A 109812-nucleotide genomic window follows, 5' to 3' on the forward strand; every position below is an offset into this window, starting at 1 on the left:
CACCCGCGACACCATGCTCTACGCCCTGGGCCTGGGCCTGGGCAGCGACCCGATGGACGCGCAGCAACTGCGCTACGTCTATGAAAAAGACCTGGTGGTGCTGCCCACCATGGCCGCCGTGCTGGCCTCGCCCGGCGCGTGGATGCGCGAGCGCACCGAGCTGGGCATCGACTTTCTGAAGCTGGTGCACGGCGAGCAGGGCGTCACCATTCACCAGCCGCTGCCCACCGCGGGCACCGTGATCGGCGAGAGCCGCGTCACCCGCATCGTGGACAAGGGCGAAGGCAAGGGCGCCGTGATGCACGTGGAAAAAACCCTCACCCACGCCGACAGCGGCGCCCTGCTGGCCACGGCCGAGCAGGTGCTGTTCCTGCGCGGCGACGGCGGCTTCTCGGGCGGCAGCGGTGGCGATGCCCCGGCCCCGGCCCTGCCCGCCGTGCCCGCCGTGCCCGACACCGCACCCGACGCCGTGCTGGAAGTGCCCACCCGCCCCGAGGCCGCGCTCATCTACCGCCTCAGCGGCGACACCAATCCCCTGCACGCCGACCCGGCCGTGGCCGCCAAGGCCGGCTTCCCCCGGCCCATCCTGCATGGCCTGGCCACCTGGGGCAACGCCGCGCGCGCCCTGGTGCAACTGTTCGCCGACCACGAGCCCGCGCGGCTGCGCAGCATCCGGGCGCGCCTGACCTCGCCCGTGTACCCGGGCGAGACCCTGGTGGTGGAGGCCTGGCGCCTGGCTGAGGGCGAGCTGGCGTTCCGCGTGCGCGTGAAAGAGCGCGACGTGGTGGTGCTCAACAACGGCCGCGCCAAGATCGCCGCCTGATGACCGGCGCCACCATGCGGGCCTGGCGGGTCGAGGCCCTCACCGAGCCGCCCACCCTGGCCCTGCGCGAGGTGGCACGCCCCGAGCCCGACGCCCAGCAGTACCTCGTTCGCGTCGAGGCCAGCGGCCTGGCCTTTGGCGACACCCTGCTGGTGCGCGGGCGCTACCAGATCAAGCCGCCGCTGCCCTTCACCCCGGGCTCCGAGGTGGTGGGCACCATCGTGGGCGGGCCGGGCGGTGCAGAGGGTTCGCTGCCTGTGGGCACGCGCATCGCCAGTTCGTGCCAGCAAGGTGGCATGGCCGAGTACGCCCTGGTGCCGGCCCGCCACGCCGTGGCCTTGCCACCGGGCTTGCCGGCCGGCGCGGCGCTGGCCCTGCGCAGCAACTTTCCCACCTCGCTCTACGCCCTGCGCGAGGTGGCGCGCCTGCAGCCCGGCGAGACGGCGCTGGTGCACGCCGCCGCCGGTGGCGTGGGCAGTGCCGCCGTGTCGCTGGCGCGCTGGCTGGGCGCGCGGGTCATTGCCACCGCCGGTGGCCCCGAGAAAGTGGCGGCCGTGCAGGCCCTGGGCGCCGACGAGGTGATCGACTACCGACAGGCCGACTGGGTGGACCAGGTCAAGCGCCTGGCCCCTCAGGGCGTGGACGTGGTGTTCGACCCGGTGGGCGGCGAGGTGGGCGTGCAAAGCCTGCGCTGCCTGGCCTACCGCGCGCGCTACCTCGTTGTGGGCTTTGCCAGCGGCACTCTCACCGCCTTGCCGGCCAACCGCCTGCTGCTGCACAACGCCACCGCCCACGGCGTGCTGTGGGGTGAGGTGCGCCAGCGCGACCTGCCCCTGGCCCAGCGCCTCACGCATGAGGTGATGCAAGCCCATGCCCAGGGCCAGTTGCCCCTGCTGCCCGGCCATGCCCATGCCTTCGCCGATGCCCCCGCTGCCCTGCAGGCGCTGCACACGCGCCACAGCGTGGGCAAGCTCTGGCTGGCGCTGGCCAATGCGGGCTGACGCCTGAGGCGCGGGCACCCATGGCCATGCTGCTTTCCCTGGGCCGCGCCTTCCCCGCGCTGGCCGAGCCGCGCATGCGCCGCTACCTCAGCGCGCAGGCGGCCTCGCTGCTGGGCAGTTGGGTGCTGGACATCACGCTGAACCTGCTGGTCTGGCGCCTGACCCAGTCGCCCGCGATGCTGGGGGCGCTGAACTTCCTGATCTACCTGCCCTCGCTGGTGGTCACGCCGCTGCTCTCGGGCCGCTTGCGCGTGGACAACGCGCGGCGCCTGTCGCTGGCGGTGCTGGCGGCCGCCATGGCGGTGGCCGTGGGCCTGACCCTGGGCCACGCGCTGGGCCTGCTGACCCTGCCGGTGCTGCTGGGCGCTGCCCTGGTGCGCGGCGTGCTGGGCGGCATGGAGGTGCCTTCGCGCCAGATGCTGCTGATGAGCCTCACCCACGACAGCGCCCGCCTGGCCAGTGCCATCGCCCTGAACACCGTGGTGTTCCTGCTGGCCCGCACCCTGGGGCCGGCCCTGGCCGGGCTGATGTTCGAGCCCCTGGGGCCTGGCGCGGGCTTTGTGCTCGCCGCCCTGGGCACGGCGGTGATGTGGCGCAACGTGTGGCGCCTGCCCCGCCCGTCGCCCGTGCCGCCCGCGCCCACGCCAGCGCAAGGCGGCGGCCTGGGCGCGGCCTTGCGCTTTGTGTGGCAAGACGGTTTCGGTCGCCTGTTTCTGCCCATGACCGCCTGCGTGGCCTTTTGCGCCGGGGCCTACCAGACCCTGGTGCCGGTGCTGGCCGATCGCGTCTACGGTTCGGCCAGCGCCTGGACCGGCTGGTTCTTCGGGGCCAGCGGCGTTGGGGCGCTGGTGGCGGCGGTGCTGCTGTCATCGCGCCACGTCGAGGCCAGCCTGCGCCGGGGTCTCATGGCCGTGCCCTGGCTGGCGGTGCTGGCGCTGGTGCTGCTGGCCGTCAGTGCGCACGTGGCCACCACCCTGGCCGGCTTCGCGCTGCTGGGCTTTTGCACGTCCTTCGTGGGCACCGGCACCAACGCCACCTTGCACCGGCGCGTGCCACCCGCCGCGCGCGGCGGCCTGATCGCGCTGCTGCTGCTGGCCTTCAACGGCGTGATGCCCCTGGCCCAGCTCGTGGCCGGTGCGCTGGCGCAATGGGGGTCGGTGAACGCGGCCTTTGGCTGGCTGGCCGCGGGCCTGGCGGTGGTGCTGGCGGCGGCCTATGGCTGGCGCTGGCGCCGCCTGGGCCGGGTGGTGTGGGACATGAACCGGCTGTGAGCCGGCGGCGGCAGGCCCACCGCCCTCAGCGCTGGCCTTCCTTCACCACGCCTTGCTGCACCAGGGCATCGACCTCGGCGTCGGTGAAGCCATGGCCGCGCAACACGTCGCGGCTGTGCTGGCCCAGCGCGGGTGCGCCGCTTGGGCGCACCTTGGTGACCCCATCGAGGCGAAACGGGCTGTCCACGGTGCGCTGGGTGCCGCCCATGCCGTCGGCCTCGACGAAGGCGCCGGCGTGCACCGCCTGCACGTCGTGGGGCACATCGGCCAGGCGCGCCACCACCGAGACCGTGAAGCCGCCAGCGGCCTCGAACAGGCGCTGCCACTCGGCGGCATCGCGGCGCAGGAACACGGGGTCAAAGAGCGCGGTGAGGGCCTGGGCGTGTGCGCGGCGGCCTTCCAGGGTGACAAAGCGCTCGTCGGTGGCCAGCTCGGGCAGGCCCAGCACCTGCAGCAGCACGGGCCACAGCTTGGTCTCGGAGACCATGGCGATGGAGAGCCAGCGCTCGTCGGCGCAGCGGTAGAAGTTCGAGAGCGCGCTGCGCGGCGCGTGCCGGGCCTGCCGGTAGCGAATCTCGGCGCCCGCCAGTGCGGCCTGCACCATGGCCGCGTTGGCCCAGATGCCGTTGGCCAGCAAGGACGTGCTCACCACGCCGCCCAGGCCGGTGCGTTCGCGCCGGTACAGGGCCATGACGATGGCGCCAAACAGCGTGCTGGCGGTGGGGTGGTCGCCCTGCGCCATGGCGGGGGCGGTGGGCGGGGCGTGTTCGTCGGCGCGGGTGATGTCGGTCAGGCCTGAGCGCGCGAAGTAGGCGGTGGCGTCAAAGCCCAGGCGGTCGGCCTCGGGCCCGGTTTCGCCGTAGCCGGACACCGAGCCAAACACCAGGCGCGGGTTGATGGCCAGCAAGGCCTGCGGGTCAAGGCCCAGCCGCGCGCGCACCGCGATGGGGTAGTTGGTGATGAGCACATCGGCCTGGCCGACCAGGCGGTGCAGCACCGCCTGCCCAGCCGGCGTGCGCAGGTCCAGCGCCAGGCCCAGCTTGTTGCGCGACACCAGGTCCCAGGCGTAGTTGTGTTCGCTCTTGGGCAGGTTGGGCAGGGCCGCCATGGCGCGGTAACCGTCGCCCCCCTCGGGGGGTTCGATCTTGATGACCTCGGCGCCGAAATCCGACAGGATCGTCGCCGCCGCGGGCGCCGCCACGTAGCTGGCCACGTCCAGCACCTTCAGTCCCTCAAACACGCTCATGCCTTGTCTCCTGGTGGCAGGCCCGTGCCTCAGGCCCGAAAGTCCAGCAACACGCGGCCCAGCGTGTCGCGCTGGCGCACCAGGGCGGCGGCCTCGGCCAGGCGTTCCAGCCCCAGGCTGCTGTGCAGGCGCGGGCGCAGGCGGCCTTCGCGGTAGAGGCGCAGCACGTCTTGCTGCACCTGGCGGGTGACCTCGGGCTCGCGCTCGCCGGCCTGGCGGTAGTCCACGCCCAGCAGGGCCGCGCCCTTGACGATGGCCAGGTTGGCCTTGAGCGCGGGAATCTGCCCGCCAGCAAATCCCACCATCAGGTGCCGCCCGCGCCAGCCCAGGGTGCGAAAGGCGGTGTCGGTGGCCTCGCCGCCCACGGGGTCGAACACCACGTCCACGCCGGCTTTGCCGGCCAGGGCCTTGGCCTCGTCTTTCCAGTCGTCGCTGGTGTCGATCACGGCGTCGGCACCGGCGGCCAGGGCGGCGGCGCGCTTGGCCGGGTTGCTGGCGGCGGCGATCACGCGCGCGCCCAGCACCTGGCCCAGTTGCACCGCCGCATGGCCCACGCCGCCGCTGGCGCCCAGCACCAGCAGGGTCTCGCCGGCGCGCAGATGGGCCCGCTCGCGCAGGGCATAGAGCGCGGTGGCGTAGGGTGCCATCAGGGCCGCGGCCTCGATGGCCCAGTCGCTTGCGGTGGGCGCCTCGTCGGCACCGCCCAGGCGCAGCGCGGCACTGGCGGGCAGGCAGAGCATTTCCGTCCAGGCGCCTTGGCGCACGCCGCACACGCGGTCGCCCACGCGCAGGCCCAGCGTGTCGCCGGTGCCCAGCGCATCGACCACGCCGCTGAACTCCGAGCCCGGCACGAAGGGCGTGGGCGGCTTCCACTGGTAGCCGCCGCTGGCCAGCAGCAGGTCAACGAAGCTGATGGCGCTGGCCAGCACGCGCACCCGCACCTCGCCCGGCCCGGGCTCGGGCATGGGCAGCAGGTCCAGCGTGGGCTGTGCGCCCGCCTCAAAGCTGTGCACGCGCCAGGCGTGCACCGTGGGGCCGGCGGCGCTCATCACTCGACGCGGATCGCGCTGTTCTTCTTGATGGCCACCCACTCGTCCGTGGCCTTCTTCATCACAGCGGCGAACTGGTCGGGCGTGATGGCCGGTGCCACTTCCAGGCCGTAGGCCAGCATCTGCTTCTGGAACTCGGGCGTGGCCATCACCTGCTGAATCGCTTTGTGCAGCTTGTCCACCACCGCCTTGGGCGTGCGCGTGGGCGCGAAGATGCCGCAGAACGATTCGTTGGAGATGCCGGGAACGCCCAGCTCCAGGAAGGTGGGCACGTCGGGCAGCACCTTCCAGCGGCGGGTGCCGTTGGCGGCCAGCACGCGCACGCGGCCGTCACCACCGAAGGCCAATGCGCTGGCGCTGGAGATCACGGCGGCGTCCAGGCGGCCGGCGGTCAGGTCGGGCAGGATGGGCGCCTCGCCCTTGTAGGGCACGTGGTTGAGCTTGATGTTGGCGCTGCGCCCGAACACCTCGCCGAAGTAGTGCGAGCTGGAGGCGTGGCCGGTGGTGGCGAAGTTCAGCGGCTCTTTGGCGGCCTTGGCCTTCTCCACGAACTCGGCCAGGGTCTTGGGGCCATTGCCCGGCACGGCCCACAGCGCGGGCAGTTCGTACAGGCGGGCCACCGGGGCGAAGTCTTTGTGCGGGTCGTAGTTGACGTTGGGCAGCAGCACCGGGTTGCTCACCAGCGCGGTCATGTTCAGCAGCAGGGTGTGGCCATCGGGGGCCGAGCGCGCTACCAGGTTGGTGCCGATGAGCGAGTTGGCGCCGGGGCGGTTGTCCACCACCACGGGCTGGCCCAGCAGGGGCTCCAGGTTCTTGCCCAGCAGGCGGGCCACGCCATCGGTCTGGCCGCCGGCAGGGAAGGGCAGCACCAGCGTGATGGGCTTGGTGGGCCAGGGGTTGTCTTGTGCCCAGGTGGGCGCGGTGGCCAGGGGGGTGGTGCTGGCCACGGCCAGGGCCAGGGCTTGTCGGCGGTTGATCATGTGTGTGTCTCCTTTTGGGTGGGCTGAAACCGGCGCACGGCCCCGCCAGGGCGGGGCGCGCGCCTGGGGGGCTGGATCAGGCGAAGCGCTCGCCGCGCTGCGCCATGTCCAACAGCAAGGCCGGCGGCGCGAAGCGCTCGCCGTACCGCTGTGCGAGTTCGGCCGCGCGCTGCGCAAACGCGGGCAGGCCGACCATGTTCACGAACTGCAGCACGCCGCCCGTCCAGCGCGGGAAGCCGATGCCCAGCACCGAGCCGATGTTGGCGTCGCGGGCGCACTCGATCACGCCCTCTTGCACGATGCGGATCGCCTCGATCGCCTGGATGTACAAGATGCGGTCGCGCAGGTCTTCAAACGGCACGTCCGCGCCCGGCTGGCCGAACTCGGCCTGCAGGCCCGACCACAGGCGCTTGGGCTCGCCCTCGGGGTAGTCGTAGTAGCCGCCGCCGCCCGCGCGGCCGGGGCGCTTGAGGCCATCGGCCATGCGCTCGATCACGGCCCAGCCCGGGTGGGCGGGCAGGGTCTTGCCCTCGGCGGCCAGGTCGGCCTCGGTCTGGCGCTTGACCGACAGGCTCAGCGCCATGGAGGTCTCGTCCATCACCGCCAGCGGACCCACCGGCATGCCCACGCTGAGCGCGGCGTTCTCGATCAGCGCGGCGGGCACGCCCTCGCCCAGCATGGCCGCGCCTTCCTTGGTGAAGGTGCCGAACACGCGGCTGGTGAAGAAGCCACGCGAGTCGTTCACCACGATGGGCGTCTTGCCGATCTGCTTCACGTAGTCCAGCGCGTGGGCCAGGGTCTCGGGCGAGGTCTCGCGGCCCTTGATCACCTCCACCAGCGGCATGCGGTCCACCGGCGAGAAGAAGTGCAGGCCGATGAAGCGCTCGGGGTGGGCGCTGGCCTTGGCCAGCCCGGTGATGGGCAGGGTGGAGGTGTTGGAGGCGAAGATGCCGCCAGGAACCAGATGCGGTTCGGCCTCTTGCGTGACGCGGGCCTTGAGCTCGCGGTTCTCGAACACCGCCTCGATGATCAGCTCGCAGCCGGCCAGGTCGGCCGCGTCGGCGGTGGGCACGATGGCCTGCAGCACCGCGTCGCGGCGGGCCTCGGTCATGGCGCCCTTGGCGATGCGCTTGGCCAGCAGCTTCTCGCTGTGGGCTTTGCCCTTGGCGGCCTGCTCGGGCGTCACGTCTTTCAGCACGGTGGTGATGCCGCGCAATGCGTTCACGTGCGCGATGCCCGCGCCCATCATGCCGGCGCCCAGCACGCCCACGCGGGCAAAGCGCTTGGGTGGCACGCCAGCGGGGCGGCCCTTGTCGGCCTTGATCTCGTTCATCTGGAAGAAGAACGTGGTGATCAGGTTCTTGGCCACCGGCCCGGTGGCCAGGCCCACGAAGTGGCGGCTCTCGATGGTGCTGGCGGTGTCAAAGTCCACCACCGCGCCTTCCACCGCGGCCGAGAAGATGGCCATGGGCGCGGGGTAGCAGCCACGGGTTTTCTTCATCAGCTGCACGGGGGCGGTGCGCAGGAAGGTGAGCGAGGCCGGGGCCAGCTCGGTGGCGCCGGGCAGGCGCCAGCCCTTGCGGTCCCAAGGCTGGGTGGCCTCGGGGTGGGCCTGGATCCACTCGCGCGCCAGGCGCATCAGGCCTTCGGCGTCGGCGGCGGTGTCGTTCACCAGGCCCAGGGCCTTGGCTTTCTCAGGCGCAAAGGTGGTGCCTTCCTGCAGGTAGGGCATGGCCGCTTCCAGGCCGAGCAGGCGCACCAGGCGCACGATGCCGCCGCCGCCCGGCAGCAGGCCCAGGCCCACTTCGGGCAGGCCCAGGGCAATGGACGGGTCGGCCAGGGCGAAGCGGGCGTGGCAGGCCAGGCACAGCTCGAAGCCACCGCCCAGTGCGGTGCCGTTGATGGCGGCCACCACCGGCTTGCCCAGCTTCTCTAGCTGGCGCAGGGTGGCCTTCATGCCCTGGGCGCGCTCGAACAGCGCGGCCTTTTCGCTGGGCTGCACGGCCAGCAGGCTGTTGAGGTCGCCGCCGGCGAAGAAGGTCTTTTTGCCCGAGGTGATGATCACCCCGGTGATCTGGTCGCGCTCGGCTTGCAGCCGCTCGACAGCGGCGGCGTAGTCGGCCCGAAAGGCCGTGTTCATGGTGTTGGCCGACTGGCCCGGCATGTCGATGGTGAGGGTGACGATGCCGTCGGCGTCTTGTTGGTACTGAATGCTGCTCATGTGGTGGTCAGACCCGTTCGATGATGGTGGCGATGCCCATGCCGCCGGCCACGCAGGCCGTGACCAGGCCGCGGCGCAGTTGGCGGCGTTCGAGTTCGTCCAGCAGCGTGCCGATCAGCATGCCGCCGGTGGCGCCCAGGGGGTGGCCCATGGCAATGGCGCCACCGTTCACGTTCACCTTCTCCGGGTCCACCTTCATCTCGCTGATGAAGCGCAGCACCACCGACGAGAAGGCCTCGTTCACCTCGATCAGGTCGATGTCGTCGATCGACAGGCCGGCCTTCTTCAAGGCCAGGCGCGAGGCCGGCGCCGGGCCGGCCAGCATCAGCGTGGGCTCGGTGCCCACGGCCGCCACCGACACGATGCGCGCGCGCGGCGTGAGGCCCAGCTCGCGGCCCTTGTCTTCGGTGCCCAGCAGCAGCAGCGAGGCGCCGTCCACGATGCCGGACGAGTTGCCTCCGGTGTGCACGTGGCGAATGCGCTCCAGGTGCGGGTACTTCATGAGCGCCAGCGCGTCAAAGCCACCCAGCTCGCCCATGGCCTGGAACGAGGGCTTGAGCGCGCCGAGCTTGTCCATGGACGAATCGGCGCGGATCAGTTCGTCTTCGGCCAGCAGCGTCAGGCCGTTGGCGTCTTGCACCGGCACCAGCGACTTGGCGAAGTGACCGTTGGCGCGGGCGTGCGCGGCGCGCTGCTGCGAGCGCAGGGCGTAGGCGTCCACGTCTTCGCGGCTATGGCCGTCCAGCGTGGCCAGCAGGTCGGCCGCCACGCCAGTGGGCACCGGCTTGAGCTGGAACACCATCTCGGGCTTGGTGTCGCGCGGCCCCGGGGCGCCGCCCATGGCCACGCGCGACATCGACTCCACGCCACCGGCCACGATCAGGCTCTCCCAGCCCGAGCGCAGCTTGGCCGCGGCGATGTTCACCGCCTCAATGCCCGAGCCGCAGTAGCGGTCAAGCTGCACGCCGGGCACCTGCCAGTCCCAGCCGGCGCGCAGCGCGGCGGTCTTGGCGATGCAGCCGCTTTGTTCGCCATAGGGCATCACGCAGCCGATCAGGGCGTCTTCGATCTGGGCCGTGTCCACCTGGGTGCGGCGCTGCAGGGCCTGCATCAGGCCGGCCAGCAGGTCCACCGGGTTGACCTCGTGCAGGCGGCCATCGGGCCGCCCCTTGCCGCGCGGTGTGCGCAGCGCGTCGTAAATGAAAGCTTCTTTCATACGGGGGTCTTTCGTCGGGAAATCGTCTGGAAAAGGAACTCAGCCGCGCGCGGGCGGCGAGAGGGCGTCGGCCGAGGCGTCGCCCAGGCGCATGCCGCCGTCGCAATCGAGCACGGTGCCGGTCACGTAGCGCGAGAGGTCGCTGGCCAGGAAGAGGGCGGCGTTGGTGATGTCGTCAAAGTCGCCGTAGCGGCGCAGCGGCAGGCGCGCTTTCAGGGCCTGTTCGCGCTCGGGCGAGGCGGCCAGCTTGGCCATGCCGGGGGTGTTGGCAATGGGGCCGGGCGAGAGCGCGTTCACCCGCACGCCGGCCGGGCCCCATTCCATGGCCAGGCAGCGCACGGTCATGTTGATGCCGGCCTTGGCCGCGTTGGCGTGCACCTGGAACAGGCCCGGCACCTCGGCGCCTGGGGCGGTGATCGAGAACAGCGAGGCACCCGGCTTGCGCAGGTGCTCGAAGCTGGCGCGCAGCACGTTGAAGTTGCCGATCAGGTCAATGTCGATCACGGTCTTGAAGCCGTTGGCCGACAGGTGCGCGGCCGGCGCGTGGAAGTTGCCCGCCGCGCCCGAGACCACGATGTCCAGCGGCCCGAAGCGCTGCGCTGCCTCGGCCGCCACGGCGGCCACGGCGTCAAAGTCGCGCACGTCGGCCGCGCGCGCCAGCACCTCTTGCCCTTCGGCGGCCACCAAGGCGCCAGCCGCCTCGATGCGCTCGGCGCTGCGGCTGAGCATCGCCACCCGCGCCCCGGCAGCGGCCAGCCGGCGCGCAATGGCCAGGTTGATGCCACTGGAGGCGCCAGCCACCAGGGCGACCTTGCCCTGGAGCAGGTCGGGCGCGAAGCCCGAGGAGGCGAGGGTTTCCAATCGACGTCCTTTTTATTGGTTGATCCTTTTTATGCTAGATCCATTCTGAAACTTTTGTCAATCAAATAGGCAAAGGTTGAACCTTTGTGAAAATGGCGTTAGCATGCGGTTCGCTGGTGGCGCCGTGCGCCCAGCCCGAGCCCTGGCTTTCGTGAACCCTCGTCACCCATGAGCACATCCCCCCTGCCTTCCCCGTTCTGGCCCAAGGGCCTGAGCACCCGGCTGCACCTGCCGCAGACCACGCTGGTGAGCAACCTGGAAATCGCCGCGCGCCGCTACCCCGACAAGCCGGCCTATGTGGTCTACGGCCACCGCGCCACCTTCGGGCGCATCTGGCGCAACGCGCAGGCCCTGGCCGGCTGGCTGCAGCAGCGCGCGGGCGTGCGCCCCGGTGACCGGGTGCTGCTCAGCGGGCAAAGCTCGCCGCAGTTCGCCACCGCCTACCACGCCATCCAGCGCGCCGACGCGGCGGCCGTGCCGGTGAACCCCATGAACCTGAGCGAAGAGTTCGCCCATGCCGCGCAAGACAGCGGCGCGCGCGTGGTGATCGCCGCGCAGGAGCTGTGGCCGCGCCTGGCCCCGCTGGTGGGCCGCGAGATCGACCACGTGGTGCTGTTCGCCTACAGCGAAGGGCTGGACGGCCTGGACGCCGACACGCCCGACTGGTTCGTGGCCCCGCCTGAGCCCTCACCCCATGCGGCGGTCACGCGCTGGACCGAGGCCCTGGCCGAGGGCCTGGTGCCCGCGCCGGCCACCGCCGGCCCGGACGACCTGGCCCTGATCGCCTTCACCTCGGGCACCACCGCGCGGCCCAAGGGCTGCACCCACAGCCACCGCTCGCTCATGGCCGCGGCCCTCACGCCCGCCATCTGGCGCAGCGAAACGGCCGAAGACACCTTCCTGGGTGCCTCGCCCATGTTCCACATGCAAGGCCTGCAAGCGCTTGTCAACACCGTGACCTACCTGGGCAGCACGGTGGTGCTGCTGCCGCGTTGGGACGCCGCGCGGGCGGCCGCGCTCATCGCCGAGCACCGCGTGAGCCGCTGGGGCGTGGCCCCGCCCATGCTGCTGGACCTGCTGGCCCTGCCGGGCCTGAAGCCCGACGCGCTGGACAGCGTGGCCGTGATCACCGGCGGCGGCTCGGCCTTGCCCGAAGCGGTGAACGAGCGCCTCACGCGCGAGCTGGGCATTCGCTACATGGAGGCCTACGGCATGACCGAGACCGCCTCCATGCTCATGGCCAACCCGCTGCAACGCACCAAGCGCCAGTGCCTGGGCATTCCCACCTTCGGCGTGAGCGCCATGGTGGTGGACCCGGTGACGCTGGAGCCCTACCCCGAGGGCGCCACGCCCGACAGCGGTGAGCTGTGGGTGGCGGGCGAGCAGGTCACGCCCGGCTACTGGAACAACGACAAGGCCAACGCCGAGACCTTTGTGCAACGCGACGGCAAGCGCTGGCTGCGCACCGGCGACCTGGTCACCCGCGACGAAGACGGTTACCACTTCCTGGTGGACCGCCTGAAGCGAATGATCAACGTGGGCGGCTACAAGGTGTGGCCCACCGAGGTGGAATCGCTGCTGCACCGCCACCCGGGCGTGCAAGAGGTTTGTGTCATCGCCATTCCCCATCCCACGCGCGGCGAGCAGGTGCGCGCGGTGGTGGTGCGCCGCCCCGGCGCCGACCTCACGGCCGAGGCCCTGATGGAATGGGCCAAGGGCCAGATGGCCACCTACAAGTGCCCGCGCGAGGTCGAGTTCGTGGACCGACTGCCGCGCTCGGGCACCGGAAAGATCGACTGGCGCAGCCTGCAAGAGGCCGCCCGCGCCGCCGCCGCGCGCTGAACCCCTTCATTGACATCACCCCACACGGAGACAAGACCCCATGCGCCAACCAGCCTGGATGGACCCCGAACTGGAAACCCTGCGCGACAGCGCCCGCCGCTTTTACGAAACCGAGCTGCTGCCCCACGAAGAACGCTGGGGCCGCCAGCAGGTGGTGGACCGCGAGGTCTGGTACAAGGCCGGCGCCGCCGGCCTGCTGTGCCCCGGCATCCGCGAGGAGTACGGCGGCGGTGGCGGCAACTTCACGCACGAAATGGTGATTTTCTCGGAGCAGGGCCGCATGCTCTGCCCGGGTCTGGGCAACTCGCTGCACAGCGGCATCGTGGCCCACTACATCCAGAACTTCGCCACCGAAGAACAAAAGCGCGATTGGCTGCCCAAGATGGCCACCGGCGAACTGGTGGGTGGCCTGGCCATCACCGAGCCGGGCACCGGCTCTGACGTGCAAAGCATCCGCACCTCGGCGCGCCGCGAGGGCGACGAGTACGTGATCAACGGCGCCAAGACCTACATCACCAACGGCAGCACCGCCAACCTGATCTGCCTGGTGGTCAAGACCGACCCCGAGCAGGGCGCGCGCGGCATCTCCATCGTGGTGGTGGAGACCGACAAGGTGCAAGGCTTCCGCCGCGGCCGCACCCTGGCCAAGGTGGGCCTGCACTCGCAAGACACGGCCGAGCTGTTCTTTGACGACATGCGCGTGCCCTGCGCCAACCTGCTGGGCCCGCAAGAAGGCCAGGGCTTCCGCCAGCTCATGAAGGAGCTGGGGCGAGAGCGCGTCATCACCGCCGCCATGTCGCTGGCCTGCATGGAGCGCGCCATCGACGAGACCCTGCAGTTCACCGCCAACCGCAAGGTGTTCGGCCAAAGCCTGATGCAGATGCAGAACACCCGCTTCAAGCTGGCCGAGTGCGAAACCAAGGCCGCGCTGGCCGGTGCCTTCATCGACCAGTGCGTGGCCAAGCTGCAGGAAGGCAAGCTGGACAACACCTCGGCCTCCATGGCCAAGTGGTGGGTGACCGACGCCTGCGGCCAGGTGGTGGACGAGTGCGTGCAGTTGCACGGCGGCGCCGGCTACATGCTGGAGTACCCGATCGCGCGCCTGTACCAGAACGTGCGCATCCATCGCATCCTGGCCGGCACCAACGAGATCATGAAAGAGCTGATCGCGCGCGACCTGGAACAGCGCGTGGCCTGAGCCATGGCGCTGCCCGGCATGAGCCCCAGCAGTGGCGTGCTCACCCAGCGCCTGGGTGACGTGCTCGTCATCACCCTGCAGCGCGAGGCCAAGCGCAACGCCATCGACCGCGCGCTGGCCGATGCGCTGGACGTCGCGCTCAACCAGCTAGAAGACAGCCCCGAGCTGCGCGCGGGCGTGCTCACCGGGGGCACGCAGGTGTTCAGCGCGGGCAGCGACCTGGCCTCGCGCGGCGACTACGTGACCGAGCGCGGGGGCGAGTACGGCCTGATCCGACGCCGGCGCGCCAAGCCCCTGATCGCCGCCGTGGAGGGCGCCGCCCTGGGGGGCGGCCTAGAGATCGTGCTGGCCTGCGACCTGGTGGTGGCCGCCCGCCACGCCCGCTTCGGCCTGCCCGAGGTGGTGCGCGGCGTGCTGCCCACCTGCGGCGCCCTGTTTCGGGCCTTGCAGGTTTTGCCGCCCAACGTGGCGCGCGAACTGGTGCTGACCGGCGAGCCGCTGGACGCCGAGCGCGCCCACGCGGCCGGCCTGGTCAACCGCCTCGTCGAGCCCGGCCAGGCACTGGCCCAGGCCTTGGCCATGGCCCAACGCATCGCGACCAATGCGCCCTTGTCGGTGCAGGCCTCGCTGAAAGCCATGAACGGCTGGCTGGGCACCGACGACGCCCTGGGCTGGGCCGCCACCGAACAGGCCCTGGCCGAGATTCGGGGCAGTGACGATTTGCAAGAGGGCATCCGCGCGTTCTTCGAGCGTCGGGCCCCGGTGTGGAAAGGCCGCTGAGCCCCTCACCCAACAGGTTCAACGATTCCTTCGGCGATGGGCGATCGAAGAAGGTACAGGCGCCGACAAGAGCGCCTTGGCGAGGGCGGCACGCAAGTGCCGCCCTCTTTTTTTGCCAGACTGCCGCGCAGGCGCGGGCTAGGTTGCTAGCCCCTATACTGCCGGAATTAAAAGTTTGGCCAATTTAAACCATGACGAACAAGTCAAGACCGGCAGCGCACCGCGTCAAGCAAAAAGGCCCGGGTCGCCCCGAGGGGACCAGCACCCTGCGAGACGAGATCATGGACGCTGCCGAGGCCCGCTTCGCCGAACTGGGCTACGCGGGCACCACCTTGCGCGAGGTGGCCGATTCGGCCCACGTGACGCAGGCCCTCATCAACTACTACTTTGGCTCGAAGTACGGCCTGTTTGAAGAGATGTTCCTGCGCCGCGGCCAGAAGATCTCGCAGCAGCGCATGGAGCTGCTCGACGAGCTGCTGGCCAAGGGCCGGCCCACGGTGAAAGAGATCGTGCACGCTTTTCTGTGGCCCACGCTGGCGCTGCGCAGCACGCCGCAGGGGCGCTCGTTCCTGCGCCTGCAGGCGCGGTTGCACACTGAGCCGCCAGAGATCTCGTATCGCCTGCGCACCGACGCTTACGGGGCGTCCACCCAGCGCTACGTGGAGGCCATGCGCCTTGCGCTGCCGGGGCTGGGCGAGCTGGACGCCTACTGGCGCGTGACGCTGATGATTGGCACCTACCTGTACGCCTTCTCCGACACGCACCGCATGGAAGAGATGGCGCCTGAGGGCCTGTACGACCCTGAGGACACCGAGGCGCTGATCGATCAGGTCACGCGCTTCGTGACCGGGGGCTTCGAGGCCCCCTGAGCGGCGCCGGGGCAGACGGTCAGACCTGGGCGCGAAGCTGCGCCAGGTCGATCACGTCGGCGTATTTCTGGCGCATGTCGAACAGGCTGGCCTCGTGCGGGCCGATGGCGCGGTCGCCCACACAATCCTCGATCACCACTGGGCGGAAGCCCCAGCACATGGCGTCCACCACGCTGGCTCGCACGCAGCCGCTGGTGACGCAGCCGGCCACCAGCAGGGTCTGCACGCCCCGCGCGGTGAGCCAGGGCGCCAGCGTGGTGCCGAAGAAGGCCGAGGGCACGTTCTTGCGCACCACCAGCTCGCCCGGGCGAGGCGCCAACTCGGCCACGATGGCGCTGGCCGGTGAGTTTTCCTTCAGGGTCAGCATGCCCGGCACCTTGGCGCTGAAGACGTTGGCGTCGCTGTCGTCGTCGGCATAGACGATGCGGCTGTGCGCCACCGGCCAACCGCGCTCGCGAGCCAGGGCGAGCAGGTCCTCGCTCTGGCGCATGGCCGGCGGGATGTTGCCGCCCCCGAACACCGCGGGGTCGGCGAAGCCGTTGACGAAGTCAATGATGAGCAGCCCCAGTGGCGGGCGTAGGCCTAGGCCGGCGCCAAAGCCCTGGCGCTGGAAAACGGCGGCTTCATCGTGCATGGGTCACCTCGGCTTCCTGCATCAGCGATTCGACCACCTGCCCATCGGCCACCACTTGCAGGTCGTCCACGAACACATTGCAGCGGCGCATGGGGATGTCGATGTGGCAGGCCGTGGTGCGGCTGCCGCCAGCTTCGTTGTTGGGGCCGAGCGAGAACAGGAAGTTGCCGCTCACGGCGCGCGCGTCCATGCCGATGGTGGCTTCTCGGTCGTACAGGCCCAGCGTGGACCAGTAGGCCCGCTTCTGCAGGCCCCAGCCGATGTGCGAGATGGCGTAGGCCTCGGGGTCGGCGAAGGAGTCGATGTACTCGCGCAGCAGCTCGGCGTCCAGCCCGCCCTCGATGCGGGTGACGTAGCCCTTGTCCACCGTGAGGGTGATCGGCTCGGTGACCATGCTTTTCTGCGGCAGCAGCACATCGCCCTTGTTCAGCACGATGCGGCCGTGGGCGGCGCCTTCGTTGGGCCAGGTGAACACAAAGCCACTGGGCCAGTGGTCCCAGCGCCCGGGCTGGTCGACGAAGCCGTACTCGGCCGTGATGGGGTACTCGCCCAGTGGCAGGTGCAGGTCGGTGCCAGCGGCCGAGGTCACGCGCATCACCCGCTTGCCCTGCAGTAGCTTCACGCCGGCTTGCACGCGGCGGTAGTCGGCCTCAGTGGGCACGAGGCGGGCGAGGATCTCGGGGGGTTCCATTGCCAGCAGGATCTTGGTGCCGGTGGACAGAATCTCGTGCTGCTCGGGTGAGAACAGCAGGGTCATGAGGTCCAGCACCAAGTCGCTGGCCTTCAGGGCCGCGATCGCCGGCGGGTTGCCGGTAAGGGGCGTGGTGCCCAGGTAGGCCAGCGGGTCTCGGCTAAGGGCCTTTTCGCCGTTGACGGGGGGCAGGTCAAGGCGGCACACATTGGCTCCCATCAGAGAGGCGGCGGTGATGGCGCAGCGCAGTGTCTGGGGATGGGTGTTGTCGCTGGTGAGCACGGTCACGGACTGCCCCGGCTTGAGTTGCGACAAGGTCAGCACTTGCGTCCAGGCCTGGATGAGGTCGGTGTCACGAATGGGCATGGCGGGCTCCGGTGGGGTCAGATCAGGGGGGCGCCGAGGAAATCACCAAAGGCGGCATAGAACCCGGGCTCGTTGTCCCAGGGAATCATGTGACCGGCGTCGGGCACTCGCACGCTGCGGCAGTCGCGCGCCAGGCGTCGGATCTCGTCCACGTCGTCCGGGCGCACCACGTCGCCGCGTTCGGCGGTCATCAGCAGCACGGGCACGGCGATGTCGGGTAGGTTGGCGTGCACGTCATCGGTCTGGAAAGCCTCGAAGCTGGTGACGATGGCGCGCTCGTCGCAGGTGTGCAGCCACTCAGCACGCAAGCGCAGTTGCTCGTCGGTCCATGTGGGGCAGAAGGCGCGCATCTGCTCGGCGCTCATGCCTTGGCGGGCCTGGCGGATCGAGTCCACGTACCAAGGCAGTTGGGCCGGGTAGGGGCGCCGGCCGGGGCCGGAGACAGGCGGGTCCACCGCCACGATACGGGTGAGGCCGGTGGGCTGGCGGGCCGCGGCGCGCAAGGCGATGCGTCCACCCATGGAGTGGCCCACGTAGGCAAAGCGCTTCAGGCCCAGGGCTGCGCCAAAGGCCAGCAGGTCTTGCGACTGCGCGTCCAGGCTGTAGTCCAGGTGCTCGCCAGCCTCGCTCAGGCCGCGGCCGCGCACGTCGAGCACGTAGGTGTCGAAATGGCGGCCCAGGCGCTCGGCCACGAAGCCCCAGGTGACGGCCGGGCTGGTGATGCCGGGCACCAGCACCACGGCGTCGCGCTGTGCGCGTGCGCCCTCGGTGCCGCCGTAGCGCAGGTAGTGCTGGCGAATGCCGTTGGCCCGTACGTTGGCTCCGTAGAGGAACTGGCTGGCGCTCATGCGTGGCCTTTCTGCGAGTAGGCCCCGGATAGCAGGGCGCCAGCGCCGGGCACCACCTGGTCCAGCCCCAGCGCGCCCAGCATGGCGTAGGTGGTGGCCACGGCGGCGGTGATCACCGGCTTGCCGGTCTGGGCCTCCACCTGCGCGATGGCGGGCAGCGACGGCATCTGCACGCAGGCCGAGAGCACGATCACGTCCACGTCGTCGGTCTTCATGCCGGCCACGATGCCCGGCAGGCGGGCCGGGTCGTGGCGGCCCACCTCCAGGTTGTCGGGGATTTCGAGCGCGCGCCAGTCGGCCACCTCGAAGCCTTCGTGTTCGATGTAGTCGATCACCAGCCGCGTCAGCGGCACCATGTAGGGCGCCACCAGCGCAATGCGCCGCGCGCCCATCACCTTGAGCGCGTCCACCAGGGCGCCGGCGCTGGTCACCACGGGCGCCGCGCCACCGTTGCTCTGCGTCACGCCGCCCAGGCGGGCCTGGGACTGGCAGTGGTAGCCGCGGCCCATGGCCATGATGGCCACCAGGCAGGCGTAGCCGAGCACGTCCACGCGGGCATCGCTCAGCTCCAGCGCGCAGCGGTCGGACTCGGCGTCCATCGCGGCCAGCTCTTCCTTGTTCACGTGCTTCATGCGCATGCGCGCGGAGTGGAAGGTGAAGCGCTCCGGACGTACCTGCTCGCGCAGGCGCAGCATGGCCGGGATCTCGGTCTCCATGGTGGTGTTGGAACTGGGCACGATCTGCCCGATGCGGAAATGGGTCTTCTGGGTCATGTTGATCGGGGTCAGGCGAGGGCGGGGGTCGGGGTGGTGCCGAAGCGCTCGGCACAGCGGGTGGCGTCGTACTCGTACACCCACTCGGCCTTGATGCCCACGGCGTTCGGGTTCTGGGCCTGCGCCTGCTGGAAGGCCAGGTCGCGCTGCTTCTGCTCTTCGGGGCTGGCCAGGTGGTAGGTGCGGCCTCGCTCGCGCGCCTCCAGTTGCACGCGTGCGGTGCGTGGGCGGCGTTCGGCTTCGTAGGCGTCCAGCGCGGCGTCGGTGTCGGCGCCGAAGTGCGCCAGCGCGGTGGCCAGCACGTAGGCGTCTTCAATGGCCATGGCCGCACCTTGCGACAGGAAGGGCAGCATGGGGTGGGCCGCGTCGCCCAGCAGCGTGACCCGACCCTTGGACCAGCGGTCCATGGGGTCGCGGTCGAACAGGCCCCACTTGAAGATCTGCTGCTTGTCGGTGCGCTCGAACAGCTTCACGATGTTCTCGTGCCAGCCTTCGTAGGCGCTCAGCAGCTCCTCGCGGGTGCTGGGCTCGGTCCAGGACTCGGCCACCCAGGTGGGGCTCTCGTTCACCGCCACGATGTTCACCGCCGCACCGCCCTTGACGTAGTAGGTGACGATGTGCGCCTTCGGGCCCATCCAGAACGAGGCGTCGGGGCTCACGAAGGGCAGGGGGTGCTGCTCCACCGGCACCAGCGCGCGCCAGCACATGTGGCCGGTGAAGCGCGCGTCCGACTGGCCCCAGGTGGCGTCGCGCACCACTGAGTGAATGCCATCGGCGCCCACGATCAGGTCGGCCTCGAACTCGGAGCCGTCGCTGAAATGCGCCACGGCGCGCTCGCCGCGCTGTGTCACGCCGGTGCAGCTCACGTTGAATCGCACGCGATCGGCCGGCAGGCCCTCGCACAGGATGGCGTGCAGATCGGCTCGGTGCACGTGCCAGAAATCTGCGCCGAACAGGCGCGGACACACCTCGCGCAAAGGGGTGCGGAACAGCTCGCGCGCGTCTTCCCAGTTGCGCCCCACCATGGCGTTGGGCAGGAAGCCGATGCGCGCCAGGCCTTCGCCCACCCCCAGCGCCTTGAGCACCTTGGCGGCGTTGGGTGTCATCTGCACCCCGGCCCCGATTTCGCCGAAGGCGGCCGCGCGCTCGAACAGGTGGGCCTCGATGCCCCTCTGGTGCAGGGCCCGTGCCAGCGCGACACCACCGATGCCCGCGCCGACGATGCCCACTCGCATGCTTGTCGTCATGTTCTTGCTCCTGTTGCTTGGCCCAGTTCGGGCCGTTGTTAAATGGTTGGCAAATTAATTTCTGGAGCGCAAGACCACCCGGGGTGGCCTGGCGGCGTTCAGGCGCCCAGGTAGGCGCTCAGCAGTTCGGGGTCTTGTTTCAGGCTCTGGGCGTCGCGGTCGGCCACCACCCGCCCGGTCTCGAACACATAAGCACGCGAGGCCACGTTCAGTGCGTTGTGCACGTTCTGCTCCACCAGCACCACCGTTACGCCATGTGCGTTGATCTCGCGCACAAAGGCAAACACCTCATCGGCCATGCGCGGGCTCAGTCCCAGGCTGGGCTCGTCCAGCAGCAGCAGCGTGGGCTCGGACATCAGCGCTCGGCCGATGGCCAGCATCTGTTGCTCACCGCCGCTGAGGGTGCCGGCGAGCTGACGATGGCGCTCTTTCAGGCGTGGGAAGCGGTGGTAGACGATGCCCATGCGGCGCTCCACCTCGACCTTCGATTTGCACAGGTAGGCGCCCATCGAAAGGTTCTCATCCACCGTCATGGTGGGCCACACGTGGCGCTCTTCGGGCGACTGGGCAATGCCCAGCGCCACCACCTTGTCGGCCGACAGGCCGGCGATGGACGAACCCTTGAAGCGGATGTCGCCCCTCGTGGGCTTGAGCAGGCCCGAGATGGCGCGCAGCGTGGTGGTTTTGCCCGCGCCATTGGCGCCAATCAGGGCCACCACCTCGCCGGGGTACACCGACAGGTTCACCCCGTGCAGCGCGGCGGTCTTGCCGTAGCTCACGTGCAGGTCGCTCAGTTCCAGAAGGGCGGTGCCCTGTTGCCCGGCCACGCGGGCCTGCGGTGCGTCGATCACAGCGTCGCTCATGCTTGGTTTCCTCCGCCCAGGTAGGCATCAATCACTTGCTTGTTGCCCTGGATGTCGGCGGGTGCGCCTTCGGCCAGCTTCTGACCGAAGTGCATCACCACGATGCGGTCGGACACCCCCATCACCAGGCTCATGTTGTGTTCCACGATCAGGATCGAGCGCACCAGCGTGCCGCGCAGCGTCTTCAGGATTTCGCCGAAGGTGCGCGCCTCTTGGCTGTTCAGGCCGGCGGCCGGCTCGTCTAGCATCAGGATCTCGGGCTTGGCCGCCAGCGCCAGCGCCACCTCCAGCAGCCGCAGCTCACCGCACGACAGCGCCGAGGCTGGCGTGTCGATGCGGTGCCCCAGGCCCATGGTGTGCACGATGCGCGTGGCGCTCTCGCGCACGCTGTGCTCGGCCTCACGCACCGTGCGGCCAGGGAAGAAGGTGCGCCACAAGGGCTGGCGCGCCTCCAGGTAGTGGCCAGTCAGCACGTTCTCGAACACCGTGAGCGACTTCAGGATGTTGGTCTTCTGGAAGCTGCGCACGATGCCCATGCGAGCCATTTCGAAAGGCTTCTTGCCCGTCACGTCCTCGCCGCCAAGGCGCACCTGCCCGGTGCTGGGCGAGTAGAAGCCGGTGATGAGGTTGAAGCAGGTCGTTTTGCCGGCGCCGTTGGGGCCGATCAGGCCCACGATCTCGCCGGTCTTCACGTCAAAGCTGATGTCCTTGACGGCATGGATGCCGCCAAAAGACTTGCCCAGCCCGCGGATCTCCAGCGTGCGCGGCGGCGGGGAAAGGGTGGCGCTGCTCATGCGGGCCTCCGTTGGGTGGTGGGGGCGCTGGCGGTGGCGGCCGCAGGGGCCGTGCCGCGCGCCTCGCGGCGTTGGGTGATGAAGCCCATCAGGCCGCGCGGCAGAAACAGCACGATGGCGATCACGGCCAGGCCGAAGATCGACAGCCGCAGCTCCTTGGCCTCGCGCAAGTACTCCTCCAGAAAGGTCACCAGCAAAGCGCCAATCAGCGGGCCCACCAGCGTGCCTTTGCCGCCTATCAGCACCATGATGATCATGCTCACCATGAAGGCGAAGCGAAACACCTCTGGCCCCACGAAGGAGATGTAGTGCGCGTAGAACCCACCGGCCATGCCCGAGAGCAGGGCGCCCAGCACCAGGGCCAGCATGGTGTAGTTCAATGGCCGGATGCCGATGGACTGGGCCACATAGCGGTTCTCGCGCACGGCCACCGCGGCGCGCCCGGCGTTGGAGTACACGAAGCGGTACGAGAGGTACAGCGTCAGCGCCAGCAGCACCCAGGCAATGCCGTAATAGAACTGCTTGGCCGCCAGGTTGCTGGCCTGCGCCAGCCACTCGGGCTGCGGCACGCCCGCAATGCCCATGGGACCATTGGTCAGCCCGATCCAGTTGTCGGCGATCAGGCGCAGCACCTCGGCGAAGGACAGCGTCACGATCACGAAGAACGGGCCCTGCAGCCGCAGCGTGAGGGCACCGATCACCACCCCCATCAGCGCGGCCAGCAGGCCCGCCATGGGAATGGTGGCCCACAGCGGCCAGCCATGTTGGGTGGCCAGAATGGCCGCCGTGTACGCCCCCGTGCCCAGAAAGGCCGTGTGGCCCAGCGAAAACTCGCCCACGTAGCCCACCACCAGGTTCAGGCTGCTGGCCAGCACCGCGAAGAACAGCACCATGATGGCGATGTGCAGCACGTATTGGTCCCGCACGAACAGCGGCAGCACGGCCGCCAGCGCCATCAGGGCCAGAAGAATGCGTCGTTCAAAAGTCATGCGCGCTCCGCTCGCTTTGAGAACAGCCCGTAAGGGCGGAAGAGCAGGGTGAGGATCACCAGCGCGAAGCCGATGATGTCGACCCAGCCGGTGGCCACGTAGCCGCCCCACAGGGCCTCCACGATGCCCAGCAGCAGCCCGCCCACGATGGCGCCCGCGAACGAGCCCATGCCGCCCAGGATCACCACCACGAAAGCCTTCATGCTCACCAGGCCGCCGATGGACACCTGCGCGGTGTAGATCGAGCCCAGCAACATCCCGGCCATCGACGCGATCACCGTGCCCATGGCGAAGGTGGCCGCGTACACGTTGGCGGTGCGAACGCCCACCAGTTGCGCCGCCATCGGGTCCTGGAAAGTCGAGCGCATCGCGCGGCCCAGGCGCGTTTTGTGGATCACCAGCCAGGCCGCCAGGATCAGCGCCGCGCAGACCACCACCGCGAACACGCGCAGCTTGGTCAGCACCACCGGCCCAAAGATCATTGGCCCGGCAGACAGCGGGGCCTCCACCTTCAGCGGCGCAGTGCCCACCGCCAGCAGAGCGGTGTTGGCCAGAAAGATCGACAGGCCGATGGTGAGCAAAATCCCCGGCTCCTCACCCTGGTCGCGGATGCGCTCGATCAACAGGCGGTCGATCAGCCAGCCGAACGCGCCCATCACCACGGCCACCAGCAGCAAGCCAGTGAAGAAGTCCAGACCCAGGCGGGTGGTGGCCCACCAGCCCATGACCCCACCGAGCATGTACAGCTCGCCGTGGGCAAAGTTCACCACGCGCATCAGCCCCAGGATCAGGGTCAGTCCCAGCGCCGAGAGCGCGTAGAACGAACCCGTCACCAGGCCGTTGGCGAGGTACTGTGGCAACAGTTCCATGTGTTCAGTCCGTTCCCGTGCCGCCGATCAGGGCTTTTCCGTCTGGGCCTGCGTGATCACGCGCGGCTCCTTGTTCGCGATCTGCACCAGCACCACGTCAAAGCCATAGCCTTCGCCCTTGTCGGTGAAGCGGTAGCGGCCGTTGGGCGCCTGGTAGTCGGTCTTGCGCAGTGCGTCGCGGATCGCGTCCGGTTCGGTCTTGCCAGCGCGGGCGATGGCGTCCATCAGGATGTTCATCGCGTTGTAGCCAGCGGCACCGTACTTGCCCGGCTTCTCCTTGAAGGCGGTGGCGTACAGGTCCACGAAGGCCTTGTTGCGCTCGCCCGGCAAGCTCGATGCGTAGGGCACAGCGGCGTAGATGCCTTCCGAGGCCGCGCCGGTCAGGCCAATGAAATCGGCCGTGGCCCAGGAGCCCACGCCGAAGATCTTGGTCTGCAGGCCCATCTCCTTGAACTGCTTCACCAGAATCGAGCCGTCCTGCGTCTCGGCGGCCACGAACACGCCATCGGCCTTGCTGGCGCGCAGCTTGGTCAGCAGGGTGTAGAAGTCGGTGGCGCCGTGGTCGAAGTACTCCTTCATCACGGTCTTCACACCTAGGGCTTCAAGGTCCTTGGAGAAATCTTCCACCCCACCGCGGCCCCAGTCGTCGTTCACGCCGATGTAGGCCACGCTCTTGAGCTGCAGCTTCTCCGCCAGGATCTTGCTGAAGGTCTTGGACATCAGGCGATCGGTCTCGGCCGAGCGGAAGAAGTACTGCAGCCCCTTCTCGGTGAGGTCTGCCTTGGACGATACGCCGGTGAGCAGCGGCACCTTGTACTTCTCGGCCACCGGCATCACGGCCGCCGTGGCCGAGCTGCAGAACGCGCCCTGAAGCGCCACCACCTTGTCGCGCTGAATCAACTTCTCCGCCGCGTTGACCGAGTTCGCCGGGCGGCACTGGCCGTCCTCCACCACCAGTTCGATCTTGCGGCCCAGCACGCCGCCAGCGGCGTTGCGCCGTTCCACCGCCAGCTTCGCACCGTTGAGCGAGGCCAGCCCGTTGTAGGCCACCGAGCCGGTCAAGGGCTCGATGACGCCGATCTTGATGGTCTCTTGTGCCATCGCCATCGACGACAGCGACGCCAGGCCGGCGGTGAGAAGGGCTTGTTTCCAGTGTTGCATCCGAATCTCCTGTGGGCGGGGAAAAGACCTGGACCCGCACCGGTCAGCCGACCGGCCCCGGGCCAGGAAGAAAATAAATTAACCAGTTAATTAAATTAGGGGTGCACTCTAAAACACCGCTGCCACCAGCGTTCTAGGGCTTACCCTAAATTAATTGGCCAGTCAGTAAGCATGAACGATGCCAGCCCCGCGGCCCTGCGATCTGGCCATTTCGGGCGCGCTCGCCTGTCCTCCGGACTCGCCGGCGCCACACCAGCGGGCCGTCGGCGCACCAGGCAGGGGCCGGTTGTTGCTTCACGGTGCACGGCCACCCGTCCCGCTCCACCTACCGGCCGCAGGGTGCCCAGCCGTGATAGGGTCACGCCTACTCCCCACCGTTTCGCCGCGATGCCCATGCGCCCGATCGCCCGTTTGTGTCTCCTTCTGTTTGGCCTGGCCCTTGGTTTGCCCGCTGCCTGGGCCCAGCCCATGGACTTCGCCACCGCCCAGCAGAAGCTTCGCCAGCGCTCTGACCGCCTGGCCGCTTCGCAACAAGCGCTGCAAGGCGCGCAGCTCAAGCGCGAAGCCGCCCAAGGCCTGGGCGGGCCGGTGATCAGCCTGGGGGCCATGGCTTATGCCTACAACGCCAGCCTCGACCTGAACCTCGACCCGATCAATCAGAGCGTGGGGGGTGCCGTGGCGCAACTGCCCCCGCCGCTGGCCGGGGTGCTGGGGAGCCTGCCCAGCTTGCCGGCCAGCTACACCCTGCAGCGCAGCGACACCAACAGCACCGCCTCGGTCTCGGGCGTGTGGCCGCTCTACACCGGTGGCGCCGCCGAAGCCGCGCGCCGCCTGCTGGGCGCCCAGGCCGACGAGGCACAGGCCGACGCCGCGCAGACCACCGAAGAGATGCAGACCCTGCTGGTGCAGCGTTACTTCGGCGCCCAGCTCACCGAGCGGGCCGCCGCGCTGCGTGAGGCCGCGCTGCGCAACATCGAGCAGCACGACAGCGCCGCGCAAAAAATGCTCGACGCTGGCGTGATCGCCCGCATCGAGCGCCTGCAGGCGCGCGCCGCGCTGGAAGACGCCCGCCGCCAGGCCCGCAAGGCGCGCGACGAGGCCGAGCTGGCCGCCGCCGCCCTGGCGCGCACCGTCAAGGCCAGCGCGCGCGTGCGCCCCACCAGCCCGCTGTTCGTGCTCACCGAGCCGGTGGAGCCCTTGCCGCACTTTGTGGACGCCGCGCTCGCCCACCACCCGGGGCTGGCCAAGATCAACGCCAAGAAGGGCCAGGCCGAGCAGTTGCACGCCGCCCAGGAGGCCCTGCGCCAGCCACAGGTGTTCGCCTTCGGCCAGCGCGAGCTCAAGACCGGCCGCTCGGCCGACTGGGTGGCGGGCGTGGGCGTGCGCTGGACGCTGTTCGACCCGCTGGACCGCAAGACCCTGGCCGAGTCGAGCCTGCGCAGCATCGACCAGGCGCAAAGCCTGTATGAGCAGGCGCGCAGCGACATCGAACTGCTGGTGGAGAAGCGCTGGATGGCGCTGGAGCAGGCGCGCCAGGCCTTCTGGTCGCAGCAGCCCGCGCTGGAGGTGGCCGACGAGGTGCTGCGCCTGCGCCAGGTGGGGCTGCGCGAAGGCACCAGCACCACGCAAGAGCTGATCGACGCGCAACTCAACCAGGCCAAGGTGCAGACCGAGCGGGCGCAGGCGGCCTACGAGTACATCAAGGCCCTGGCCGAGCTGCTGGAAGCCAGCGGGCAGGGCGACGCCTTTGAGCGCTACATGGCGCGGGCCAACACCAAAGTGGAGTGAGGATGAACAAGCAAGGCGTGGCGCTGGGCGCCGTGTTGCTGGCGGCGGTGGGTTTCACCGCCTGGGGTTTCTGGCAGGCCTCGCGCCCGGTGCCCGTGCCGATCCAGGGTCAGATGGAGGCCCAGGAAACCGATGTGGCCCCCAAGGTGACGGCGCGCATCGCCGAGATCCTGGTGAAAGAGGGCGACCGCCTGAGCGTGGGCAGCCCGCTGCTGCGCCTGGACAGCCCTGAGGTGTCGGCCAAGCTGGCGCAGGCCACGGCCGCCCAGGAAGCGGCGCGCGCGGTGGAGGCCAAGGCCCAGGCCGGGGCACGGCCGCAAGAGATCGAGATGGCGCGATTGAATTGGCAACGAGCGGTGGCCGCCGCGCAACTGGCCGAGCGCTCGTTCGCTCGTGTCGATGGCCTGGCCCGCGAGGGCCTGGTGGCGGCGCAAAAGCGCGACGAAGCCGAGGCCAACCACCGCGCCGCGCGCGACCAGGCCCTGGCCGCCAAGGCCCAGTACGACCTGGCCCGTGCTGGTGCCCGGCCCGAAGACCGCTCGGCCGCCAGCGCCCAGGTGCGCCAGGTGGCCGGCGTGCTGGCCGAGGTGCAGGCCGCGCAGGCCGAGACCGAACTCAAGAGCCCGGTGGCCGGCGAGGTGGCCAAGGTGCTGGCCCGCGTGGGTGAGCTCTCGCCCCAGGGCGTGCCGGTGGTCACGGTGGTCAACCTGCAAGACCAGTGGGTGGTGCTCAACGTGCGCGAAGACATGCTCTCGCGCTTTGCCCTGGGCGCCGAGTTCGAGGGCCGCCTGCCCGCGCTGGCGCAGCGCAGCGTGCGCTTCAAGGTGTTCCACAGCGCCGCCTTGCCCGACTTCGCCACCTGGCGCGCCACCCGGGCCGACCAGGGCTTTGATGCGCGCACCTTCGAGGTGAAGGCCCGCCCGCTGGCGCCCATCGAGGGCATGCGCCCCGGCATGAGCGTGCTGGTGCCCTGACGCACACCGCCCATGTCTGCGTTTTTGAGCAGCTTGCGCCGCGAGGCCTGGCGCCTGCGCCAGAGCCCCTGGGACCTGGCCATGGTGAGCTGGGTGCCGCTGCTGGCCGTGGCCCTGATCGCCTGGATTTTTTCCGCCGGCTTGCCCCGGCACTTGCCCATTGGCGTGCTGGACGAAGACCACTCGGCCCTCTCGCGCCAGCTCGTGCGCATGTTGCAGGCCACGCCGGGCCTGAGCGTGGACGAGCGCCCGCTGAACCTGGCCGAGGCCGAGGGCGCGCTGCGCGCCGCCCGCGTGTACGCCGTGGTGCACATCCCGCGCGACTTCGCGCGTGAGGTGAAGCAGGGCCGGGTGGGCGAGGTGACGCTCTTGCACAACGCCCAGCTCGCCACGCATTCGGGCCTGATTCAGCGCGACGTGCGCACCGCCGTGGGCACGCTCTCGGCCGGCGTGGAGATGGCTGCGCGCAACAAGCGGGGCGAAGCAACGCGCAGCGTGCGCGTGAGCATGACGCCCGTGCCCACGCGCCTGCTGGGCCTGTTCAATGTGGCGGGCAACTACGAGCCCTTTCTGGCCTCGGCCCTGGTGCCGGCGCTGCTGCACATCCTGGCCATGACGGCGGGCGCCTGGGCGCTGGGGCGCGAGCTGCGCGACGGCAGCATCGGGCCCTGGCTGGCGGGCGCCTCGCGCGCCCAGGCGGGCGCCGCGCTGGCGGGCAAGCTGGCCATCCCCTGGGCCAGCCTCACGCTGGTGGGCTGGCTGGGGCTGGCCTGGCTGTCGGGCGGGCGTGGCTGGCACCCGCCGGGCAGCATCGCCTGGGTGGCCCTCAGCATGGCGGCCCTGATGGCGGTGTCGGTGGCCGGCGGCGCGGCCCTGGCGGGCCTCACGCGCTCGCTGCGCACCGCCTTGTCGGCCTGCGGCTTTTTCTCGGCGCCGGCCTTCGCCTTCAGTGGCGTGGGTTTTCCGCTGGCGGCCATGTCGCCCGGTGCGCGCGCCTGGGCCGAGGCCATGCCCTACACCCACCACATCCGCCTGCAGATGGACCAGTGGCTGCTGGGCGCGCCGGTGGCGCAGAGCGTGCCCACGGCGCTGGCGCTGTGGGGCGCCGCCGCGGTGCTGATGGCGGTGGCGGTGCTCACCGCGCACCGGGCGGCCGGCCAGCCGGCCAGCTGGGGAGGGCGCTAATGGCCCACGAGATGCCTTGCCCCGCCGACACCGCGCGCAGCCTCTGGCAGGCCTGGTGGCAGGCCCTGCTGGAGGTGGTGCGCGACAAGGGCGTGTTGCTGCTGCTGGCCGGCGCGCCAGTTCTCTACGGCTTTTTCTACCCCTGGTTTTACGGCCCCGAGGTGGTGCAGCGCGTGGCGGTGGCGGTGGTCGATCAGGACGGCAGCGGCCTGTCGCGCCAGATCACCCGCTTCGTGCAGGCCAGCCCGCGCCTGGACCTGCGCTGGGTGGGCAGCGACGAGGCCAGCGCGCAGCGCGCGCTCTTGCGCGGCGAGATCGAGGGTTACCTGCTGCTGCCGCCCGACCTCAAGCGCCACGTGGTGCGCGGCCAGGCGGTCTCGGCCACGGTGCAGGCCAATGCCGCCTACCCCCTGGTGAGCAAGGCGGTGCAACTGGGGTTTGCCGAGGCCGTGGGCACCGCCTCGGCCGGGGTGGAGATGCGCCAGTTGCAGGCGCGTGGCCAGAGCCTGTGGCAGGCCCAGCTCGGGCGCGAGCCGGTGCGCCTGCAGTCGCTGGCGCTGTTCAACCCCATCGAGGGTTACGGCAGCTTCGTGGTGCCGGCGGTGGCGCTCATCATCCTGCAGCAAACCTTGCTGATGGGCGTGGCCATGCGGGTGGCCACCTGGGCCGAGGCGGGCCGCCAGCGCGCCAGCGCGCGGGCCTGGGCCGGGCGCCTGCTGGCGTTTTGCACGCTCGGTGGCATCAGCGGCTTGTTTTACTTCGGCTGGATTTTTCTGATGAACGCCTACCCCAGCGGTGGCAACCCGCTGGGCGCGCTGGTGCTGCTGGCCTGCTACGTGCCGGCCGTGGTGGTGCTGGGCTGCCTGTTGGGCTGGTGGATGGCCAACCGCGAGCGGGTGCTGCAGGTGCTGCTGTTCACCGCCTTGCCCCTGGCGTTTCTGGCCGGCTTTTCCTGGCCGGCCGAGGCCCTGCCAGAGCCGCTGCAGGCGCTGCGCTGGCTGGCGCCCAGTACGGCGGGTATTCAGGCCTCGCTGCGGCTGAACCAACTGGGCGCCTCGTTGGCCGATGTGTGGCCGCAATTGCTCGCGTTGCTGGCCCTGGGCCTGGGGGGCTTGCTGTGGCTGGCCTGGCTGCACCGGCCCTGGGCCCGGCGCCCGGCCTGAGGCCCGCCTTCAGCCCAGGCGCAGCGGCACGAACAGGGTGGCGCCTTCGCGCTGCAGTTGCAGGGCAAAGGCCTTGCCGCCGCGCTGCACCTCGGCCTTCACCTGCTCGGCGCTGTCCACCGGGTGGCCGTTGAGGCCCACCAGCAGGTCGCCCACCTCCACGCCGGCCAGTTCGGCAGCACCACTCACGCCTTCGATCAACAGGCCGTGGGCGCCGTCGTGGGCGCGCTGCTCGCGCGGCGTCAAGGGGCGGATCAGCAGGCCCAGCCGGGTGTCCTGGCGGGTCTGGGCGGTGTCGGTGGGCCGCTGGCCTGGGGCGCGGGCGTCGGTGAGCTCCAGGGTCACGTTCAGGCTGCGCCGCTCGCGCCACAGCGCCAGCGCCACGCGGTCGCCGGGCTGGGCCTGGCCCACGGCGGCGGGCAGGTCGGCCACCTCGTGGATGGGCTCGTCGCCCAGGCGCAGGATCACGTCGCCCGGGCGCAGGCCGGCCTTGTCGGCCGGGCTGCCGGGTTCGATTTCGGCCACCAGCGCGCCATGCGGCGAGCTCAAGCCAAAGGACTCGGCCAGGGTCTGGTCCACGTCCTGGGCGGCCACGCCCAGGCGGGCGTGCTGCGCGTGCCCGGTTTTCATGATCTGGTCCTTCACCTTGAGTGCGATGTCGATGGGAATGGCGAACGAGAGGCCCTCGTAACCGCCGGTGTGGCTGAAGATCTGCGCGTTGATGCCCACCACCTTGCCTTCGGCGCTGAACAGCGGGCCGCCCGAATTGCCGGGGTTGATGGCCGCGTCGGTCTGGATGTAGGGCACCAGGCTGTCGTCGGGCAGGGTGCGCCCCTTGGCGCTGACCACGCCCACGGTGGCGGTGTTCTGAAAGCCAAAGGGCGAGCCGATGGCCAGCACCCATTCGCCCACGCGCAGGTCGCGCTCGCTGCCCAGCGGCACCACGGGCAGTTGGCGGGCGTCGATCTTGAGCACCGCGATGTCGGTGAGCGGGTCGCTGCCCAGCACCCGGGCGCTGAACTCGCGCCGGTCATTGAGCTTCACCGTCACGCGGTCGGCGCCGTCCACCACGTGCGCGTTGGTGAGGATCACGCCGCTCTCGTCCAGGATGAAGCCCGAGCCCACGCCGCGCACCACCTCGTCGGCGGCGTCGGCGCCCCGGCGGCGTGGCTGGGGCCGGCCATCGGGTGACCAGGCCACGCGGCGCGTGCCGGCCACGGTCACGTTCACCACGGCCGCGCTGTGGTCGCGCGCGATGGCAGAGAGGTCGGGCAGGGCGGCTGCGATCGGGGCGGGGCGGGGCTGTGCGCTGGCCGAGGCGGGGTGAGCGGGCCACCAGCGCTCCAGCGGGGCATGGGCCGTGACGGCGCCGCCAAGGGCGCCGGCCAGCAGGGCGGCCCCCATCCAGGGGGCCAGGCGGGCAGGTGAGTGGGCCATGAAATGTCCTTTCCTGAAGCGAGAACAAGGCCGCCGTTGCGCAGGACACGGCAGCAGGTGGGGCCATGGTGCGCCGCGCCCATGGCGTGTTCGCTACCGCGTTGGCGCTCTGCGTTTCGATTGCAACCGGCGCCGGGTCAGTGCGCCGACAGCGGCCACCACGACAGCGCCACGGCCACCGCCATCAGCCCCGTGGCCAGCCAGCCCAGCCACCGCAAGGCGCCGCGCACCGTGTACTGGCGCATCACCTCGGGCTTGGCGGCCAGAAGCATCACCGCCACCATCAGCGGCACGGCGGCCACGCCGTTGGCCACGGCCGCCCAGTACAGCTCTTGCATCGGGTCGCTGGGGGTGAAGCACAGCGCCACGCCGCCCAGGCAGGCCAGCGCCAGCACGCCGTAGAAGCCGCGTCCCTCGCCCCGCTCCAGCCGCAGTGAAAGCGAGGCTGGCCAGCCCGCGAACTCGGCCACGGCGTAGGCGGCCGAGCCCGCCAGCACCGGCACGGCCAGCAGGCCGGTGCCCAGGATGCCCAGCGTGAACAGCGCATAGGCCGCATCGCCGGCCAGGGGGCGCAGGGCCTGTGCGGCCTGGGCGGTGGTGTTCACCTGGGTGATGCCGTTGGCGTGCAAGGTGCCAGCGGCGGACACCACCACGAACCAGGCGATCAGGTTGGACACGAACATGCCCACCCGCGTGTCCCAGGCGATGCGGCGCAGCGCGCGGCGCGTGGGCCAGGGCGCGGTGTGGTCGCGCCGCAGCTCGGCCTCTTGCGCGGCTTGCCAGAAAAACAGATAGGGGCTCAGGGTGGTGCCCAGCAAGGCCACCACCGTCATCACCGCCGTCATCGACGTTTCATGTCCACCCAAGCCAGAGGGCCACACGCTGGCCCACAGGGCGGCGCGCCAGTCCACCTTCATCCACAGGCTCACCAGCACATAGGCCAGCAGGCTCAGGGTGAGCCACTTCAGCCAGCGCACCACCCGGGTGTAAGACAAGAGCACCGGCCACACCACGCACACACCGCCCAACAGCAGCGCCCACAACTGGCTGGGCCCCAGGCCCAGGCCGTGCATCACCTCGCCCATGGCGGCCAGGTCGGCGGCGATGTTCAGCGTGTTGGCGCCCACCAGCAGCAGCACCAGGGCGCCCACCAGCCAGCGCGGCCACACCTGGCGCATGGCACTGGCCAGGCCTTGGCCGCTCACGTGGCCGATGCGCGCACTGATGGACTGAATGGCCACCATCAGCGGCCAGGTGAGCACCACCGTCCACAGCAGGCCATAGCCCATTTGCGCGCCGGCTTGGGTGTAGGTGGCGATGCCGCTGGGGTCGTCGTCGGCGGCCCCGGTGATGAGGCCCGGGCCCAGGGCTTGCCAGCGCTGTCGCAGGCGCTGCCAGCGCGTGCCCCGCGAGGCGTTGTCGCCAATGGCCGATGCCCCGGGGGCGGTGGTGCTCGTGTGTGGCGGGCTCATGGGCAGGCGGTGCTCAGGGCTTGGGCAAAGGCTCGGTGCCTGGCTGGGCACGCGGCGGCCAGGGCAAAGCGGCGATGGCCGCGCCGGCACAGGCCGCGCCCAGCAGCCAGCCGGCCAGCACGTCCGCCGGGAAGTGCACGCCCACCGCCACGCGGCCCCAGCCCACCAGCAGGGCCAGGGCCGGCCCGGCCCAGCGCCAGGCGCTGCCGCGCAGCGCCCACCACCACACGGCGCCCAAGGCGGCGGCCACGGTGCTGTGGGCGCTGGGCAGACTGCTGGTGGCCGCGTGGGCCAGCCACTGGTGGCCCAGGCCCAGCACCTGGGGGCGAGGCAGGTACACGAGATGGGTGATCAGCCGGGCCGCGCCAAAGCCGCCCGCCATGGCCAGGGCGGCCTGGCGGCCCAGGGTTCGCCAGCGGCCACGGCCCAGCACACCGCCCAGCACAATGGCCGCGCCGGTGAGGTTCAGCAACTGGGTGGCCGCCTCTTGCGCCAGCCACACCCACAGCGCCGAGGCCTGGCTGCCCAGGTTGATGGCCAGAAAGGCCTGTTCGTTGAGATTCATGGCGCAACGCGTTGGCAAAGGGCGGAAAAAAGGCCACGCCGACGGATCAGGTCGGGGTGGCCAACATCGGAGGTCAACTCAGGCGCGGGCCTGCCAGGGCCACGCGCGCAATGGGCTTACTGTGCAGGCTGCTTGACGGCGGCCTTCTTGGTGGTCTTCTTGGCCTTGTGGGCCTTCTTGGTGGCCTTCTTCTTCACCGGTGCCTGGGCAGCGGGTTTGGCCGGGGTGGCGGGCGCGGCGGCGGTGGCCGGAGCGGCCGGGGCGGCGGGGGTCGCCGGGGTGGCGGGGGCCTGGGCAAAGGCGGTGGCGCCCAGGGCGGCCAGGGTGGTGGCGATCATCAGTTGGCGGATCTTCATGCTGTGCTCCAAATCGCAGGGTGGGGGTCTTGAGGTCTCTGCTGCGTGTCATCGACCACGGACCCAATGCTCGGGGCGCAGGCGCACGGGCTTGTGTCGTGCGCCTGTGCGCATGTTTCACCTGCAACCTGGCGTGTTGCGCCAGGGAATCAGGCGCCAGCGTCGGCGCGGGGGGCCAGCAAGGGGCCCAAGGCCTCGGCCAGGGCGGCGGCCGACAAGGGCTTGGCCAGCACCTTGTCCACGCCAGCGGCCTGCGCGCGCTGGCTGAAGTCGTCACCACCAAAACCCGTGACCACGGCGGTGCGCAAGCCAGGGGCCAGCGCCTTGCAACGCGTGACCAGCGCCAGGCCGTCCAGCCCCGGCATCATCTGGTCGGTGATGAGCACGTCAAAGGCCGTGGGGTCGGCGCTGAAGGTGGCCCAGGCCTTCTCGGGGTCGGTGAAGCCGCGCGGCTCCAAGCCGAGTTCGGCCAGCCATTCCTCGGCCAGCTCCACCAGCGCGGCCTCGTCGTCCACCACCATCACCACCTGCCCCTGGCCTTGGGGAATCGGCCCGGTTGGCAGCCCGGTGCCAGCGGTGTCGGCCGGTGGCACGGGCAAGTACACATCGATCTCGGTGCCCTCGCCCGGGGCGGTGCGAATGTCCAGCGCGCCTTGCGCGTCGCGCACCATGGCGTGCACCACGGCCAGGCCCAGGCCGGTGCCACCGCTGCCGGTCTTGGTGGTGAAGAAGGGCTCCAGCAGGTGCGGCAGGTCTGGCGCGGCGATGCCGGGCCCGTCGTCCTGCACGCGCAGGCGCAGCCAGCGCCCGGGCGTTAGCCTGCCATGCCACACCAGTTGGGGCTTGGTCACGTCGAGCACTTGCAGGCTCACCTGCACATGGCCCTGCTCGCCCACGGCTTGCACGGCGTTGCGCATGAGGTTCAGGCTGGCCTCGAAGAAGGCCACGCCATCGCCGCGCAGGGCAGGGTCGTCGGCGCCCGGGGCCAGTTCCAGGGCCACGCCGGGGGGGCTGCTGTCGCGGGTGAGCTGCCAGGCCTCTTGCACCAGCGCCTTGGGCCAGTAGGTCTGTGCCTGGCTGGCACCGCTGCGGCTGAAGGCCATCACGCGCTCCACCAGGGTCTTGCCGCGCTCGCCCGCGCGCACGATCTGGTCGAGGTGGCGGCGCAGCGCGCTGCCCTCCGGGGCCTGGGCCTGGGCGCGCTCGCCAAAGCCCAGGATGGCCGCCAGCACGTTGTTGAAGTCGTGCGCCACGCCACCGGCCAGGGTGCCCAGCGCCTCCAGGCGGCGCGCGCGCTGCAACTGCTCATCGAGCAGGCGGGTTTTCTCGGCGGCGGCCACCTCGTCGGACACGTCGTAGGCGGTGCCGGCCACCAGTTGCATCTGCCCCAACGCGTCTTGCAGGGCCTGGCCGCGCACTTGCACGTGGCGCGGCGCGTGGTCGGGCGGGGTGACGAGCACGGTGGCGCTGAAGTCGGCGGTGTGCTCGCGCAGGTGCTGGGCGATGGCCTCTTGCAGGCGCTGCCGCTCGGCGCTGGCCAGGCGCTCGGGCCAGCCCAGGGGCTGATCGGCGGCGGTGGGGGCGTTGGGCTCGAAGCCCAGCAGGGCGCGCATGCGCGGCGAGAGGTAGTGGCGCCGGGTGGCCGGGTTCCATTCCCACAGGCCCTCGCGCGCAGCCAGAAAGGCCCGCGTGGCGCGTTCGCGCTGGCGCTGCAGGTCGCGCTGGCTGTTCTCGCGCCAGCGCTGCTCGCGCGCGTGGCGCAGGCTCAGGCCCCAGGTGACGAGCAAGGCCGAGAGGGCGAAGCTGCCCACCAGCCAGGCCTGGGTGCGCCACTCGCGCAGCACGCCTTGCGTGTCGCGGCTCAGCACCACGGTGAGCGGGGCGCGGCGCATGGTGTGGTCGGCCACCAGCCAGCGCGAGGGCGGGTCGCTGGCCAGCGGCAGCTCGCGCCAGCTCTGCCCCGTGCGCTCGCCGGCCTGGGCCAGCGCCGTGGCCAGGGCCTCGGTGCGCGCCGAGTGCTCGCCCACCAGGGGGCTGCCGTCGCTGCGAAGCACCAGCAGGGCCACGTCGGGCGAGGGGCGGGTGCGCTCGAAGCCGCCGTAGAGCAGGGTGGTGTCGGCGGCCATCACGACCACACCGCCCAGGCGGCCGTTGGCGTCGAACCAGGGCATGGACAGCGGAATCCAGGGGCTGGGCTGGTCGGGCCAGCTCAGCGGCGCGCCCAGGTGGGCGGTGCCGGGCGCGGCGGCCAGGGCGATGCGAAACAGGTCGAGCTGCCGGTAGTCCAGGTCGGGGATGCGGTCGTCGGCGGCGCTGATCACCTCGCCCTGCGTGTCCAGCAAGAGCATCTGCCGCAGCGCCGGCACGGCCGAGCCGCGCGCGCGCAGCAGGGCCTCGGCCACGTCGGTGTCGGCCTCCCAGTTGCCGGCGGCCAGTTCTTCGGCGGTGGCGCGCATGGCGGTTTGCGCGGCCGACAAGGCGCTGTCGGCCTGGTCGGCCAGCGCGGCCGACAGGGCGCCCAGCATGCGGCCCTCACTCTCCAGCGACTGCTGGCGCAGCGTGATGAGGCCGAAGGCCAGCCAGCCGGCCATGAGCAGGGCAATGAACACCGGCACCAGCACGCCACGGTCGGCCATGACGCTGCGCCAGTGCGGCGGCGGCGAGTCGGCGGTGAGGCCGTCGTCCAGGGTGATCTCGGTGGGCTTGGGTGGCTGGGGCATGTCAGCCTCGGTGGGGGCGCGCTACCATCGACCATACCCGATCGCCAGCGCCGCCGCGCCTGCCCCGAGCCCGACCATGACCGCTTTCGACGACGCCCCCGCCCCGGCCCATTCGCCCCACATTCTGGTGGTCGATGACGACCCCGCGCTGCGCGAACTGCTCACCGGTTACCTGGGCGAGGCCGACATGCGCGTGACCGCGGTGGAGAGCGGCCGGCGCATGGCCGAGGTGTTCGACCAGGAAGCCATTGACCTGGTGGTGCTTGACCTTCGCCTGCCTGGCGAAGACGGCATGGTGCTGGCGCGCAAGCTGCGCGAGCGCGCCTCGGTGCCGCTGGTGCTGCTCACCGGCAAGGCCGAAGAGGCCGACCGCGTGATGGGCCTGGAACTCGGCGCCGACGACTACGTCACCAAGCCCTTCAGCCCGCGCGAGCTGCTGGCGCGCATCCGCGCCGTGCTGCGCCGCTACCAGCGCCCACCCGAGCAGACCGTGCGCGACGACAAGCGCCGCGCTTTTCGCTTCGCCGGCTGGGAGTTGAACCTGCGCACCCGCCGCCTGGGCGCGCCCGATGGCCGCAAGCTGGAGCTGAGCAACAACGAGTTCAGCCTGCTGGTGGCCTTTTGCTCGGCGCCGCAGCGCGTGCTCAGCCGCGACCAGTTGCTTGACCTCTCGCGCCTGCACAGCGCCGAGGTGTACGACCGCACCATCGACGTGCAGATCCTGCGCCTGCGCCGCAAGATCGAGCGCGACCACAGCAAGCCCGAGCTCATCGTGACCGAGCGCGGCGCTGGCTACCTGTTCACCCCGAGCGTCGAGACCTTGTACTGACATCGTCGCCCGCCGCCGGGGCCTGGCCGCTGGCGTCTTGGCGCTGCGGTGCGCCCGCGCCGCGTGGCCGGCGCGCCAGCCGCACCAGCGCCATCACCAGCCAGGCGAACAGACCACCCGCCAACGCGGCCAGGCCGATGTGCCACCAGGTCTGCAGCCGGTGCGCGCGCAAGCTGGTGCGGGTGGGGGCGGGCGCCTTGTGGGCCACGGCCCGTCCCGTGTCGGGTGCTGCCTTGCCATGGCCTGGTTCGCCCGGCAGGGGGCCAGGCGTCACCTGCACCACCCCGTTGGCCGAGGTGGCGGGCGGCGCTGCGCTGGCCATGCCCGTGCCGCAGGCCCAGGCCAGGCAAGCGCCCAGCAAGGCGTGCCGCAGCGCCGGGCGACGGCGCGCGGGCGCAGTTGGGGCGAACGGCTGAGGGGCAGGCATGGCGGGTGTGCGGCGGGTCAATGGGTTGGCCAGTGTGCGGTCGCCAGGTGGCGGCTTCATGTCGGGCGGCCGGCCCTTTTCTGACAGATGCAACACAAGCCTGGCCGGCGATCACGCCCGCGCGCGCCGTCTCAGTCAGGCCAGCGCAGTTGCTCGCCCTTGTGCGCCACCTCGCGCCACTGGGCGTGGTCGGGCAGCGGCGCCTGCCGCTGGCGAATGGACTGGGCGCCCGGGTGCCGGGCCAGGCGGGCGTTGAGCTCGATGTAGGGGCGCTGCGCGTCGTTGGCTTCGCTGGCGTTCACGATGGCGTCCACCGGGCATTCGGGCACGCACACCGAGCAGTCGATGCAGCCCGTGGGGTCGATCGCCACGAAGTTCGGCCCTTCCACGAAGCAGTCCATCGGGCACACCTGCACGCAGTCGGTGTATTTGCACTGAATGCAGGGCTCGGTGACGATGAAAGGCATGGCGGGTGATCAGGGAAAACCCGCAATCATCCGCCATGCCGAATGGCCGCGTGTGGTGGGCGGCCTTTGGCGGCAGGGCCGCCAGTGGGCGTCAGGCCTTGGGGCGGTGCTTTTCGATCAGTGCCTGACCGGCTTCGTACAGCTTCTTGCCGTCCTGGCCGCGCTTGTTCATGTCCTGAATCCAGGTGTCGATGACGCCAGCGGTTTTGCGCATGAACTGGTCGAACTCGCTCTTGTCGAGCGCGGTCACGGTGCTGCCCTTCTCGATCACCATCTTGCGCACCGGGTCGTCGCCACCCGCAATGATGCGGCCCGACAGGCCGGAGAACTCCAGGCCGGAGTTTTTGTCGATGATCTTCTGCAGGTCAGCCGGCAGCGCCTGGTATCGCTTCTTGTTCATCACCATGAACTGGGTGCTGTTGTTGTAGCCCGGCAGTCCCTTGGCGAACTCGGTGTGGAAAGACGTGAGCTCGTTGAGCTTGGCCGGCGGCACGGTGTCCCAGGGCACCACGGCGCCTTCAATCACGCCCTTGGACAGCGCATCGGGCACCTGCGGCAGCGGCATGCCCACCGGAATCGCGCCCAGGGCGTTCAGGATCTGGGTGGACGTGCGCGAGGCGCCGCGGATCTTCACGCCCTTGAAATCGGCAACCGATTTCAGCGCCTTGGTGCGGGTGTGCACCACGTTCAGGCCGTGGTTGTGCAGAGCGAGCACGTGCACGTCCTTGAAGTCGCCCATGGCGTGCTGCATGGCGAATTCCCACAGGGCCTTGGACGAGCCTTCGCCGTCGTAGGTGAAGCCGGGCAGTTCGAACAGCTCGATGGTGGGCAGGCGGCCAGCGGCGTAGCCCGAGAGCGCGAAGCTGATGTCGGACACGCCATCGCGGGCCTGGTCAAAGAGCTGCGCGGGCGTGCCGCCGAGCTGCATGGAGGGGTAGGGCTCGAACTTCAGGCGGCCACCCGATTCCTTCTCGATCCTCTCCATCCACGGCTTGTGGATGTTGGCGTACACGTTTGACGTGTTGGGCATGAAGGTGCTGAAGCGCAGCTTGTGCACCTCTTGCGCGCGAAGGTTCAAGAAGGGCGCGGCCAGCAAGCCGGCGCCTGCGCCTTGGATGAGGGTTCTGCGTCCGATCATGGTTGTCTCCTGTTTGTGGGGCGAGAAATAGCACCCGGTGCGGATGCCGGTGGTGGGAAAAGGGGGCGTTGAAGAAGCGGCGGGCCGTGCTCAGGGCAGGGTGTCGGCCAGGTGGCGCTTGATGACCACGGGCTTGCCGCCGTACTGGCGTTTGCTCATCCAGGCGGCCAGGGCCGAGTCCATGTAGTCGGCGTGGCCCGGGAACCAGGCCAGCAGGTGCTCGGCCAACTGGTGGGCCAGGGTTTCATTGGCGCGGCCTTCGCGCAGCGCCTGCTCTACCTCGGTGAGCGAGCGCAGCACCGCGTCGTGCTCGTCGATGTGGCATTGGCCCGAAGGAAAGCCGGTGCTGCGCATCCAGCCGTTTTCCTGCTCGAAGTGCTCACGGGCATGGCGGTCCACAGCGGCCAGTGCGTCCAGCGCGGTGTCGGCCTGGCAGGTCAGCAGGCGAAAGACCACCTCGTAGAACTCGCGGTGGGTCTCATCCATGGGGCCGTAGCCCAGCAGGCGGTCGTCATTCCACAGCACACCCGCGTGGCCCAACGACGTGCCTTGTTCCGACTTGTCCATCTTTTCTCACTTTCCCGGGGCTCTATTCCGGTTTGTATTCGTCCACCAGCGCAATATTGCTCACCATGCGGCGCAGGTATTCGCACAATTGCGATTGCTCTTTCTCGTCAAATCCGGTGAGCAGCAGTTTTTCTCGCTGGCGCGCGGTTTTGAGAATGCGGTTGTAGGTTTCAATTCCCTGGGGCGTGAGCTTGATGGCACGCTCCCATTTTGATGGCTGGATTTCCACCAGGCCTTTGCTTTCCATGTCGCGCAGGCTGCGGCTGATCACCGTGAGGTGAATGGCCGACTGCTGGCTGATCGTCTTGGCTGAGGCGTCTGGCGTGCGTGCCAGCACCACCATGATGCGCCATTCGTTGATGCCGACGCCGTAATTCCGCAAATAGAGGGTGGAGGCGCCGGAGGTCAATCGATTGTTCAATACGTTGAGCAATGAAGGCACGTATTGCTGCGTATCGATCGTGGCGATATCGGCGGTGTTTTCCATGGGTTTCAATTCCAGGTCAGAGGTCAAGAATGAGCCTGGATGATAGCGAGCCGGAACAGCAAATCATCATGCTTTTGTTCTCGGCTTTTTCCTGTTTCGAGAGCACCAGATCGCGGTGGTCGGGCAGGCCGTCGATCACGCGCACCTCGCAGGCCGCGCAGACGCCTTCCTTGCAGGCGTGGGCCACCTGAATGCCGGCTTGCTCCACCACTTCCAGGATGGTCTGGCCCTTGGGCACTTGCAGCGTTTTGCCCGACTTGGCCAGTTCCACCGTGAAGGCCTCATCGGCACCGGTGGGCGCCACGCCCTCGAAGAACTCCACGTGCACGGTGTCGCTGGGGCGCTGCTGGCCAGCCGCCAGGAAGCCGTCGATCATTTTTTGCGGACCGCAGCAATAGAAGTGCGTGCCGGCGGGCGCGTCGCGAAACACCTGTTGCAGGTCGATGTAGCGGCGTTGCGGGTCGTCGCCAAAGCTGAAGTGCACTTGCCCATGGCCGGCGGCCGCCAGGGCGGCCAGTTCCTCGCGGAAAGCGGCCGTGGCGGCGCGTCGCGCGGCGTAGTGCAGCGTCCAGGGGCGGCCCAGGCGCGTCAGGCGCTGCGCCATGGCCCACAGTGGCGTGATGCCGATGCCACCGGCCACCAGCACGGTGTGCGGCGCGTCTTCCACCAGCGCGAAGTGGTTGGCCGGGGGAGAGATGGCGATGGTCTGGCCGGCGCTCACCTGCTCGAACAGAAAGCGCGAGCCGCCGCGGCTGTTGGGGTCAAGCGCCACGGCCACCTGGTAGGCGTTGGCGGCGTCCTGGTTGTTGTAGAGCGAGTACGAGCGCACCAGATCAGGTGCCAGGTGCAGGTCAATGTGGGCGCCGGCGGTGAAGGCGGGCAGCTCGGTGCCCTCCACCGGCACGAGTTCGAACGCCCGCACGCCATCGGCGAGGTCGTCAATGCGTTGAACGCGGACGTTGAGCTTGTTCGAAACCATGGATGTGAAAACTCAGAAAGGTCGGTGAAGGGCTCAGGCCACCTGGGGCTCAGTGGCGGCGGACCTGGCTTGGGCAGCGTTCCAGGGCACCACGTCGAAGGCCTGGCCCGTGACGCCGGCGCCGTCTTGCGCCGCCAGGTACAGGCACACCGGCACCACGTGCTCAGGCGCCAGCAAGTCGGAGAAAAAGCCCAGCTTCGCGCGCCCCTCGGCCAGATCGTCCGAGCCGGTGGTGCGCGTGGCGCCGGGGAAGATCACGTTCACGGCCACGTTCTGCGCCTTCACCTCTTCTGCCAGGTAGAAAGAGAGGCTGGTGAAGGCCGCCTTGGTAGCGTCGTAGGGCTGGTTCATCAGGTGCGGGTGGTTGCCCGCCGAGACGCCGCCGCCCAGGTCGTGTGTCAGGCTGCCATTGGCCGACACGTTGATCACGCTGCCGCTGCGCTGGGCCAGCATGGGCTGGATGAAGCGGCGGATCACCTTCAGTGAGCCCACCACGTTCACTTGGTACATGCGCTCCCAGTGGCTGTCTTGCGTGCCCAGCACGGTGCAGGCACCGCTGTCGGGATAGAAGTCGCGCTGGCGCATGGCGGCGTTGTTGATCAGCACGTCCACCGTGCCGAAGCGCGCCATGGCCTGCGCATGGGCGGCGTCGATTTCGCTGTCTTGCGTGATGTCGCACGACAAGGGCAGGGCGCCCAGGGCCAGCAGCTCGTCGCGAAACGCGCTGGTGTTGTCCCAGCTGCGGTCCAGTGCAACCACGCGCATGCCGTGGGCCAGGCAGGCGCGGCTGAGGCTTTCGCCGATGCCGCGCGCGGCACCGGTGATGACCACGACCTTGCCTTGAAGAGAGTGGGCCATGTGGCGTCCTTCTGCTGTGGGGGCTCAGCCGGCGATGCGAACGGCTTCCTTCAGGCGGGCCTCATAGACCTCCTGCCAGGAATCCACCTTGTCCACCAGCATCTCGCCGCTGCGGGCAAGCTGGTACACGAACGGGTCGTTCACGCCGGGAGGCGGGGTGCCGTCGGTGGCCAGGGCACGGGCAGCGCGCAGCAGGCGGCGGCGGGTGCGGGCGATCATGATGTCGCTGGGCGACAGGTGCTCGCGGGAGCGATCGGTGATCTCGCCCATCGAGTCGGTCATGGCCTGGTCTTGCATGCCGATGTTGGCGATGCCGGTGTAGATTCGGTTGGTGCGCTGGGCCTCGCGGTCGATCAGGTAGTCGTTCGCCAGGTTCTGCACCGTGCGGTAGCGGCCCAGCCAGTCGGTGGTGTTGGGCAGCAGCTCCAGCGGGGCCACGCCGGGCAGCTCTTCGCCGCTCTTCATGGGGCGGAAGGTCGGCGGGCGACGCTTCCAGGTGATGGTCACCGACATGGTGTGCGTGTCGTCCAGCGGCACCCAGGCGCGCGAGAACAGGTTGGTGTCGAACTCACCCTGCGGGGCCTGCGTCCAGAAGGGGAACATGAAGTTCGCGAAGCGCAGGTACTTGCCGCCACCATCGGCGTCTTTGAAGGCGCAGTAGGTGGTGCCCCAGGGCGCGTCGCTCACCTCCAGCTCGGGGCGGCGGTTGGCCACCACGTACTTCATCGGGTCAGAGGCTTCCAGCTGCTCGGGCTCCACGTTGCCCACGTGCAGGAAGGCCAGGTGCGAGGTGTCGATGTCGCCTTCCAGACACTGCAGGTAGTTGCTCTCGCGCATGGCGAACTCAAGCTCGATCTCGCCCTCGCCGGCTTCCATCACCTCGATGCGCGGCGTGGCCGGAATCTGGCTCTGGTCGCCCATGAACACCCACACGATGCCGTGCTTCTCGAAGGTGGCGTAGGCGGTGTTCTTCACCTTCTGGCGGAAGGCATCGCCGTTGGGGATGTTGGGCACGTCAATGCACTGGCCCGTGGCGTCGAACTTCCAGCCGTGGTACACGCAGCGCATGCCGCCTTCTTCGTTGCGGCCATAGAAGAGCGAAGCGTTGCGGTGCGAGCAGCGGTGGTCCATCACGCCCACCGAGCCGTTCGGGCTGCGGTACGCGATCAGCTTTTCGCCCAGCAGCAGCAGGCGAACGGGGGCACCGCCGGCCTCCAACTCGTTCGATTGCAGCGCCGGCAGCCAGTACTGGCGCATCAGCTTGCCCATGACGGTGCCCGGGCCGACCCGCGTCATTTCCTCGTTGTCTCGTTGCATCGCGTCGTTGCTCATCGTCTTCTCCTGTGGTGTGCGGTGCCCGTTCCGGTCTCGGCGTCAGGCGGCTGGTTTTTCCTTTGTTGCTCTTGCAGTTGGTATTGCATGTGCAATTGCAAATGCAATGTACATAAAGACCGGTTTTTTCCTCTGAGGGATTTCCCTATGTTCTGAACCAGGCCCCCGCCGTCGCCACAATCCGCGCATGCCCACGCCCGACGCTCGCCCCCGCCTGTGCCTTGTCACCCCCGCCTTCGCTGACGCCAACAACGGCAACTGGCAGACCGCGCAGCGCTGGGCCCGGCTGCTGGCCCCGGCCTGGCGGGTGCGCCTGGCGCGCGAGTGGCCCGATGGCGAGCCGGCCGATGCGCTGCTGGCCTTGCACGCGCGCCGCTCGGCCGCCTCGGTGGCGGCCTGGGCCGAGGCCCACCCCGATCGCCCGCTGTTGCTGGCCCTCACCGGCACCGACCTCTACCGCGACATCGCCACCGACGCCGCCGCGCAGCGCTCGCTGGCCCTGGCGCACCGGCTCATCGTCCTGCAGGAGCGCGCGCCCCTCACCGTGCCCGAGCGATGGCGCGACAAGTGCCGGGTGGTGTTCCCCTCGGGCACCGCGTGGCGCACCTTGCCCAAGACCGACCGCCACCTGCGCGTGGTGGTGCTGGGCCACCTGCGCGCCGAAAAAGCACCCGAGGTGGTGTTCGAGGCCGCGCGCGCCCTTGCGCCCGGCGAGGGCATCCGGATCGACCACATCGGCGCCGCGCTGGAGCCCGCCTGGGCCGAGGCCGCCCGGGCCACCGCCGCCGCCTGCCCGCACTACCGCTGGCTGGGCGGCCTGCCGCACGTGGCCGCGCGCCGGCGCCTGCAGCGCGCCCACCTGCTGCTGCACCCCAGCGCCATGGAGGGCGGCGCGCACGCCGTGATGGAGGCCGTGCTCAGCGGCACGCCGGTGCTGGCCTCGCGGGTGGACGGCAACGTGGGCATGCTGGGCGATGCCTACGCCGGCTATTTCCCGCCTGGTGACGTGCCCGCGCTGGTGGCGCGCCTGCGCCAACTGCGCCAGGAAATGGCCGCCCCGCGCGGCGCCCTGGCGGCACTGCAAGCACAATGCGGGGAGCGCGCGGCCCTGTTTCGGCCCGACACCGAACAAGCCCGCCTGATCGATTGCCTGGCCGGCTGGCCCTGAGCCCCGGCCCTCTGGAGACCCCATGAACGCCCCCACCACCCCCACCGCCACCGAACCCCGCCTGAGCAGCCTCTCGCACGGCGGCGGCTGCGGCTGCAAGATCGCCCCTGGCGTGCTCAGCGACATCCTCAAGGGCACGGCCGCCATGCCCATTCCGAAGGAACTGCTGGTGGGCATCGAAACCGCCGACGACGCGGCCGTGTACCAGCTCAACGACGAGCAGGCCCTGATCGCCACCACCGACTTCTTCATGCCCATCGTCGATGACCCCTTCGACTTTGGCCGCATCGCCGCCACCAACGCCATCAGCGACGTTTACGCCATGGGCGGCAAGCCCATCATGGCCCTGGCCCTGGTGGGCATGCCCATCAGCGTGCTGTCCACCGAGACCATTGGCAAGATCCTGGCCGGTGGGCAGAGCGTGTGCCAGGCCGCGGGCATCCCGATCGCGGGTGGCCACACCATCGACTCGGTCGAACCCATCTACGGCTTGGTGGCCCTGGGCCTGGTGCACCCCAAGCGCGTCAAGCGCAACGCCGACGCCCGCGTGGGCGACCGCCTCATCCTGGGCAAACCGCTGGGCGTGGGCGTGTACTCCGCCGCGCTCAAGAAAGACAAGCTCGGCCCCGAGGGCTACGCCGAGATGATCGCCAACACCACCCGCCTGAACACCCCCGGCCCCGACCTGGCCGCGCTCGATGGCGTGCACGCGCTCACCGACGTCACCGGCTTCGGCCTGGCCGGCCACGCGCTGGAAATGGCGCGCGGCTCGGGCAGCACCGTGCGCCTGGACCTGGCCCGCGTGCCCCTGCTGCCCGAGGCCCACGCCCTGGCGGCGGCCGGGCTGGTCACCGGCGCCAGCGGCCGCAACTGGGCCGCCTATGGCACCGAGGTGCAACTGGCCGAGCACCTGGGCAGCACCGAGCGCGCCCTGCTCACCGACCCGCAGACCAGCGGCGGCCTGCTGGTGGCCTGCGCCCCCGAAGCGGTGGACGCCGTGCTCGCCGTATTCCGCCAGCACGGCTTCGCCCAGGCGGCCGAGGTGGGCGACATCGTGGACGGCCGCCACGACGGCATTCGCCTGCAGGTGGCGTGATGGTGGCCCACCGCCACATCAGCTCGGGCTCGCCCTTTGAGGCGCAGATCGGCTATTCCCGGGCCGTGGTGGCGGGTGAGTGGGTGCTGGTCTCCGGCACCACCGGCTTTGACTACGCCACCATGGCCATCTCTGAGGACGTGGCCGAGCAGACCGAGCAGTGCCTGCGAAACATCGCGCACGCCCTGGCCCAGGCCGGCTGCACGCTGGACCAGGTGGTGCGCGTCACCTACGTGCTGCCCGACCCCAGCTTGTTCGAGGCCTGCTGGCCCGTGCTGCGCCGCCATTTCGAGCGCGCCCGGCCGGCGGCCATGATGATCAGCGCCGGCCTGCTGGACCCGCGCATGAAGATCGAAATCGAGGTCACGGCCTGGAAAGGGGCAGCATGAGCGAGGTGTCGGTGTCGGTGTTGGTGTTCGACGTGTTCGGCACCGTGGTCGATTGGCACGGCAGCATCGTGCGCGAGGTGAGCGCCCGCTACCCGCAGGTGGACGCCGACGCCTTTGCCCTGGCCTGGCGCGCGGGCTACCAGCCCGCCATGCAGGCGGTGCGCGCCGGCGGGCGCGGCTGGGTGAAGCTCGACACCCTGCACCGCGAAATCCTGGACGGCATCCTGCCGCGCTTCGGGTTGGCGCATCTCAATGAGGCCGAGCGCCAGCACCTCAACTGCGTGTGGCACCGGCTGGCTGCCTGGCCCGACAGCGTGGCCGGCCTCACGCGGCTGAAGGCGCGCTTCACCATCGCGCCCTTGTCCAACGGCAACCTGGGCCTGCTCACCCACATGGCCAAGCGCGCCGGCCTGCCTTGGGATTGCGTGCTCAGCGCCGAGGTGTTCCGCGCCTACAAGCCCGACCCGCGCGTCTACCGGGGCGTGGCCGAGGTGTTTGACCTGGCGCCCGATCAGGTGATGCTGGTGGCCACCCACCAGGACGACCTGGACGCCGCCCGCGCCTGCGGCCTGGCCACCGCCTACGTGGAGCGCCCGCTGGAATTTGGCGCGGCCGACCGAAAGGTGACCGAGGCCCACCCCGCCAACACCTGGCACGCCCGAGACTTCGGGCACCTGGCCGATCAACTGGGCTGTTGACCGGTCATCGCTGCGGCCCTCAGCTCAGCAGGGCTTGCGCGAACTCGCGCGCGTCAAAGGTTTCCAGGTCTTCGAGCTTCTCGCCCACGCCGATGAAGTACACCGGCACCGGCTTCTCGCGCGCAATGGCGCACAGCACGCCGCCCTTGGCCGTGCCGTCCAGCTTGGTGACCACCAGGCCGGTGAGGGTGAGGGCGTCGTCAAAGGCCTTCACCTGGGCCAGCGCGTTCTGGCCGGTGTTGCCGTCGATCACCAGCAGCACCTCGTGCGGGCCGCTGGGGTCGGCCTTCTGCACCACGCGCTTGATCTTGCGCAGCTCTTCCATCAGGTGAAGCTGGGTGGGCAGTCGCCCGGCCGTGTCCACCAGCACCACATCCTTGCCGCGCGCCTTGCCCGCGCTCACCGCGTCAAAGCTCACGGCGGCCGGGTCGCCGCCTTGCTGGGTGATGATCTCCACCGTGTTCCGGTCGGCCCACACCGCCAGTTGTTCGCGCGCGGCGGCGCGGAAGGTGTCGGCCGCGGCCAGCAGCACGCTGGCCCCTTCGTTGGCCAGGTGGCGCGTGAGCTTGCCGATGGACGTGGTCTTGCCCGCGCCGTTCACGCCCGCCACCATGATCACGGTGGGCTTGTGCTCACCAATCACCAGCGGCTTTTGCAGCGGCGCCAGCAGGTCGGCAATGGCGTCGGCCAGCAGCGCCTTCACGGCGGCCGGGTCGGTGGTCTTGGTCTCTTTCACCCGGCGCTTCAGGTCGGCCAGCAGGTGGGTGGTGGCCGCCACGCCGGTGTCGGCCATCAGCAGCGCGGCTTCCAGCTCTTCGTACAGCGCCTCGTCAATCTGCGTGCCGGTGAACACCGTGGCGATGCTGCTGCCGGTCTTGCGCAGCCCAGCCTTCAGGCGGTCCAGCCAGCCCTGGCGGGCGGCGGGCGCGGGGGCTGGCGGGGGGGCGACGGGGGCACCGGGCGCCGGGGCAGGCGCCGGCGCTGCCATCACCGAAGGCGCGGCCGCCGGTGCGGGCGGAGGGGCCACTTCAGGCGCGGGTGCTGGGGCAGGGGGGGTCTTTTTTCGGAAGAAGGAGAACATTTCGGCAACTCTGGAATCATTTGCATTCTATGAAACGACCCTTCACCCCCTGGCGCGCTGCCTTGGCCGCCCTCGCCAGCGGCCTGGCGCTGTGCTGGCCCATGGCCCACGCCCAGGCGCCCGCCAGCCCGACCACCGCCCAACAATTCACCCTGGCCAACGGCATGACGCTCATCGTCAAGCCCGACCGCCGCGCGCCCACCGCCACCCACATGGTCTGGGTGCGGGTGGGTGCCATCGACGAGGTGGACGGCACCTCCGGCGTGGCCCACGTGCTCGAACACATGATGTTCAAGGGCACCGACACCCTCAAACCCGGCGAGTTCTCGCGCCGCGTGGCCGCCCTGGGCGGGCGCGACAACGCCTTCACCAGCCGCGACGCCACCGCCTACCACCAGCAAGTGCCGGCCGATCGCCTGGAAGACGCCATGCGCCTGGAGGCCGATCGCTTCGCCAACAACCGCTGGTCAGACGACGAGTTCCAGCGCGAACTGCAGGTGGTGAAAGAAGAGCGCCGCCAGCGCACCGAAGACTCGCCGCGCGCCCGGATGTTCGAGGCCTTCAACGCCGCCATCTACCAGGCCAGCCCCTACCGCCGCCCGATCATCGGCTGGATGAGCGACCTCGACGCCATGTCCCCGCAGGACGCCCGCGACTTCTACCGCCGCTGGTACGTGCCGGCCAATGCCGCGCTCGTCATCACCGGCGACGTGGACGTGGCCCAGGTGCGCGACATGGCCGAGCGCCACTTCGGCCGCCTGCCTGAGCGCGCCGTGCCCGAGCGCAAACCCCGCACGGAGCCGCCCCAGCAGGGCCCGCGCCGCATTGAGTACCGCGCCGTGGCCGACCAGGCCCTGGTGGCCCTGGCCTACCGGGCGCCCCAGTGGCGCGGCGGTGACACGCCCGAAGAGCGCGACGCCCTGGCCCTGACCATGCTGTCCGCCGTGCTCGATGGCTACAGCGGTGCCCGCCTGGACCGTGCCCTGGTGCAAGGCCAGGGCAAGGGTGGCCAGCGCGTGGCCGACAGCGCCAGCGCCGGCTACGGCCTCATGGGCCGCGGCCCGCAGGTTTTCACCCTCAGCGCCGTGCCCGCGCGCGGCGTGAGCCCCGACGACGCCGCCGCCGCCCTCAAGGCCGAGGTCGAGCGCATCGCCCGCGAGGGCGTGCAAGAGGCCGAGTTGCAGCGCGTCAAAACCCAATGGACGGCCAGCGAGGTCTACAAGCTCGACTCGGTGTTCGCCCAGGCACAAGAGCTCGGTTCTTATTGGGTGAACGGCCTGCCCATCGACACCGGCGAGCGCCTGCTCCAGGCCCTGCGCCAGGTCACGCCCGCCCAGGTGCAAGACGTGGCCCGCCGCTATTTCGCCGACACCCAACTCACCACCGCCGTGCTCGTGCCCGAGCGCCGCGACACCGCTGCCGCCCGATGAAAGCCCTGTCCCTTCGTGCCCCCTGGTGCCAGCCCGCGCTGTTCCTGGCTGGCGCCGTTCTGTCCCTCAGCGCCCAGGCCGCCATTCCCATTGAGCGCTGGACCCACGCCAGCGGCGCCAGCGTGGCCCTGGTGGCCAGCCCGTCCATCCCCATGCTCGATGTGCAGATCGACTTTGACGGCGGCAGCCGCCGCGACCCCGCCCAGCAGGCCGGTCTGGCCAGCGCCACGGCGGGCTTGTTATCGGGGGGCGTCAAGGCCCACGCCGGCCAACCCGCGCGCGACGAAAACGCCCTGAGCGAGGCCTGGCTGGACATCGGCGCCCAGTTCGGCGCCAGCGCCTCCAGCGACCGCTTCTCGGTGCAGCTGCGCACCCTCACCGAGCCCGATCTGCTGCGCCGCGCCGTGGCCCTGGCGGCGCAGCAACTCGCCGCCCCCGCCTGGCCCGAGGCCGTGTGGCGGCGCGACCGCGAGCGCGCCATCGCCGCGCTGCGCGAGGCCGACACCCGCCCCGCCACCCTGGCTTCCCGCACCTTCGCCCGCGCCGTGTACGGCGATCACCCCTACGGTGCCCAGACCACCGAGGCCAGCCTGAACGCCATCGGCGTGGCCGACGCGGCCAACTTCTACCGCCGCCACGCCAGCGCCTGCCGCGCGCAGGTGAGCCTGGTGGGCGCCATCGACCGCGCCACCGCCGAGCGCATCGCCAGCGAACTGCTCGCCGCCGTCGCCCCCAACGGTTGCCCCACCCTGGCCGACGTGCCCGAGGTGAAGCCGCTGGCCCAGGCGCGGTTGGAGCGCCTGCCTTTCGCCGGGGCGGCCCAGGCCCAGGTCTTCATCGGCCAGCCCGGCATGGCGCGCAACGACCCCGACTTCTTCCCCCTGTTCGTGGGCAACCATATCCTGGGCGGTGGTGGCTTCGTGTCGCGCCTGGTCAGCGAGGTGCGCGAAAAGCGTGGCCTGAGCTACAGCGTCTACAGCTACTTCGCGCCCGGTCGCCACGCCGGCGCCTTCCAGATCGGCTTCACCACCCGGCCCGACCAGGCCGACGACGCCGTGAAGGTGGCCCAAGACGTGCTGCGCCGCTTCGTGGCAGAAGGCCCCACCGAGGCCGAGCTGCAGGCGGCCCAACAGTCGTTGGTGAACGGCTTTGCCTTGCGCATCGACAGCAACCGCAAGCTGCTCGACAACGTGGCCAACATCGGCTGGAACGGCCTGCCCAACGACTACCTCGACACCTGGACGGACCAGGTGCGCCGCGTCACCGTCGCCGACATCCGCCGCGCCTTCGCCCGCGTGCTGCAGCCCGAGCGCATGGTCACCGTGGTGGTGGGGGCTGCGCCTTGACCGGGTGCGGCACGGTTAAGCTCACCCCATGAACAAAAGCACCGCGGCCGCGCCGCACGAAGTCCGCATCCTGGGCGGGCAATGGAAACGCAGCAAGTTGCCCGTGGCCGACAAGCCCGGGCTGCGCCCCACGCCCTCGCGCGTGCGCGAGACCCTTTTCAACTGGCTGGGCCAAGACCTCAGCGGCCTGCGCTGCCTCGATGCCTTTGCCGGCACCGGCGCCCTGGGCCTTGAAGCCGCCTCGCGCGGCGCTGCCGAGGTGGTGCTGGTCGAGCAAGACCCGGCCCTGGTGAAAGGCCTGCAGGCCCTGTGCGCCAAGCTCAAGGCCAGCACGGTGCGGGTGGAGCGGGGCGACGGCATCGCCGCCTTGCGCCAACGCGGCGGTGCCGGGCTGGACGTGGTGTTCCTCGACCCGCCCTTCGACGCCGAGGCCTTGTTCGCGCCGGCCCTGTCCGCCGCCGCCGCCGCCATCGGGCCGCAGGGCTTCGTGTACCTGGAAGCGCCCCAGCCCATCACCGAAGACGCGCTGCAAGCCGCCGGGCTGGCCGTGCACCGCCAAGGCAAGGCCGGCGCGGTGACCTTTCACCTCTTGTGCCCACGACCAGCGGGTTGAACGGCAGGCTGGGATAATCCCGGCCATGTCCAAGCCCACCTCCGCCCCGCGCGTGGCCGTCTACAGCGGCACCTTTGACCCGCCCACCCTGGGCCACGAAGACGTGATGCGCCGCGCCGCCGGCCTGTTCGATGAGGTCATCGTGGCGGTGGCCATCGCCCACCACAAGAAAACCCGCTTCTCTCTGCAAGAGCGGCTGGACATGGTGCAGGCCGTGGCCGAGGGCCTGCCGGGTCGCGTGCGCGCCCTGCCGTTTGACGGCCTCATCATGGACTTCTGCCGTGCCCACCACGCCTGCGCCGTGGTGCGCGGCATCCGCAACATCACCGACTTCGACTACGAGGCCCAGATGGCCGCCATGAACCGCAAGCTCCACCCGGCGGTGGAGACCGTGTTCCTGCTGCCCCAGGCCGATCTGCAATGCATCTCCAGCACCCTGGTGCGCGAGATCGCCACGCTGGGCGGTGACGTGTCCCAGATGGTCAGCCCCGCCGTGGCCGCGCAGCTCAAGCCGCGGCCCGTGCAAGCCTGAGGAGCCCGCCATGGCCCTGATGATCACCGACGAGTGCATCAACTGCGACGTCTGCGAGCCCGAGTGCCCCAACCAGGCCATCTCGATGGGCGCCGACTTCTACCAGATCGACCCGGCCAAGTGCACCGAGTGCGTGGGCCACTTTGATGAGCCGCAATGCGTGCAGGTCTGTCCGGTGAACTGCATTCCGGTCAACCCCGAGCACGTCGAGAACCGCGAGACGCTGTGGCAGAAATACCAGCGCCTGCAGCAGACGGCTCAAGCCGCGTCGGGTGCGGGCGGCTCCACCACCGCCGGCGCCTGAGCCGGCGCGGGCCGTGGTGGCTTCGGCCGCGGTGGCTTGCTGGTGTGGATCAGCACCGTGGCGCGGTCCATCTCGCCCCGAATCAGGTGGGGCAGGGCCTTGAGGCTTCGGTCCATGCATTGCGCGATGGCGATGCGGTCGTCCGGTGACGGCTTTTTCAACACCCAGTTCGCCACCTCGGCCTTGTTGCCCGGGTGGCCAATGCCCAGGCGCAAGCGCCAGTAGTCGGCGCTGCCCAGTTGGGCGTGAATGTCGCGCAGCCCGTTGTGGCCTGCGTGCCCGCCGCCCTTCTTGAGCTTGGCTTCGCCCGGAGGCAGGTCCAGCTCGTCGTGCACCACCAGCACCTCTTCGGGTTTGATCTTGTAGAAGCGCGCAATCGAGCCCACGCACTTGCCCGAGAGGTTCATGAAGGTCTGTGGCTCCACCAGCCAGACGGTATGGCCGTCCACATTGGCGCGCGCCACCAGCCCAAAGTGGCTGCGCTCCAGGTGCAGCGACACCTTCAGCAGCCGGGCGGCTTCGTCCACCCACCAGAAGCCGGCGTTGTGGCGCGTCTGTTCGTAGTCAGGGCCTGGGTTGCCCAGGCCAGCGATGAGCTTGATCATGGTGGTGGATTGTCCCAAAACGGCACGCGCCAAAAGAAAAGGCCCGCACGGGGCGGGCCTTCGCGAGAGCAGGGGCTCGAATTACTTCTTGCCCTTCTTGCCCTTCTTGTCGTCGGCAGCAGCGGCGACCGGAGCGGCCACCACTTCTTCCACCGGTTCCACGATGGTGGCCACGGTGATGTTGGTGCGACCGTGGGTCACGATCTTGGTGCCCTTGGGCAGTTGCAGGTCGCCAGTGTGGATGGTGGCGCCCTTCTCGGCCTTGCTCAGGTCTACGGTGATGAACTCGGGCAGCTGGACGGCCAGGCACTCGATTTCGATCTCGGTCATCACGTGGTTGACCAGGCACTTGTCGTTCTTGACGGCCGGCGACTCTTCAGCGCCCACGAAGTGCAGGGGCACCTTCTTGCGCAGGCGGGTCTTCTCGTCCACGCGCTGGAAGTCCACGTGCAGGACCAGGGGCTTGAAGGGGTGGTACTGCACATCGCGCAGCAGAACCTTCTCGACCTTGCCGTTGAATTCCATGTCGAGGATGGAAGCGTGGAAGGCTTCCTTGCGCAGGGCGTGCCACAGCGCGTTGTGATCGATTTCGATGGTGACGGCGGGGGCGCTGCCACCAAAAACGATACCGGGGGCGCGACCACTGTTGCGCAGACGGCGGCTCGCACCCGTACCCTGCTTGGCGCGCTCAAAAGCGACAAATTGCATGACTGACTCCAGTTGAGAGGTTCCGCGACCAGAACGTCTCTGTTGAAAAAGGGCCGCCAACGTGGCAGCCCACTAACGTTTGCCTCAGAACAGGTTGTCCTGGTCGGCAAACAGACTCATCACCGACTCACCCGAGGCAATGCGCGCAATGGTTTCGGCCATCAGCGGCGCCACGGAGAGTTGGCGAATCTTCTTGCAAGCCTGTGCGGCCTGCGAGAGAGGAATGGTGTTGGTCACGACCACTTCGTCCAGCGCGTTGCCCTTGGCAATGCGCTCGATGGCCGGGCCCGAGAAGATGGGGTGCGTGCAATACGCGTACACGTTCTTGGCGCCGCGCTCTTTCAGCACCTCGGCCGCCTTCACCAGCGTGCCGGCGGTGTCGATCATGTCGTCCATGATCACGCAGTTGCGGCCATCAATGTCGCCGATCACGTGCATCACTTCCGACACGTTGGCCTTGGGGCGGCGCTTGTCGATGATGGCCATGTCGCAGCCGAGCTGCTTGGCCAGGGCGCGAGCACGAACCACGCCACCCACGTCGGGCGAGACCACCAGCAGATCGTCGTAGTTCTTCTGGCGCAGGTCGCCCAGCAGCACCGGGGAGGCGTAGATGTTGTCGACCGGGATGTCGAAGAAGCCTTGAATCTGGTCGGCGTGCAGGTCCATGGTGAGCACGCGGCTCACGCCCACGGTCTGCAGCATGTTGGCAACTACCTTGGCGCTGATCGGCACGCGGCTGGAGCGCGGGCGACGGTCCTGGCGGGCGTAGCCGAAGTAGGGGATCACGGCGGAGATGCGCTCGGCCGAGGCGCGCTTGAGCGCGTCGACCATGATGAGCAGCTCCATCAGGTTTTCATTGGTGGGGGCGCAGGTCGACTGGATCACGAACACGTGGCGGGCGCGCACGTTCTGGGTGATTTCGACGGTGACCTCACCATCGGAGAAACGGCCCACATTGGCCGAGCCCAGCTGGGTGTTCAGGTGCTGAGCAATCTCGGCGGCCAGCACCGGATTGGCGTTGCCGGTGAAGATCATGAAATCCGGGGATTGAACTTGCATGGCGTTTCCAGCTTCGCTTCGGCGATGAAAAAGCCGCCCGACGTGAGGTGGGCGGCTGGCCGTGTTTCTCAATACTTAAAAGGTTTGGCAGGGGAGGAAGGACTCGAACCCTCGCATGCCGGAATCAAAATCCGGTGCCTTAACCAACTTGGCGACTCCCCTACGCAGGTCTCTTGAAAAGCAAGCCAATCAAGAAGCCGATATTGTCGCAGGTTATTCAACCACTGCCCCGGCTGCGTGCGATTCAATCGCGACACCAGTCGGCCAATGGATGAACATCCATGTTGCTGCACCACCGCGCTGTCCAACCCGCAGGCACTTCGGCCAGAGGCGGCAGGTCAGAGACCTGCGGAACATGCGCAAACACCGCTGTGCCAGAACCGCTCATTCGCCCTGACCAACCTTGTTGGCTTAGCCACCGAATGGCGTTTCCGACATCGGGGCAGAGCGCTTGCGCGACCGGCTGCAAATCGTTGTGACCGAAGGCCAGAAGCCTTTCGATGCTGTCAACGCGCCATTCGGGTTTCCCCTCTTTTGCGTTTGACGATTCGTTTTGCGTATCGTGTGCAGCGAAGCCCAGAAGTATAGCAGGCTTTGTGTCGCGTTTCAAACCGGGCGCCGAAAAGATTTTCTGGGTGGAGGCGCCGCCCTGGGGTTTCACCACCAGGAAGCGCCCCGGTGGCAGCGACAGCGGCGTCATCTGTTCCCCGATGCCTTCTACCCAGGCGTTGTGTCCGCCAATGAAGAAAGGGACGTCCGCTCCCAGCTTGAGCCCGATGGCCGCGAGCTGCGACCGTTTCAGCCCCAGTCCCCACAGGCGGTTGAGCGCCAGCAAGGTGCTGGCCGCATCGGACGAACCGCCGCCCAGTCCGGCCTCGGCGGGCAAGTGCTTGCGCAGCGTGATGTGCACACCCTGCGTGCAGCCGGTGGCGGCTTGCAGGGCGCGCGCGGCGCGGGTGCACAGGTCGTCGGCGGGCAAGGGTGGGCCACCCAGGTCTTCGCGGCTGACGTGCCCATCGCCGCGCCACTCGAAGTCCAGCCGATCGCACCAATCGATCAGCATGAACACCGACTGCAGCAGGTGGTAGCCGTCGTCCCGTCGGCCAGTGATGTGTAACAACAGATTGAGCTTGGCGGGCGCTGGCACGTCCAGCAGGCGCCGCAAGGCGGGTGAGGTCATGGCTCGATGATCAGCCGCAATTCGGCGGTGGGTAGCGGATCGGCACGGCGGGCGGTGAGGCGGCCCTCGGCGTGTTGGCTCAGGTCGGTCTGCCAGCCCGGCACGCTCAGGGCTTCGCCGCGCATCCAGGCGAACAGCGCGGGCATCGGCACTGCGGCGCCGACCAGTTCGGCCATCAGTGCGTCGACGCTGTCGCGACGCGTCAGGGTGTTGCCCTGGCGCATTTCGGCACCGGACGGGGTCCAGGTGAGCGTGGCCAGCGAGGTGCCCAGCGCGGTGCTGAGGGAGAGCCGCCCTTGTTCCGGGTTGCCCTGCAACTCGAAAGACGCGGCGAAGGACTGTGCCGGTGTGCTGTCCACCCGCAAGGCCATGCGCCCGCTCCAGAAGTGGTCGGTGCCAGTCATGGTGCGGGGGGCGCTGGCGCAGCCCGCCAGGGCCAGGGCACAGGCCAGCAGCAGCGCGCGGCGCATCATGGCTGCACTTTCAGGCGCTTGAGCGTGTTCACCAGGGTCTCGTTGTCGGCCGCCAGAATCAAGCCCTCGCGCCAGATCTTCAGCGCCTGATCGCGCTGGCCGCTGACCCACAGGACTTCGCCCAGGTGGGCGGCGATCTCGGCGTCGGGGCGTTTGGCGTAGGCGGCGCGAAGAATGGCGAGGGACTTGTCGGTGTTGCCCAGCCGGAACTCGACCCACCCCAGGCTGTCTTGGATGTAGGCATCGTCGGGCGCCAGCGACACCGCCTTTTCGATCAATTGCTTGGCTTCTTGCAGGCGCTCGCCGCGATCGGCGAGGTAGTACCCCAGGGCGTTGTAGGCGTGCTGGTGGTCCGGCCGGGCGGCCATGAGGCGGCGCAGCAAGGCTTCCATTTCCACTGGCCGGTTGGCCTTCTCGGCCATCATGGCCTGGTCGTAGAGCAGTTCGCCATCGTCGGGAAAGCGGCGCACCGCCTCGCCATAGACTTCAAAGGCTTGCGCCCATTGCTTGAAGTCGCGAAGCAACTGCGCCTCAGCCACGAGCTTGAGCCGCGCGTCTTCCGGGCGGCGCTCGGGCTGCTGGCGCAGCAACTCACGGGCCTGGTCCAGGCGGCCCTGGCGGGCCAGCAGCGATGCACGGCGCATTTGCGCGGCCATGATCTCGTCGGCATTTTCAATGCGGTCGAGCCAGGCGTTGGCGGTGGCGTAGTCGCCTTGTTTTTCGGCGATCTGCGCCTGCAGCAGATAGGCCTGCGTCAGGCCTCGCGCGCCGCGCTCGTCGGGTGCCTGTCGCACCAAGGCCATGTACTGGCCCAGCGACGCAGCGGCTTCGCGCAGGTCATTGGTTTGCACCTGCAGGCTGCCCAGCAAGAGCCAGGGTTCTGGTTGCTGGGGCTGGCGCGCGGTCAGTCCTTCGAGTTGTTGGCGGGCCTCGCCCAGGCGCTGCAGGTCCAGCAGGATGCGCGCGTAATTCAGCGCCACCGCCGTGTCCATGTCGGAGGCCTTCTGGCTGGCCTGGATCTGGCGCCGGATCATCGGTTCCATCTCGGTAGCGCCGCGCTCCAGCAATTCCAGCGCCAGCAGGGCAGGGTAGGGCGATGTCGGGTCGGCTGCGTGGCCCGTCAGCGCCGCTTCCTGGGCCTGTGGCAGGCGGCCCTGGGCCAGTTCCATGCGCCCGATGGTGGTCCAGGCGGGGGCGGCGTGTTCAGGTCGGGTCAGGGAAGGCGCCAAGGCCTCCCGCACCACCTGGGCGGCCAGGGCTTTGTCCATCACCCGTGCGTAGGTCTGGGGGATGGCGTTCAGGGTGTCATTGCGGTCTGCCTCGGCGGTGTCGCGCAAGAGGTCGCGCAGCACCGGCGCGGTTTCGGCGATCCGGTTGAGTGCCAGCAGGATTTGCAGCACATAACGGTCTGCTTCCAGGCTGCCGGGGATGTCTTGTGCCCAGGCGCGGGCGGCCGACAGGGCCGCCTCGCCAGACCTGGCCTGCAAGGCCACCTCCACCGCACGGCGGTACAGCAGAGGGTCGCGCTGGCGCCGCGCGGCGTCCAGAATGAGCGAGTAGCCAGCTCCCGGCTCGCCACCGCGCACGTTCAACTCGCCAAGCAGCAGTTGGTAGAACAGGGGTGCCGTCAGGGCCGAGTTCTGCACCGGCGCCGTTTCCTGGGTGGTGGTCGGCAGGGAGGCGGCGTCTTGTGCCTGCGCCGGTGCGCCCATCAGGGCCAGGGTCAGGGCGGTCCAGGCCGACAACCGGGGGATCGCCGAGTGCGCGTGAAGACGAGGCAGGCAGTTCATCGGGTCATGATAATGGATGGTTTTTGGGCCTCGCGCCGTGGGATTCGGCGCCTCGCCGCGTGTTCCCTGCTATTGCCAACATGCCAGAACTTCCCGAGGTTGAAGTCACCCGACGCAGCTTTGCCGACCGTATCGCGGGCGCGCGAATCCTGGGCGTGAGCTTGGGAAAACCCCTGCGCTGGCCGCTGGGAATCGAGCCGGCTTCCCTGGTTGGACAAGGGGTGCTTGGGGTTCGGCGCCGAGGCAAGTACCTGCTGCTGGAGCTAGACCATGGCCTGTTGCTCGTTCACCTGGGGATGTCCGGCAGCTTGTTGTTTGCGTCTGACCTGCCACCCCGAGGCACGCACGACCACTTCGAGTTGGTGACCACGCAAGGCGTGTTGCGTCTGCATGACCCGCGCCGTTTCGGTGCTGTGGTGCACGCCAGCGGCCTGGACGACCCGGTGGCGGCGAAGCTGCTGGGCAAGCTGGGCGTGGAGCCGCTGGAGGCAGGGTTTGACCCAGCGGCCTTTCACCGCGCCTTGCGCCAGCGCCACGCGCCCATCAAGCAGGTGCTGCTGGCGGGTGACATCGTGGTGGGGGTGGGCAATATTTATGCCTCGGAGGCGCTGTTCCTGGCCGGCATCAGGCCCACCACACGTGCCGATCGCATCGGCCTGCCGCGAGCCACCCGTTTGCACGCCGCCATCGTGGATGTGCTGGGCCGGGCGGTGGCGCTGGGGGGGAGCACGCTGCGCGACTTTTCTAGCGCCCAGGGCCAGCAGGGCTACTTTCAGATGGAGGCCATGGTGTACGGGCGGGAGGGGCAACCCTGTCGGGTGTGCGGTGGTGAGATCAAGGCGATTCGCCAAGGCCAGCGCTCCACCTTCTTCTGTCCTCATTGCCAGCGCCCGTGAGCCTTGGCGCCGCTAACCCGATGCTATATTGGCCCATCGACAGGGAACGGACATGAGCTTCAATCAGGATTTTGATCAGCACGGTGCATGGCGCAAGCAGTTCGCCCTGCGCCTGAAGTCGCTGTCTGAGTGGCTGGCCGATCAAGACCTGATGGACCAAGGGGTGCGCGAGCGCCTGGACCAGCTGCATGCACGGGTCAAGAACGACAAGATCATGGTGGCCTTCGTGGCCGAGTTCTCGCGCGGCAAATCCGAACTGATCAATGCGGTGTTCTTCGCCGGCTACGGCCGGCGCATCATGCCGGCCAGCGCGGGTCGCACCACCATGTGCCCCACCGAGCTGGGGTACGACCCCGAGGTGCCGGCTTGCCTGCGCCTGCTGCCCATCGAGACCCGCTTGCAGCCCCAGTCGTTGATGGATTGGCGCCAGGTGCCCGACAAATGGGAGCGCTTCGATCTGGACATGAACGACCCAGAGCAGCTCTCGCAGGTCATCCAAAAGGTGGCCGAGGTGCGCCGGGTGAGCCTGGACGATGCGCGAGCGCTGGGTTTCTGGAACGACGAGCTGCCCGACGAGAACCCCCTGGTGGGTGCGGATGGGCTGGTGGAAATTCCCAAGTGGCGCCACGCGCTCATCAACCTTGCCCACCCTCTGCTCAAGCAAGGCCTGGTCATTCTGGACACCCCCGGCCTCAATGCCATTGGCGCCGAACCCGAACTCACCGTTAGCCTGCTGCCACAGGCGCACGCCGTCATCTTTATCCTGGCGGCGGACACCGGCGTGACCAAGTCCGACCTGGGCATCTGGCGCCAACACCTGGCGGTGGACGACGATGCGCGGGTATCGCGTCTGGTGGTGCTCAACAAGATCGACACCTTGTGGGACTCACTGAGTTCGCCCGAGCAGGTGCAGTTGCAGATCACCGCCCAGCGCACCGAGTCGGCGCAGACCCTGGGCTTGTCGCCCGACCAGGTGATCGCCGTGTCTGCCCAAAAGGGCCTGCTGGCCAAGGTGCAACGAGACGATGCGCTGCTCCAGGCCAGCAACCTGCTGGCACTGGAGCGCGCCCTGAGCGACGACCTGCTGGCCCATCGCCGGGACATTTTGCGGGCCTCCGTGGCCGCAGGCATCCAGGTGTTGCGAGCCGAGATCGCACGCACGGTGCACGCGCGCTCGCGTGATTTGGTCGAGCAGATTCAAGAGCTGGAAGGCCTGCGCGGCAAGAACGCCGGCGTCATCAAGCAGATGCGCCTGCGTATTGAGCAGGAACAGGCCGATTTCGACGCCAGCGGCGCCAAGATCCAGGCGGTGCGCTCGGTGCACCTGCGCCTGCTCAAAGACCTGTTCGCCCTGCTGGGCACTACCCACCTGAAGTCAGAGGTGTCGGTCTTGTCCAAGGCCCTTAAGCAGCCTGGCATCAAGTTCGGTGTGCGCCGCGCTTACGACGACACCTTCACTCGCCTGCGCGCCGCGTTGGTCAGCGCCGACCGCATGACGGCCGACATCCAGACGATGCTGGAAAACAGCTTCAAGAACCTCAATGCCGAGTACGGCTTCTCGCTGCAGGCTCCCACGCCGCCGCAGCTCACCAGCTACGCCCGCGACCTCACCCTGATCGAGAAGAGCCACCTGCAATACCTGGGGCTGGGCAATGCGTTGCGCCTGGCGCAACCCGAATTTGCCGAGCGCTTGGCCCGCGCCCTCATGAGCCGCTTGCGCACGGTCTACGAAGCCGCCGTGAACGAGGTGGAGCTGTGGAACAAATCGGCCGCCGCGCAGTTGGACGCTCAGTTGCGTGAGCGTCGGCGCAACTTCACCCGCCGCATCGAGGCCGTGTCGCGAATTCAACAGGCCGCCGGCGGTCTGGACGACCGCATTCGTGAACTGCAGTCGCAGCAGCAGCAGCTTCAGGCAGTGGACGCCAAGCTGGTTGAGCTGACCGAGTCGCTGGCGGGCGCGCCCGAGGCCGAGCGCGACGCCGCTTTCGCATGAAGGCGGAGATTCGGCGGCATTTCGCACCCGCCCTCATCGCCTGGCAGCGCCAGCACGGCCGCCACGGGCTGCCCTGGCAGGGCACCCGCGATCCGTACCGCGTGTGGCTCTCCGAGATCATGTTGCAGCAGACGCAGGTCAGCACGGTGCTGGACTACTACCCGCGTTTCCTGGCGCGCTTTCCCGATGTGCAGACCCTGGCGGCCGCCCAGCCCGATGAGGTCATGGCGCTGTGGAGCGGTCTGGGTTACTACAGCCGGGCGCGCAACCTGCACCGCTGCGCGCAGCAGGTGGTGGCAGTGCACGGCGGCGAGTTTCCGCGCGATGCCCAGACGCTGGAGACCTTGCCGGGCATTGGGGCATCCACCGCGGCGGCCATCGCGGCCTTTTGCCACGGCGAGCGCGTGTCCATACTGGATGGCAATGTGCGGCGTGTGTTGGCGCGGCTGTTGGCCTTCGGGGGCGATCAAGCCCTGCCCAAGGTGCACCGCGAGATGTGGGACATGGCCCAGGCCCTGTTGCCCGAAAGCCCTGCCCACGAAGACATGGCCGCCTACACACAAGGCCTGATGGACCTGGGCGCCACGGTCTGCGTGCGTGGGCAACCGCGCTGCGTGGCTTGCCCCATGCAGAGTGTGTGCGAGGCTCACTGCACGGGCCGAACCACTGACTTCCCTGTGAAGACCAAGCGGGTGGCGCGCCGATTTGAGCGCTGGTGGCTGTGGTGGGCCGAGCGCGAGTCGCCCCGCGGCGAGCGAGAGGTGTGGCTGGTTCGCCGACCCGAGCGAGGTATCTGGGCCGGGCTTTACTGCCTTCCTGTGTTTGACAGCGAAGAGGCCCTGCTCGCGACTGCCAATACCGAGCCGGGCACCCTGGAATTCTTCCCCGCGATGCCCCACGCGCTGACGCACCGCGAGCTTCTGCTGCACGCCGTTCGGCAGGTGCTGCCGGCGTGGGACGAAGCGGCGTTGCCCGCTGGTCAATGGGTGGCGATATCGGCCATGGGCGGGCTGGGCTTGCCGGCGCCAGTGCGCCAACTGTTGCAGCCTCAGGCGCCGTTGTTCGCTGGCCAGTGATCGGCTTCGCGGTGGCGAAGCCGGGTGGTCCATTGTTGTTGGAACTGCTTGGCCAGTTGCTCGGCCAGAAAAACCGAGCGGTGCTGGCCGCCGGTGCAGCCAATGGCCACGGTCACGTAGCTGCGGTGGTCTCGCAGCATGGCGGGCAGCCATTGCGCCAGGAACTCCGCGATCTGCTGCTGCATGCGCTGCACGTCGGGCATGGTCGCCAGAAACGCGGCCACCGGCGCGTCCTGGCCGGTGAGGGGCTTGAGCTCGGCCTCGTAGTGCGGGTTGGGCAGCATGCGGGCATCGAACACGAAGTCTGCGTCCATGGGAATGCCGCGCTTGAACGCGAAGGACTCGAACACCAGGGTGAGTGACCCTTGCGTGGCGCCCAGCAACTCTTTCACCTGGCTGCGCAATTGCGAAGGCCGGATCAGGCTGGTGTCCAGCACCATGGCGCTCTCGCGCAGTTCGGCCAGCAACTCGCGCTCGTGCTCGATGGCGTCGATCAGGGCGCGCTGTGCGCTGCCGCCGTGCCACGACAGGGGGTGCAGGCGCCGGGTTTCGGAGAAGCGCCGCACCAGGGTGTCGGTGGTCGAATCCAGGAAGAGGGTCGTGAGCTGAAGCTGCTCGTCGCTCGCCTGCAGCTGCGCGAGGCGCTTGGGCAGCATGGGCAATGATTTGGCGCTGCGCACATCCATGGCGATGGCCACTTTGCGCGCTTCGTGGCTGCGCTCCAGATCGATGAAGGCCTCAAGCAACTCGGGTGGCAGGTTGTCCACGCAGTAGAAGCCGGCGTCTTCCAGGGCCGTGAGGGCAACCGACTTCCCCGAGCCGGACATGCCGGTGATCAGCACCAGTTGCGTGTGCAAAGAAGGGGGCTCGGTGGTGGTGGCGGTCATGGACTTGGCTAGTGATCGATGCAATGGTGTGTCATGCCATCTTGAGCATTTCTCTGGCGTGCGCCAGGGAAATGTCCGAGCCACTGTGACCCCCGAGCATGCGCGCCAGTTCCTGCACCCTGGCGTCGTTGTCGATGGCGATCACCTGGCTCACGGTCTGACCCTTGGTGGTCTGCTTGCTGACCAGCAGGTGGTGGTTGGCGCACGCGGCCACCTGTGGCAGGTGCGTCACGGCCAACACCTGGCGATGCCGCCCCAACTGGCTCAGCATCTCGCCCACGGTGTGGGCCACAGCCCCGCCGATGCCCGAGTCCACTTCGTCAAAGATCAGCGTGGGGGCCTGGCCCAGGCTGCTGGTCACCACCGAGATGGCCAGGGCAATGCGCGACAGCTCGCCACCCGAGGCCACCTTGCCCACCGATTTGGGCGTGGCGCCTGGATGCCCTGCCACGCGAAAGTCCACGGCCTCGCGCCCATGCGCCTGCGGTTCGTCAAGTGCCTGAAGCGCCACCTCAAAGCGCCCGCCCTTCATGCCCAAGGTCTGCATGCTGTCGGTCACGGCTTCGGCCAGGCGTGGGGCGGCCTGCTCGCGCGCCCGGGTGATGCCCTTGGCAGCCGTGTCGAAGGCCTTGTGCGCCTGGCGCTCAATGCGCTCCAGGGCCGCCAGGTCAAGCGCCTGGTCCACGCGCGCCAGTTCGTCTCGCCATTGCTGCAGCAGATCGGGCAATTCTTCGGGCTGGCGGCGAAAGCGCCGGGCCAATGACATCCACAGCGACAGGCGCTCGTCCAGCGCCTGCAAAGAAGCTGGGTCAAGCTCGGTGTGGCGGCTGTATTGGTTGAGTTCGTGGACCGTGTCTTGCACCTGCGCCAGGGCACTCTCAAGCGCCTCCACCGCGGTGGCGAACCGGGGCTCGATGTCCGAATGGGTCTGCAAGGCCGCGAGCGAGCGGCTCAACAGCCCAGTGGCGCTGCTGTCGTCTTCGTCGAGCGCAGACAGGGCCAGTTGCGCTGCATCCAGCAGGCCTTGTGCATTGGCCAGCCGACTGTGTTGGGCGTTGAGTTCGGCCCATTCACCCGGCAGCGGGGCCAGCTTGTCCAGTTCGGCGATCTGCCACTGAAGCCGCTCGCTGTCTTGTTGCAGGCTGGCTTGCCGCTCACGGGCAGCCTCCAGCGCCCGTTTGGCCTGTCGCCAGTCGGCCCAAAGTGCCTTGAGCGGACCCAGGTCGATGGCCGCGTAGGCGTCCAGCAACTCGCGCACGGCATCAGGGCGTGTGAGACCTTGCCAGGCGTGCTGTCCGTGTATGTCCACCAGGCTGTCGGCGATGGTCTTGAGCTGGGCGATGGTGGCCGCGCTGCCGTTGATCCAGGCGCGGCTGCGCCCTTCCGTGTCCACGGTGCGGCGAAGGAGCAGCACCTCTTCGGTGGAAAAGCCTTGCTCATCCAGCCAGGCCTTTAACGGCAGGGGGCAATCGAACTCGGCCGCGACCTCGCAGCGCGCTGCGCCCTCGCGCACCACGCCGACATCGGCGCGGGCGCCCAAGGCCAGTTGCAGGGCGTCGATCAGGATGGATTTCCCCGCGCCGGTCTCGCCGGTCAGCACACTGAAGCCGCTGTGCAGCTCAAGGTCCAGGGTCTGAACGATGACAAAGTCTCTCAGGACGATGCGTCGAAGGCTCATGGATGGCGGAAATGGTTGAGGTCGTCGTGGATAGCAGGCCGTTCAGGCCCCTTCGTTCCAGTGCAATTTCTTGCGCAGGGTGTCAAAGTAGTTCCAGCCCACCGGGTGCAGCAGGCGCAAGGCGTGTTCCGAGCGCCGCACGACGATGCGGTCACCGTGCAGGAGGCTGGTGAGCGATTGCATGTCAAAGTGCGCGCTGGCGTCGCGGCCCGACACGATCTCCACTGCGATCTCGCTGTGGTGCGGCAGCACCACCGGGCGGTTGGACAAGGTGTGCGGAGCAATCGGCACCATCACCCAGCCGCCAATCGAGGGGTGCAACAGCGGGCCGCCGGCCGAGAGGGCGTAAGCCGTTGAGCCCGTGGGCGAAGCGATGATGAGGCCGTCCGCGCGCTGGTTGGCCACGAAGTGGCCGTCCACCTCGACACGCAGCTCGATCATGCTGGCCACGCTGCCGCGGTTGACCACCACGTCGTTCAAGGCCGTGGCTTCGAACACGCACTCGCCATCGCGCCAGACGCTGGCGGCCATCAGCGCGCGCGAGCCTTCCTCAAAATGCCCCCGCAGAATGGGGCCCAGTGCGGCACGGTAGTCGTCCAGTGGAATGTCGGTGATGAATCCCAGCCGCCCTTGGTTGATGCCCACCAACGGCACGCCATAGCGGGCCAGTTGTCGGCCAATGCCCAGCATGGTGCCGTCGCCGCCCACCACTAGCGCCAGGTTGCAGTGCCGGCCAATGTCGCGCACGTCCAGCGCCGGGTATTGGTCAAGCCCTGTGTTGAGTGCCGTCTCGCGCTCCAGCGACACATGGCAGCCTTCCTCATGCAAAAAGCCAGCGATGTCATCGACCGCGTGGCGGGACCCGGGGGCTTGGTACTTGCCCACGATGGCCACGTGCGCGAAGCGCAGGGCAGCGTGAGGGGGCGTGGTGGGGGCAGACATGGGCAAATTACAACATAGCCCCATGACGCAACAGGCCCGCTGGCAGCGTCACCAATGCCGGGGCGAGGCCCTCACTCCTACAATGAACCCATGCTGGACGATCGCGCCAAACTTTTGCTCAAAGCCCTGGTGGAGCGATACATCGCCGATGGGCAACCCGTGGGCTCCAGAACCCTGGCCAAGGCCACTGGGCTGGAGTTGTCGCCAGCCACGATTCGCAATGTGATGAGCGACCTCGAGGAGCTGGGCCTCATCGTCAGCCCGCACACCTCGGCTGGGCGAGTGCCCACCGCTCGGGGCTACCGGCTCTTCGTGGACACCATGCTCACGGTCAATCGTGAGCAATTGAATGGCGTGCCAGATTTTTCGTCGGCGGCCATCGAGCCGGCTCAGCCTCACCGGGTCATCAATCACGCTGCTCAATTGCTTTCAAGCCTCTCGCACTTCGTGGGCGTGGTGGTGGCGCCGCGGCGCACCTCCGTCTTCAGGCACGTGGAATTTCTCAGTCTGTCCGAGCGGCGGGTGCTGGTCATCATTGTCTCGCCCGACGGCGAGGTGCAGAACCGCATCATTCACACCCAGACCGTGTTCAGCCAGTCGCAACTGCTGGAGGCTTCCAACTTCCTGAACGCCAATTACGCCGGCTTGGCCATGGAAGAGGTGCGCGAGCGCCTGAAGACCGAGCTGGATGCCTTGCGCGGCGAGATCGCTGACCTGATGAAGGCAGCGGTGGAGATCGGAAGCGAAGGCTCGACCGAGAAGGACGAGGTGGTGGTGGCCGGCGAGCGCAACCTGCTGTCGGTGAGTGAGTTCTCGCAAGACATGGGCAACCTGCGGCGTCTGTTCGACCTGTTCGAACAGAAGACCCAGTTGGTTCGCTTGTTGGACGTGTCGGCCCAGGCCGATGGCGTGCGCATCTACATCGGCGGTGAAAGCCAGGTGGTGCCCTACGAAGACCTGTCCGTGGTCACCGCGCCCTACGAGGTGGATGGGCAGGTGGTGGGCACCTTGGGCGTTATCGGGCCGCAGCGCATGCCCTACGATCGCATGATCCAGATCGTGGACGTGACCGCCAAATTCGTCAGCAATGCGTTAAGTCATGGCAAGCCGTAGCGCCTACAATCGCGCGCTTCGCGGGCCGTTAGCTCAGTTGGTTAGAGCAGAGGACTCATAATCCTTTGGTCGTTGGTTCAAGCCCAACACGGCCTACCACCCTCTTGTTGGTGGTGGCGTTTCAGAAATTTCCGGCAGTAAAGTCTGAGCGCCAAAAATGTGGCTATAATTCAAGGCTTCGCGGCTGTAGCTCAGCTGGATAGAGTACTTGGCTACGAACCAAGGGGTCGTGGGTTCGATTCCTGCCAGCCGCACCACACAAAAAGCCTGCAGCCAAAAGCTGCAGGCTTTTTTCTTTGTGTCCGTCAAACCTTGAATCCCATGAGCAAGGCATTCACCCGCGAGAGCGACCAGGAAGACGACGACGAAGTGCCGCCGCTGCCCCCTGTGGCGGGCGGCAAGAACTACATCACCCGTGACGGCTACGACAGGTTGCGTGCCGAGCTGTTCCAGCTCATGGACGTCGAGCGGCCCAAGGTGGTGGAGGTCGTGCACTGGGCGGCCAGCAATGGCGATCGTTCGGAAAATGGCGACTACCTCTACGGCAAGAAGCGTTTGCGCGAGATCGATCGGCGCATCCGCTTCCTCACCCATCGCCTCGAAATCGCCGAGGTCGTGGACCCTTCGGTGCACCACGGCGGCGACCAGGTGTTTTTCGGTGCCACCGTGACCTATGCCGACGCCGACGGCCTTGAGACCACGGTGACCATCCTGGGCGTGGACGAGGCGGACAGCGCGCAGGGCCAGATCAGCTGGATATCGCCAGTGGCGCGCGCCTTGCTCAAATCGCGGGTGGGCGAGGTGGTTCGCCTGGCGGTGCCTGGCGGTGTCCAGGAGCTGGAGGTGGTGGCGGTGCAGTACCCGCCACCGACTCGGGCCTGAGCCGATTCGATGCTGCCGCTCAGGCTTTGGGTTGCTTGAAGCGCTGTGCCTTGATCACCGATGGCGTGCGCTTGAGGCTGCGCAGCACTTGTGCCAAGTGGTAGCGGTCACGAACGGCCACCGAGAAATGGATGTCGGTGGCGGTCTGCGCGGGCTCGTCGCCCATGTCGAGGTGGGTGATGTCGGCTTCTGCCGCCGCAATGGCCGCTGCCACCCTGGCCAGAACGCCCTTGCCATTGGCCACGGTGACCACCACGGTGGTGTCAAAGGCCCGTGTGGGTTCGTCGGCCCACTCCACTTCCAGGAAGCGCTCGGCGTCGCGGGAGCGCAGGCGGCGGGCGATGGCGCAGTCGTCGGCGTGCACCACGAGGCCTTCGCCCCGGCCCAGGTAGCCCACGATGCGGTCACCTGGGATGGGTTTGCAGCAGGGCGCGTATTGCACTGACAGGCCTTCGCTGCCGTCCAGCGTGATGACGCCTTGCGAGACGCGCTCATCGGCGCTCTGGGTGTAGCGCTCGGTGCTGATGAGCACCGTGTCTGGCTTCACGCCGGTTTCGGTCAACAGCAGAGCCAGCTTTTTGCCCACCATGCTGGCGATGCGCTTGCCCAGGCCGATGTCTGACAGCAACTCGGCTCGGGTCTTGTTGCCGGTGAAGCGAAGCAGCTTGTCCCATGTGGCGGCGTGCGTGCCTTGTTCCTCGGGCAGTTCGGCAATGCCCTCGGATCTCAGTGCCTGACCGAGCATGCGCTCACCCAGGTCAACCGACTTTTCTTGGGCCACTGTCTTGAGGTGGTGGCGAATTTTCGAACGCGCCCGGCCTGTTTTCACGAAAGACAGCCAGGCGGGATTGGGCTCGGCCTTTTCACCGGTGACGATTTCCACCACGTCGCCGTTCGATAGTTCGGTGCGCAGCGGGCGTTGTTCGCCGTTGATGCGGGCGGCTACGGTGCGGTGCCCGATGTCGCTGTGAATGGCGTAGGCGAAGTCCACCACGGTGGCGCCGCGCGGCAACGCCATGATCTTGCTCTTGGGCGTGAACACATAGACCGCATCGGGGAAGAGGTCGATCTTGATGTGGTCCCAGAACTCGGTGGAATCGTGCGTTTCCTGCTGGATGTCCAGCAGCGATTGCAGCCACTGGGTGCCCAGACTTTGGGAGGTGGGACTATTGGGTTCACTGGCTTTGTAGAGCCAGTGGGCCGCCACACCGGACTCGGCCACCACGTCCATGGCATGGGTGCGCACCTGGAACTCGATGTTGGTGCCCACCGGGCCGATGAGCGTGGTGTGCAGCGACTGGTAGCCGTTGAGCTTGGGGATGGCCACATAGTCACGGAACTTGCCCGGAACGGGCTTGTACAACTGGTGCAAGATCCCCAGGGCCGTGTAGCAGTCCACCAGTTCGGGCACGATGATGCGAAAGCCGTAAATGTCGGTGACCTGCGAGAACGAGAGGTTCTTGGAATCCATCTTGTGATAGACGGAATACAGGGTCTTCTCCCGGCCCATGATCCGCACGGGCAGCTTTTGTTTGTGGAAGGCGCCTTCCACCTCAGCCTGCACTTTGGCGATGAGGTCTCGACGCCGGCCACGGGAGCGGTTGAGTGCTTTGCTCAGCACCTCGTAGCGCCAGGGGTGCAGAAAGCGGAACGAAAGGTCTTGCAGTTCGCGGTAGGTGAAGTTCAGGCCCAGACGGTGCGCGATGGGGGCGTAAATGTCGAGCGTTTCGCTGCTGATGCGCTGCCACTTGCTGCGCGGCATGTCCCCCATGGTGCGCATGTTGTGGGTGCGGTCGGCGAGCTTGATCAGGATGACCCGCACGTCCTTGGCCATGGCCAGCAGCATCTTGCGGAAAGACTCGGCCTGGTTTTGCTCCCGGGTGTTGAACTCGAGTTTTTCCAGTTTGGTCAGGCCGTCCACCAGTTCTGCCACCTGGGGCCCGAATTGCTCCACCAGTTCTTGTTTGGTCACGCCGCAGTCTTCAATGGCGTCGTGCATGAGCGCGGCCATCAGGGCCTGAGCGTCTAGCTTCCACTCGGCGCATTGAGCCGCCACTGCAATCGGGTGGGTGATGTACGGGTCACCGTTCTTGCGCAGTTGGCCCAGATGGGCTTTGTCGGCGAAGCGGTACGCTTGCCTGACGTTTTCGGTGTCGGCGGGGGAGAGGTAGTCCAGTTTGCCCAGCAGGGCGGCAAAGCTGGCGGCCGCGGCGCTGGCAGCGGCAGGGGCGGCGGAGGGGGTGGCGCTGGCGGCCTCGGTTGTCATCCGGATACTGTAGCGCGAGAACGAGGCCATTGCTGCGCTGGGCGGGCGACTCCCTTTGCCTTGTCCTTTGGCGAGCGGCTCGTCAGGCCCTGTTCAGGCGAAAAAAAACACCGCGTGGCGGTGTTTTTTGGTCAGGAGCCAATGGCTTCAGAGAGGCACTTTTTTCAGCATCTCGACGCCGATCTTGCCGTCGGCGATTTCACGCAAGGCGGTGACGCCAGGCTTGTTCTTGCTCTCGATCTTCGGGGCGTGCCCTTGGCTGAGCATGCGCGCGCGATAGCTGGCGGCCAGCACCAGTTGGAAGCGGTTGGGGATTTTTTCCAGGCAATCTTCGACGGTGATACGTGCCATGCGGGGCTCCGGTAAATCAGTGGATGTTGAGCGCTTTGAAGGTGTCGCTGCGGGCGCTGCGCTGAGCGGCGAACTTGAGCCGCTGGGCATGGACGATGGCCTTGAGGTCAAACAAGGCGCGCTCGAATAACTCATTGATTATAACGAAGTCGAATTCTTTCGCGTGGGCCATCTCTTGGGCTGCGTTCTTCAGGCGCAGTTCGATGGTCTCGGCGCTGTCTTCGTTGCGCCGCTCCAGGCGCGAGCGCAGTTCCTCCCAGCTCGGGGGAAGGATGAACACCAGCACGGCGTTCGGGAAGATGCGCTTGACCTGCAGGGCGCCTTGAAAGTCGATTTCCAGCACCACGTCGGCGCCCATCTTCATGCGCTGCTCGATGGCCTGTTTGGAGGTGCCATAGCGGTTGCCATGCACCAGCGCCCATTCCAGAAAGGCGTCTTGCACCACCATGTGGTCGAAGGTTTCGTGGCTCACGAAGTAGTACTCGCGGCCATGCACTTCTTGCCCGCGGGGGGGGCGGGTGGTGTGGGAGACCGATGGTTGAACGCGAGAGTCCAGTTCCATCAGGGCTTTGACGAGGCTGGATTTGCCGGCACCGCTGGGGGCTGCGACGACGAACAGGTTGCCGGGGTATTCCATGGGGAGAGGGGGTGGCGGGTAAAGAAGGCGGGCCAAGGGATGCTGGCCGGTGTCACTCGATGTTCTGCACCTGCTCGCGCATTTGCTCGATCAGGACTTTCATGTCCACGGAGATGCGGGTCAGGTCCAGGCTGGACGATTTTGAGCCCAGCGTGTTGGCCTCGCGGTGCAGTTCCTGGATGAGGAAGTCGAGCCGTTTGCCGATGTCGCCGCCCTTGTTCAGGAGGCGCTCGATCTCGGTGAGGTGGGAGTCAAGGCGGGTGAGCTCCTCGGCCACGTCGATTCGGATGGCGAAGGCGGTGGCCTCGCTGAGGGCGCGGTCTTGCGCGGCCTCGGCGGTCACCGATTGGCCCGGCGCGGCGCCCATGGCCTCGTTCCAGCGGTCCAGGAAGCGCTGACGCTGCTGGGCGACAAGTTGCGGGATCAGGGGCGCTGCATCCTTGGCGAGCTGGCGCAGGGCGCCCAGGCGGTCCAACAGCATGGCGCACAGGCGCTCGCCTTCGCGCTCACGGGCCAGCAGCAATTGTTCGATGGCGCCTTCGGCCAGGTCGAGCAGGGCGTCGTGCCACTGGCCGGGGGCGCCACCTTGGCGGGCGGTGAGCTGGATGACTTCGGCCACGCTCAGGGGGGCGGCTTGGGGTAACCAGGTGCGGATGGCGTCTTGCACGCCGGCCAGGCGCTGCAACTCACCCATGCCAGGTGTGCGGCCGAGGGCGTCTTGTTTGCCTTCAATCCAGGCGCGGATTTCAACCTTGCCGCGCTTCAGACGGGCAGCGAGCTTTTCGCGCAGGGTGGGCTCGGTGGCGCGCAGGTCGTCGGCGAGCTTGAAGCTCAGGTCGAGGAAGCGGCTGTTGACCGAGCGGATTTCGATGCCGAGAGCCGGGCGGTTTTCGCCGGTGGCCTCGGGATTTGAGAGGCTCGTGGGACCAACCCATTGGGCGGTCGCGTAACCGGTCATGCTGTAAACTGCCATGGCTCTGGGCCTTACCTGGTGCTGTGCTCCGAAACGGGGCGTTCCGGATTCCTTTCGAATTATGTCAAAGGTCAAACCCGCCCCCTTGCCGCCCGACACCATCATTGGTGGTTACCGAATCGTGCGCAAGCTGGCGGCGGGCGGGTTTGGTGTGGTCTACCTGGCGGTGGACACCGAGGGCCAGCAGGTCGCCATCAAGGAATACTTGCCCTCTTCCCTGGCGTCGCGCGCCCCCGGCGAGCTGCTGCCGCAGGTGCAGCCCGAGAAGTTGTCGCTTTACCGCCTGGGCCTCAAGAGCTTTTTTGAAGAGGGCCGAGCCCTGGCGCAGATATCCCACCAGTCGGTGGTGAGCGTGCTGAACTTCTTTCGCGAGAACGAAACCGTCTACATGGTGATGAACTACCTGGAGGGCGCGTCCCTTCAAGAGTTCATCATCACCGCTCGCGAGTTGAAGAAGCAGAAGGTGTTCCGCGAGTCCACCATCCGTTCCCTCTACGACGAGGTGCTGCGCGGCCTTCGCATCGTGCACCAGCACAAGATGCTGCACCTGGACATCAAACCGGCCAACATCTTTGTCACCGACGACAACCGGGCGGTGCTCATTGACTTTGGCGCGGCGCGCGAGGTGCTGAGCAAAGAGGGCAATTTCATTCGCCCCATGTACACGCCGGGCTTTGCCGCGCCTGAGATGTACCGCCGCGACTCGTCCATGGGCCCCTGGACCGATATCTACGCCATTGGTGCTTGCATCTACGCCAGCATGCAGGGCTATCCGCCCAACGACGCCCCGCAGCGTCTTGAGAAAGACCGCCTGTCTCTGGCCTTGTCCCGTTTGCGCGGTGTGTATTCCGACAACCTGATCGAGGTGGTGGAATGGTGCATGTCGCTCGATCCGCTTTCTCGCCCGCAGTCGGTGTTTGCGCTGCAGAAGGAACTCAGCCGCGAGACCGAGCGCAGCTACACCAAGCTGACCGTGGCCGAGAAGATGCGCCTGCAGTTTGACAACATCGTCTCTGACACGAAGAAGGCCGGTCGCAAGTCGTCGCACGTGGGCACCCGATTCCGATGAAGTTTTCGGTCTACCAGATCAGCCGCCAGGGCGGTCGCGAGCGCAATGAAGACCGCATGGGGTATGCCTACACCCGCGAGTCTGGTTTGTTTGTGCTGGCCGACGGCATGGGTGGGCACCCTGAAGGTGCCATGGCGGCGCAACTGGCGCTGCAGACCTTCTCGGCCTATTTCCAGAAGGCGGCCAACCCCACGGTGAAAGAGGTGCCCGAGTTTCTCTCGAGCGCCCTGATGGCCGCCCATCACCAGATCATTCGCTACGCGGCCGAGAAGGGCATGCTGGACACGCCGCGCACCACGCTGGTGGCGGCCATCATGGAGCGTGGCCATGTGAACTGGGTGCACTGCGGCGATTCGCGCCTGTACATCGTGCGCAAGGGGCAACTGCTCACCCGCACGCGCGACCATTCGTACATGGAGCAGCAGGCCCACCTGGGGCGTTCCACGAACCACATCAACCGCAACATCCTGTTCACCTGCCTGGGCTCTCCCGCCAAGCCGGTCTTTGACCTGTCGGGTCCGTTGTTGCTGGAGCATGGCGACCGGGTGTTGCTGTGCTCTGATGGCTTGTGGGGCACGGTGAGTGACGCCGAGATCGTGGAGCACCTGGCGGCCGCCCCGTTGGACCGGGCGGTTCCCGAGTTGGTGGAGATGGCCCTGCAGCGAGGCGGTGCCCGCTGCGACAACGTGACCGTGTTGGCCATGGAGTGGGAAACGGTCGAGGCCTTTCATGGCACGAACGTGTCCACCGATGACATTGAGGATGGCGGCTTTGCCTCGACCATCCAGACCGGCACGCCAGACCCCACGCTGGAAGACATGGACGACGAGGCCATCGAGCGCTCCATTGCCGAAATCAACGAAGCGATTCGCCGCACCGCGGCTCGCCAATCCTGAAGGAAAACATGAGCAAGATTGTTCGACCCGGTGAACGGGCCGCCGATGCGCTGCGCGCCGTTCGCATCACCCGGGGGTACACCATGCATGCCGAAGGCTCGGTGCTGATCGAGTTTGGCAACACCAAGGTGCTGTGCACCGCCTCGGTGGAAGAGAAGGTGCCGCCCCACAAGCGCGGCTCGGGCGAGGGCTGGGTGACGGCCGAATACGGCATGCTGCCGCGCGCCACCCACACCCGCAGCGACCGCGAGGCGGCCAAGGGCAAGCAGAGCGGGCGCACGCAAGAGATCCAGCGCCTGATCGGCCGCTCGCTGCGCGCCGTGTTTGACCTGCAGAAGCTGGGCGAGCGCACCATTTCGCTGGACTGCGACGTGCTGCAGGCCGATGGCGGCACCCGCACGGCCAGCATCACCGGCGCCTTCGTGGCCGCGCACGACGCGGTGACGCGCCTGCTGGCCGAGGGCAAGATTGGCGAGTCCCCCATCAAAGACCACGTGGCCGCCATCTCGGTGGGCATCCTGAACGGCGCGCCGCTGCTTGACCTGGAGTACGTGGAAGATTCCACCTGCGACACCGACATGAACGTGGTGATGACCGGCGCCGGGCACTACGTGGAGGTGCAGGGCACCGCCGAGGGCGTGGCCTTCACCCGCCGCGAGATGGACGAGTTGCTCATGCTGGCCGAGAAGGGCATTGCCGAGCTGGTGGCCTTGCAGAAAGCGGCGTTGAAGGCATGACGACGAAACTGGTGCTGGCCTCGAACAACGCGGGCAAGCTGGCCGAGTTGCAGGCGCTGTTGGCCCCGCTGGGGGTGGAGCTGGTGCGCCAGGCCGACCTGGGCATTCCCGAGGCGCCCGAGCCGCACCGCACCTTCATTGAAAACGCGCTGGCCAAGGCCCGCCACGCCGCGCGCCTGAGCGGCCTGCCCGCCATTGCCGACGACGCCGGCCTGTGCGTGGAGGCCTTTGGGGGCTTGCCAGGCGTGGACACCGCCTATTACGCCACCACGCGCGGCTACCCCAAGGGCGATGACCACAACGTCACCGCCCTGCTGGAGCAGATGCACGACGTGGCCGACCGCCGCGCCGCGCTGGTGAGCACCCTGGTGGCGCTGCGCCACGCCGACGACCCGGAGCCCCTGGTGGCCACGGGCCGCGCGCCAGGGCTGATCACGCGCGAACGCGTGGGCACCCAGGGCTTTGGCTTTGACCCGGTGATGTACCTGCCCGCGCTGGGCAAGACCTTTGCCGAGCTGCCGCCCGAGGTGAAGAACGCGCACAGCCACCGCGGCCAGGCCGCGCAGCAGATGCTGGCGTTGATGCGCGAGCGTTGGTTCGCGTCCCAGCCATGAGCACCGAGCGCTGGAACGACCCGGGGCACTGGATGCGCCCGGGCACGCTGCAGCTCTCCAGCCTGCCGCCGCTGTCGCTCTACATCCACCTGCCCTGGTGCCTGAAGAAGTGCCCCTATTGCGACTTCAACTCGCACGAGTGGGCCGGCACGGGCGGCGACGCGATGCCCGAGCAGCGCTACCTCGATGCCCTGCGCGCCGATCTTGAGGCCTCGCTGCCCCTGATCTGGGGCCGCACGGTGCACAGCATCTTCATTGGCGGCGGCACGCCCAGCCTGTTCTCGCCCGACGCGATTGACCGCCTGCTCAGCGATGTGCGCGCCCGCCTGCGCCTGGAGGCCGATTGCGAGGTGACGCTGGAGGCCAACCCCGGCACGTTTGAGAAAGACCGCTTCCGCGCTTTCCGACAGGCCGGCGTCACGCGCCTGTCGATCGGGGTGCAGAGCTTTGACGATGCGGCGCTCAAGGCCCTGGGCCGCGTGCACGACCGCGCCCAGGCGCTGGCCGCGGTGGAAGAGGCGGCGCAGTCGTTCGACACCTTCAACCTGGACGTGATGTACGCGCTGCCGGGGCAAACGCTGGCCGCCTGCGAGCAAGACATCCGCACGGCGCTGTCGTTTGCGCCGCCGCATGTGTCGATCTACCACCTGACGCTGGAGCCCAACACCTATTTCGCCAAGTTCCCGCCCAAGCTGCCGCCCGAGGACGACGCCTACGCCATGCTCGACCGCATCACCGAGCTGACCGCGGCGGCCGGCATGGACCGGTACGAGGTGTCGGCCTACGCGCGCGAGGGGCACGCCTGCCGGCACAACCTGAACTACTGGCGTTTTGGCGACTACCTGGGCATTGGCGCGGGGGCGCACGGCAAGCTGAGTTTTGCCCACCGCGTGGTGCGCCAGGTGCGCTGGCGCGAGCCGCGCCTGTACATGGAGCGGGCCCTGGCGGGCGAGCCAGTGACCAGCCTGGAAGAGGTGGCGCGGGCCGACCTGCCGTTTGAGTACATGCTCAACGCGCTGCGCCTGCGCCACGGCTTTGCGCTGCAAGACTTCATGGACCGCACCGGGCTGCCGCTCTCGGCCATTGCGCCCGCCCTTGAGCAAGGCATTGCCCAGGGCTGGCTGCAACGCGACGCCCACCGCGCCTGGCCGACCGAGCGCGGCTTTGACTTTTTGTCGGACCTGCAGGCGCTGTTCCTGCCGGACTGAGGGCTGATCACTTCGCCTGCAGGCGCGAGACGTATTCCAGCAGGGCCAGGATGCGGGCGCGCACCTGGGCCTCGGGGTTGTAGGGCGCTTCTTGGTAGTACTCGGCGTCCTTGATGCGGTAATCGCGCCCCCACACCGGCATGTCGCGCGAGCCGTGGGCGGGCACGCCGGCGCCATCGATCACGTCGTAAAGCCGGGCCATGGGCAGCACGCCGTTGTTCTGGCGGGCCAGTTGGGTGAGGTCGGGCGGGCTTTTCGTGAGGAAGGGCACCAGCGGGCCTTTGCCCTTGGCGTCCATGCCGTGGCAACTGGCGCAGTTGGCTTCGAATTCGCGTTTGCCGAAGTCGGCGCTCTTCTGTCCATCTGCCCAGGCAGTGCCCAGCAAAGCAGAGCCCATGAGCAAGACGAGGCAGGAATTGGCACGCATTTTCATGGCGATCTCCAGGTGGTTGGTGAAGGGACGGGGGAAAACCGAGGTGCTAGGCCATGTAAGCCGAACGCCGACCACTCGATGCAGCAGGGCTGGCGGCAGATGTGGGGCGCAAGTTGCCACAGGCGCGAGACTCTTCTTGTGGGCGGCGTGTGTTGCGTGCAAAGGTTTGCAGGCGCAACGGATCGAGGATCTCGATGTCGCGGTCTTCCACGGCAATCAGCCCCGCCATGGACAGCGCGGTGAACGAACGACTCACGGTTTCATGCGCCACACCCAGCAGGCTGGCGAGGTCTCTCCGGCCCATTCGCAGGTGCAGACGGCGAGGTGACCAGCCGTCCTCTGCCATTTGGCGACCGTGCCACAACAGAAACCTTGCCAGCCGTACCTCCGAGGCCACGGCGGCCAGCACGTCCACCAGCGCCTGAGACTGGCGAAGGCGTCGACCACTGGCTTGCTGAAGTGCCTGGGCCAGAGGGGGCATGCACGTTGCCAGCGCAGTGAGTTGATCGCGTGGCAGCAGGAACACGGAAGCGTCCTCCAGTGCCACGGCATCGCTGTTGTGTTGTGGGAGATCAAAGCTTTCCATGCCCAGCACATCCCCTCGCATGGCCAAGCCACTGACTTGCTCATACCCCGATTCGTCCAGGTGGCACAGCTTGAAGCTACCGTGTCGAATCACGGCCAGGGCACGCACTGGCTCACCCCACTGATACACGGCGTGGCGAGCCTTGATGCGCCTGATCACCAGCGGCTGACGGGCAGCGTGTTCGCGGTCGTGCGGGGGCATGCCCAGGAGCTCCAGCAAGGCAAGAAGGTTGGACTCGATTGCCAAATCGGAATCGAGCGCGTGACTGTTGCCGGGGGTGAGGAACGTGGGATTCAAGGCTGTCTCCGGGTGAATGAATAAAGATGAAATCAGAATGCCTGTTGCCGTATGTTTGATTCCATAGGACTAATGGATTGAAGTCGATAGGAATAATCCGATCTGCCGAAGCTTGATCTGTGTCAAGGCATGACGGGTGTTGCACCTTGTAGAAATGCCGGATTCGTTGCAACCTTGTCCACTGGTGCGCACGGCAAGCCGCTGCCACACCCTGGCAGCCGGGTGGCCGACACAGAAAAATGAGTGCCAACCAGACGGAGACAAGCGTGACCCACGACCCTCGTTTTCCGGCATCGTCGCCCGGCTTGGCTGTGCAGGGCACGATGGACGCATATCCCTGGCGCCACGCAATGGAAGCTGCGCCGGTGGCCATGTGGGTAATCGAGCAAGATCAGGTGTTGTGGGCCAACCGCGCGTGTGCGCAACTCTTCAGGGCACCCTCGCCCGATTCGTTTGCAGGGCGGTCGTTGGCCCAATGGCTGGGGCCGGCTGCAAGTGAAGCGCTGCAATCGGCCATGCGGTCTGACGCTCCCCGAGGGGCAGTGCCTGGCGTGTCGCTTCGCCTAAATCGGCACGACGGCACGGCGCGCGACGTGGAGGTTACCGTCACCCACCTTCACTGGCAGGGACGCCAATGGGTGCAGATGGCGCTTGTGGACGTTACCTTGCGAGCGTCCGAGTTGCGCCAGTTGTTGCGATCGCGGCGTACCCTGCGAGAGTTGTCGGCCAGTCTGGTGGATGCGCGCGAGGAAGAGCGCCGGCACTTTGCCCGCGAACTGCACGACGAGCTGGGTCAGCGCCTGACGGCGCTGAAACTGGAGTTGAGTGCCTGTGCCATGCAACACGAGGTGACGACATCGGAGCCCGTGTTTCGCACGCTGGACGAGACCGTGGCCGCGGTGCGGCGCATCGCCGCTGATCTGCGCCCTCCCATGCTGGACGACCTGGGGCCTGTGGCGGCCATTGAGTGGTTGTGTCGCCAGCATCAGGCCCGCACGGGTCTTCAGGTTCAGGTTCGCATTGATGTATTGCCCGAGCGCTTGCCCGCGATGCTGGCCACGCCGGCCTATCGCATCGTGCAAGAGGCGCTCACCAATGTGGCTCGTCATGCACGGGCCACGCAGGTGCAGGTGCGGCTGTTCGTGCGCGATGGGCAGTTGGTTATCTCGGTGCAGGACGATGGCGTGGGGTTTGGCGTCACGCCATTGCGACCGACCGGTTCGTTCGGACTGATCGGCATTCGTGAACGCGCGTTGATGCTGGGCGGCACCGTGTGGTTGGGGCGCGGCGAATGGGGTGGGGCGCACCTGGAGGCGCGTTTGCCCGTTCGGTCGGTCGCAGCCGCCCCGGCGCCGGTTCGTGATGATGGCCCTCTCTCAGGCTTTTCGGGCACAACTGGCGGGGACGGTTTGTCATGAATCTGTCGCCCTCATCACATACCTTGCGGATCCTGCTGGTGGACGACCATGCCGTGGTGCGCCAGGGGCTGATGCGCCTGCTCAGTGGCGCGAACGAGAACTGGGCCATTCAGGAGGCCGCCCACGGCTTCGAGGCACTGGACGCGCTGCGCGCCTCTGCCTTTGACCTGGTGGTGCTGGACTTGTCCATGCCGCGCATGAACGGCTTTGACCTGGTGCGCCGCATCCGCCGCGACTTTCCCGGCGTGTTCGTGCTGGTGCTCACCATGCACAGCGAAGAGCAGTACGCGGTGCGCGCGTTTGAGGCCGGTGCCCAGGGCTTCGTCACCAAAGACTGCGCCGCTCAGGAGCTGCTGAACGCAGTGGCCCAGGTGGCCGCGGGGGGGGTCTACATCTCCACCGCCTTGGCCGCACGCGTGATCCAGCAGCTGCACGCGCCTCAGGCCGGCCCCAAGTTGGACCTGCTGAGCAACCGCGAACTGGACATCTTGCAGCGCATCGTGAAGGGCCAGAAGCTCACCGACATTGCAGAGGATCTGCACCTGTCGATCAAGACGGTGAGCACCCACAAAACGCACATCTTGGAAAAGCTAGGCCTGGACAGCACGGCAGCGCTGATTCGCTTCGGGCTGGAGCACCATGTGGGCGCGCCTCCTTTGCCCGAGCATCTCCACGTGCCTGACCACCCCCTGCTGCCCGATGCCGCCCCCGGTGCGGGCGTTTGAGTGCACAGCGCAAGAGACAATTGGCTCTGTTCCAACCGATTTCGCCCCCCGTTTCCATGACCGCCGATACCCTCACCTGGCACGACGATTTTTTGCTCGGCCACAGCGCCATTGACACCTACCACGAGGCCTTCGTCGGCCATGTGCGGGCCTTGCAAGAGGCCGACGACGCGAACTGGCTTGCGCTCTACGACGAACTGCTGAAGCACCTGGAAGAACACTTCGGCGCAGAAGACAAACTGATGCTGGACACCGAGTTCCCGCCCCGGCAGTGCCACATGGACGAGCACGCCGCGGTGCTGGCCTCGGTGCGCGAGGTGCGCGAACGCCTGGCCGAGGGCCGGCTGGACATTGCGCGCGATTTGCTGGCCCACCTGGTCGAGTGGTTCCCCAAGCACTCCCAGCACCTCGATTCGGCCCTGGCCCACTGGGCCAACAAAAGCCGCCTGGGTGGCAAGGCGGTGGTGATCAAGCGGGGGCTGAACCTGCGCTGAAGAGGCCGGTTCAGTTCACCCGTGCGGCACGCAGGCGAAGCGCGTTGGCGATCACGCTCACCGACGACAGCGCCATGGCCGCGGCCGCCACCACCGGTGACAGCAGCCAACCGAAGGCGGGGTACAGCAGCCCCGCCGCCAAGGGAATGCCGGCCACGTTGTAGGCGAAGCTCAGGAACAGGTTCTGGCGGATGTTGCGCATCGTCGCGCGCGACAGGGAGCGCGCCCGCACAAGGCCCAGCAGGTCGCCCTTGAGCAGGGTGATGCCGGCGCTCTCCATGGCCACGTCGGTGCCGGTGCCCATGGCAATGCCCACGCTGGCCTGCGCCAGGGCGGGGGCGTCGTTCACGCCGTCGCCGGCCATGGCCACCACCCGGCCCTCGGCCTGCAGGCGCCGCACCACGGCGGCCTTGTCTTCGGGCAACACCTCGCCCACGACCTCGTCAATGCCGAGCTGACGGCCCACCACCTCGGCGGTGGTCTGGCCGTCGCCGGTGAGCATCACGAGGCGAACCCCCTCGGCCTTGAGCGCCGCCACGGCGGTGGGTGTGGTGGGCTTGATGGGGTCGGCGATGGACACAAAGCCGGCCAGCCGGCCATCGATGCCCACGAAGATGACGGTCGCGGCCTGCTCGCGCCAGGCTTGTGCTGCGGCGTGCAGCGCCTGGGTGTCGATCGCGTGGTCGGCAAGGAAGCGGGCGCTGCCCGAGACCACGTGCTGGCGGTCAACCGTGCCGATCACGCCCTTGCCCACGGGGGAGTCGAAATCGCTCACCGGGGCCGCCGGCAAGTCGCGTGCCTGCGCCTCGGCCACGATGGCCATGGCCAGGGGGTGCTCACTGGCGCGCTCCACGCTGGCCAGCAGGCGCAGCACCTCGCTGGCGGCGAAGCCGGGCGCGGCCTCGGTGTGCACCACCCGAGGCCGGCCTTCGGTCAGCGTGCCGGTCTTGTCCACCACCAGGGTGTTGACCTGCTCCATCTTTTCCAGGGCTTCGGCGTCGCGGATCAGCACGCCGTGCTGCGCCCCCTTGCCCACGCCCACCATGATCGACATGGGCGTGGCCAAGCCCAGGGCGCAGGGGCAGGCAATGATGAGCACCGCCACCGCGTTGATGAGGGCGTGGCTCAGCGCCGGCGCTGGCCCCCAGAGCAGCCAGGCCACAAAGGTGAGCGCGGCCACGCCAATCACGACCGGCACGAACCAGCCGGCCACCTGGTCGGCCATGCGCTGAATGGGGGCGCGGCTGCGTTGTGCGGCGGCGACCATGTGCACGATCTGCGCCAGCAAGGTGTCGGCCCCCACCTTGGTGGCGCGCATCACGAAACCACCCGTCTGGTTCATGGTGCCAGCGGTCACCGGGGCGCCCGGCGCCTTGGCCACCGGCATGGGTTCGCCTGTCACCATCGATTCGTCCACATGGCCCCGGCCTTCGGTCAGCTCGCCGTCCACCGGCACCTTTTCACCAGGGCGCACGCGCAGCAGGTCGCCCACCTGGATGCTGTCCACTGGCACCGTCTCATCGCTGCCGTCGGGGCGCACCCGCATGGCCGTCTTGGGCGCCAGGCCCAGCAGGGCCTTGATGGCGCCGGACGTTTTCTCGCGCGCCCGCAGTTCCAGCACCTGGCCCAGCAACACCAGCACGGTGATGACCGCGGCGGCCTCGAAGTACACCGCCACGGCGCCGTCGGCCCCGCGCATGGCTAGTGGAAACAGGTGTGGCGCCAGGGTGGCCACCAGGCTGTAGAGCCAGGCCGCCCCGGTGCCCAGGGCGATCAGCGTGAACATGTTGAGGCTGCGGTGGCGAACCGAGGCCGCGGCCCGCGCAAAGAAGGGCCAGCCCGCCCAGAGCACCACGGGCGTGCCCAGCACCAACTGGATGGCGTTGGACGTGTGGGGCGCGACCAGGTGGTGCAGGTCGATCAGGTGGGCGCCCATCTCCAGCGCGAACACGGGCAGCGTGAGCGCCAGGGCGATCCAGAAACGGCGCGTCATGTCGCGCAACTCGGGGGTCTCGCCCGCGTCGGCACTGGCCACCACCGGCTCCAGCGCCATGCCGCAGATGGGGCAGTGGCCCGGTCCGATCTGCCGGATTTGCGGGTGCATGGGGCAGGTGTATTCCGCGCCCTGCGGCGCCGGCGACGCCGCCCGGGGCGGGGCGACCGGCGGGTGGTGGTGATCGTGGTGATCGTGGTGATCGTGGTGATCGTGGTGATCGTGGTGATCGTGGCCGTGCCCGGTGGCCGGCGGGGGCTGATGGGTCGATGTCATGGCGCTCTCCTGTTCGAGGTGGCCAGTGTCAACCTTGACCTCATGTGAAGGTCAAGCGCGAGTGGGCGGGTCGCGTCCGTCAGCCCCGGGGGCGCCACGCCAGCCGCGAGGCCGCGGTGGCGTGGGCGCTGATCCGGTGGATCAGAAAGCGGGCACGACAGCGCCCTTGTACTTCTCTTGAATGAACTTCTTCACCGCGGGCGAGGTGAGGGCGGCGGCCAGCTTCTTCATGGCCGGGGTGTCCTTGTTGTCGGCACGGCTCACCAGAATGTTCACGTAGGGCGACTCGCTGCCTTCGATCACCAGCGCGTCCTTGGCCGGGTTGAGCTTGGCTTCCAGCGCGTAGTTGGTGTTGATCAGCGCCAGGTCCACCTGGTTGAGCACGCGCGGCAGGGTGGCGGCTTCGAGTTCGCGGAACTTCAGCTTCTTGGAGTTGCCCGTCACGTCGCGCGGGGTGGCCAGGATGTTGGCCGGGTCTTTCAGGGTGATGGTGCCGGCCTTGGCCAGCAGCAGCAGGGCGCGGCCGCCGTTGGTGGCGTCGTTGGGGATGGCCACGGTGGCGCCTTCCTTCAGTTCACCCAGTTGCTTGACCTTCTGGCTGTAGGCGCCGAAGGGCTCCACGTGCACGCCCACCACGCTCACCAGCGTGGTGCCCTTGCCCTTGTTGAATTCCTTCAGGTAGGGCAGGTGCTGGAAGAAGTTGGCGTCCAGGCGCTTCTCGGCCACCTGCACGTTGGGTTGCACGTAGTCGGTGAACACCTTGATGTCGAGTTCAACGCCTTGCTTGGCCAGCTCGGGCTTCACGAATTCCAGCAGCTCGGCATGGGGCACCGCCGTGGCGCCGACCGACAGCTTGTCGGCGGCAGAGACTTGAAAGGCCAGCGCGGCCAGGGCGACGGTGAGTAGCTTCTTCATTTGGTTTCCTCGTTCACTTGCACACAAAACAGGGGCGCCGGTGGGCGCCCCCAACCCATCACCGCCGGCTCAGTCGGATCACGACCCGGTCGCCAATCATCTGCAGCACCTGCACCAGGATCAGCAACAGCACCACGGTGATGACCATCACTTCCGTCTGGAAGCGTTGATACCCGTATCGAATGGCCAGGTCGCCCAGGCCGCCCCCGCCCACCACGCCCGACATGGCGGCGTAAGAGACAAGGGTGATCGCCGTCATGGTGATGGCCGCCACGATGCCGGGCATGGCCTCGGGCAGCAGCGCGCCCACCACGATCTGCCGCGTGGTGGCGCCCATGGCCTGCGCGGCCTCGACGATGCCGGGGTCCACCTCGCGCAGGGCGGTTTCCACCAGGCGCGCGAACAGCGGCGTGGCGCCCACCACCAGCGGCGGAATGGCGCCGGCCACGCCCAGCGAAGTGCCCACCAGCAGCAGCGTGAACGGGATCAGCACGATCAGCAGAATCACAAACGGCACCGAGCGCAGCAGGTTCACCAGCAGCGACAGCGCGCCATACAGCTTGCCGTGCGCCAGCAACTGGCGCGGCCCGGTGAGAAACAGCAGGATGCCCAGCGGCAGCCCCAGCAACACCGTGAACAGCAGCGAGCCGCCCAGCATGGACAGCGTGTCCACCGTGGCCCAGCCGATGTCGAGCCAGTCCACCTGATTGAGCCATTCCATCATCGGATCACCTCTACCGTGGTGCCTTGGGCGCGCAGGGCTTCCATGGCGGCCTGCACCTGCGCCGCTTCACCCTGCAGGGCCAGCGTGAGTTGCCCGCAGGGCGTGTGCTTGATGCGCTCGATGCGCCCGCCCAGCAGGTTGAAGCCCAGGCCGTGCGCGCGCACCACCTCGCTCAGCGCGGCGCCGTACGTGGCCTCGCCCACGAAGGTCAGGCGCACGATGTGGCCCGGCACATGGGCCAGTGCGTCAAGCTGAGCGTTCTCGTCCAGGTGCTCGGCCTCTTGCACGAAGCGCTGCGTGGTGGGGTGCTGCGGGTGCAGGAACACCTGCGTTACCGGCCCGCTCTCCACCACGCGCCCGCCGTCGAGCACGGCCACGCGGTCGCAGATGCTGCGGATCACGTCCATCTCGTGCGTGATGAGCACGATGGTCAGGCCCATGCGCTGGTTGATGTCCAGCAGCAGTTGCAGGATGGACTGCGTGGTCTGCGGGTCAAGCGCGCTGGTGGCCTCGTCGCACAGCAGCAGGGTGGGGCGGTTGGCCAGGGCGCGGGCAATGCCCACGCGCTGCTTCTGCCCGCCTGAGAGCTGGCTGGGGTACTTGTCGGCCTGGTCGGCCAGGCCCACCAGGGCCAGCAGCTCTTGCACGCGCTGCTGGATCTCGCTGGCCGATGTCCAGCCCGCGATGCGCAGCGGGAAGGCCACGTTCTCGGCCACCGTCTTGGACGACAGCAGGTTGAAGTGCTGAAAGATCATGCCCACGCGCTGGCGGAAGGCGCGCAGCTCGGCGTCGCGCAGGGCCAGCACGTCCACGCCATCAATGTGCAGCGAGCCCCGGTCGGGCTCTTCCAGGCGGTTGAGCAGGCGAATGAGGGTGGACTTGCCCGCCCCCGAATGGCCAATGATGCCGAACACCTCGCCACGCGCGACCGAAAGGTCAACGCCGGCCAAGGCCACCACCTCGCGCGGCCCGGCGCGGTAGGTCTTGTGCAGTTGTTGAAGTTGAATCACAGCGAAGGCTCTCGTCGCGGAAAGGGGTAGTGGCCCGGTGCCGGGCCGGCCCGCAAAGGCCGTTGGCAGGTAGGCGTGATGCCGGTGATGACCGGGGCCCATTCAGCGCCATGGCAGCGGGCCATGCGGCGGGGCATCAAGTTGAATTGTGCGATCGAGAATTGTTCGCGATTTTAGGCGGTACATGCCTAGCCCCCCTGGCCACGCGGGGATGTGCGTGCGCTCGGCGCCTTGTTGCGCACTGTTACCAGGCGCTGGCCTGGCCGCGTGTCCCGGTCGGACACACGCCCTCGGTATACTGGCCCCCGTTCACTGCGGGAGAGCTGGGCCACCGACAGGCCCCGCCGAAGGCGTAACCTCCCATGATCGCTCAGGCACCCCGAACCGCCGTGAACCTTGGCCGACTGGAGAGCGGTGAAGCGCAACTGGCGTGTTCACCCACCGAAGGGGCAGGCCGCCACATGGCGGCCGAAACTCTCAGGTAAAAGGACAGAGGGAGCGGCGTTCATGGCCCACCGTGCGTGCGGCTGCCTGCCCAATCCGATTCATCTGTCCATGCGTGCTGCCCCTCCACGCGTTGGCCCCTGCGCCCATGGCGGCGCCAGGAACCGCCAATGCTGACCCCCATCTACCTCATTGCCATCACCGCCGAAGCCATGTCGGGCGCGCTGGCCGCTGGCCGGCGGCGCATGGACATTTTTGGCGTGGCCGCCATCGCCTTCGTCACCGCCCTGGGCGGTGGCACCGTGCGCGACGTGGTGCTGGGCCACTTCCCCGTGGGCTGGACGCGCCACCCCGAGTACATCGCCATCGTCGTGGGCGCGGGCCTGTTCACCACCCTGGTCGCCTCGCGCCTGCGGCATCTCAAGCAGCTCTTTCTGGTGCTCGACGCCATGGGCCTGGTGGCCTTTTCGCTGATCGGCAGCGAGGTGGCCCTGGGCATGGGCTACCCCGCGGCGGTGGTGCTCATGGCCGGCATGCTCACCGGCATTGCCGGGGGCATCTTGCGCGACGTGCTGTGCAACCAGGTGCCCGAGGTGTTTCGACGCGAGCTGTACGCCAGCGTGTCGCTGCTGGTGTGCGCCCTCTACCTGGGGCTGCTGGCCGCTGGCTTATCGCCAGAGCGCAGCACCGCCATCGCTTTCTTCGGCGGCCTGGCCCTGCGCCTGGCCGCCATTCGCCAAGGCTGGCGCCTGCCGTCTTTCTCTTACAGCGAGCGCTGGGACTGAGTCGCCCTTCGCCAGTGCTTTGATGGACCTGACATGACCCGCGAATCCACCTTCTCTCTCTGGCGCACGGCGCTGGGCCTGCTGCTGGGCCTTGCCCTGGGCGGCGCGCTCGGCACGGCCTACCTGGTGCACGAACTCTGGCAGCGCCTGCCCTCGGTGGACCACCTGGCCACCTACGAGCACGCGCGACCGCTGCGCATCTACGCCCGCGACGGCACCCTGCTGGCCGAGTACGGCGAAGAGCGCCGCGAGGTGGTGCCCATCGAGCAGATACCCCTGCGCATGCGCCAGGCCCTGCTGGCCATTGAAGACACCAGCTTCTACGAACACCCGGGCGTGGATTTCAAAGGTATCGCCCGCGCGGCTGTCAGCAACCTGCTCACCGGGCGCACGGGCCAAGGCGCCAGCACCATCACCATGCAGGTGGCGCGGGCCTTCTTCCTGAGCCGCGAGAAAACCTACAGCCGCAAGCTGCTGGAGGTGCTGCTGGCCCACAAGCTGGAGCGCAACTACAGCAAAGACCGCATCCTTGAGCTGTACATGAACCAGGTCTACCTGGGCGAGCGCGCTTACGGCTTTGCCGCCGCCGCCTCGGTGTACTTCGACAAGACCCTGGACGAGCTCACCCTGGCCGAGGCCGCCATGCTGGCCGGCCTGCCCAAGGCGCCCTCGGCCTACAACCCGGTGGCCAACCGCGAGCGCGCCGTGCAGCGCCAGCGCCACATCCTGCAGCGCATGCACGCCCTGGGCATGGTGGACCAGGCCGCCCTGCAGGCCGCGCTGGACGAGCCGCTGAACCTGCGCGCCGATTCGCGTTCCATCGAGCCCGCCGCCGCCTACGCGGTGGAGCGCGTGCGCCAGCAAATGGTGGAACGCTTTGGCGACGAGACCTACACCCTGGGTCTTGACGTCACCACCACGCTCGACTGGCCCGCCCAGCAGGCCGCCGCCGAGGCCCTGCGCCAAGGGCTGATCGACGCCCAGGCCGCGCGCGGCTTTGAAGGCCCCGAGGCCCGTGTGCCGCTGAGCGACGCGCCCCCCGGCGCCGCCGCCATCCGCACTGCCCTGCGCCCCTACCCCGACAGCGGCGCCCTGCGCGCCGCTTGGGTGCAACGCGCCTCGGCCAGCGACGGCGTGGACGTGCTGCTGCGCGACGGCACCGCCGTGCACCTGCCGCCCCAGGCCCTGCCCGATTCCGCCCGCGCCCAGATGCAGGCCAAAACGCCCGACCGCCGCGCCATCGGCCCCGGCGCCATCGTGCGCGTGGTGCAAGAGCCCGGCCGTGGCTGGCGCCTGAGCCAGCTGCCGCGCATGCAAGGCGCGCTGGTGTCCATTGACGTGGCCAGCGGCGAAGTCGTCTCGATGGTGGGCGGCTTTGACTACACCCTCAACCGCTTCGACCACGCCACCCAGGCCCAGCGCCAGCCCGGCTCTACCTTCAAGCCCTTTGTGTGGTCGGCCGCGCTGGACAAGGGCTACTTCCCCGGCACCCTGGTGGACGACAGCCCGCGCGAAGTCACCCCCGCCGCGCGCGGCCAGCGCGCCTGGAGCCCCAAGAACTACGGCGAGCGCTACGAAGGCTTCATCAGCCTGCGCCGGGCGCTGGCGCGGTCCAAAAACATGGTGGCCGTGAACCTGATGGAAGCCGCCGGCGTTTCCCATGTGCACAACTTCATTGGGCGCTTCGGGTTTGACCCCGACCTCAACCCCGCCCGCCTGCCCCTGGCCCTGGGTGCCGGCGCCACCACGCCCCTGGGCCTGGCCCAGGCCTATGGCGTGTTCGCCAGCGGCGGCGAGTGGACACCCACCACCCTGATTCGCGAGGTGCGCACCCGCGACGGCGACGTGCTGTTCGCCGCGCCCAGCGCGCCCGAGCGCGTGCGCGTGCTCGAGCCACGCAACGCCTACCTCATGGACAGCCTGCTGCGCGACGTGGTGCGCACCGGCACCGCGCGCCGCGCCATGGCCCTGGGCCGCGCCGACACGGCCGGCAAAACCGGCACCTCCAACGACTCGCGCGACGTGTGGTTCGCCGGTTACTCCTCGGGCCTGGTCTCGGTGGTGTGGGCCGGCTACGACGCCCCGCGCAGCCTGGGCCGCGCCACCGGCGGCACCCTGGCCCTGCCCATCTGGATGCAGTACATGAAGGTCGCCCTGCAAGAGCGCCAGCCCACCGAATGGCCCATGCCCGAGGATCTGGTGAGCTATGGCGACGACCTCGTCTACCGCGAACTCGTGGGCCAGCCCTGCGCCAACGACGGCCGGCCCTACACGCGCGGGCCGTTTGAATGCGGGGCCACCGTGGCGCCGCCGCCGGGGCCGGGGCTGTGGCGGTTTGGGCCGCGGTGACACCAACAAAAACGGGCCCCGAGGGGCCCGTTTTGTTTGTGCTGTCTGGCGGAGACTGTGAGATTCGAACTCACGGACGGTTGCCCGTCGGCAGTTTTCAAGACTGCTGGTTTAAACCACTCACCCAAGTCTCCGGAAGGCCCGGATTGTAGCGGGGCGGCGGGGCTCAGGCGCCGGGCTGGGCGCTTCGCAGCAGGCCGCGGGTTTCGATGAAGCGCACCACCTCGTCCAGGCCGGCCAGGGTTTTGAGGTTGGTCATGACCCAGGGGCGGCGCTCGGGGTCGGGGCGCATGCGGGCGGTGTCGGCCTTCATCACGTCGAGGTTGGCGCCCACGTGGGGGGCGAGGTCGGTTTTGTTGATGACGAAGAGGTCGCTCTTGGTGATGCCGGGGCCGCCTTTGCGGGGGATTTTTTCGCCGGCGGCCACGTCGATCACGTAGATGGTGAGGTCGCTGAGTTCGGGGCTGAAGGTGGCGGCCAGGTTGTCGCCGCCGCTTTCCACGAACACGATGTCGGCGTTGGGGTGCTCTTGCAGCATGCGGTCGATGGCCTCGAGGTTGATCGAGCAGTCTTCGCGGATGGCGGTGTGGGGGCAGCCACCGGTCTCCACGCCCATGATGCGTTCGGGCGGCAGCGCGCCGCTGATGGTGAGCAGGCGCTGGTCTTCCTTGGTGTAGATGTCGTTGGTGATGGCGATCAGGTCGTACTGATCGCGCATGGCCTTGCAGAGCATTTCCAGCAGGGTGGTTTTGCCCGAGCCAACGGGGCCGCCAATGCCCACGCGCAGCGGGGGCAGGGTTTTGGTGCGGTGGGGGATGTGGTGGAGTGCGGTCATGACCTGAACAAGCGGGAGTATTGGGTTTCGTGGCGGGCCGAGAGGATGGCCAGGCCGGGCGTGAAGGCCTGGCGCTGGTCGTCGCGCAGGCCCAGGGCGTGGGCCACGGCGGCGGGAATCTCGCGGGCGAGCTGGGCCAGCATGCGCTGGCCCGAGCCCTGGCCCAGGGGCACGGCCTTGATGGCGGCCTGCACGCCGTTTTCGGCCCAGGCGAAGGCCAGGCTGTGCAGGCAGTCGCGCGGGCTGGCGCCGCTGCGCGCGGCCACGCCGGCCCAGGCCACGGGCCAGGTGGGCTGGGGCAGGGCGGCGGCCTGCAGGGCGTCGTGCAGGCCTTCGCCCAGGGGGCCGAGGCTGCGCGCCCATTCCAGCAGCGAGCGGCCCATCTGTTCGGCTTGCAGGCGCAGTTCCTGGGTTTCGCGGGTGTGCAGCACCCAGTCATTGAGCTGGTGCAGGCGGGCGTGGTCGGCGTGGGCCCAGGCGGGCAGGGCCTGGGCCACCACGGCCAGGTCGCTGCGGGCCTGGCCCAGGTGCAGCTGGTCGATGAGCCACTGGGCGGCGGTGGCTTCGTTGTTTACCCAGCCGGCTTCGATGGCGGCTTCCAGCCCTTCGGAGTAGGAGAAGCCGCCCACCGGCAGGGCGGGCGAGGCCAGCCAGAGCAGGCGCAGCAGGCCGGGGGTGGCGGCCTCGGGGGTGGTGTCAGTGGCCGTGGCCATGGTCGTGTGGGTGGTCATGCCCATGGCCGTGGTCATGCACGTGCCCATGGCCGTGGTGGCCGTGTTGCCCATAGGCGCCGCTTTCGGGCTCGAAGGGCTCCAGCGCCTCCACCACGGTCAGGTGCATGGCGCGCAGCATGTCGGCCAGCACGTGGTCGGGCTCGATCTTCAGGTGGTCGGGGCGCAGCTCGATGGGCACGTGGCGGTTGCCCAGGTGGTAGGCGGCGCGGGTCAGGTCGAAGGGGCTGCCGTGTTCGGCGCAGGGGGTGATTCGCAGCACCGGCTGGGGCGCGGCGATGGCGCGCAGCAGGCCGCCGTCTTGCGTGAGCAGGGCGTCGCCGCCGCGCACCACGGTGCCGCGCGGCAGAAACACGCCCAGGCGCCGGCCTTCGCTGTCGGTGGCGTCGAAGCGGCTTTTTTGGCGCACATCCCAGTCGAGCGAGACGGTGGGCGCGCGGCGCAGCAGCGCGGGCGCCAGGCCTTGGCCTTGGGGGATGAGCTTGGAGACTTGGATCATGGAAGGCGCTTAGAACAGAAAGTAGCGCTGCGCCATGGGCAGGCGCTTCGCGGGCTCGCAGATGAGCAGTTGGCCGTCGGCGCGCACGGCGTAGGTTTGCGGGTCAATTTCCATGCGCGGAAGGTAGGCGTTGTGCACCATGCTGGCCTTGGTGGCGCTGCGGCAGCCCTGCACGGCGGCCAGGGTTTTCTGCAGGCCGAAGCGCTCGCCCACGCCAGCGGCCAGCGCGGCCTGCGACACGAAGGTGAGGCTGCCTTTGGCGATGGCGCTGCCGAAGCTGCCGAACATGGGGCGGTAGTGCACCGGCTGCGGCGTGGGGATGGAGGCGTTGGGGTCGCCCATGGCGGCCAGGGCGATGCTGCCGCCCTTGAGCACCAGGGCCGGTTTCACGCCGAAGAAGGCGGGCTTCCACACCACCAGGTCGGCCCACTTGCCCACTTCCACCGAGCCGATGAGGTGCGACATGCCGTGGGCGATGGCGGGGTTGATGGTGTATTTCGCCACGTAGCGCTTGACGCGGAAGTTGTCGTGGCGGCTGCTGTCTTGCGGCAGGCTGCCGCGCTGCTGCTTCATCCTGTCGGCCGTCTGCCAGGTGCGCAGGATCACCTCGCCCACGCGGCCCATGGCCTGGCTGTCGCTGCTCATGATGCTGATGGCGCCCAGGTCGTGCAGGATGTCTTCGGCCGCGATCGTTTCGCGGCGGATGCGGCTCTCGGCGAAGGCCAGGTCTTCGGGGATGGCGGCGTCCAGGTGGTGGCACACCATGAGCATGTCCACGTGCTCGTCCAGCGTGTTCACGGTGTACGGCATGGTGGGGTTGGTGGAGCTGGGCAGGAAGTTGGCCTCGCCCACCACGCGCAGGATGTCGGGCGCATGCCCGCCGCCAGCGCCTTCGGTGTGGAAGGCGCACAGGGTGCGCCCCTTCGTGGCGGCGATGGTGTCTTCCACAAAGCCCGACTCGTTGAGCGTGTCGCTGTGAATGGCCACCTGCGTGTCGGTCTCGTCGGCCACGCTCAGGCACTGGTCAATGGCCGATGGCGTGGTGCCCCAGTCTTCGTGCAGCTTCAGGCCGATGGCACCAGCCTCGATCTGTTCGCGCAGGCCGGCGGGCTGGCTGGCGTTGCCCTTGCCCAGAAAGCCCAGGTTCATGGGCAGGCCGTCGGCGGCTTGCAGCATGCGCTCCATGTGCCAGGGGCCGGGCGTGCAGGTGGTGGCGAAGGTGCCGGTGGCCGGGCCGGTGCCGCCGCCGAGCATGGTGGTCACGCCGCTGGCCAGGGCCTCGTCCACCTGCTGCGGGCAGATGAAGTGGATGTGGCTGTCGATGCCACCGGCGGTGACGATGCTGCCCTCGGCCGCGATGATCTCGGTGCCCGGGCCGATGACGATGTCCACCCCGGGCTGGGTGTCGGGGTTGCCGGCCTTGCCGATGGCCACGATGAAGCCGCCCTTCAGGCCAATGTCGGCCTTCACGATGCCGCTGTGGTCAACGATGACGGCGTTGGTCAGCACCGTGTCCACCGCGCCCTCGGCGCGCGAGCGCTGGCTTTGCGCCATGCCGTCGCGGATGGTTTTGCCGCCGCCGAACTTCACCTCTTCGCCGTGGCCGCCGGCGGCCAGGGTGAAGTCTTTTTCGATTTCGATCAGCAGGCCGGTGTCGGCCAGGCGCACGCGGTCGCCCACGGTGGGGCCGAACATGTCGGCGTAGGCGCTGCGGGAAATGCTTGCCATGGGGGGTGTCCTCTGGGGTTCAGGCGCGGGATCGGGTGCGGGTGTCAGGCAGGGCCTTGCGTGAGCCCGCGAAAGCCAAACACCACGCGCTCGCCGGCGTAGTCCACCAGCTCCACCGTGCGCTGCTGGCCGGGCTCGAAGCGCACCGCGGTGCCGCTGGCGATGTTCAGGCGCATGCCGCGCGCGGCCGCGCGGTCAAAGGCCAGGGCGCCGTTGGTTTCGGCGAAGTGGTAGTGCGAACCCACCTGAATGGGCCGGTCGGCCGTGTTCTGCACCACCAGCGTGAGCGTGCGGCGGCCGGGGTTGAGCGGGTGCTCGCCCGCGTCCACGATGAGTTCGCCGGGAATCATCGGCCGCCTCGCGAGAACCACCACACCAGGCCAATGGCCAGCACCACGCCCACGAAGCCCAGGGTGTCGGTGGCGTGCCAGTGGCTGCCGCCCAGGCCGTGGCCTTCGTGGGCGTGGGCCGAGGCGGCGGCGAGGGCCAGCAGAGTGGCCAGGGAAAGGTTGCGCTGGGTCATGTGGGGCTCCGGGGGTGTTCAGGGAATGGGCTGGTGCACGGTGACGAGCTTGGTGCCGTCGGGGAAAGTGGCCTCGACCTGGATGTCGGGAATCATCTCGGCGATGCCCTCCATCACGTCGTCTCGCGTGAGCACGCGCCGGCCTTCGCTCATGAGCTCGGCCACCGACTTGCCGTCGCGCGCGCCCTCCATCACGGCGGCGCTGATGAGGGCCACCGCCTCGGGGTAGTTCAGCTTCAGGCCGCGCGCGCGGCGCCGCTCGGCCAGCAAGGCGGCGGTGAAGATGAGCAGCTTGTCTTTTTCGCGGGGAGTCAGTTCCATGCCAGGGGTTCAGCAAAACCCGTGCCTCGCGCCTGCGCTCTTGGCCCTGGTGGCACGAAATCTGCACCCGGCTTGGGCGTGAATGCCCCATCCAGCCCGCCCCACGCCGCCCAAGATGCCCCGCAACGCATCATCAAGGTGCGAAGGGACTACAACAATTGGGTGGCGCGCGAGACGATGGAGGACTACGCGCTTCGCTTCACGCCGCAGCGCTTTCGGCAATGGAGCGAATGGCGGGTGGCCAACACGGCGTTTGGCGCGGCGTCTTTTCTGATCCTGGAGGCGGTGGGCGCCACGCTGCTGGTGCAGTACGGCTTCACCAACGCGGCGCTGGCCATTCTGTGCACGGGGCTCATCATTTTTTTGGCGGGCCTGCCCATCAGCGTGTACGCCGCGCGCCACGGGGTGGACATGGACCTGCTCACGCGCGGCGCGGGCTTTGGCTACATCGGCTCCACCATCACCTCGCTCATCTACGCCTCGTTCACCTTCATCTTCTTCGCGCTGGAGGCGGCGGTGATGGCCTATGCGCTGGAACTGGCGCTGGACATTCCGCCCGCCTGGGGCTACCTCATTTGCGCGGTGGTGGTCATTCCGCTGGTGACGCACGGTGTGTCGGTGATCAGCCGTTTCCAGGTGTGGACCCAGCCGCTGTGGCTGGTGATGATGGTGGTGCCCTTTGTGGTGGTGTGGCGCGAAGCGCCCGAGACATTCACCGAGGTGGTGCGCTATGGCGGCCAACATGGTGCAGGCGCGGGCTTCGACTGGCACTTGTTTGGTGCAGCCCTCACCGTGGGCATTGCCCTGATTACCCAAATGGGCGAGCAGGCCGACTACCTGCGCTTCATGCCCGCGCCCAAGCCGGGGCAGCGCGCGCGCTGGTGGGCCGGCGTGCTGGCCGGCGGTCCGGGCTGGGTGGTGCTGGGCGTGGCCAAGATGCTGGGCGGCGCGCTGCTGGCCTACCTGGCCATCCGCCACGCGGTGCCGCCCGAGCGCGCGGTGGACCCCAACCAGATGTACCTGGCCGCCTACGAGCTGGTGTTCTCGCACCACGGCTGGGCGGTGGCGGCCACGGCGCTGTTCGTGGTGGTGTCGCAGCTCAAGATCAACGTCACCAACGCCTACGCCGGCTCGCTTGCCTGGAGCAACTTCTTCTCGCGCCTCACCCACAGCCACCCCGGGCGGGTGGTGTGGGTGGTGTTCAACACCTTTATCGCTTTTTTGCTGATGGAGATGAGCGTGTTCGAGGCCCTGGGCCAGGTGCTGGGCGTGTACTCCAACATCGCCATCGCCTGGATCATGGCGGTGGTGGCCGACCTGGTCATCAACAAGCCCCTGGGCTGGTCGCCGCCGGGCATTGAGTTCAAGCGCGCCCACCTGTACGACGTGAACCCCGTGGGCGTGGGCGCCATGGCCCTGGCCTCGGTGCTGTCCATCGTGGCCCACACCGGCGCGCTCGGCCCCACGGCCGAGGCCTTCTCGGCCGTGATCGCCATGGTCACGGCGTTGGTCACCTCGCCGCTGATTGCCTGGGCCACGAATGGCCGGTATTACGTGGCCAGAAGCAGCCCCGATCGCGGCGGGGTGCTCAAGTGCGTCATTTGCGAAAGGGAATACGAAGGCCCCGACATGGCCCACTGCCCGGCCTACCAGGGCGCCATCTGCTCGCTGTGCTGCACGCTTGACGCCCGCTGTGGCGACTTGTGCAAACCCCACGCGCGCCTGTCGGTGCAGTGGGGCCAGGCGCTGCGCCGCCTCAGCCCCAAGGCCGTGTGGCCCTACCTTGACGCGGGGCTGGCGCACTACCTTTTGTTGATGCTGGTGATCGCGCCGCTGCTGGCGGCGGTGCTGGGCCTGCTCTACCGGCAAGAGGCGCAGACCCTGGTGCAAGACCTGGGCAGCCAGGCCAGCCTGTTTGACGCGGCCCTGCGCTCGGGCTTCTGGCGCGTGTACGCGGTGCTGCTGCTCATTGCCGCCACCGTGGCCTGGTGGCTGGTGCTGGCGCACAAAAGCCGCGAGGTGGCGCAAGAAGAGTCGAACCGGCAGACGCGCCTGCTGATGCAAGAGATCGAATCGCACCGCCGCACCGACGAGGCCTTGCAGCAGGCCCGCCGCGCGGCCGAGCAGGCCAACCAGGCCAAGACGCGCTACATCAGCACCATCAGCCACGAACTGCGCACGCCGCTCAACAGCATCCTGGGCTACGCGCAGTTGCTGCAGGAAGACACCGATCTCGCCCCCCACCGCGCGCACGCCATCCGCGTCATCAACCGCGGCGGCGAGCACCTGCTCTCGCTCATTGAGGGCACGCTGGACGTGGCGCGAATCGAGGCCGGCCGTCTGGCGCTCGACGTGCGGCCCATGGCCTTTGCCGACACCCTGGCCGAGGTGGCGGGCCTGTTCGAGCTGCAGGCCGCCGCCAAGGGCCTGCGCTTTGTGTACGAGCCCTCCGGCCGCCTGCCCGAGGCGGTGCGGGCCGACGAAAAGCGCCTGCGGCAGATCCTCATCAACCTGCTGGGCAACGCGGTGAAGTTCACCCGCCACGGCGAGGTGCGGCTGCGCGTGTCGTTCCTGCGCGAGATGGCGCAGATCGAGGTGCACGACACCGGCCCCGGCATGGGCGCGGCCGAGCTGGAGCGCGTGTTCGAGCCCTTTGCCCGAGGCCATGGCGAAAGCGGCGCGGGGGGCGGCGCGGGCGGCACCGGCCTGGGCCTGACCATCACCAAGATGCTCACCGACCTCATGGGCGGCGAGCTGGCCGTGCGCAGCACCCCGGGCCAGGGCTCGGTGTTCACCGTGCGCCTGTTCCTGCCCGAGCAGGTGGGCCTGGCCGTGGCCCGCCCGGTGGTGGCCAGCGTGGTGGGCTACGAGGGCGAGCGCCGCCGCGTGCTGGTGGTGGACAACGAAGAGGCCGACCGCGAGCTGATTTCGCGCTGGCTCACCCCCCTGGGTTTTGAGGTGCTGCTGGCCACCAGCGGGCACGACGCCCTGGCCCGCCTGGAGCCCTTGCCCCCGGGTGGCCCCGGTGCGCCGCACGCCATCTTTCTGGACCTGGCCATGCCCGGCATCGACGGCTGGGAAACGCGCCGGCGCCTGCGCGCCGCGGGCTGGGGCGGTGTTCCGCTGGCCATCGTCTCGGCCAACGCCTTTGACCGCAGCCTGCACAGCGAGATGGAAGGCGAGGCCTCGGGCGAACACGCCCTGCGCCCGCAAGACTTCTTGGTGAAGCCAGTGCGCCGCGAAGAGCTGCTGGCCTGGCTGGGGCAGCAGCTGGGCCTGCGCTGGCGCAGCGAGGCCGCGCCTGAACCCGCACCAGTGGCCGTGCCACCAGCCAGCGCCCACCCCACCGCGCAAGAGGTGGCCCCGCTCATCGAACTCGCCCGCCTGGGCCACACGCGCGGCGTGCTGCGCTGGCTGGACGACTGGGTGCAGCGCCAGCCCGAGCGCGCCGCCCTGGCCCAGGCCCTGGGCCAGATGGCGCGCGAGTTCCGCTTTGACGCCATCGAAGCGCACCTGCGGGGGCAGCATGGTTGAGCCGCGCTGGCCGCTTGAAGCGGGCGAGGCCACGGCCAGCACCGTGGTGCTCATCGTGGACGACGTGCCCGACAACATCGCGCCCCTGCACGACGCGCTGGACGCCGCCGGCTACACCGTGCTGGTGGCGCTGGACGGCGAAAGCGCCATCCGCCGCGCCACCCAGGCACGGCCCGACGTGATCCTGCTCGATGCCGTCATGCCCGGGCTCGACGGCTTCGAGGTCGCGCGCCGCCTGAAGGCTCAGCCCGAGACCGCCGCCACGCCCATTCTGTTCATGACCGGCCTTACCGAGACCGAGCACCTGGTGGCCGCGCTCGACGCTGGCGGCGTGGACTACGTGACCAAACCCGTGAAGCCACGCGAGGTGATGGCGCGCATGGCCGTGCACCTGCGCACCGCGCGCCACGCCGCGCAAGGCGCGCTGGAGCGCAGCCAGGCCCGCCAGGCACTGGACGCCTTCGGCCACGCCACCATCACCGTGCGCGCGGCCGACGGCCGCCTGGTGTGGCAGACCCCGCTGGCGCGCGAGCTGCTGCGCCAGTACTTCGGGCCCGAGGCCTTGCACGCCCCGCTGGAGGTGTGCCAGTGGCTGCGCCGCCACCTGCCCGAGGCGCAGGCCCAGCGCGAGCCGCCGCGCCTGACCATCGAGCGCGGCCCGCGCCGCCTCACCTTCCGCCTGCACCAGTGCGTCAGCGACGAAGACCCGGCCGCGCCCGGTGGCGACTGGCTCATCGTGATGCAGGAAACGTCCGACACCAGCGCCATCGAGGCCCTGGCCGCCGCGTTCGCCCTCACGGCGCGCGAGGCCGAGGTGCTGTACTGGGTGGTCAAGGGCAAGATCAACCGCGACATCGCCGACATCCTGGGCGCCAGCCCCGCCACGGTGAAAAAACACCTGGAGCGCATCCTGGCCAAGATGGGCGTGGAGACCCGCACCGCCGCCGCCGCCATGGCCATTCACCGGGTGCGCGCGCTGGAGGGCACGGGCGCGGGCTGAGGCCGCTCAGAGCGTGCGCAGCCAGGCGCTCCACTGCTGGTAATGCGCTGGCGGCAGGGCCTGAGCCAGGTCGTCGTCAAACTGGGTGCAGATTTGCAGCGCCCAGTCCGTGGGCACGCCAGTGGGCAGTGCCGCCACGCTGGCCTGCAACTGGGCCATCAGCCACAACGCCCCATCCTGCGACCAGTCGGGGAACCTCAGCTCGACATGCAGGTGTCTCAACAAGCCCAGCATCAGCACGCCCGGCGTGAATTGGGAGGCCGTTTCGAGCAGGATGTTTTCTTCCTTCTCGGGCAGTTGGTGGGGGTCTGTCTCTTGGGAGGCCGCCAGCGCCAGCAAGCGCGCCCTGAGCAGCAATTGCCGTGTGTAGACCTGGGCGCCGGCATGCACTGGCAATCCTTGCGCGCTGCACATTTCGAGCAGAGCTTGCTGATGCTCTTGTGCGTTGGCGCGCGTGACCTGAAGCACCCGGGCCAGCAGGGGTTGGCCGTTGGGGCTGCAAGGCACCTGTTGCACGAGTTGGCCCAGGCAGTCGAGCAGGCTCAGGCCGCTGTGTTTGAGCAGCGCCAGGCGCCAGCCAACCGTCTCCAGGGCACCGGTCAGGCCCCCCTGGCACAGCAGGGTGTTCACCGTGCGCGATCGGTCGGTGGCTGGCGTGGCCAGACCCCCGTGCAGCTTGACCTGGCGCGCCAGTTGGCGCACGGCGGTCCACACTGGCCCCCAGGCGTCCGGCCTGCCTCCCATCAGGTGGTGCAGCTGGCAGATCAGCAGCACGGCCTCTGCCCCCTGTAGTGCACTTTGCTGGATGGCCGCATGTCGGGCCAGGCTCAGCACAATCTCTTGCCGAATGCGTTCATACGCTGGTGTCGGGAACATTTCGCTGGCTTTGGCCAAGAGCGCCTCAATCGATTGGGTACCCAAGGGGGTGAGCAACCAATGCAGTCGCACGCGCTCGTCTTCAAGGCGGTTGGCAACCGCGGCCTGCATGTCTGGCGCGATGGGTGGCCTGCTCGCGATGTTCGCCAGCGCGGCGCCCAACGGCTGTTGGGGCATCTGGCGAAGGTCAATCAGGCTCAGCAGGCTGAAGTGGCCCACCAGCATGAGCAGCTCGTTGCGGTCATTCTTGGTCAGCGCTTGCTCGAAGGCGTCGCGCCGCAGCAGCACTTGCCAGTCGGGCAGTGCCGCCAGTGTGGCTTGCGCCAGGGTGGCGGCGCCGGGCTCATCCGCCACCTGGCGCAGCTGCCCGATGAGCGTGGCGGTCCAAGCGGGCAGGGCTTGCTGCTTCTGCAGACCTTGAAGCAGCCGATTCACGATGGCGCGCCCGGCCACCGCCATCGTGCGCGGCTGGTGCTGTGCGAGTGTTACCACGATTTCGGCGGCAATGGTGTCGCTGTGCAGAAAGCGGTCGATCGTCCAGTGCGCCAGGCGCTCGGCCAGGGTGTCGAGCACCTCCTGGCTGTGGCTTTGCCCGGCCGCCAGCAGCCAGGGCAGGGTGAGGCCCAGGCCAGTGGCCCAGTCGGGTGAAGACTCGTCCACTGGCAATTGCTGCAGACGCGACAGGCAGGTGGTGAGGGTGGCGTCGGCCGCGCCCGCGGGCAGGGTGGAGAAGTGGCTGTCCAGTTCGGGAAAGGTCAGCAAGGGCTTCGGCTCCGTGGAGTTCGTGCTGGTGGGTGGGGTGTCGAAGGTGTCGTTGATCATGGTTCGAAGGCTTGGTTTCGGGGCGATTCGGTGTGTGGCGCAGCTCGCACCCATGTGGCCTTCCTGATGCCAACAGGGTCTTCGCGCCCTCCGCGTACGCCGTAGGGCGTACAGACGATTCGGGGGCCGATCCCTAGCATCGGGTTCACCGCTGCACCTGGGTCTGCTGGCCCGGGCGGCGGCGAAGCCAAACCCCCTTCGTCTTCACCCCTTCCCTCGGAGAAACGCCATGCATCGCACCCCCTCGCAGCCCCGCCGCCTTGCCCTTAAAGCCTTGTCCGTGGCGGCCACCGTGGCCTCGCTCGGCTTCACCGGCCTGAGCGCCCACGCCGCCGACACCATCAAGGTGGGCGTGCTGCACAGCCTCTCGGGCACCATGGCCATTTCCGAGACCGTGCTCAAGGACACGGTGCTGATGGCGATTGACGAGATCAACGCCAAGGGCGGCGTGATGGGCAAGAAGCTCGAGCCCGTGGTGGTGGACCCGGCCTCCAACTGGCCGCTGTTTGCCGAGAAGGCGCGCCAGCTCATCACGCAAGACAAGGTGGCCGTGGTCTTTGGCTGCTGGACCAGCGTGAGCCGCAAGAGCGTGCTGCCGGTGTTCGAGGAACTCAACAGCCTGCTGTTCTACCCCGTGCAATACGAGGGCGAAGAGCTCAGCAAAAACGTGTTCTACACCGGCGCCGCGCCCAACCAGCAGGCCATTCCCGCGGTGGAATACCTCATGAGCAAAGACGGCGGCTCGGCCAAGCGCTTCGTGCTGCTGGGCACCGACTACGTGTACCCGCGCACCACCAACAAGATCCTGCGCTCCTTCCTGAAAAGCAAGGGCGTGAAGGACGAAGACATCATGGAGGAGTACACCCCCTTCGGCCACAGCGACTACCAGACCATCATCGCCAACGTGAAGAAGTTCGCCTCGGCCGGCAAGAAGACCGCGGTGATCTCCACCATCAACGGCGACTCCAACGTGCCCTTCTACAAAGAGCTGGGCAACGCCGGCCTGAAGGCCACCGATGTGCCGGTGGTGGCCTTCTCGGTGGGCGAAGAAGAGCTGCGCGGCGTGGACACCAAGCCCCTGGTGGGCCACCTGGCCGCCTGGAACTACTTCATGAGCATCAAGAGCCCGGCCAACACCGAGTTCACCAAGAAGTGGGCCGCCTACGCCAAGGCCAAGAACATCGCCGGCCACAAAGACAAGCCGCTCACCAATGACCCGATGGAGGCCACCTACATCGGCATCAACATGTGGAAGCAGGCCGTGGAGAAGGCCAAGAGCACCGACACCGACAAGGTGATCGCCGCCATGGCCGGCCAGACCTTCACCGCGCCCAGCGGCATCGTGAGCAAGATGGACGAGAAGAACCACCACCTGCACAAGTCGGTGTTCATTGGCGAGGTGAAGGCCGACGGCCAGTTCAGCGTGGTGTGGAAGACCCCGGGCCCGGTGAAGGCCCAGCCCTGGAGCCCCTACATCCCCGAGAACAAGGGCAAGAAGGACGAGCCCGAGAAGAAGTAAGCACCCCCCGCGCGCCGTTGGCGCTCCCCCCTCTCTCGCCTGCGGCGGGAGGGGGGCGACACCTTGGGCCGGCGGAGCCGGACCCTCGGTGTCCCTGGGCTGGGCTGGGTTGGCGTTCGCCTTTGGTTAAGGATGTTCATGAAGACTTTTTGGCTGCGGCGGCTGTGTCTGGGCCTGCTGCTTGCAATGGGCCTGGGCGCGGCCCACGCCCTTGCCCCCGCCGACGCCCTGGCCGTGGCCGACGGTGACCTGAGCGAGCGCGTGGCCGCTGTGCAGCGCCTGGCCGCCTCGCGCGACCCGCGCGCGGCCGAGCTGATTCGCGCCCTGGCCGACGAGCGCGTGAAGTTCGCTGGTGATCGCGTCTACATCGTCAATGGCGACGCCGCCACCGACGCCCTCACCGGCCAGCCCGCCACCCTGCCGCCCGAGGCGCAGGACGCCATGCTCAACAACCGCCTGCGCGGCGCGTTGGAGCCTGCCCTGGCCGCGCTGGACCTGGCCGACCCTTCGCCCGCGCGCCAGACCGAGGCCGCCCGCACCCTGCAGCGCAGCGCCTTCGACAACCCCGACCCCGCCCAGCTGCCCATGCTCGACGCCGCCCTGGCCACCGAGCTGCCCGCCGCCGCCCGCCGCGCGCTTGAACTGGCCCGCGCCGCCGTGCTGCTGGCCAGCGACGAGCCCGCCCAGCGCCTGCAGGCCGCCGAGCAACTGGGCGCCGCCCGCCAGGCCGCCGTGCGGCCCTTGCTGGAGCAGCGCCTGAATGAGGAACCCAGCGCCCCGGTGAAGGCGGCCATCAAGGCCTCGCTTGCCTCGCTGGACCGATCGCTCGCCATCAGCAGCGCCATCGGCCAGGCCTTCACCGGCATCAGCCTCGGGTCCATCTTGCTGCTGGCCGCGCTGGGCCTGGCCATCACCTACGGCCTCATGGGCGTCATCAACATGGCCCATGGCGAACTCATCATGATCGGCGCCTACGCCACCTGGCTGGTGCAGCAGGCGTTTCAGCGCTGGCTGCCCGGCGGGTTTGACTGGTACCTGCTGGCCGCCATGCCCGTGGCGTTTGCCGCCTCGGCCCTGGTGGGCGCCGCCATGGAACGCACGGTGATTCGCTTCCTGTATGGCCGCCCGCTGGAAACCCTGCTGGCCACCTGGGGCATTTCGCTGGTGCTCATGCAGGCCGTGCGCAGTCTCTTTGGCGCGCAGAACGTGGGCGTGGAAAACCCCGCCTGGATGAGCGGCGGCCTCACCGTGCTGGGCGACCTGAGCCTGCCCTGGAACCGCCTGTTCATCATCGCCTTCGCCCTGGCCGTGCTGGCCGCCGTGGCCCTGCTCATTGGCCGCACCCGCCTGGGCCTGTTCGTGCGCGGCGTCACGCAAAACCGGCCCATTGCCTCGTGCATGGGCGTGAACACCGCGCGCATCGACACCTGGGCCTTCGCCCTGGGCTCGGGCATCGCCGGCCTGGCCGGTTGCGCGCTCAGCCAGATCGGCAACGTCGGCCCCGACCTGGGCCAGGGCTACATCGTCGATTCCTTCATGGTGGTGGTGCTGGGCGGCGTGGGTCAGTTGGCCGGCACGGTGTACGCCGCGCTGGGCCTTGGCCTGCTCAACAAGTTCCTGGAGGGCTGGGCCGGTGCCGTGCTGGCCAAGATCGCCGTGCTGGTGTTCATCATCGTGTTCATCCAGAAGCGACCGCAGGGCATCTTTGCCATGAAGGGCCGGAGCGCGGAAACATGAACCACCCCCGTCGCTTCGCTCCGCCCCTCAAGGGGCAACGCCAGCGGCCCGGCAAAGCCGGTTCCGCGGCGCTCTCGATCAGTCACTTCGCTCGCAAGGGCTGCTGCTCATGACGACCTCTTCTGTTTCGGTGGCCTTGCCCACCCCCGGCCCACTGCTCACCCGCACCGGCTGGAGCGCCTTCATGGTGGCGCTGCTGGTGGTGTGCGCCCTGGCGCCGGTGCTTAACCTGCTGGTGCCCGAGGGCAGTGCCTTTCACCTGAGCGACCACCTCGTGGGCCTGCTGGGCAAGATCATGTGCTTTGCCATCTGCGCCCTGGCCATGGACCTCATCTGGGGCTACACCGGCATCCTCAGCCTGGGCCACGGCCTGTTCTTCGCGCTGGGTGGCTACGTGATGGGCATGTACCTCATGCGCCAGATCGGCACCGACGGGCACTACAAAAGCGAGCTGCCCGACTTCATGGTTTTCCTTGACTGGAAAGAACTGCCCTGGCACTGGGCCTTGAGTGACAGCTTCGTGGCCACGCTGCTGCTCATCGTGCTGGTGCCCGGCCTGGTGGCCTTTGTGTTCGGCTACTTCGCCTTTCGCTCGCGCATCAAGGGCGTGTACTTTTCCATCATCACGCAGGCCCTGGTGTACGCCGCGCTGCTGCTGTTCTTCCGCAACGAAACCGGTCTGGGCGGCAACAACGGCTTCACCGACTTCAAGCGCATCCTGGGCATGCCCCTGGCCACGCCGGGCATGCGCATGGCGCTGTTCGTCATCACCGGCCTCACCTTGCTGGGCTTCTATTTGTGGGCGCGCTGGCTGGTGGGCAGCAAGTTTGGCCGCGTGCTGCAGGCCATTCGCGACGCCGAGAGCCGCGTGATGTTCTGCGGCTACAACCCGCTGCCCTACAAGCTCGCCATCTGGACCATCTCCGCCGTGATGTGCGGCGTGGCCGGCGCCTTGTACGTGCCGCAGGTGGGCATCATCAACCCCAGCGAACTCAGCCCGGCCAACAGCATCGAGATCGCCGTGTGGGCGGCGGTGGGCGGGCGCGCCACGCTCTTGGGCCCCATCGTCGGCGCCTTTCTGGTGAACGGCGCCAAGAGCTGGCTCACCGTGGCCTTCCCCGAGTTCTGGCTCTACTTCCTGGGCGCCCTGTTCATTGCGGTCACGCTGTGGATGCCCCAGGGCGTGGTGGGGCTGGTGAAGAAGTTGAAGTCGAAAGGCCAGGCATGACCCCCGACCTGATGGAAGCCGGCGCGCAGCGCTACGAGAAAGCCCACGCCCCGGTGCAGACCGGCCAGACCGAGTCCGGTGGCCGCAGCGCCGGCTACGGCCGCCTCGCCCAGGCCGGGCAGGTGGACACCACCCACGGCCGCATCCTCTACCTGGAAGACGTGCACGTCAGCTTCGACGGCTTCAAGGCCATCCAGGGCCTGAGCCTGGACATCGCCCCCGGCGAGCTGCGCTGCGTCATCGGCCCCAACGGCGCGGGCAAGACCACGATGATGGACATCATCACCGGCAAAACCCGGCCCGACCGCGGCACCGTTTTCTTCGGCAGCACCATTGACCTGCTGCGCCACCGCGAGGCCGAGATCGCCGCCCTGGGCATTGGCCGCAAGTTCCAGAAGCCCACCGTGTTCGAGCAGCTCAGCGTGTTCGAGAACCTCGAACTCGCCCTGGCCACCGACAAACGCGTGGGCCCCTCCATGCGCTTTGCCCTGAACGGCGAGCAGCGCGACCGCATCGCCGAGGTGCTGGCCACCATCCACCTCACCGAGCACGTGCGCCGCCCCGCCGGCTTGCTCAGCCACGGCCAGAAGCAGTGGCTGGAGATCGGCATGCTGCTGATGCAAGAGCCCAAGCTGCTGCTGCTCGACGAACCCGTGGCCGGCATGACCGACGAAGAAACGGCCCGCACGGCGGAGCTGTTTTTGTCGCTCAAGGGCCGGCACTCGCTGATGGTGGTGGAACACGACATGGCCTTCATCCGCGCCATTGCCGAGAAGGTGACGGTGCTGTGCGAGGGCTCGGTGCTGGCTGAGGGCACCTTGGATGAGGTGCAGGCGGATGAGCGGGTGATTGAGGTTTATTTGGGGCGGTGAGGGTGGGTGTGATAGGTGTGATAAACACGTTTGTGTTTGATTTTTTGTGGGGTGTTGTTGCTTTCGAGGCAGGCCGGGTTTCGGCCCGGCGGCCGACCTACTTTCTTTGCTTCGCCAAAGAAAGTAGGCAAAGAAAGGCGACCCCTGCTGTCTGTGTCCCGGCGCTGTGCGCCGGGCAACCTGTGGTGCTCGCGCCGGGCGGGGTCCGCGCAAACTCGCTTCGCTCAAACATGCGCGGCCCTTTTTCCGCCCTGCGCTGTGCTCCTCGGCACAGACAGAAGGGGCTTGTGGCGCGCTGCACCGTTTCAGGCCACCGAAGAGCTGCCCCTGTGTTGGGTTCGATGCGCCACGCCACCGGAGAAGACCCCCTGTGCACGTGCCGAGCAGCACAGGCGAATGCGGAAAAAGAAGGCCGCATGTCTGAGCCGAAGGCGAGTTTGCGGCCTTCCCGCATTCGGCGAGCAGCGCAGGTTGCCCGGCGCCATGCGCCGGGACACGGGCAGTGGGGGTCGCCTTTCTTTGCCTACTTTCTTTGGCGAAGCAAAGAAAGTAGGTCGGCCGCCGGGCCGAGACCCGGCCTGCCTCGAAAGCAACAACACCTCTTCACCGCCCAAACCCAATTGAGGACCACAACATGCCCCTCCTAGAAGTCAAAGACCTCAACCAGTACTACGGCGGCAGCCACATCCTGCGCAACGTCAACCTCAGCGCCGAACTGGGCGAGGTCACCGTCGTTCTGGGCCGCAACGGCGTGGGCAAAACCACCCTGCTCAAAACCCTCATGGGCCTGGTGCCCGCCAAGAGCGGCAGCGTCACCCTGAGCGGCCAGAGCGTGGTGGGGCTCACGCCATTTGAGCGCGCCCGCCTGGGCATGGGCTATGTGCCGCAGGGGCGCGAAATCTTTGGGCGGCTCACGGTGCAGGAAAACCTGCAAATGGGCCTGGCCACCAAGCCGGGGGGCACGCCCATTGCGCCTGAGCTGTTCGATCTGTTCCCGGTGCTCAAGCAAATGCTGGGGCGCCGCGGGGGCGATCTGTCGGGTGGGCAGCAGCAGCAGTTGGCCATTGCGCGGGCGCTGGCCGGGGGGCCGAAGCTGCTCATCCTGGACGAGCCGACCGAGGGCATTCAGCCCAGTGTCATCAAAGACATTGGCCGGGTCATTCGCCTGCTGGCCGACCGGGGCGACATGGCCATCGTGCTGGTGGAGCAGTACTACGACTTCGCCGAAGCACTGGCCGACCGCTACGCGGTGATGGAGCGCGGCGAGGTGGTGGCCAGCGGCCCGGGCAGTGAGATGGCGGCCAAGGGCATTCGCCAGTTGGTGGCGATCTGAGCGGGCCTGGGCTTCAGGCCGGAATCACGGTTTCGCCGCGCATGACGCTGGGGGTGGGCAGGGCCATGCCGCCAGGGGCGCGGGCATTGCCAGAGGGGTCGCCCAGCTTGAGCTGGCGCAGCCCGTAGCTGGCGCGCAAGGCCTGAATCTGGGCCTCCAGGGTGTCGGCATCGGGGATGCGGTCGCGGTAGCGCAGCAGCACTTGCAGCGCGGTTTCGATGAGCTTGCCGTTGAGCGTGGCCTGGCCTTCGCGCAGCAGTTGGGTGACGGTGCCGCTGGGGTCGCCCTTGAGGCTCAGGCGCATGGCGCTGGCGCTGCGCTGCACGATCTCGGCGTAGCCTGCGCCCAGGCGCGCGCGCCAGCCAGTTTCTTCGGGGGCGGCCTTGGCCAGCCAGTCGCTCAGGGCGCGGCTGGTGCCAAAGCGCAAGGCGATGGTGTCGATGATGCTGTCGCCCGTCTGGGTGAGGCTGCCGCGGTGCAGTAGCCGTCCCATGAGGCCCAGCAGGTTGCAGGCGGATTCCACGTCGAATTCGGGGCTTCGCACATCTGCCATGAGGGTGTCGGTGTGGTCGCGGGCCTGGGTGCTTTGTTTGTGCTGGATAGCGTTGAGGGCCTGCACCACCAGCAGCAGCCGTCGCGGACGCTCTGGATCAAAGCTGCGCTCGTAGATGCGGGTGAGCTGGGCCACGCAGCGCATGAGCTTGCGCTGGTCATTGTTGTCCAGGGCGGCCATGGCCAGCAGCACCAGGGCCTGGGGGTCGTACATCTTGGAATCGACGCCCAGGCGGGTGGCCCTCTCCAGCAGGTCCAGGCCTTTGGATCGGTCGCCGCTGTAATAGGCCAGCATGCCGTGCTTGAGCAGGCGGCTGATGGAGTTGGGCGTGAGGCGCGTGGCCATCTCGAAGGTGTTGAGCGCGGCATCGAACTGGCCTTGCTCGAACTGGGCGCGGCCCATCAGGTCATAGGCGTCGGCGTAGGCGTTGTCTTCCTGCAGCAGGCTTTGCAGGGTGGTGAGGGCCTTGGCGTGCTGCCCGTCTTCCAGTTGGGCTCGGGCCACGCCCAGGCGGGCCCAGGGCACCGTCTTGGCCTGGATGACGGCTTCGTACAGAGCCAGGGCGTCGGGGATGCGCCCGGCGCGCAGCAACAGCTCGGCGCCGATGCGCGCGGCGTAAAGCCAGTAGGGGGCGCGGGCCTGGAAGCGGGTCAGGCACAGGTCGGCGGCGCGCTGGTGGTCTTGCTCGTCGATGGCCTGGAAGATGGCCTGCAGCGCCACCTTGCGCCGGCGCGCCTGCAGGATGCGCTCGGTCAGCCGCGCACCGGTGTGGGGCTTGAGCAGGTAGGCGTCAAGCGCCGACTCGGCCGCCTCGGCCACGCGGCTGTAGCTGGCCTCGGCGGTGAGCATCACGAACACGGTGGAGAAGGGCAGGATCTGGTTGCGCCGCAGGTCGTCCAGCAACTCTTGCCCGGTCTGGCTGTCGCGCTCGAAAAATTGTTCGCAGATGACGATGTCGAAGCGGTTGTGCTCCAGCTTGCGCCGTGCATCGCTCACGCGGGCGCACTGGTGCACGCCAGCAATGCCCAGTTCCCGCATTTGCGCCACCAGAATGGCGCGGCACTGCGGGTTGCCCTCGACCACCAGGGCCTGGCACTCGTGCAGCGGGTTGTGGGTGGCGTGGGGCAGCATCGTCCTGCGAAAAAAGAACACAAAGCAATGAATTGACTTTGTGTCGGCCTTTTTTCGGAGGACTAAAGATGTAACTGAAAACTTGGTGACGAATTACACGCGCCAAATGCGCGGCGGGGTGCCCGGCAGGCCCCAGGCTCGCGCACGCAGCACGGCCCAGGCGCGCTGGAACACGGTGGCCAGGGGCTCCACCAGGGGGGCCAGGCCACGCACGACCAGCATTTGCGGGTTGGGGCAGGTGGCGGCCACCTGCACCCCCTCGGGCGCGCCTTCCAGGGCGGCGCGCACGGCCTCCAGCAGGGCCTCGCGGCGGGGGCGCTCCAGGGGCGAGCCGCTGGCCAGCCACAGGGTGCCCATGCAGCGCTGCCCGCCCAGGCCTAGGGGCGATTGCAGCAGGCGGGTGTCGGCCGCGTCGATGGTGGCTTCTTCGCGCCACAGGCCCGGTATGCCCAGGTGCTGGGTGAGCGTGCCACGGTCAAAGGGCTGGCCAGCACCGGGCAGGCCCAGGGCGCACACGTCCCAGCCCAGGCACTCGGCGCCGGGGGCGAGGGTGGCGCTCCAGTGGTTGTGGGCGATGCAGTCGGGGTAGGCAATGGTCTCCAGTGGCACCCATTCCAGTCGCGCGCCGGCCTCCAGTTGCACGCGCACGTGCTGCTGCGCCAGCTCGCCTTCGCTGCGGTAGAAGCGGGTGGCGCCGGGGGTGCTGATCAGGGCGTGGGTGCCGCTCTGCAGGCGAATGTCAATGTCCAGCCGGTCGCCGCCCACCAGCCCGGCCGGCGGGTGCACCAGCACGTTGTGGCAGATGGCGTGCCCCTCGGGGTAGAGGCTTTTGAGCACACGCAGCGGCCCCTCGTGGGCGTGGTGCAGCACGGTGCGATCGGCGTCGCGGCGGTATTCAAGTTGCAGTCGGGCGTGCCAGGGCATGGGCGGGGAGTGTAGGGGCCAGTCAGAAGCGAAGTCAGCGCCAGGGCACGCACGCGGCGTGCCAGCCGGCCTGGCCTGAAACCTGCATGGCCCTGGCCAAGAGTAGAAGCGTTCACCGGCCGGGTGCGGCCGGCCGGAAATTGCTCTTGAAGCCCCTTGTCTTCAGGAGATGTTCATGACCACCGCCGACACCCATATCACCACAGAAACCACCCCCTATTCCCTCACCGAGCTGCAGAAAGAATCGCGCATGGGTGCCATGGGCACCGAGACCCAGGCGCGCGAGATTCGCGTGATCGACCTGAGCGACTTCGACGCCCGCCGCGCCGAAATCACCGAACAGCTCTGGAGCGCCGCGGTGGACGTGGGCTTCTTTCAACTGGCCCACCACGGCGTGCCGCGCCAGCAGATCGACGAGGCCTTCGCCATGAGCCAGCGCTTCTTCGCCCTGCCCACCGAGGTGAAGGCCCAGTACCCGCTCACGCGCAACGCCGGCTGGGAAAGCCGCGCCCAGGTGCGCCCCTCCACCGGCACGGCCGACCAGAAAGAGAGCTACCAGATCACCCGCCCGCGCATGGCCGGGCTCTACCCCAGCGAGGCCGAGCTGCCCGGCTTTCGCGACACCCTGCTGGCCTTTGAGCAGGCGAGCTGGGCCGTGGGCATGAAGGTGCTCTCGTGCTTGGCCGACAAGCTGGGCTTCGACCGCGACTTCTTCACCCGCGCGCACGACCCGGCCCGCGACACCTACCAAAGCACGCTGCGCCTGCTGCACTACTACGCCATTGCGCCCGAAGACCAGCACCACCTGGGCCTGTGGCGCGCCGGCGCCCACACCGACTTTGACTGCCTCACCCTGCTGTACCAGCGCGAGGGGCAGGGCGGGCTGCAGGTGTGCCCGGGCAAGGAACACGAGGCGCAGGAATGGACCAGCATTCCCGCGCGCGACGACCTCATCACCTGCAACATCGGCGACATGCTCATGCGCTGGAGCGACGACCGCCTGCCCAGCAACTTCCACCGCGTGCGCAACCCGGCGCCGGGCGAGCACATGGGCCCGCGCTACAGCCTGGCCTTTTTCTGCCAGGCCAACACCGACGCACTGATCGAATCCCCCGCGGGCAAGTACCCGCCCATCACGGCCGGTGACTACCTGGCCGAGCGCATTCGCGCG

Annotated in this window: 103 protein-coding genes, 4 tRNA genes, 1 pseudogene and 1 riboswitch (2 of these 109 running past the window's edge); of the genes and pseudogenes, 47 read left to right on the top strand and 61 right to left on the bottom strand. The window is 68.4% G+C overall.

Features of this window, described 5'->3' with window-relative positions:
- The 3 genes in view from ACE3RQ_RS09655 to ACE3RQ_RS09665 are tightly spaced (at most 20 nt apart) and all read left to right on the top strand, a layout consistent with a single transcriptional unit that may run on beyond the window.
- Window positions 1-823, top strand: partial view of a MaoC/PaaZ C-terminal domain-containing protein gene (locus ACE3RQ_RS09655; protein WP_374521760.1) — the 3' portion only. 59 nt of this gene lie to the left of the window's left edge; the window shows 823 of its 882 coding nt (coding positions 60-882); its start codon lies off the left edge, out of view; its stop codon occupies window positions 821-823.
- Window positions 823-1824, top strand: coding sequence for an NADPH:quinone oxidoreductase family protein (locus tag ACE3RQ_RS09660; protein WP_374521761.1), 1002 nt, complete (start codon window positions 823-825; stop codon window positions 1822-1824). Before ACE3RQ_RS09655 ends, ACE3RQ_RS09660 begins: the two co-directional genes overlap by 1 nt.
- A 20-nt stretch (window positions 1825-1844) precedes the next feature.
- A complete protein-coding gene (locus ACE3RQ_RS09665; RefSeq protein WP_374521762.1) occupies window positions 1845-3095 on the top strand; it encodes an MFS transporter in 1251 nt (416 codons plus the stop codon).
- Between the two features lie 25 nt (window positions 3096-3120).
- On the opposite strand, the gene ACE3RQ_RS09670 is transcribed toward ACE3RQ_RS09665, so the two are convergent.
- The 6 genes from ACE3RQ_RS09670 to ACE3RQ_RS09695 all read right to left on the bottom strand — a co-directional run bounded on the left by ACE3RQ_RS09670 (window position 3121) and on the right by ACE3RQ_RS09695 (window position 10668).
- Window positions 3121-4341: a CaiB/BaiF CoA transferase family protein gene (locus ACE3RQ_RS09670; RefSeq protein WP_374521763.1), complete on the bottom strand. Its 1221-nt coding sequence runs from the start codon at window positions 4339-4341 to the stop codon at window positions 3121-3123.
- Window positions 4342-4370: 29 nt separating this feature from the next.
- Window positions 4371-5390 (bottom strand): NADPH:quinone oxidoreductase family protein, encoded by a 1020-nt coding sequence (locus ACE3RQ_RS09675; RefSeq protein ID WP_374521764.1) that lies wholly within the window; start codon window positions 5388-5390, stop codon window positions 4371-4373.
- Window positions 5390-6370 carry a Bug family tripartite tricarboxylate transporter substrate binding protein gene (locus ACE3RQ_RS09680; protein WP_374521765.1) on the bottom strand — a complete coding sequence of 327 codons (981 nt, stop codon included), beginning with the start codon at window positions 6368-6370 and terminating at the stop codon, window positions 5390-5392. The genes ACE3RQ_RS09675 and ACE3RQ_RS09680 overlap by 1 nt, the downstream gene beginning before the upstream one ends.
- A 76-nt stretch (window positions 6371-6446) precedes the next feature.
- Window positions 6447-8591 (bottom strand): 3-hydroxyacyl-CoA dehydrogenase NAD-binding domain-containing protein, encoded by a 2145-nt coding sequence (locus ACE3RQ_RS09685; RefSeq protein WP_374521766.1) that lies wholly within the window; start codon window positions 8589-8591, stop codon window positions 6447-6449.
- A gap of 7 nt (window positions 8592-8598) precedes the next feature.
- Complete coding sequence (locus tag ACE3RQ_RS09690; RefSeq protein ID WP_374521767.1) at window positions 8599-9807, bottom strand: acetyl-CoA C-acetyltransferase; 1209 nt, start codon at window positions 9805-9807, stop codon at window positions 8599-8601.
- A 39-nt stretch (window positions 9808-9846) separates the two neighbouring features.
- Window positions 9847-10668, bottom strand: a complete 822-nt coding sequence (locus ACE3RQ_RS09695) for an SDR family oxidoreductase (protein WP_374521768.1) — start codon at window positions 10666-10668, stop codon at window positions 9847-9849.
- 168 nt (window positions 10669-10836) lie between these two features.
- On the opposite strand from ACE3RQ_RS09695, the gene ACE3RQ_RS09700 reads away from it, so the two are divergent.
- From ACE3RQ_RS09700 to ACE3RQ_RS09715, 4 genes are all read left to right on the top strand, one after another.
- Window positions 10837-12510: a long-chain-fatty-acid--CoA ligase gene (locus tag ACE3RQ_RS09700; RefSeq protein WP_374521769.1), complete on the top strand. Its 1674-nt coding sequence runs from the start codon at window positions 10837-10839 to the stop codon at window positions 12508-12510.
- 40 nt (window positions 12511-12550) lie between these two features.
- Window positions 12551-13708 (top strand): acyl-CoA dehydrogenase family protein, encoded by a 1158-nt coding sequence (locus tag ACE3RQ_RS09705; protein ID WP_374521770.1) that lies wholly within the window; start codon window positions 12551-12553, stop codon window positions 13706-13708.
- An 18-nt stretch (window positions 13709-13726) separates the two neighbouring features.
- Window positions 13727-14488 (top strand): enoyl-CoA hydratase-related protein, encoded by a 762-nt coding sequence (locus ACE3RQ_RS09710; RefSeq protein ID WP_374521771.1) that lies wholly within the window; start codon window positions 13727-13729, stop codon window positions 14486-14488.
- A 191-nt stretch (window positions 14489-14679) separates the two neighbouring features.
- Window positions 14680-15357, top strand: a complete 678-nt coding sequence (locus ACE3RQ_RS09715) for a TetR/AcrR family transcriptional regulator (RefSeq protein WP_374521772.1) — start codon at window positions 14680-14682, stop codon at window positions 15355-15357.
- 19 nt (window positions 15358-15376) lie between these two features.
- Here the strand turns inward: ACE3RQ_RS09715 and ACE3RQ_RS09720 are convergent, their stop codons facing one another.
- The 10 genes from ACE3RQ_RS09720 to ACE3RQ_RS09765 all read right to left on the bottom strand — a co-directional run bounded on the left by ACE3RQ_RS09720 (window position 15377) and on the right by ACE3RQ_RS09765 (window position 24592).
- Window positions 15377-15991 (bottom strand): isochorismatase family protein, encoded by a 615-nt coding sequence (locus ACE3RQ_RS09720; RefSeq protein WP_374521773.1) that lies wholly within the window; start codon window positions 15989-15991, stop codon window positions 15377-15379.
- On the bottom strand, window positions 15981-17048 hold the full coding sequence (locus ACE3RQ_RS09725) for a 2,5-dihydroxypyridine 5,6-dioxygenase (protein ID WP_374521774.1): 1068 nt from the start codon (window positions 17046-17048) through the stop codon (window positions 15981-15983). Before ACE3RQ_RS09725 ends, ACE3RQ_RS09720 begins: the two co-directional genes overlap by 11 nt.
- Window positions 17049-17065: 17 nt before the next feature.
- Window positions 17066-17896 carry an alpha/beta fold hydrolase gene (locus ACE3RQ_RS09730; RefSeq protein WP_374521775.1) on the bottom strand — a complete coding sequence of 277 codons (831 nt, stop codon included), beginning with the start codon at window positions 17894-17896 and terminating at the stop codon, window positions 17066-17068.
- The gene (locus ACE3RQ_RS09735) at window positions 17893-18669 is read right to left on the bottom strand and encodes an Asp/Glu racemase (protein ID WP_374521776.1); all 777 of its coding nucleotides are present in this window, start codon (window positions 18667-18669) and stop codon (window positions 17893-17895) included. Before ACE3RQ_RS09735 ends, ACE3RQ_RS09730 begins: the two co-directional genes overlap by 4 nt.
- Window positions 18670-18680: 11 nt before the next feature.
- Window positions 18681-19916 carry an FAD-dependent monooxygenase gene (locus ACE3RQ_RS09740; RefSeq protein WP_374521777.1) on the bottom strand — a complete coding sequence of 412 codons (1236 nt, stop codon included), beginning with the start codon at window positions 19914-19916 and terminating at the stop codon, window positions 18681-18683.
- Between the two features lie 98 nt (window positions 19917-20014).
- Entirely contained in the window at window positions 20015-20779 is a 765-nt protein-coding gene (locus ACE3RQ_RS09745; RefSeq protein WP_374521778.1) for an ABC transporter ATP-binding protein, read from the bottom strand.
- Entirely contained in the window at window positions 20776-21573 is a 798-nt protein-coding gene (locus ACE3RQ_RS09750) for an ABC transporter ATP-binding protein (protein ID WP_374521779.1), read from the bottom strand. Before ACE3RQ_RS09750 ends, ACE3RQ_RS09745 begins: the two co-directional genes overlap by 4 nt.
- Window positions 21570-22562, bottom strand: a complete 993-nt coding sequence (locus tag ACE3RQ_RS09755) for a branched-chain amino acid ABC transporter permease (RefSeq protein WP_374521780.1) — start codon at window positions 22560-22562, stop codon at window positions 21570-21572. The genes ACE3RQ_RS09750 and ACE3RQ_RS09755 overlap by 4 nt, the downstream gene beginning before the upstream one ends.
- Window positions 22559-23431 carry a branched-chain amino acid ABC transporter permease gene (locus ACE3RQ_RS09760; protein ID WP_374521781.1) on the bottom strand — a complete coding sequence of 291 codons (873 nt, stop codon included), beginning with the start codon at window positions 23429-23431 and terminating at the stop codon, window positions 22559-22561. The genes ACE3RQ_RS09755 and ACE3RQ_RS09760 overlap by 4 nt, the downstream gene beginning before the upstream one ends.
- A 27-nt stretch (window positions 23432-23458) precedes the next feature.
- Window positions 23459-24592, bottom strand: coding sequence for an ABC transporter substrate-binding protein (locus tag ACE3RQ_RS09765; protein WP_374521782.1), 1134 nt, complete (start codon window positions 24590-24592; stop codon window positions 23459-23461).
- Between the two features lie 393 nt (window positions 24593-24985).
- Between ACE3RQ_RS09765 and ACE3RQ_RS09770 the strand changes: the two genes are divergently transcribed.
- The 4 genes from ACE3RQ_RS09770 to ACE3RQ_RS09785 are packed head-to-tail and all read left to right on the top strand — an operon-like array spanning window position 24986 to window position 29702.
- Complete coding sequence (locus ACE3RQ_RS09770; protein ID WP_374521783.1) at window positions 24986-26380, top strand: TolC family protein; 1395 nt, start codon at window positions 24986-24988, stop codon at window positions 26378-26380.
- A 2-nt stretch (window positions 26381-26382) separates the two neighbouring features.
- Window positions 26383-27354: an HlyD family secretion protein gene (locus tag ACE3RQ_RS09775; protein WP_374521784.1), complete on the top strand. Its 972-nt coding sequence runs from the start codon at window positions 26383-26385 to the stop codon at window positions 27352-27354.
- A gap of 12 nt (window positions 27355-27366) precedes the next feature.
- Window positions 27367-28539 carry an ABC transporter permease gene (locus ACE3RQ_RS09780; protein ID WP_374521785.1) on the top strand — a complete coding sequence of 391 codons (1173 nt, stop codon included), beginning with the start codon at window positions 27367-27369 and terminating at the stop codon, window positions 28537-28539.
- Window positions 28539-29702: an ABC transporter permease gene (locus tag ACE3RQ_RS09785; protein ID WP_374521786.1), complete on the top strand. Its 1164-nt coding sequence runs from the start codon at window positions 28539-28541 to the stop codon at window positions 29700-29702. Before ACE3RQ_RS09780 ends, ACE3RQ_RS09785 begins: the two co-directional genes overlap by 1 nt.
- Before the next feature lie 9 nt (window positions 29703-29711).
- On the opposite strand, the gene ACE3RQ_RS09790 is transcribed toward ACE3RQ_RS09785, so the two are convergent.
- From ACE3RQ_RS09790 to ACE3RQ_RS09810, 5 genes are all read right to left on the bottom strand, one after another.
- Window positions 29712-31139, bottom strand: coding sequence for a Do family serine endopeptidase (locus tag ACE3RQ_RS09790; protein ID WP_374521787.1), 1428 nt, complete (start codon window positions 31137-31139; stop codon window positions 29712-29714).
- Window positions 31140-31276: 137 nt separating this feature from the next.
- Window positions 31277-32611, bottom strand: coding sequence for an NRAMP family divalent metal transporter (locus tag ACE3RQ_RS09795; protein WP_374521788.1), 1335 nt, complete (start codon window positions 32609-32611; stop codon window positions 31277-31279).
- Between the two features lie 13 nt (window positions 32612-32624).
- The gene (locus ACE3RQ_RS09800) at window positions 32625-33176 is read right to left on the bottom strand and encodes a phosphatase PAP2 family protein (RefSeq protein WP_374521789.1); all 552 of its coding nucleotides are present in this window, start codon (window positions 33174-33176) and stop codon (window positions 32625-32627) included.
- Between the two features lie 116 nt (window positions 33177-33292).
- A complete protein-coding gene (locus tag ACE3RQ_RS09805; protein WP_374521790.1) occupies window positions 33293-33532 on the bottom strand; it encodes a hypothetical protein in 240 nt (79 codons plus the stop codon).
- Window positions 33533-33681: 149 nt separating this feature from the next.
- Window positions 33682-36252: an ATP-binding protein gene (locus ACE3RQ_RS09810; protein ID WP_374521791.1), complete on the bottom strand. Its 2571-nt coding sequence runs from the start codon at window positions 36250-36252 to the stop codon at window positions 33682-33684.
- A gap of 76 nt (window positions 36253-36328) precedes the next feature.
- On the opposite strand from ACE3RQ_RS09810, the gene ACE3RQ_RS09815 reads away from it, so the two are divergent.
- Window positions 36329-37081, top strand: a complete 753-nt coding sequence (locus ACE3RQ_RS09815; RefSeq protein ID WP_374521792.1) for a response regulator — start codon at window positions 36329-36331, stop codon at window positions 37079-37081.
- On the opposite strand, the gene ACE3RQ_RS09820 is transcribed toward ACE3RQ_RS09815, so the two are convergent.
- The 8 genes from ACE3RQ_RS09820 to ACE3RQ_RS09855 all read right to left on the bottom strand — a co-directional run bounded on the left by ACE3RQ_RS09820 (window position 37053) and on the right by ACE3RQ_RS09855 (window position 43336).
- Complete coding sequence (locus ACE3RQ_RS09820; RefSeq protein ID WP_374521793.1) at window positions 37053-37508, bottom strand: hypothetical protein; 456 nt, start codon at window positions 37506-37508, stop codon at window positions 37053-37055. The genes ACE3RQ_RS09815 and ACE3RQ_RS09820 overlap by 29 nt on opposite strands.
- Window positions 37509-37639: 131 nt before the next feature.
- The gene (gene fdxA / locus ACE3RQ_RS09825; protein ID WP_374521794.1) at window positions 37640-37975 is read right to left on the bottom strand and encodes a ferredoxin FdxA; all 336 of its coding nucleotides are present in this window, start codon (window positions 37973-37975) and stop codon (window positions 37640-37642) included.
- 91 nt (window positions 37976-38066) lie between these two features.
- Complete coding sequence (locus ACE3RQ_RS09830) at window positions 38067-39113, bottom strand: TRAP transporter substrate-binding protein (protein ID WP_374521795.1); 1047 nt, start codon at window positions 39111-39113, stop codon at window positions 38067-38069.
- A gap of 90 nt (window positions 39114-39203) precedes the next feature.
- Window positions 39204-39680, bottom strand: coding sequence for a bacteriohemerythrin (locus ACE3RQ_RS09835; RefSeq protein WP_374521796.1), 477 nt, complete (start codon window positions 39678-39680; stop codon window positions 39204-39206).
- Between the two features lie 22 nt (window positions 39681-39702).
- Window positions 39703-40167 (bottom strand): MarR family winged helix-turn-helix transcriptional regulator, encoded by a 465-nt coding sequence (locus tag ACE3RQ_RS09840; RefSeq protein ID WP_374521797.1) that lies wholly within the window; start codon window positions 40165-40167, stop codon window positions 39703-39705.
- A 16-nt stretch (window positions 40168-40183) separates the two neighbouring features.
- Window positions 40184-41146 carry a 2Fe-2S iron-sulfur cluster-binding protein gene (locus ACE3RQ_RS09845; RefSeq protein WP_374521798.1) on the bottom strand — a complete coding sequence of 321 codons (963 nt, stop codon included), beginning with the start codon at window positions 41144-41146 and terminating at the stop codon, window positions 40184-40186.
- 33 nt (window positions 41147-41179) lie between these two features.
- Window positions 41180-42004 carry an SDR family NAD(P)-dependent oxidoreductase gene (locus tag ACE3RQ_RS09850; protein ID WP_374521799.1) on the bottom strand — a complete coding sequence of 275 codons (825 nt, stop codon included), beginning with the start codon at window positions 42002-42004 and terminating at the stop codon, window positions 41180-41182.
- A gap of 24 nt (window positions 42005-42028) precedes the next feature.
- A complete protein-coding gene (locus ACE3RQ_RS09855; RefSeq protein ID WP_374521800.1) occupies window positions 42029-43336 on the bottom strand; it encodes a Rieske 2Fe-2S domain-containing protein in 1308 nt (435 codons plus the stop codon).
- 187 nt (window positions 43337-43523) lie between these two features.
- Between ACE3RQ_RS09855 and senB the strand changes: the two genes are divergently transcribed.
- From senB to ACE3RQ_RS09875, 4 genes are read left to right on the top strand one after another with little or no spacing between them, the layout of a single operon-like run.
- Window positions 43524-44504, top strand: coding sequence for a selenoneine biosynthesis selenosugar synthase SenB (senB, locus tag ACE3RQ_RS09860; protein WP_374521801.1), 981 nt, complete (start codon window positions 43524-43526; stop codon window positions 44502-44504).
- A gap of 22 nt (window positions 44505-44526) precedes the next feature.
- Window positions 44527-45600 (top strand): selenide, water dikinase SelD, encoded by a 1074-nt coding sequence (gene selD, locus ACE3RQ_RS09865; protein ID WP_374521802.1) that lies wholly within the window; start codon window positions 44527-44529, stop codon window positions 45598-45600.
- Window positions 45600-45989: a RidA family protein gene (locus ACE3RQ_RS09870; RefSeq protein ID WP_374521803.1), complete on the top strand. Its 390-nt coding sequence runs from the start codon at window positions 45600-45602 to the stop codon at window positions 45987-45989. Before selD ends, ACE3RQ_RS09870 begins: the two co-directional genes overlap by 1 nt.
- On the top strand, window positions 45986-46687 hold the full coding sequence (locus tag ACE3RQ_RS09875) for a haloacid dehalogenase type II (protein ID WP_374521804.1): 702 nt from the start codon (window positions 45986-45988) through the stop codon (window positions 46685-46687). Before ACE3RQ_RS09870 ends, ACE3RQ_RS09875 begins: the two co-directional genes overlap by 4 nt.
- A 19-nt stretch (window positions 46688-46706) precedes the next feature.
- Here the strand turns inward: ACE3RQ_RS09875 and ftsY are convergent, their stop codons facing one another.
- Window positions 46707-47768 (bottom strand): signal recognition particle-docking protein FtsY, encoded by a 1062-nt coding sequence (gene ftsY / locus ACE3RQ_RS09880; protein WP_374521805.1) that lies wholly within the window; start codon window positions 47766-47768, stop codon window positions 46707-46709.
- A gap of 29 nt (window positions 47769-47797) precedes the next feature.
- On the opposite strand from ftsY, the gene ACE3RQ_RS09885 reads away from it, so the two are divergent.
- Genes ACE3RQ_RS09885 through ACE3RQ_RS09905 form a run of 5 tightly spaced genes read left to right on the top strand, consistent with a single transcriptional unit; the run spans window position 47798 to window position 51993 of the window.
- The gene (locus tag ACE3RQ_RS09885; RefSeq protein WP_374521806.1) at window positions 47798-49198 is read left to right on the top strand and encodes a M16 family metallopeptidase; all 1401 of its coding nucleotides are present in this window, start codon (window positions 47798-47800) and stop codon (window positions 49196-49198) included.
- Window positions 49195-50544: a M16 family metallopeptidase gene (locus tag ACE3RQ_RS09890; protein WP_374521807.1), complete on the top strand. Its 1350-nt coding sequence runs from the start codon at window positions 49195-49197 to the stop codon at window positions 50542-50544. Before ACE3RQ_RS09885 ends, ACE3RQ_RS09890 begins: the two co-directional genes overlap by 4 nt.
- A gap of 28 nt (window positions 50545-50572) precedes the next feature.
- Window positions 50573-51157, top strand: coding sequence for a 16S rRNA (guanine(966)-N(2))-methyltransferase RsmD (rsmD, locus tag ACE3RQ_RS09895; protein WP_374521808.1), 585 nt, complete (start codon window positions 50573-50575; stop codon window positions 51155-51157).
- Between the two features lie 25 nt (window positions 51158-51182).
- The gene (gene coaD / locus ACE3RQ_RS09900) at window positions 51183-51689 is read left to right on the top strand and encodes a pantetheine-phosphate adenylyltransferase (protein WP_374521809.1); all 507 of its coding nucleotides are present in this window, start codon (window positions 51183-51185) and stop codon (window positions 51687-51689) included.
- A 10-nt stretch (window positions 51690-51699) separates the two neighbouring features.
- Window positions 51700-51993: a YfhL family 4Fe-4S dicluster ferredoxin gene (locus ACE3RQ_RS09905; protein WP_374521810.1), complete on the top strand. Its 294-nt coding sequence runs from the start codon at window positions 51700-51702 to the stop codon at window positions 51991-51993.
- Here the strand turns inward: ACE3RQ_RS09905 and pth are convergent.
- From pth to ACE3RQ_RS09940, 7 genes are all read right to left on the bottom strand, one after another.
- On the bottom strand, window positions 51948-52598 hold the full coding sequence (gene pth / locus ACE3RQ_RS09910; RefSeq protein WP_374521811.1) for an aminoacyl-tRNA hydrolase: 651 nt from the start codon (window positions 52596-52598) through the stop codon (window positions 51948-51950). The two genes, ACE3RQ_RS09905 and pth, sit on opposite strands and share 46 nt — an antisense overlap.
- A gap of 81 nt (window positions 52599-52679) precedes the next feature.
- Window positions 52680-53306: a 50S ribosomal protein L25/general stress protein Ctc gene (locus ACE3RQ_RS09915; RefSeq protein ID WP_374521812.1), complete on the bottom strand. Its 627-nt coding sequence runs from the start codon at window positions 53304-53306 to the stop codon at window positions 52680-52682.
- 84 nt (window positions 53307-53390) lie between these two features.
- Complete coding sequence (locus ACE3RQ_RS09920) at window positions 53391-54365, bottom strand: ribose-phosphate pyrophosphokinase (protein ID WP_374521813.1); 975 nt, start codon at window positions 54363-54365, stop codon at window positions 53391-53393.
- A gap of 85 nt (window positions 54366-54450) precedes the next feature.
- Window positions 54451-54527: transfer RNA gene (locus tag ACE3RQ_RS09925), tRNA-Gln, on the bottom strand.
- A gap of 82 nt (window positions 54528-54609) precedes the next feature.
- The gene (gene ispE, locus ACE3RQ_RS09930) at window positions 54610-55530 is read right to left on the bottom strand and encodes a 4-(cytidine 5'-diphospho)-2-C-methyl-D-erythritol kinase (protein ID WP_374521879.1); all 921 of its coding nucleotides are present in this window, start codon (window positions 55528-55530) and stop codon (window positions 54610-54612) included.
- 11 nt (window positions 55531-55541) lie between these two features.
- Window positions 55542-56018, bottom strand: coding sequence for a lipoprotein insertase outer membrane protein LolB (locus ACE3RQ_RS09935; RefSeq protein WP_374521814.1), 477 nt, complete (start codon window positions 56016-56018; stop codon window positions 55542-55544).
- Entirely contained in the window at window positions 56015-57808 is a 1794-nt protein-coding gene (locus ACE3RQ_RS09940) for a tetratricopeptide repeat protein (protein ID WP_374521815.1), read from the bottom strand. Before ACE3RQ_RS09940 ends, ACE3RQ_RS09935 begins: the two co-directional genes overlap by 4 nt.
- Before the next feature lie 80 nt (window positions 57809-57888).
- Between ACE3RQ_RS09940 and mutM the strand changes: the two genes are divergently transcribed.
- The 3 genes from mutM to mutY are packed head-to-tail and all read left to right on the top strand — an operon-like array spanning window position 57889 to window position 61773.
- On the top strand, window positions 57889-58704 hold the full coding sequence (mutM, locus tag ACE3RQ_RS09945; protein ID WP_374521816.1) for a bifunctional DNA-formamidopyrimidine glycosylase/DNA-(apurinic or apyrimidinic site) lyase: 816 nt from the start codon (window positions 57889-57891) through the stop codon (window positions 58702-58704).
- A 52-nt stretch (window positions 58705-58756) separates the two neighbouring features.
- Complete coding sequence (locus ACE3RQ_RS09950) at window positions 58757-60697, top strand: dynamin family protein (protein ID WP_374521817.1); 1941 nt, start codon at window positions 58757-58759, stop codon at window positions 60695-60697.
- Window positions 60694-61773, top strand: a complete 1080-nt coding sequence (gene mutY, locus ACE3RQ_RS09955) for an A/G-specific adenine glycosylase (RefSeq protein WP_374521818.1) — start codon at window positions 60694-60696, stop codon at window positions 61771-61773. The genes ACE3RQ_RS09950 and mutY overlap by 4 nt, the downstream gene beginning before the upstream one ends.
- On the opposite strand, the gene rapZ is transcribed toward mutY, so the two are convergent.
- From rapZ to ACE3RQ_RS09970, 3 genes are read right to left on the bottom strand one after another with little or no spacing between them, the layout of a single operon-like run.
- A complete protein-coding gene (gene rapZ / locus ACE3RQ_RS09960; protein ID WP_374521819.1) occupies window positions 61746-62660 on the bottom strand; it encodes an RNase adapter RapZ in 915 nt (304 codons plus the stop codon). The genes mutY and rapZ overlap by 28 nt on opposite strands.
- Window positions 62661-62691: 31 nt before the next feature.
- Window positions 62692-64338: a DNA repair protein RecN gene (gene recN, locus ACE3RQ_RS09965; protein ID WP_374521820.1), complete on the bottom strand. Its 1647-nt coding sequence runs from the start codon at window positions 64336-64338 to the stop codon at window positions 62692-62694.
- Between the two features lie 42 nt (window positions 64339-64380).
- Window positions 64381-65280 carry an NAD kinase gene (locus ACE3RQ_RS09970; RefSeq protein WP_374521821.1) on the bottom strand — a complete coding sequence of 300 codons (900 nt, stop codon included), beginning with the start codon at window positions 65278-65280 and terminating at the stop codon, window positions 64381-64383.
- A 90-nt stretch (window positions 65281-65370) separates the two neighbouring features.
- On the opposite strand from ACE3RQ_RS09970, the gene hrcA reads away from it, so the two are divergent.
- The 4 genes from hrcA (at window position 65371) to greB (ending at window position 67275) form a co-directional block, all read left to right on the top strand.
- A complete protein-coding gene (gene hrcA, locus ACE3RQ_RS09975) occupies window positions 65371-66393 on the top strand; it encodes a heat-inducible transcriptional repressor HrcA (protein ID WP_374521822.1) in 1023 nt (340 codons plus the stop codon).
- Between the two features lie 22 nt (window positions 66394-66415).
- A tRNA-Ile gene (locus tag ACE3RQ_RS09980) sits at window positions 66416-66492 on the top strand.
- A gap of 81 nt (window positions 66493-66573) precedes the next feature.
- Window positions 66574-66650 (top strand) — tRNA-Arg (locus tag ACE3RQ_RS09985).
- Between the two features lie 64 nt (window positions 66651-66714).
- A complete protein-coding gene (gene greB, locus ACE3RQ_RS09990; RefSeq protein WP_374521823.1) occupies window positions 66715-67275 on the top strand; it encodes a transcription elongation factor GreB in 561 nt (186 codons plus the stop codon).
- Window positions 67276-67294: 19 nt separating this feature from the next.
- Here the strand turns inward: greB and ACE3RQ_RS09995 are convergent, their stop codons facing one another.
- From ACE3RQ_RS09995 to ACE3RQ_RS10010, 4 genes are all read right to left on the bottom strand, one after another.
- Window positions 67295-69541 carry a bifunctional (p)ppGpp synthetase/guanosine-3',5'-bis(diphosphate) 3'-pyrophosphohydrolase gene (locus tag ACE3RQ_RS09995; RefSeq protein ID WP_374521824.1) on the bottom strand — a complete coding sequence of 749 codons (2247 nt, stop codon included), beginning with the start codon at window positions 69539-69541 and terminating at the stop codon, window positions 67295-67297.
- 147 nt (window positions 69542-69688) lie between these two features.
- The gene (gene rpoZ / locus ACE3RQ_RS10000) at window positions 69689-69892 is read right to left on the bottom strand and encodes a DNA-directed RNA polymerase subunit omega (RefSeq protein WP_374521825.1); all 204 of its coding nucleotides are present in this window, start codon (window positions 69890-69892) and stop codon (window positions 69689-69691) included.
- Between the two features lie 16 nt (window positions 69893-69908).
- Window positions 69909-70529 carry a guanylate kinase gene (gmk, locus tag ACE3RQ_RS10005; protein ID WP_374521826.1) on the bottom strand — a complete coding sequence of 207 codons (621 nt, stop codon included), beginning with the start codon at window positions 70527-70529 and terminating at the stop codon, window positions 69909-69911.
- 52 nt (window positions 70530-70581) lie between these two features.
- Entirely contained in the window at window positions 70582-71502 is a 921-nt protein-coding gene (locus tag ACE3RQ_RS10010) for a YicC/YloC family endoribonuclease (RefSeq protein WP_374521827.1), read from the bottom strand.
- Window positions 71503-71563: 61 nt separating this feature from the next.
- Between ACE3RQ_RS10010 and ACE3RQ_RS10015 the strand changes: the two genes are divergently transcribed.
- From ACE3RQ_RS10015 to hemW, 5 genes are read left to right on the top strand one after another with little or no spacing between them, the layout of a single operon-like run.
- A complete protein-coding gene (locus tag ACE3RQ_RS10015; RefSeq protein ID WP_374521828.1) occupies window positions 71564-72571 on the top strand; it encodes a serine/threonine protein kinase in 1008 nt (335 codons plus the stop codon).
- Window positions 72568-73467, top strand: coding sequence for a PP2C family serine/threonine-protein phosphatase (locus tag ACE3RQ_RS10020; RefSeq protein WP_374521829.1), 900 nt, complete (start codon window positions 72568-72570; stop codon window positions 73465-73467). Before ACE3RQ_RS10015 ends, ACE3RQ_RS10020 begins: the two co-directional genes overlap by 4 nt.
- An 8-nt stretch (window positions 73468-73475) precedes the next feature.
- Window positions 73476-74204, top strand: coding sequence for a ribonuclease PH (gene rph, locus ACE3RQ_RS10025; RefSeq protein WP_374521830.1), 729 nt, complete (start codon window positions 73476-73478; stop codon window positions 74202-74204).
- Window positions 74201-74818: an RdgB/HAM1 family non-canonical purine NTP pyrophosphatase gene (gene rdgB / locus ACE3RQ_RS10030; protein WP_374521831.1), complete on the top strand. Its 618-nt coding sequence runs from the start codon at window positions 74201-74203 to the stop codon at window positions 74816-74818. The genes rph and rdgB overlap by 4 nt, the downstream gene beginning before the upstream one ends.
- Complete coding sequence (gene hemW, locus ACE3RQ_RS10035) at window positions 74815-76026, top strand: radical SAM family heme chaperone HemW (RefSeq protein WP_374521832.1); 1212 nt, start codon at window positions 74815-74817, stop codon at window positions 76024-76026. The genes rdgB and hemW overlap by 4 nt, the downstream gene beginning before the upstream one ends.
- Window positions 76027-76033: 7 nt before the next feature.
- Here the strand turns inward: hemW and ACE3RQ_RS10040 are convergent, their stop codons facing one another.
- Window positions 76034-76459, bottom strand: coding sequence for a cytochrome c (locus ACE3RQ_RS10040; protein WP_374521833.1), 426 nt, complete (start codon window positions 76457-76459; stop codon window positions 76034-76036).
- Window positions 76460-76505: 46 nt separating this feature from the next.
- Window positions 76506-77342 carry a Crp/Fnr family transcriptional regulator gene (locus tag ACE3RQ_RS10045; protein WP_374521834.1) on the bottom strand — a complete coding sequence of 279 codons (837 nt, stop codon included), beginning with the start codon at window positions 77340-77342 and terminating at the stop codon, window positions 76506-76508.
- Between the two features lie 266 nt (window positions 77343-77608).
- Between ACE3RQ_RS10045 and ACE3RQ_RS10050 the strand changes: the two genes are divergently transcribed.
- Genes ACE3RQ_RS10050 through ACE3RQ_RS10060 form a run of 3 tightly spaced genes read left to right on the top strand, consistent with a single transcriptional unit; the run spans window position 77609 to window position 79979 of the window.
- Complete coding sequence (locus ACE3RQ_RS10050) at window positions 77609-78760, top strand: ATP-binding protein (RefSeq protein WP_374521835.1); 1152 nt, start codon at window positions 77609-77611, stop codon at window positions 78758-78760.
- Window positions 78757-79485 (top strand): response regulator, encoded by a 729-nt coding sequence (locus ACE3RQ_RS10055; RefSeq protein ID WP_374521836.1) that lies wholly within the window; start codon window positions 78757-78759, stop codon window positions 79483-79485. The genes ACE3RQ_RS10050 and ACE3RQ_RS10055 overlap by 4 nt, the downstream gene beginning before the upstream one ends.
- Before the next feature lie 56 nt (window positions 79486-79541).
- Window positions 79542-79979 carry a bacteriohemerythrin gene (locus ACE3RQ_RS10060; protein ID WP_374521837.1) on the top strand — a complete coding sequence of 146 codons (438 nt, stop codon included), beginning with the start codon at window positions 79542-79544 and terminating at the stop codon, window positions 79977-79979.
- A 10-nt stretch (window positions 79980-79989) separates the two neighbouring features.
- On the opposite strand, the gene ACE3RQ_RS10065 is transcribed toward ACE3RQ_RS10060, so the two are convergent.
- A complete protein-coding gene (locus ACE3RQ_RS10065) occupies window positions 79990-82083 on the bottom strand; it encodes a copper-translocating P-type ATPase (protein WP_374521838.1) in 2094 nt (697 codons plus the stop codon).
- Between the two features lie 69 nt (window positions 82084-82152).
- Between ACE3RQ_RS10065 and ACE3RQ_RS10070 the strand changes: the two genes are divergently transcribed.
- Window positions 82153-82296 (top strand): hypothetical protein, encoded by a 144-nt coding sequence (locus ACE3RQ_RS10070; protein WP_374521839.1) that lies wholly within the window; start codon window positions 82153-82155, stop codon window positions 82294-82296.
- Between the two features lie 93 nt (window positions 82297-82389).
- On the opposite strand, the gene ACE3RQ_RS10075 is transcribed toward ACE3RQ_RS10070, so the two are convergent.
- The 3 genes from ACE3RQ_RS10075 to ACE3RQ_RS10085 are packed head-to-tail and all read right to left on the bottom strand — an operon-like array spanning window position 82390 to window position 84897.
- Window positions 82390-83163, bottom strand: a complete 774-nt coding sequence (locus tag ACE3RQ_RS10075; RefSeq protein ID WP_374521840.1) for a MetQ/NlpA family ABC transporter substrate-binding protein — start codon at window positions 83161-83163, stop codon at window positions 82390-82392.
- Between the two features lie 58 nt (window positions 83164-83221).
- Complete coding sequence (locus ACE3RQ_RS10080) at window positions 83222-83884, bottom strand: methionine ABC transporter permease (protein ID WP_374521841.1); 663 nt, start codon at window positions 83882-83884, stop codon at window positions 83222-83224.
- Window positions 83884-84897 (bottom strand): methionine ABC transporter ATP-binding protein, encoded by a 1014-nt coding sequence (locus tag ACE3RQ_RS10085; protein ID WP_374521842.1) that lies wholly within the window; start codon window positions 84895-84897, stop codon window positions 83884-83886. Before ACE3RQ_RS10085 ends, ACE3RQ_RS10080 begins: the two co-directional genes overlap by 1 nt.
- 394 nt (window positions 84898-85291) lie before the next feature.
- A riboswitch (glycine riboswitch) is annotated at window positions 85292-85400 on the top strand.
- A 111-nt stretch (window positions 85401-85511) separates the two neighbouring features.
- On the opposite strand from ACE3RQ_RS10085, the gene ACE3RQ_RS10090 reads away from it, so the two are divergent.
- Both ACE3RQ_RS10090 and ACE3RQ_RS10095 read left to right on the top strand, forming a co-directional pair.
- Window positions 85512-86126, top strand: a complete 615-nt coding sequence (locus ACE3RQ_RS10090; protein ID WP_374521843.1) for a trimeric intracellular cation channel family protein — start codon at window positions 85512-85514, stop codon at window positions 86124-86126.
- A 33-nt stretch (window positions 86127-86159) separates the two neighbouring features.
- Window positions 86160-88475 carry a penicillin-binding protein 1A gene (locus tag ACE3RQ_RS10095; RefSeq protein WP_374521844.1) on the top strand — a complete coding sequence of 772 codons (2316 nt, stop codon included), beginning with the start codon at window positions 86160-86162 and terminating at the stop codon, window positions 88473-88475.
- Between the two features lie 46 nt (window positions 88476-88521).
- Here ACE3RQ_RS10095 and ACE3RQ_RS10100 read toward each other — a convergent pair.
- The 8 genes and pseudogenes from ACE3RQ_RS10100 to ACE3RQ_RS10135 form a co-directional block, all read right to left on the bottom strand.
- Window positions 88522-88609: transfer RNA gene (locus ACE3RQ_RS10100), tRNA-Ser, on the bottom strand.
- Between the two features lie 32 nt (window positions 88610-88641).
- The gene (gene ureG, locus ACE3RQ_RS10105; RefSeq protein WP_374521845.1) at window positions 88642-89310 is read right to left on the bottom strand and encodes an urease accessory protein UreG; all 669 of its coding nucleotides are present in this window, start codon (window positions 89308-89310) and stop codon (window positions 88642-88644) included.
- Window positions 89307-90023 (bottom strand): urease accessory protein UreF, encoded by a 717-nt coding sequence (locus ACE3RQ_RS10110; protein ID WP_374521880.1) that lies wholly within the window; start codon window positions 90021-90023, stop codon window positions 89307-89309. Before ACE3RQ_RS10110 ends, ureG begins: the two co-directional genes overlap by 4 nt.
- Window positions 90010-90540: pseudogene (ureE, locus tag ACE3RQ_RS10115) on the bottom strand (urease accessory protein UreE); the annotation flags it as partial. The pseudogene ureE and the gene ACE3RQ_RS10110, both read right to left, overlap by 14 nt.
- Window positions 90541-90549: 9 nt before the next feature.
- Window positions 90550-92268: an urease subunit alpha gene (gene ureC / locus ACE3RQ_RS10120; protein WP_374521846.1), complete on the bottom strand. Its 1719-nt coding sequence runs from the start codon at window positions 92266-92268 to the stop codon at window positions 90550-90552.
- A gap of 44 nt (window positions 92269-92312) precedes the next feature.
- Window positions 92313-92618, bottom strand: coding sequence for an urease subunit beta (locus tag ACE3RQ_RS10125; RefSeq protein WP_374521847.1), 306 nt, complete (start codon window positions 92616-92618; stop codon window positions 92313-92315).
- The gene (locus ACE3RQ_RS10130; protein ID WP_374521848.1) at window positions 92615-92791 is read right to left on the bottom strand and encodes a hypothetical protein; all 177 of its coding nucleotides are present in this window, start codon (window positions 92789-92791) and stop codon (window positions 92615-92617) included. The genes ACE3RQ_RS10125 and ACE3RQ_RS10130 overlap by 4 nt, the downstream gene beginning before the upstream one ends.
- A gap of 18 nt (window positions 92792-92809) precedes the next feature.
- Window positions 92810-93112 (bottom strand): urease subunit gamma, encoded by a 303-nt coding sequence (locus ACE3RQ_RS10135; RefSeq protein ID WP_374521849.1) that lies wholly within the window; start codon window positions 93110-93112, stop codon window positions 92810-92812.
- A gap of 177 nt (window positions 93113-93289) precedes the next feature.
- On the opposite strand from ACE3RQ_RS10135, the gene ACE3RQ_RS10140 reads away from it, so the two are divergent.
- Window positions 93290-96646 (top strand): ATP-binding protein, encoded by a 3357-nt coding sequence (locus ACE3RQ_RS10140; RefSeq protein WP_374521881.1) that lies wholly within the window; start codon window positions 93290-93292, stop codon window positions 96644-96646.
- Complete coding sequence (locus ACE3RQ_RS10145) at window positions 96639-97646, top strand: response regulator (protein ID WP_374521850.1); 1008 nt, start codon at window positions 96639-96641, stop codon at window positions 97644-97646. The genes ACE3RQ_RS10140 and ACE3RQ_RS10145 overlap by 8 nt, the downstream gene beginning before the upstream one ends.
- A 6-nt stretch (window positions 97647-97652) precedes the next feature.
- On the opposite strand, the gene ACE3RQ_RS10150 is transcribed toward ACE3RQ_RS10145, so the two are convergent.
- On the bottom strand, window positions 97653-99344 hold the full coding sequence (locus tag ACE3RQ_RS10150; protein ID WP_374521851.1) for a hypothetical protein: 1692 nt from the start codon (window positions 99342-99344) through the stop codon (window positions 97653-97655).
- Between the two features lie 229 nt (window positions 99345-99573).
- Here ACE3RQ_RS10150 and urtA point away from each other — a divergent pair, with 229 nt between their 5' ends.
- The 5 genes from urtA to urtE all read left to right on the top strand — a co-directional run bounded on the left by urtA (window position 99574) and on the right by urtE (window position 106033).
- On the top strand, window positions 99574-100863 hold the full coding sequence (gene urtA / locus ACE3RQ_RS10155) for an urea ABC transporter substrate-binding protein (RefSeq protein ID WP_374521852.1): 1290 nt from the start codon (window positions 99574-99576) through the stop codon (window positions 100861-100863).
- A gap of 138 nt (window positions 100864-101001) precedes the next feature.
- Window positions 101002-102600: an urea ABC transporter permease subunit UrtB gene (gene urtB, locus ACE3RQ_RS10160; RefSeq protein ID WP_374521853.1), complete on the top strand. Its 1599-nt coding sequence runs from the start codon at window positions 101002-101004 to the stop codon at window positions 102598-102600.
- A 109-nt stretch (window positions 102601-102709) separates the two neighbouring features.
- On the top strand, window positions 102710-103828 hold the full coding sequence (urtC, locus tag ACE3RQ_RS10165; RefSeq protein WP_374521854.1) for an urea ABC transporter permease subunit UrtC: 1119 nt from the start codon (window positions 102710-102712) through the stop codon (window positions 103826-103828).
- Window positions 103825-104700, top strand: a complete 876-nt coding sequence (urtD, locus tag ACE3RQ_RS10170) for an urea ABC transporter ATP-binding protein UrtD (protein WP_374521855.1) — start codon at window positions 103825-103827, stop codon at window positions 104698-104700. Before urtC ends, urtD begins: the two co-directional genes overlap by 4 nt.
- 634 nt (window positions 104701-105334) lie before the next feature.
- A complete protein-coding gene (urtE, locus tag ACE3RQ_RS10175; RefSeq protein WP_374521856.1) occupies window positions 105335-106033 on the top strand; it encodes an urea ABC transporter ATP-binding subunit UrtE in 699 nt (232 codons plus the stop codon).
- 13 nt (window positions 106034-106046) lie between these two features.
- Here urtE and ACE3RQ_RS10180 read toward each other — a convergent pair whose 3' ends face one another.
- Window positions 106047-107717, bottom strand: coding sequence for a tetratricopeptide repeat protein (locus tag ACE3RQ_RS10180; protein ID WP_374521857.1), 1671 nt, complete (start codon window positions 107715-107717; stop codon window positions 106047-106049).
- A 93-nt stretch (window positions 107718-107810) separates the two neighbouring features.
- Window positions 107811-108641 carry an urease accessory protein UreD gene (locus ACE3RQ_RS10185; RefSeq protein WP_374521858.1) on the bottom strand — a complete coding sequence of 277 codons (831 nt, stop codon included), beginning with the start codon at window positions 108639-108641 and terminating at the stop codon, window positions 107811-107813.
- A gap of 169 nt (window positions 108642-108810) precedes the next feature.
- Between ACE3RQ_RS10185 and ACE3RQ_RS10190 the strand changes: the two genes are divergently transcribed.
- Window positions 108811-109812, top strand: partial view of an isopenicillin N synthase family dioxygenase gene (locus ACE3RQ_RS10190; protein WP_374521859.1) — the 5' portion only. The gene runs 21 nt beyond the window's last position; 1002 of the gene's 1023 nt are visible here — the first part of the coding sequence; its start codon is at window positions 108811-108813; its stop codon lies beyond the right edge, outside the window.

The organism is Hydrogenophaga sp., from assembly GCF_041913525.1.
Classification (GTDB): Bacteria; Pseudomonadota; Gammaproteobacteria; order Burkholderiales; family Burkholderiaceae_C; genus Hydrogenophaga.

Coding starts and splice junctions, on each gene's coding strand:
- ACE3RQ_RS09770 (WP_374521783.1), top strand. CDS start 24,986: ATGCGCCCGATCGCCCGTTTGTGTCTCCTTCTGTTTGGCCTGGCCCTT.
- ACE3RQ_RS09730 (WP_374521775.1), bottom strand. CDS start 17,896: ATGAGCGCCAGCCAGTTCCTCTACGGAGCCAACGTACGGGCCAACGGC.
- ACE3RQ_RS09905 (WP_374521810.1), top strand. CDS start 51,700: ATGGCCCTGATGATCACCGACGAGTGCATCAACTGCGACGTCTGCGAG.
- recN (WP_374521820.1), bottom strand. CDS start 64,338: ATGAGCCTTCGACGCATCGTCCTGAGAGACTTTGTCATCGTTCAGACC.
- ACE3RQ_RS09810 (WP_374521791.1), bottom strand. CDS start 36,252: ATGCCCCAGCCACCCAAGCCCACCGAGATCACCCTGGACGACGGCCTC.
- senB (WP_374521801.1), top strand. CDS start 43,524: ATGCCCACGCCCGACGCTCGCCCCCGCCTGTGCCTTGTCACCCCCGCC.
- ACE3RQ_RS10020 (WP_374521829.1), top strand. CDS start 72,568: ATGAAGTTTTCGGTCTACCAGATCAGCCGCCAGGGCGGTCGCGAGCGC.
- coaD (WP_374521809.1), top strand. CDS start 51,183: ATGTCCAAGCCCACCTCCGCCCCGCGCGTGGCCGTCTACAGCGGCACC.
- ACE3RQ_RS09760 (WP_374521781.1), bottom strand. CDS start 23,431: ATGGAACTGTTGCCACAGTACCTCGCCAACGGCCTGGTGACGGGTTCG.
- ACE3RQ_RS10040 (WP_374521833.1), bottom strand. CDS start 76,459: ATGAAAATGCGTGCCAATTCCTGCCTCGTCTTGCTCATGGGCTCTGCT.
- ACE3RQ_RS09805 (WP_374521790.1), bottom strand. CDS start 33,532: ATGAAGATCCGCCAACTGATGATCGCCACCACCCTGGCCGCCCTGGGC.
- ACE3RQ_RS10075 (WP_374521840.1), bottom strand. CDS start 83,163: ATGAAGAAGCTACTCACCGTCGCCCTGGCCGCGCTGGCCTTTCAAGTC.
- urtA (WP_374521852.1), top strand. CDS start 99,574: ATGCATCGCACCCCCTCGCAGCCCCGCCGCCTTGCCCTTAAAGCCTTG.
- ACE3RQ_RS09940 (WP_374521815.1), bottom strand. CDS start 57,808: ATGAACTGCCTGCCTCGTCTTCACGCGCACTCGGCGATCCCCCGGTTG.
- ACE3RQ_RS09685 (WP_374521766.1), bottom strand. CDS start 8,591: ATGAGCAGCATTCAGTACCAACAAGACGCCGACGGCATCGTCACCCTC.
- ACE3RQ_RS10110 (WP_374521880.1), bottom strand. CDS start 90,023: ATGGCCACGGCCACTGACACCACCCCCGAGGCCGCCACCCCCGGCCTG.
- greB (WP_374521823.1), top strand. CDS start 66,715: ATGAGCAAGGCATTCACCCGCGAGAGCGACCAGGAAGACGACGACGAA.
- ACE3RQ_RS09875 (WP_374521804.1), top strand. CDS start 45,986: ATGAGCGAGGTGTCGGTGTCGGTGTTGGTGTTCGACGTGTTCGGCACC.
- ACE3RQ_RS09745 (WP_374521778.1), bottom strand. CDS start 20,779: ATGAGCGACGCTGTGATCGACGCACCGCAGGCCCGCGTGGCCGGGCAA.
- ACE3RQ_RS10065 (WP_374521838.1), bottom strand. CDS start 82,083: ATGCACCCGCAAATCCGGCAGATCGGACCGGGCCACTGCCCCATCTGC.
- ACE3RQ_RS10015 (WP_374521828.1), top strand. CDS start 71,564: ATGTCAAAGGTCAAACCCGCCCCCTTGCCGCCCGACACCATCATTGGT.
- ACE3RQ_RS10180 (WP_374521857.1), bottom strand. CDS start 107,717: ATGCTGCCCCACGCCACCCACAACCCGCTGCACGAGTGCCAGGCCCTG.
- ACE3RQ_RS09835 (WP_374521796.1), bottom strand. CDS start 39,680: ATGGACAAGTCGGAACAAGGCACGTCGTTGGGCCACGCGGGTGTGCTG.
- ACE3RQ_RS09715 (WP_374521772.1), top strand. CDS start 14,680: ATGACGAACAAGTCAAGACCGGCAGCGCACCGCGTCAAGCAAAAAGGC.
- ACE3RQ_RS10125 (WP_374521847.1), bottom strand. CDS start 92,618: ATGATTCCCGGCGAACTCATCGTGGACGCGGGCGAGCACCCGCTCAAC.
- ACE3RQ_RS09830 (WP_374521795.1), bottom strand. CDS start 39,113: ATGATCGGACGCAGAACCCTCATCCAAGGCGCAGGCGCCGGCTTGCTG.
- ACE3RQ_RS10060 (WP_374521837.1), top strand. CDS start 79,542: ATGACCGCCGATACCCTCACCTGGCACGACGATTTTTTGCTCGGCCAC.
- ureC (WP_374521846.1), bottom strand. CDS start 92,268: ATGGCAAGCATTTCCCGCAGCGCCTACGCCGACATGTTCGGCCCCACC.
- ACE3RQ_RS09680 (WP_374521765.1), bottom strand. CDS start 6,370: ATGATCAACCGCCGACAAGCCCTGGCCCTGGCCGTGGCCAGCACCACC.
- urtE (WP_374521856.1), top strand. CDS start 105,335: ATGCCCCTCCTAGAAGTCAAAGACCTCAACCAGTACTACGGCGGCAGC.
- mutM (WP_374521816.1), top strand. CDS start 57,889: ATGCCAGAACTTCCCGAGGTTGAAGTCACCCGACGCAGCTTTGCCGAC.
- ACE3RQ_RS09795 (WP_374521788.1), bottom strand. CDS start 32,611: ATGAGCCCGCCACACACGAGCACCACCGCCCCCGGGGCATCGGCCATT.
- ACE3RQ_RS09915 (WP_374521812.1), bottom strand. CDS start 53,306: ATGCAATTTGTCGCTTTTGAGCGCGCCAAGCAGGGTACGGGTGCGAGC.
- mutY (WP_374521818.1), top strand. CDS start 60,694: ATGAAGGCGGAGATTCGGCGGCATTTCGCACCCGCCCTCATCGCCTGG.
- ACE3RQ_RS09790 (WP_374521787.1), bottom strand. CDS start 31,139: ATGGCCCACTCACCTGCCCGCCTGGCCCCCTGGATGGGGGCCGCCCTG.
- selD (WP_374521802.1), top strand. CDS start 44,527: ATGAACGCCCCCACCACCCCCACCGCCACCGAACCCCGCCTGAGCAGC.
- ACE3RQ_RS09690 (WP_374521767.1), bottom strand. CDS start 9,807: ATGAAAGAAGCTTTCATTTACGACGCGCTGCGCACACCGCGCGGCAAG.
- gmk (WP_374521826.1), bottom strand. CDS start 70,529: ATGGAATACCCCGGCAACCTGTTCGTCGTCGCAGCCCCCAGCGGTGCC.
- rdgB (WP_374521831.1), top strand. CDS start 74,201: ATGACGACGAAACTGGTGCTGGCCTCGAACAACGCGGGCAAGCTGGCC.
- ACE3RQ_RS09935 (WP_374521814.1), bottom strand. CDS start 56,018: ATGATGCGCCGCGCGCTGCTGCTGGCCTGTGCCCTGGCCCTGGCGGGC.
- ACE3RQ_RS09765 (WP_374521782.1), bottom strand. CDS start 24,592: ATGCAACACTGGAAACAAGCCCTTCTCACCGCCGGCCTGGCGTCGCTG.
- ACE3RQ_RS09890 (WP_374521807.1), top strand. CDS start 49,195: ATGAAAGCCCTGTCCCTTCGTGCCCCCTGGTGCCAGCCCGCGCTGTTC.
- ACE3RQ_RS10145 (WP_374521850.1), top strand. CDS start 96,639: ATGGTTGAGCCGCGCTGGCCGCTTGAAGCGGGCGAGGCCACGGCCAGC.
- ACE3RQ_RS10095 (WP_374521844.1), top strand. CDS start 86,160: ATGACCCGCGAATCCACCTTCTCTCTCTGGCGCACGGCGCTGGGCCTG.
- ACE3RQ_RS09750 (WP_374521779.1), bottom strand. CDS start 21,573: ATGAGCAGCGCCACCCTTTCCCCGCCGCCGCGCACGCTGGAGATCCGC.
- ACE3RQ_RS10185 (WP_374521858.1), bottom strand. CDS start 108,641: ATGCCCTGGCACGCCCGACTGCAACTTGAATACCGCCGCGACGCCGAT.
- ureG (WP_374521845.1), bottom strand. CDS start 89,310: ATGACCGCACTCCACCACATCCCCCACCGCACCAAAACCCTGCCCCCG.
- ACE3RQ_RS09670 (WP_374521763.1), bottom strand. CDS start 4,341: ATGAGCGTGTTTGAGGGACTGAAGGTGCTGGACGTGGCCAGCTACGTG.
- ACE3RQ_RS10135 (WP_374521849.1), bottom strand. CDS start 93,112: ATGGAACTGACTCCCCGCGAAAAAGACAAGCTGCTCATCTTCACCGCC.
- ACE3RQ_RS09815 (WP_374521792.1), top strand. CDS start 36,329: ATGACCGCTTTCGACGACGCCCCCGCCCCGGCCCATTCGCCCCACATT.
- rpoZ (WP_374521825.1), bottom strand. CDS start 69,892: ATGGCACGTATCACCGTCGAAGATTGCCTGGAAAAAATCCCCAACCGC.
- urtC (WP_374521854.1), top strand. CDS start 102,710: ATGACGACCTCTTCTGTTTCGGTGGCCTTGCCCACCCCCGGCCCACTG.
- ACE3RQ_RS09885 (WP_374521806.1), top strand. CDS start 47,798: ATGAAACGACCCTTCACCCCCTGGCGCGCTGCCTTGGCCGCCCTCGCC.
- ACE3RQ_RS10090 (WP_374521843.1), top strand. CDS start 85,512: ATGCTGACCCCCATCTACCTCATTGCCATCACCGCCGAAGCCATGTCG.
- ACE3RQ_RS09845 (WP_374521798.1), bottom strand. CDS start 41,146: ATGGTTTCGAACAAGCTCAACGTCCGCGTTCAACGCATTGACGACCTC.
- ACE3RQ_RS10080 (WP_374521841.1), bottom strand. CDS start 83,884: ATGGAATGGCTCAATCAGGTGGACTGGCTCGACATCGGCTGGGCCACG.
- urtD (WP_374521855.1), top strand. CDS start 103,825: ATGACCCCCGACCTGATGGAAGCCGGCGCGCAGCGCTACGAGAAAGCC.
- ACE3RQ_RS10055 (WP_374521836.1), top strand. CDS start 78,757: ATGAATCTGTCGCCCTCATCACATACCTTGCGGATCCTGCTGGTGGAC.
- rsmD (WP_374521808.1), top strand. CDS start 50,573: ATGAACAAAAGCACCGCGGCCGCGCCGCACGAAGTCCGCATCCTGGGC.
- ACE3RQ_RS09970 (WP_374521821.1), bottom strand. CDS start 65,280: ATGTCTGCCCCCACCACGCCCCCTCACGCTGCCCTGCGCTTCGCGCAC.
- ACE3RQ_RS09665 (WP_374521762.1), top strand. CDS start 1,845: ATGGCCATGCTGCTTTCCCTGGGCCGCGCCTTCCCCGCGCTGGCCGAG.
- ACE3RQ_RS09720 (WP_374521773.1), bottom strand. CDS start 15,991: ATGCACGATGAAGCCGCCGTTTTCCAGCGCCAGGGCTTTGGCGCCGGC.
- ACE3RQ_RS09870 (WP_374521803.1), top strand. CDS start 45,600: ATGGTGGCCCACCGCCACATCAGCTCGGGCTCGCCCTTTGAGGCGCAG.
- ACE3RQ_RS09840 (WP_374521797.1), bottom strand. CDS start 40,167: ATGGAAAACACCGCCGATATCGCCACGATCGATACGCAGCAATACGTG.
- hrcA (WP_374521822.1), top strand. CDS start 65,371: ATGCTGGACGATCGCGCCAAACTTTTGCTCAAAGCCCTGGTGGAGCGA.
- ACE3RQ_RS09775 (WP_374521784.1), top strand. CDS start 26,383: ATGAACAAGCAAGGCGTGGCGCTGGGCGCCGTGTTGCTGGCGGCGGTG.
- rapZ (WP_374521819.1), bottom strand. CDS start 62,660: ATGACCGCCACCACCACCGAGCCCCCTTCTTTGCACACGCAACTGGTG.
- ACE3RQ_RS09675 (WP_374521764.1), bottom strand. CDS start 5,390: ATGAGCGCCGCCGGCCCCACGGTGCACGCCTGGCGCGTGCACAGCTTT.
- ACE3RQ_RS09800 (WP_374521789.1), bottom strand. CDS start 33,176: ATGAATCTCAACGAACAGGCCTTTCTGGCCATCAACCTGGGCAGCCAG.
- ACE3RQ_RS09705 (WP_374521770.1), top strand. CDS start 12,551: ATGCGCCAACCAGCCTGGATGGACCCCGAACTGGAAACCCTGCGCGAC.
- ACE3RQ_RS09660 (WP_374521761.1), top strand. CDS start 823: ATGACCGGCGCCACCATGCGGGCCTGGCGGGTCGAGGCCCTCACCGAG.
- ACE3RQ_RS09710 (WP_374521771.1), top strand. CDS start 13,727: ATGAGCCCCAGCAGTGGCGTGCTCACCCAGCGCCTGGGTGACGTGCTC.
- ACE3RQ_RS09725 (WP_374521774.1), bottom strand. CDS start 17,048: ATGCCCATTCGTGACACCGACCTCATCCAGGCCTGGACGCAAGTGCTG.
- ACE3RQ_RS09785 (WP_374521786.1), top strand. CDS start 28,539: ATGGCCCACGAGATGCCTTGCCCCGCCGACACCGCGCGCAGCCTCTGG.
- rph (WP_374521830.1), top strand. CDS start 73,476: ATGAGCAAGATTGTTCGACCCGGTGAACGGGCCGCCGATGCGCTGCGC.
- ACE3RQ_RS09740 (WP_374521777.1), bottom strand. CDS start 19,916: ATGACGACAAGCATGCGAGTGGGCATCGTCGGCGCGGGCATCGGTGGT.
- urtB (WP_374521853.1), top strand. CDS start 101,002: ATGAAGACTTTTTGGCTGCGGCGGCTGTGTCTGGGCCTGCTGCTTGCA.
- hemW (WP_374521832.1), top strand. CDS start 74,815: ATGAGCACCGAGCGCTGGAACGACCCGGGGCACTGGATGCGCCCGGGC.
- ACE3RQ_RS09700 (WP_374521769.1), top strand. CDS start 10,837: ATGAGCACATCCCCCCTGCCTTCCCCGTTCTGGCCCAAGGGCCTGAGC.
- ACE3RQ_RS09855 (WP_374521800.1), bottom strand. CDS start 43,336: ATGAGCAACGACGCGATGCAACGAGACAACGAGGAAATGACGCGGGTC.
- ACE3RQ_RS09995 (WP_374521824.1), bottom strand. CDS start 69,541: ATGACAACCGAGGCCGCCAGCGCCACCCCCTCCGCCGCCCCTGCCGCT.
- ACE3RQ_RS09755 (WP_374521780.1), bottom strand. CDS start 22,562: ATGACTTTTGAACGACGCATTCTTCTGGCCCTGATGGCGCTGGCGGCC.
- fdxA (WP_374521794.1), bottom strand. CDS start 37,975: ATGCCTTTCATCGTCACCGAGCCCTGCATTCAGTGCAAATACACCGAC.
- ftsY (WP_374521805.1), bottom strand. CDS start 47,768: ATGTTCTCCTTCTTCCGAAAAAAGACCCCCCCTGCCCCAGCACCCGCG.
- ACE3RQ_RS09820 (WP_374521793.1), bottom strand. CDS start 37,508: ATGCCTGCCCCTCAGCCGTTCGCCCCAACTGCGCCCGCGCGCCGTCGC.
- ACE3RQ_RS09920 (WP_374521813.1), bottom strand. CDS start 54,365: ATGCAAGTTCAATCCCCGGATTTCATGATCTTCACCGGCAACGCCAAT.
- ACE3RQ_RS10010 (WP_374521827.1), bottom strand. CDS start 71,502: ATGGCAGTTTACAGCATGACCGGTTACGCGACCGCCCAATGGGTTGGT.
- pth (WP_374521811.1), bottom strand. CDS start 52,598: ATGATCAAGCTCATCGCTGGCCTGGGCAACCCAGGCCCTGACTACGAA.
- ACE3RQ_RS10150 (WP_374521851.1), bottom strand. CDS start 99,344: ATGATCAACGACACCTTCGACACCCCACCCACCAGCACGAACTCCACG.
- ACE3RQ_RS09850 (WP_374521799.1), bottom strand. CDS start 42,004: ATGGCCCACTCTCTTCAAGGCAAGGTCGTGGTCATCACCGGTGCCGCG.
- ACE3RQ_RS09735 (WP_374521776.1), bottom strand. CDS start 18,669: ATGACCCAGAAGACCCATTTCCGCATCGGGCAGATCGTGCCCAGTTCC.
- ACE3RQ_RS09780 (WP_374521785.1), top strand. CDS start 27,367: ATGTCTGCGTTTTTGAGCAGCTTGCGCCGCGAGGCCTGGCGCCTGCGC.
- ACE3RQ_RS09950 (WP_374521817.1), top strand. CDS start 58,757: ATGAGCTTCAATCAGGATTTTGATCAGCACGGTGCATGGCGCAAGCAG.
- ACE3RQ_RS10140 (WP_374521881.1), top strand. CDS start 93,290: ATGGAGGACTACGCGCTTCGCTTCACGCCGCAGCGCTTTCGGCAATGG.
- ACE3RQ_RS10130 (WP_374521848.1), bottom strand. CDS start 92,791: ATGACCCAGCGCAACCTTTCCCTGGCCACTCTGCTGGCCCTCGCCGCC.